The organism is Xylella fastidiosa, assembly GCF_011801475.1.
GTDB classification, from domain to species: domain Bacteria; phylum Pseudomonadota; class Gammaproteobacteria; order Xanthomonadales; family Xanthomonadaceae; genus Xylella; species Xylella fastidiosa.
The window spans coordinates 2,011,803-2,119,323 of record NZ_CP044352.1 but is presented as its reverse complement, the minus strand read 5'-3'; the positions used below and the strand labels follow the sequence as shown (position 1 = coordinate 2,119,323).

Here is a 107,521-nt window from a genome sequence, read left to right as displayed (position 1 = left end):
GGTAACGTCGTTTTTGATCGTTATAGGTAGCAGGGCACTGCGATGAATTGTGATTCATTGCCGTAATTATGTGCAAATTTAGTCACGTTAATTGATGGTTCGGTGTGCTGTGTTGCAGCAGTGGTTTGCTGTCTAGGCCCGGTAACGTGGGCGGCTCAGGGCTGGGAGCTGAGTGCTTTGGGTATTTGCGGCGTCAGTATTAATTTCAGTTGTTGCGTTAGCCATTCATCGGTTTGGGGTGATGTTGATGGATGGTGGGATGGCTAAGGTGTTTTTTCTGTGGTTTGTTTCAGAGCCAATGGACGCGTTTAAAGAGTCTGTAGAGCAGGATGCACAATAGGGTGACGCCGGCGGCAAGGAGTGGGTAGGCGTAGGGTATGTGGAGTTCGGGCATGTTGGTGAAGTTCATGCCGTACCAGCTGGTGATGAGGGTTGGTGCGGCAAGCAGGGCGGCCCAGGCGCCTAGGCGTTTGACGGTTTCGCCTTGGGCGAGGGTCACCATTGAGAGGTTGACGCTGAGTGCGGTGCTCAGCATTTCGCGTAGTGTGTCGATGGAGTCGTTAATGCGGATGGCATGGTCGAGGACGTCGCGGATGTAGATGCCGATGTCTTGGGGCAGGAGTGTTTCGGGGTTGCGTGTGAGGTGTGCGAGGACGTCTTGGAGGGGGGCAACGATAAGACGCATTTTGTTGAGTTCGCGTTTGAGTTCGTAGAGGCGGATGACGGTTTGGCGTTGGTAGTTTTCGGAAAAAATGTCTTGTTCAAGTTGTTCGAGTGTGTCCCGGCATTCGTTCATGATCGGTAGGTAGTTGTCGACGATGAAGTCAAGGACGCCGTAGAGGCAGAATGCGGGGCCGCGTCCAAGCATGGTTGGGTCGCGTTCTATCCGTGTGCGTACTGGTGCGTAGGAGAGTGAGGCGCCGTGGCGCACGATGATGAGGAAGCGGGTGCTGAGGAAGGCGTGGGTTTCGCCGTAGCAGATCCGTTCGCCAATCAGTTGTGCGGTGTTGACGACGATAAATAAGGTGTTGTCGTAGTTTTCTACTTTAGGGCGTTGGTGTGCTTTTAAGGCATCTTCGATGGCGAGGTCGTGGAGGCCGAATTCTTGTTGGAGTTTGCGTAATACGGTTGCGTCTGGTTCGTAGAGTCCGACCCAGATGAAGCTGTTGTCGCACTGTAGTTCTTCGCTGATGCGGTCTAGGTGGATGTCATGGCGCTGGTTTTGTGGGTCGTAGTAGGCGCAGGTGATGACACAGGCTGGGTTTTCAGGAGAGGGGTGTTGTGGGGGCTGGGGTGTGGTCATTTTGGGTGATGTGTTGCTGTGGTGAGGCGGCGGTGCAGTGTCCAGGCCAGGGCGAGGTGGTTTGGAAGGAGCAGGCCGATCCATGGGAGGTTGTGTTGGGTGTAGGCGGGGAGCCAGTAGGTGAGCAGTGCGGCGAGGCTGGCGGCGGCGTTGCTCCATAGGAGGAGATCGAAACAGCGGCCGGGTGTTCTGCCGCATAACCAGGCGATACCGCCGACGATCAGGAGCAGGCTCAGTGGGTTGAGGAGGAGGAGGTTGTGGTTGGCCCAGGCGGCCTGGTGGATGGTGAAGCCCCACAGGTAGATGAGGAGGAGTCCGCCGAGGGTGCAGATCAACCAGAATGGGAGTGCCAGTAGGGTCAGGCGGCGTGGGTGGTGTGGTGCGAGTAGGAGTGTCAGTGTTGCTATGCCAAGGCCAAGGAGCCACCACGTCCAGGGGCGGGGGAGGGGGTGTGGGGAGGGGCTGGTGGGGTGGTGGGGTAGGATGATCTGGGTTTGTTGTACTAGGGGGCGTCCGGCGCTGTTGTGCACTTGGGTCAGGTGTTGGGCCAGGCGCATGGGTATGAAGGATTCTTCCCAGGGTGAGAGTGGCTGGTCGGCGTATGGACCCATCACCAGGTCAAGTCCGAGCCACATCCAGGGGGTTGGCGAGGCCAGGCGGATGACTTCGCTGCGGTAGGTGTTGCGGTGTGTGTGTTGTGTCAGTTGTGTTTTCAGTGTGCCGCCCATCGCCTGGTCCAGGCTGTCGCGCAGCATTGTGGCGCAGTTGGCAGTGATGAGGTCGTAGTGATAGCGGGCATACTCTGGCTGGCTGCGAATTTCCAGTGTCTGTGCGAGTGTGGTGGCTTGTTCAGGGGGCAGGTCCAGCCATTGGATGGTGATGCTGCGCCCGGTGTTGAGGTATTCGTCGAGGTCTTCTTCTAAGGGAAGTGAGATGAGGTAATAAAGCATTTCGTCGCGGATGACACGACGGAGGAAGTCAGGTTCCAGGGGGTCGAAGTAGCCGAAGTTGTAGGAGAGGGATTGGCCGCTGATTGGGTCGGCGACGATGATTGCATCGTGGCCGAAGTGTTCGAAGAAGAGTTGGCCGGGCTGCATTGTGGCGATGCCAATGCGTGGGGGATGGGCAGCGGCGCTGGGTGTCAGTAGCAGCCAGGTACAGAGGAGTAGGGATAGGACACGCAGGAGGCGGTGGGTTGGCTGTCGAGGGAGTGCGGTCAAGCGGTGTTCTGTTCGTTGGGAGGAAGTACGGTCACGTGGAGTATGTGGATCCGGCGTGCATTGGCTTTGGCGACGCGGAATGCGAATCGACCTATGGTCAGTTCGTCGCCGGTTTCGGGTAGGTGTCCGATGGCTTCGGTCACTAGGCCGCCGATGGTGTCGTAGTCGTCGTCGGGAAATTCAGCGTTGAAGCGTTCGTTGAAGTCTTCAATTGGGGTCAGGGCGTCGACGATGTAGCAGCCGTCGGCCTGGATGGCAATCATGTTGGTTTGGTCTTCGGTTTCGTCGTGTTCGTCGTCAATGTCACCGACGATTTGTTCCAGTATGTCTTCAATCGTGACGAGTCCAGCAACGCCGCCATATTCGTCGACAACAATGGCCATATGGTTGTGGGAGAGTCGGAATTCTTTGAGCAGGACGTTGAGTTTTTTCGATTCGGGGATCATCCCGACGGGGCGCAGTAGTTCGTGTACGTTGGTGATGGTGTGGTTGGCGGATACGCCACGCAGCAGGTCTTTGGCGAGGAGGATGCCTAGGACTTCGTCTTTATTTTCGCCGTGGACAGGGAAGCGTGAGTGGCCGGATTCAACCATTTGTTTTGTGATGGTCTGTAGGTCTGATTCAACAGGCAGTGAAACCATTTGGGAGCGCGGTACCATCACGTCGCCGACGGTGAGGTCTGCGATTGCGATCGCTCCTTCCATCATGCGCAGGGTATCTGTGGCGATGATTCCGTGGTGTTCGGCGCTACGCAGGATGACCATCAGGTCGTCAAGGGTGTGTGGGTCTCCGGAGAATGCAGCGCTCAGGCGTTCGAGCCAGCTGCGGCGTTTCTCTTGGGATTCGGTAATGGTGCGATGATCGTCGTCTTCTGACATCAATGAAGGTGTGGTTGCAGTACCCGGTGGACTGGGCGTTGTTGCAAGTTTAGCAGGCTGGGTATGGGCTACGTGCTTCTGAAAAGTCATGGCAGGTGTTAGGGGTCGTCGAGGCTGTAGGTACAGCCCACTAAGGTTTTCCCAGGGTGTGAGGTAACGTTTGAAACGTTGAGTACGATCGATTCGATGGCGGGTTGGCCGGTCTTGGGGTTGGTGGTGTTAGTGCTGGTGAGTTCGCGTCCGAATATGGTTTTTTTGGGGGTATCGATTGCGGTGTCTAGTCGTAGGGTGCGTGCCAGTGGGCGTGGGTCGGTTAGGTCAAGGATGGCGATGATGCTGCCACCCGATAGGGCGATATGTTTGGTCTGGTAGCCGAATACGTGAATGGGGGTATGGAGTGTGTATTCGGTCATGAAGGGGTTGGTTGCCGGTAGGGGGTGCCAACCTAGTGTGGTGGCTTTGGGTGGGTCTTCAAGGAGGGGGACGAGTTGGGCGTAGTCGATGGCACGTTGGCGGCATTCGATCAGTGCTTCCAAGTCGGGAGGTGTGAGATGGGGGTGTTCGGTAGCCAAGCAGATGAGTGTCGGCAGTGTCGTAAGTAGGGCGGTTAGGGAGGCACGCATCAGTATTCTCCGAGGTAGGGGTCGCTGATGCCGAGATTGGCTAGGATCTCGCGTTCAAGTTGTTCCATGGCATCGGCTTCTTGATGGTCTTCGTGGTTCCAGCCGAGTAGATGTAGGGTGCCGTGTACGGTGAGGTGGGCGTAGTGTGCAGAGAGTGATTTGCCTTGTTCTGTGGCTTCGCGTGCGATCACTGGGGCGCACATCACGATGTCGCCGAGTAGGGGGATTTTCAGGGCTTTAGGAAAGGGTTCGGGAAGTTGAGCGGGGAAGCTAAGGACGTTGGTGGCGTAGTCTTTGTTGCGATAGTGGTAGTTAAGTGCGCGGCCTTCTTTTTCGTCGACGATACGAATCGCTAGGTCGGCTTTGCGGATACGTCCTTGCAGTGTTGCGGCAACCCATTTGCGGAAGCTTACGGCGGCGGGAAGTTTGGTCCGGGGCAGGCCATAGCTGATGCCAACATTGAGAAAAATCGGGCCGCGTGTCATGGCGCTGTTTTTGTGTCGGAATGTGGGAGGTGGTGCCGCATGATGTGGTTGGATGCAGCGGAAGCGGGGGTCATGCTGGTTTGGTGGTGCTGGGATGTGTGTTGTGTTTGTCGTAGGCACTGACGATACGTGCAACAAGTGGGTGGCGTACGACATCGTGTGATTTGAAGAAGGTGAAGCTGATGCCTTCAATGTCGTGCAGTACTTCGATGGCGTCGTCCAGGCCGGACTTGAGATGTTTGGGGATGTCGATTTGGGTTAGGTCGCCGGTTACTACGGCGGTCGAGCCAAAGCCGAGACGGGTCAGAAACATTTTCATCTGTTCAATGGTGGTGTTTTGCGCTTCATCCAGGATGACAAAGGCGTTGTTGAGTGTACGTCCTCGCATGTAAGCCAATGGTGCGATTTCGATGATGTTTTTTTCCAGTAGTTTGAGGACCTTTTCCACACCCAGCATTTCGTAAAGTGCGTCATACAGGGGGCGTAGGTAGGGGTCGATTTTCTGGTTCAGGTCGCCGGGCAGAAAACCGAGTTTTTCGCCGGCTTCGACGGCTGGTCTGACGAGGATGAGACGCTGTACACGGGATTCGTTCAGTGCTTCGACTGCACTGGCCACGGCGAGGAAGGTTTTGCCGGTGCCGGCGGGGCCAATGCCGAAGTTGATGTCGTGGGTGGCGATTTTGTGGAGGTATTTGGTTTGGTTGGCGCCGTGTCCGCGCACGGTGCCGCGCTTGACTCTGATTCCGATATCTTGAGGTGTATCTGTCTGTTCGACGATCTGTGCCATATGTGCTTCACTCAGACGCAGTTGGATCGTGTGGTTGTTGAAGGTGGTACCGGTGGCTTCGGCGTACAGTGCGCGGAGTAGGGTTTCTGTGCTGGTCACAGCGGGTTCGGGGCCGGTAATGTGGAATGTGTGGCCGCGGTTGGCGATCTCTACGCCCAAACGCAGTTCGATTTGGCGTAGGTGTTCGTTGAAGCAGCCAGAGAGGTCGGCCAGCCGTTCGGCGTTGGCTGGTTCAAGGGTAAAGTGACGTTGTGCAGGTGTATTCATGGTGTGGACGTCGCGAGGATGGCGGCGTCAGCAGGTGAAGGTGTAAGGGTACCGTGTGGACGTATCTAGAGCCAGGATGACGGTTTTTTGGGTACTTCAAGGATGTGTCGTTGAGGGTGTTCTCTTCATGATGTATGGGGTGATAGATGATGTTTGGTTTTGGGAAAAGCGGTGGGTCATCACTGTAATTTTTTGGTGTGTAAGTATTTTTTGTTTTTGATGAAAAAAACGTCAGAAGGGATGTGGGAGGTCATGTTTTCGTTGTCAGTTGGTATGCACGCGGCCGCGTAATGAGTTGGTCAGTGCTTCGGTGATGTGTACGTCAATAAATTGTCCGATGAGGCGTGGGTGGCCAGGGAAGTTGACTGGCCGCATGTTTTCGGTTTTTCCGGTCAGTTCGTTAGGGTTCTTTTTTGATGGTCCTTCCACCAGCACGGTTTGTACGGTGCCAATCATGCGTTTTGAGATGTCGGCGGCATAGGCGTTGATGTGCTTTTGTAGGTGTTCTAGGCGGGTGCGTTTGATTTCATCGGGTGTGTGGTCCTCAAGGTTGGAGGCCGGTGTGCCAGGGCGGCGGGAGTAGATGAAAGAGAAGCTCTGGTCGAAACCAATGTCTTTGATGAGCTGCATGGTCTTCTGGAAGTCGGTGTCGCTTTCACCAGGGAAGCCGATGATGAAGTCGGAGCTGATCGAAATGTCCGGGCGAACTGCGCGCAGTTTGCGGATTTTGGATTTGAATTCCAGTGCGGTGTAGCCACGTTTCATCGCTGAGAGGATACGGTCGCTGCCGGATTGAACGGGAAGGTGCAGGTGGTTAGCCAGTTGTGGGACGTCGCGGTAGGCTTCTACGAGGGAATCCGAAAATTCCAGGGGATGGGATGTGGTGAAGCGGATACGTCCGATGCTTTCGAATTGGGCGATTGCACGGATGAGGAGGCCGAGATCGGCATAAGGGGGGGCGCAGGGTTGGTGTTGTTGGATGGACCAGGGTCCATCGCTCCGCGATAGGCGTTGACGTTTTGGCCGAGCAGGTTGATTTCACGGACGCCTTGGGTCGCTAGGTGTGCTATTTCGGTCAACACGTCTTCAAATGGGCGGCTGACTTCTTCGCCGCGGGTGTAGGGAACGACACAAAATGAGCAATATTTGGAGCAGCCTTCCATAATCGAGACGAATGCGCTTGGGCCTTCGGCACGCGGTGTGGGAAGGTGGTCGAATTTTTCGATTTCCGGGAAGCTGATGTCGACCTGTGGTCGGTTCTGTTCACGTCGGGCGCGGATCATGTCTGGGAGGCGATGCAATGTTTGCGGGCCAAAGACAAGGTCAACGTAAGGGGCGCGTTTGACGATTGTTTCTCCTTCTTGGGAGGCAACGCAACCGCCGACGCCGATGATGACATCTCTGCCATTGGTTTTCAGTGCTCTCCAGCGTCCGAGTTGGCTGAATACTTTTTCTTGGGCCTTTTCGCGGATTGAACAGGTGTTGATGAGAATAATGTCTGCTTCTTCGGGATTGTCGGTCAGTTCCAGTGCTTCGGTGGTGGTGAGTACGTCGGCCATTTTGGCCGAGTCGTATTCGTTCATTTGGCAGCCGTGGGTTTTAATAAAGAGCTTTCCGCGCGATGGGTGGCGGTCGTGTGATGGGTCGCCAGGATGTGCTGCGTGGGTATGGTGTGTGTTTGGTGCGGGCAATGGCAGCAGTGCGGGGGCGTCTTTGTGCTCTTTGCCGTGTGTGGGGATGTTTGATGTCCCGGTCATGGTGCTTAATCCAGTCGGGTGGGTAAGGGGTGTAGTTTAGCGTGTTGTTGCAGGAGCTTCAGGGGGATGGAGATGTAGGGGCGTTGGCTGTGCTGTTGTCATGGGGTGTGTTTGGCAATGATGGGTAAAGTTTGGGAGACTGGATGGTATGAAAAGTCGCTTCCGTATCGTTGGGGTGTTGTTGACCATGATAGCGGTGCCTGCTTGGGGGGCGGCGCTCTACAAGTGTTTGAATGTTGACGGTATACCGAGTTATGTCAGTAAGCGTGTTGCTGGTGCGACGTGTACGGTTGTGGTTAATCATGTGCATCGTGTTCCATCGCCGGCTGTGGCTGTTCCCGCCGTGGTGCCTGTTTCCGGGGCTGTGAAGGATGCTGTGGTTTCAGCTCCCTCGGTTGGTGGTGCTGCAGTGATGTCAGCGCCGGTGCGTCCCTCTGTAGCTGGAGGGGGGAAGCGTTTGGTCAGTGGGCAGGTTTATTCTTATATTCAGGATGGGGTGCGTCACTACAGTAGCTCCGTTCCGAGGCAAACGGCCAGTGTGCATGGGTTGCGCACGATTTCTTATAGTTTCATCGAAACTTGTTATGCCTGTGCGCCGAATCCTGGGGTCAATTTTGGTTCGATGCCTTTGAATACGTCTGCTTATCATGGCGAAATCGTTTCCGCCGCAGGGGAGTTTGGGGTGGAGGAGGCGTTGGTGCGTGCGATTATTCATGCCGAATCTTCGTATAACCCTCTTTCGTTGAGTAGCGCTGGTGCGCAGGGGTTGATGCAGTTGATGCCAGGGACTGCGCGGCGTTTCGGGGTCACTGATTCCTATGATCCGCTGCAAAATATCCGTGGTGGGGTGCAGTATTTGGCTTGGTTGTTGAAGCGATTTAACGGGAATTTGACATTAGCAGCGGCTGGATATAATGCCGGTGAGGGTGCGGTTGATCGTTACGGCGGTGTGCCACCGTATAGTGAGACGCAGCGTTATGTTGAGCGCGTCAATGTGCTTCTTGGACGGTACCGTGCGGCGTTGATGAGTACACATCAATGAAGGCATCTGGTGTTGTGTCGGTATGGGTACAGGTGTGGTGTACGACGGTCATTTTTCGCGATGCGCTTCATGGGCCGTCGTGTGGTGTTTCTTCAGTGGTGCATTGGCAGGTTTCGGGATGATTTGAGGAGCGCTGCATGGTGAAGGGTGGGGGGCATGGATCCAGTGATTTAAAGAGGCGACGTTTTCTTACTGCGGTGACGACGTTGGTTGGTACGGTCGGTGCAGGGTTTGTCTCGGTGCCTTTTTTCAAGTCATTAGGTCTCAGTCCTAAGAGTAAATTGGCGGGCGCGTCGGTGGTTGTTGATGTCGGTGGGTTGCAAGAAGGTCAGCGTTTGATTCTGGAGTGGCGTGGTCAGCCGGTCTGGGTGGTTAGGCGTTCTAAGGCAGTTCTTGATGCGTTGCCAGGATTGAGTGGGCGCTTGAAGGATCCAATGTCCGAGGTGAAGAGTCAGCAGCCAGCGTATGTGCTTCACAATACTGATTTGCGTTCGATCAGGCCGGAGATTTCGGTGTTGGTGGGTGTGTGTACGCACTTAGGGTGTTCGCCGCAGATGATGGCCGAGATCCGCCCGGAGTCGTTCGATCCAGAATGGAAGGGGGGGTATTTTTGTCCTTGTCACAAGTCGCGTTTTGACATGTCAGGGCGGGTGTTCCGTGGGATGCCGGCTCCAATCAATTTGTTGGTGCCACCGCATCATTACCGCGATGAGCGGACGCTTGTGATCGGTGTGGGTCCGGAAAGTGTCCATCGGGCAGGGGACGTTTGAATTCATGAGAAACATCATTGCTCGTGGTGTCCGAGGGGTGGTGGATTGGGTCGGTGCGCGTGTTCCGGGATTAGTGTTGTTTTATAGGAATCACTTCACGGAGTACTACGTACCTAAAAATCTCAATGTCTGGTATTGCTTCGGGTCGCTATTACTGGTGGTGTTGGTGAATCAGGTCGTCACTGGCTTCTTTCTTGTGATGCATTACAAGCCCAGTGTTGCGGAGGCGTTCCAGTCGATCGAAATGACGATTATGCGGGACGTTGAGTGGGGCTGGTTGATTCGTTATATGCACAGTACGGGTGCTTCGTTGTTTTTCATCGGGGTATATCTGCACATGTTCCGTGGGTTGATCTATGGCAGTGGAAAGAAACCACGTGAATTAGTTTGGGTGTTGGGTATGTTGATGTATGTGGTACTGATGGTTGAGGCATTCGTGGGGTACGTGTTGCCGTGGGGGCAGGTGTCGTTCTGGGGGGCGAAGGTGATTATTTCGCTGTTCGGTGTGATCCCAGTGATCGGCAATGGTCTGGATGAGTGGATCATGGGCGATTATTTGCCGTCCGATGTGACGCTCAGTCGTTTCTTTGCATTGCACGTGATTGTGTTGCCGCTGTTGTTGGGATTTTTGCTGGTGCTGCATTTGGTTGCGTTACGCGGGGTTGGTTCCAACAATCCGGATGGTATTGACATCCATCAGGGCCCTAAAGGAAATCGTTGGGATTCTATGCAGTTAGCTGACAGTATCCCGTTCCATCCGTATTACACGCTTAAGGAAATGGTGGCGGTTTGTGTCCTATTGTTGTTAGCGGCCTTCGTGATTTTTTTCGCTCCGGAGTTTGGCGGTTTGTTTTTGGAGTACGGCAATTTTGTTGAAGCGAATCCCCTGGTGACTCCTGAGGATATGAAGCCGGTTTGGTATTTTGCGCCGTATTACGCGATGTTGCGTTTGGTACCTGGTAAATCGGTTGGTGTGTTAGTGATGTTTTCTGCGATCGCTATTTTGTTTCTGGTGCCTTGGTTGGATCGCGGCAAGGTGTATTCGATTCGTTATCGTGGCTGGATTGCACGGATAGCATTGGGTGTGTTTGTAATTTGTTTTGTGTGGCTTGCGGTGATTGGATTGGGGCCAGGTACGGCTGTTTGGGAAATCTATGTTGGGCGGGTGATGATTTTTTTGTATTTCGCATTTTTCATCACTATGCCATTGTGGACGGTAGTGGCTTCTATGAAGCCGGTTCCAGAACGATTGACTTCCCATGGCTGATTGGGGCAGGTTACGGCGTTGTTTGTGTTGGATACTGTGCTTGTTGTTGCCATGTGTGCTGATGTCCGCTGCACAGGCGGTGGATGATGTCCCGTTGGAACATGCCGGTAATGATGTGAGTGATCGCATGTCGTTGCAGCGCGGTGTGCAGTTGTACATGAATTATTGTGTGGGCTGCCATTCGTTGAAGTACCTACGTTATTCACGTATCGCTGCTGATTTGGGTTTAAGTGAAGTGCAGGTGATGAGTACCCTCAATGTCACCGGTGCCAAGTTTGGCGATACGATCATGACAGGGATGCCGGTTGACACCTCCGAGCAGTGGTTTGGTAAGATTCCGCCGGATTTGAGTTTGGTGGCCCGCGTCCGTGGGAGTGATTGGATCTACACTTATCTGAGGTCTTTCTACGTCGACTCGACTCGCCCGCTGGGTTGGAACAATCGACTGTTTGTCGATGTTTCTATGCCCAATCCACTGTCGCATCTCCAGGGTGTGCAGCGGGCAGAATATGGTGGGGCGTCGCAGGCTGGTGCTGATCGGTTAGTGACTGGGTTGGTTCTGGTCCAGCCAGGTCAGCAGAGCCCTGCTGAGTTTGACCAGACTCTGCGTGACATTGTCAATTTCTTGCAATATGCCGCCGAGCCTGCGGCGTTACAACGGCATTCTTTGAGAGTATGGGTACTGTTGTTCCTAGTGTTGTTGACTTTCTTGGTTTATCTACTTAAGAAGGCTTATTGGGAGGACGTGCATTGATGGACGTGATATCGGTGGCTTGTATCTGCTATTGGTGTTTCTGATGGTTGATTGCAGAATCGCTGATTGTTATGGAGACCTTCGGCATTGGGCCGGTGGTGTTGATGTGGCCAGCCGATTCCGGCTGTCGGAGAGCCTTGAATGGCAGTGAATGTACGTATGCGAAATACCTTGACGCTGTTTTCCTCGGCCAATGATGTGTTATGTCATCGCGTTCGCTTGGTTCTTGCGGCCAAGGGGGTGAATTACGAGATGGTGTCTGTAGATCCACAGAATCCTCCTGAGGATCTGATTGATCTTAATCCTTATCATTCTGTGCCGACATTGGTTGAGCGTGAGTTGGTGCTGTACGCTGCTTCTGTGGTCACTGAATATGTTGATGAGCGTTATCCGCATCCGCGGCTGATGCCAATGGATCCGCTGTCTCGTGCAAGACTGCGTTTGGCTATGTTGCGTATTGAACATGATTGGGTTCCTCAGGTGCAGGCCGTCCAACTTGGTAACAAGACTCAAGCCGAAGCTGGGCGTAAGCGGCTCAAAGAATTGCTGATGGCATCGCTACCGTTATTCAAGGCCAGCAAGTTTTTTTTAAATGCGGAAATGAGTTTGGCCGATTGTGCAATGGCACCAATTATTTGGCGTTTGCAGGCGCTGGACGTGTCGTTGCCAAAGGACGGTAAGGCGATTGAGGATTACGGTAATCGCATTTTTCGTAATCCAGGTTTTATCCGGAGTCTGACTGACCAGGAAAAGAAGTTACGTGACTTTGTTGTTTGATAGCCATGTCTTGCGTTCGAGCATACACTGTTGGTTATGAGTAAATTTCCACGAATGACCAGTCATCGGCCCTATCTGTTACGAGCCTTGGTCGAATGGATTAACGACAATGGGATGACTCCCCATATTTTGGTGGATGCGGGCATTCAGGGTGTGCAGGTTCCGGAAAGTGCCGTCAAGGATGGTCGGGTCGTATTGAATATTGCTGGGCGTGCAGTGATGCATTTGCATATTGGCAATGACGGCGTCAGCTTTAATGCCCGTTTCGGTGGAGTCAGCTATCCGGTGCAGGTCCCAATGCAAGCGTTATTAGCGGTGTATGCACGTGAAACAGGGCAGGGTATGGCCTTACCAGACGATATCCAGGGTGAGCCGCCGGAAGATGTGCCGCCACCACCTGAGACCCCGAGTGGCGGCAAAGATACGTCCCCTGTTTCTGGGAAGCGATCGCACTTGCGCGTAGTGAAGTAATAACAAGCAGTTGAGGACTATGACCCAATCCCGTTGGCGTTTGGATGGTCGTACGGCTTTGATCACGGGGGCTAGTACAGGTATCGGTCTGGCTGTTGCTCGTGAGTTGTTGGGCCTGGGTGCCGATGTGCTGTTGGTAGCGCGTGATGCTGATTTGCTGGGGCGAGTACGCGATGAACTGGCAGAGGAATTCCCTGAGCGTGAGTTACATGGATTGGCTGCTGATGTTGCTGACGATGTGGACCGCCGTGCGATTCTGGATTGGGTCGAAGATTGCAGTAATGGTTTGCATGTGTTGATCAACAATGCTGGTGGCAATGTGACGCGTGCAGCGCTTGAATATACAGAAGACGAGTGGCGTGAGATTTTCGAGATCAATCTGTTCTCTGCGTTCGAGTTGTGTCGTTACACGCAGCCGTTGTTGGCGTGTCATGCAAGTACGGCGATTGTCAATATTGGCAGTGTATCTGGCTTGACGCATGTGCGCAGTGGAGTGCCGTATGGGATGAGCAAGGCGGCGTTGCACCAAATGACCCGCAATTTGGCTGTGGAATGGGCTGAGGATGGGATCCGTGTCAATGCGGTAGCGCCTTGGTATATCCGTACGCGTCGTACGTCGGAGCCGCTCTCTGATCTGTACTATTACGAGCAAGTCATTGAACGTACGCCGATGCGCCGCATTGGAGAGCCGGAGGAAGTGGCTGCGGCAGTGGCATTTCTTTGTTTGCCAGCGTCCAGTTATGTGACCGGCGAATGTATTGCGGTGGATGGCGGTTTTATGCGCTATGGTTTCTGATTAAAGGCGTACATGTCATTGTTGAATCAGTAGCGAATTCGTATCAGGGCTTTTAATAAAATTCCTGGATGTGTGCTTTGTATTGATGTCTCGTTGCTTCTTTGGCTCACTCCAGACAGCTCGGAGACGGGTTATACGGCACTTTTGCGCTTATATATTCAGAATTATAGTGCTAAATTATCAATTGCTGAGTTCTTGTTTTGTGTACAGAAGTGCTTAAGTGTCAGGCACCAAAGCATCTGTTTTCAGCACTATTCTTCAACTCATGAACTCACTAGCAATTAGGGCTGTTGCTGACAATGTCCGGCGGCTGCTGGAGGCGCGTCGTTTAAGTCAAAAAGAGCTGGCTGCTCTCTCGGGCGTTTCCCAAAAGTCAATCAATGATTTGTTGAATTACGGCGGAACTGTTAGCAAGGAGCCGCGCTTGGGAACCATTGAGAAGCTGGCGAAGGGATTTGGGATTGCTACTTGGCAACTCCAGATTCCAGGGTTGCCTGTTGATCTGCTTCAGGGTCAGATGGTTAGCAAGGTCATCGAAAACTTCCGTGATGCAGGAACGGTCGGGCGAGAAAATATCAGTCGTGTTGCTGAAAGTGAGGTGCGATATAGCCTGGTACAAAACTCCGAAAGGGGAGCGCCCCGCTGAAAGTGGGTGTTCTTAATTGTTTTTAACTTTAGTTTTTTATGCGCATTAGGGTGTTTTGGCGGATGGGTTGGTTCTATAGTGCTAAATGATTTTCTGTATTTAATACTATTGTGCTTGAATGTTTGTATATTTTTGGCATTATAATGCCTTGCGGGCTGCCCCCGTAGTTTTGATGCCTTCCATCTGAGATATCGCCATGAACGCAGTCACCAAAGCGTGCCGCAGTTGCCGCGTTCCCGTCAGCGATCCGCAGGCTGTTGTTTCACCAAGATTACTGATGTTAATGGCGTTTACATCATCAACACGATTAAGGCCACGCATGACCCCTGGTGGCGTTTTGGTTTCCAAGCTGCCGCCGCCGTCACTGTTCAAAGTCATTAGCCCTGAGCGGCTGCGAAACGTCTTTAATTCCGTTACCGCTGTGAGCGGTTTGATCCGACACTGCAAACGCCAGGAAATCTATCAATCTTCGTCTTGGAGGACAGTTTGTCCACAGAGAAGATTCTGCTAAGAGGCCAGGAGTGCATGTTTGGAGTCATGGCTGGCGGCCTGCTTGCTGTCAAATTCGTAAATATAAATGCGTTCTCAGATAGATCACTAGAGGTCAACTGTACTCATAAGCGGGGTTAGCAAGTGATGAGTAAATCCACCACTCGCGTACCAATGTATATCGGTCCAAGGGGACAGCAGTCGTTGTTAGTTGAATGGGAGCAACACTGACGATAGGAGTTTTTCAGCCTCATCAGGCATGCATCAGGAGCAGTCACATGAACAATACGTTCGATTATAAGTTTGATAAATGCATAAATGGGTCAGCACAGCAATCAAGAATCCAAACTGATTTCCAGATCAAATATGGTGCCGTTTTCGGCGAGGATATAACGATTGGTGGCAATGTCTGTATTAGTTCTGGTGTCAGAGTTGGGTATAACGCATGTATAGGTGAGTCAGTATGCATTGCTAAAGAATCAAACATTCGCAATAAGGTCCGGATTGAAAATCACGCTGTCATTGGTGAGTTGGTAATAAGCATTGCCAAATATCCATGCACCGTTGCTACAGCGGTGGGTGCAGTATGAAAAATACTTTCAATTACGTATTTTCCAATGGGCAACCAGCTACAGCCGCACTGGATTGGATCAATCCAGATGGAAGTAAAGGCGGTATCGTCGCTGCCAACGCCAATATCAATCCGTCTGTGGTGATTGATAGAACTTCCGTGGTTGATGTGAATGTCACCATCGGGGCCGGCACGGTGATCGGTGGAAAAACCAAGATTGGCAGAAATTCGGTGATCGGCACAAAAGTCACTATTACTTGTAATGCTGATATCGGTAATAACGTCTGCATTGGTAAAGAATCAAAAATTAATAATAAAGTCCGGATTGAGGATCACGCCGTGATTGGTGAGTCGGTCAGCATTGGCTATAACACGCACCTAGGCCAGTCGGTCAGTATTAGCTATAACGTGCACTTAGGTCAGTCGATCAGCATTGGCCATAAAGCGCACCTAGGGGAGTCGGTCAGTGTTGATGATAACGTGCACATAGGCGAGTCAGTCAGTATTGGCGATCATGTGCATCTAGGTGAGTCAGTCAGTATTGCCAAATTGGCGTGCATCGCTCGTCATGCGAGCATTAGTCATAGAGCATGTATCGGCGAGTCGGTAAGGGTTGTGGAATTTGCACGCATCGCTCCTGGTGCCATCGTCAGTCAATGAGCGACATATCTATTTTTAAGAGATATTCCAAGAGTCATTTTCCCTCCCCAGGTCTGAGGAGTCGTCTGTGGAGTCGGGGGGCTTTCTTGGGTTGCTTTTTGCCTGTACCAGCTTACTTTGTGAAGCATTCTTTATCTTGGAGCTGTGTGGTGATAGTCATTGAGGCGGTGCAATAGGCGCTCAACCTCATTGTGATTTTTTATACGCCAATTACGGTAGGAAAATTGTCTCCGCATGACGCGCCTTAAGTGTCTTTAAGCAAGTATTTTAGTCTTGGATTTTTCTGTAGAGTTATGTTGACGGTAGGCGGTATGTGGCAATCAAGATGATGAGTTGCAAAGGGTAACGTGTGTGGCGATGCAGGTTATAGCCGTAGTATGTGTCCACTGCGTGCGTCACGGATGGATGTTGGTTGGGCCAAACCACCGGTTGGACCGTCTACGATGCCTGCCAAGTGTGGTAGCAGTGAGGGATCCAGATCTTCACGGCGACGTGCTGGCGGCTGGCCTGCCACGTTGGCGCTGGTGGAGATAAGGGCCATGTTCCAGGCACGGCAGAGTGCACTGACCAATGGGTGTGCGCTGATTCGGACAGCAAGGCCGTTATGGTGTCCGGTGATCCAATGGGGGGCACGTGTGCTTGCTGGCAGGACCCAGGTATGTGGACCAGGCCAACTGGCTTGGACTTCATGCAGGCGTTCTGGTGATAGCGTGTCCAGATCTAGCCAATCTTGTAGTGTATTGAGTTCGGCCGTGACCAGGATCAATCCTTTCCCTGATGCACGTTGCTTGATATTGAGTAGAGTATGTACTGCCGTTTCCTGACGTGGATCGCAGCCCAGCCCCCACACTGCTTCAGTGGGATAGGCGATCACGTCGCCTTGTTGTAGTGCGGTGACGGCTTCGCTGAGGGTGAGTGTTGTTGCCATACTGTTTTCAGCTGCACTGAGTTGCCATGATCTTTGATTGCTGTCTGTGTGAATAGTGAGAGGCATAGCATAGGTGGTTCTGTCAGGGGGGTGAATGCTGGGTTGGAATGGCGTTTATTGGGTAATGTTGGGGGCGATGCGTTTTTTGATTTGTTTCTTTACGGGCTTATCTGACACTTTTTTGGTTGCCTTTGCGTCCGTAGTGCGTTTTTTTGTGGTTTGTTTGCGCGTCTCGTTCTTGGTTGCAGTTTTTTTCGTACTGAAGTTTTTGCGTGCCGGTTTCCCAGTGTTTATCAGTAATTGCTGTGCTTCTTCGAGAGTCAGCGAGGCTGGTTCGCGATCCTTGGGGATCTTCCCGTTAAGTTTGCCATCGCTGATGTAGGGACCGAAGCGTCCGTTCAGTACTTGGATCTGGCTGTTTTCGAAGTCTTTGATGATTCGATTACGTGCGATTTCTTCTTTCTCGTTGATGAGAAGGGTCGCGCGCGCCAAGTCAATCGTGTAGGGATCGTCTTCGCTTTTCAGTGAAACATAAGTGCTGCCACGTTTGGCAAACGGTCCAAAGCGGCCGATGCCGACGCTGACCTGTTGGCTTTGGTCTTCTCCAAGCACGCGTGGCATTTTGAACAGTTCGATGGCTTCTTCGAGGCTGATTGAGTAGATGCTTTGGTTGGGGCGTAATGAGGCAAATCTTGGTTTTTCTTCATCATCAACGGTGCCGATTTGCACCATCGGTCCGAAGCGGCCAATGCGTGCGCTGACTTCTTTGCCGCTGGTGGGGTCAATGCCGAGCAGGCGCACGCTGCCAGCGTCGGTTTTATCTAGGGAATCTTTCTTATCTTCAACCAATTCTTTGAAGGGGACCCAAAACTTTTTCATCAGTGGAATCCATTCTTCCTCCCCACGTGAGATCGCATCCAATTCATCTTCCAGGTGTGCGGTGAAGTCGTAGTCCACGTACTGGGTGAAGTGGCTGGAGAGAAATTTGGATACGGCGCGGCCAATGTCCGTTGGGCGGAAGCTGCGACCTTCCATATCTACGTATTTGCGAAATAGTAGGGTTTGGATGATGGAGGCGTAAGTCGATGGGCGACCGATGCCGTATTCTTCCAGAGCTTTGACCAACGCTGCTTCGGTGTAGCGTGGTGGTGGCTGTGTAAAGTGTTGTTCGGTCAGGATACGTTCTAGCGGAACATTTTCCCCTGTTTTCATTACGGGGAGTTTGCGGCCTTCGTCATCGTCTTCGGCGTTCTTGTTGTCCTTGCCTTCTTCGTACACAGCTAGGAAACCTTGTACTACGACGGTGGTTCCGGTGGCACGGAATACGTGTTCGTTGCCGGCGGCTAGATCGACACTGGTGGTATTGAGTATGGCTGGGATCATTTGGGAGGCTACTGTACGTTTCCACACCAGTTCGTATAGCCGGTGTTCTTCGTTGGAAAGATACGGTGCGACCTGTGTCGGGGTGCGTAGTGCTGAAGTCGGGCGTACTGCTTCGTGTGCTTCTTGTGCGTTTTTGGATTTGGTGGTGTAGACGTTAGGTTTGTCTGGAAGTGCATTGGTACCGTAGTCGCGTGCGATGATGTCGCGGATCTCCGATAGAGCATCCAGCGACAGGTTGACTGAGTCGGTACGCATATACGTAATCAGGCCGACGCTGCCTTCCTCACCCAGTGCGATCCCCTCGTAAAGTTTTTGCGCAATCTGCATCGTTTTACGTGTAGTGAAACCCAGTTTGCGTGAGGCTTCTTGCTGTAATGTGGATGTGATGAAGGGCGGTGCAGGGCGTCGTTTCCGTTCTTTGTTGGTAACGTCAGTGATGTGCAGGCGTCCCTGTGCGGCCTGCTGGATCCTGCGTTGTGCGGCTGCGGCAGTGTCGCTATCGGTAATAGTGAATTGCTCGAATTTTTTCCCATCCAGTTTGATGAGTTTGGCGCTGAAGTGTTGGGCGGGATGGGTACACTCGGCATGGATGCTCCAGTATTCACGCGTGATGAATGCCTCAATTTCCTCTTCACGCTCGACAATCATGCGCAGTGCTGGCGATTGCACACGCCCTGCCGATAAACCGCGTTGTACTTTGCGCCACAGCACTGGTGAGAGGTTGAAGCCAACCAAGTAATCCAGCGCACGGCGTGCTTGTTGGGCGTCTACCAGGTCGCTGGCAATCATCCGCGGCTTTTGAATTGCTTCTTTAATTGCGCGTGGTGTGATCTCGGTGAACACGATGCGTTGCATCGGTTTGTCCTTCAATAATCCACGTTCTTTAAGGATCTCGGAGATGTGCCAGCTGATCGCTTCGCCTTCGCGATCAGGGTCGGTTGCTAGATAGATGCTGTCGGCTGTTTTGGCCGCTTTTGTGATTGCTTCGACGTGCTTTTCGTTCTTGTCGATGAGGTCGTAGCGCATCGCAAAGCCGTTTTCTGGATCGACTGCGCCTTCCTTCGGTACCAAATCGCGTACATGCCCGTAAGAGGCTAAGACTGTGAAATCTTTGCCGAGATATTTATTGATCGTCTTGGCCTTGGCGGGCGATTCGACGATAAGAAGGTGTTTGGGCATGGTGCTGAACGTCTTGGAGTGACTGAGCTAGGGGCGGGTAGCGTGGCTTAATTAGCCTTTAGAGGGAAGCAGAACCCGTGTGTTGCAAACGTGGAAGTGATGGGAAAGTTCCTTAATTGTGTGTTTGTCGGATTATTTCCCATAGAGTAATCATGGCGGCGGTTGGATTGCTAAGCTGGAATCCAGTATTCAGTTTGAAGTAGGGATGCGCGAGATACAGACAGATACGCTTAGGGAAGCAGGATTAATAGCGAAATTATCACAAATAGTATCAGGGGCACTTTATACGCCATACCAAACTGTCATTGTAAAGGCGGTGTGACCGATGGGGCATTGCTTTATGGCAGCGTGTAGTGTGGGTTGGGTTTGTATAAAAGTTGTTATAGGTAATCCGATGATGAAGGGTGTGTGGTGTGATGGTTCATAGTGCCCATGATGACGATGTCAATTAGCTGGGTAGGCGTTGATAGCATCCCGCTTAGGCTGCTTCTTTGTCATGGATCAAGGTCAACTTGGTATGGCGTAGTTCTGAATTGACCGTAGCACTATAGGGTGAATGGTGAGTGTGACGATCTCAGAGGAGATGAGTGGTGCTGACGCTGCCGGGTTCAATCCCCCTGGTTTAGTTCATCAATGGTGAAAGGCAAGCGTGGCAGGTTGATGTGAATGGTGCCGCTTGTTCACTGGGACCATGATGTTTCCATCTGGATAATGTATTTGCTTGCGGTTGTTGCATTGGTTCTTTGTGATTGCTCTGGCAGTTATCGTTGACCGTTCATGGAATAAGGGTAAGCCTTGAGCGGTTTGATCTTGCTGGTCATGTGCTGGTCATGTTCGTGTTTGATGGGCAAGACATAACTTGGGGAGGCGCTTGGATTTTTAAGGCCGAAGCTGTTGAACATGCGTGTTCTGGCGATGATGTAACGCCATGTGTTATTGCCGTAGTGGCTGTGGTGGGTGTTACGTGCTTCATTCAGTGCAGCTGTTCCGGTTCGTTGCCGAACATCTGTGTTTCCATCCAGGCGTAGGCAGCCTCAGCTCCGGGTTGGTTGAATAGCACCATGAGCACGACCCACTTCATGTCATCTAGGTCGAGTTCTTCTTGGTCAAGCGCCATTGCTCGGTCAAGGACCAGTTCGCGCTGCTCGGTATTGAGGATGCCTTGTTGCTCCAGAAATAGAAGAAAACCGCGGCTCTCTACGTCCAATTTGTCTAGTTCGGGTCCGTGTAAGACACGCACCGGACCATTTACACGTGGATTTGTTAGAGTGGGGCGATTAGCTGCCAATGCATCAAGCCATTCGAAGGCTTTGTTGATCTCAGCGGGGCTGAAACCGACTTGGATCAAGCTATTCTGCAACGAGTCACGGTCACGGACTAAGTCCGCATTCTCGCTGAAGTAATACTCGAATAGGTACAGCAAGACAGCCAGAATGCTTTCTTTCATTGCCTCTTGGGTCTGCGCCGGGATGATGCTGTGGAGGTGAGGAGCCTAAGCGGTACGTGTATAACGTCCGTGTTCTACGACAACCTTTCCTTCCAGTTCCAAGGTTAGAAGCATGGAGGAGAGTGTGGCTGCCGTCAATCCAGTACGGTCAATTAATGAGTCCATGGACATTGGGTCATGTGCAAGGGCCTGCCAAAGTGTGTGGTATTTAGGGTCTTTACTGTTTGGTGTGCTTAATAATGGCGCTACAGGCCAACTAGGAGCATCAAGGCGCTCACGCAAGGTGTGTGCTAACGGCGCTGCTAGCGTAGCGACGTCCTCCAATATTTGGTCTATGTCTTGAACCAGTGTTGCGCCTTGACGGATCAACTGGTGGCAGCCGCGTGTCATAGGGTTGTGTAGCGATCCTGGTACTGCGAATACAGCACGCCCTGCTTCTGCTGCCAGTCGAGCGGTGATCAGTGCGCCGGAACGAGCTCCAGCTTCGACCACCAGTGTGCCCAGCGCCAAGCCTGCAATAATCCTGTTGCGTTGTGGAAAGTGGGCAGCCCGTGGTTGGGTTCCTGGTGGATATTCGCTGATGACCGCTCCGTCTGTGGTGATACGTGCGTGCAGTTTTTTGTGACGTGCTGGGTATGGCACATCTGGGCCCGTACCAAGGACTGCGACCGTATGCCCACTGGGTATGCTGAGTGCGGCTTCGTGTGCTGTAGCGTCGATTCCGGCTGCCATTCCGCTGATGATGCCCAGGCCGCGTGCCGCTAATGCCTGTGCGAAGCCATAGGAATGATCAAGGCCGCCGGCACTGGGCTGGCGGCTGCCGACGATGGCAATGCTGGCGTGCCATAGCAGTATTGGATTTCCTGCGATGAACAATGCTAAGGGTGGCGAAGGGACATGACGCAGTAATGGCGGGTAATCCGGATCGTGCCAACCGAGAAGGTGATGGTAAGGCGTTGCCAACCAGTGTTGTATGCGTGCCATTGCATTGGGATCGGGAGCAACTAGGCGGGTGCACTGCATTGTGTTACAGCCACTGGCGCGCCAAGCATTTGGACCGGCGGCCAATGCGGCGTGTGGCGTGCCGTGGTAATCCAGTAGTTGGCGCCGCGGTGCGCTTCTGCCTCCGGCGAGGACCAGTCGTAGCAGCGCGTCCGTGTCTTTGGAGTCTGAGTGGGATGGGGAGGCCATGTCTGTAGCATGGGCCAAAAAGTGATGGCGGTGCTTTCAGATAGCGCCGCGCATCATTGTCGGGAAACCCGCCTTAGCGAGGAGATCCCCTTACTGTGCGTCTGGGTGCCTCAGCGTATAGCCCACTTTGACGGGCTTAGTTCCATCCATCACTAGTGCATAGCTGACATCGTTAAAAGTACGGAACACCATCGCGTGTGCGGTGTACTCGTCGGGTTGCAGCACAGTGCCTTTATCAGCTTCGAAGCTGTCGTTCACATGTGATGTTGAGGCACGGTGTCCGATCCGGTCGTTGATGTAGTGACCCTGGCGCCAGATCGAAAATACGGTGCCATTATTGATGCCGTTATTGGTGCCACCAGAGATAGCAATCACATCGCGGGGGCCGCTAGCGATGAAGGCATCAGCCACGGCCAGGACACGCAGGTCCGCATCTTTTACCTCGGCGGCCGGTGGATGGGGGAAAAATTGAAGGTCGTAAGGTTTTGCTTCCAGGGGGATCAAACGATCTCCAGCACGTACCTCGCGCCCACCCGTTTGTAGTGTCAGAGTGGTTGTCTGGTTGTCATGGCCGACTTGAGCCACGGTCGCAACGTTCACTTTGGCCAGTTCGTAGCCCAGGAATACCCGGTGTTTGTTTGGAGCGATATATTCTTTCCAGAGCACACCGCTATTGATGGTGGGTTGATTGTCCATCAATAGGTCTTCGGTGGGTTTAGGTAGAGAGTAGCTGACCGTTGGGCGCATCACTGCGTAACGTTGGCCTGGTTCTGCGCCAATCAAGCCGACAGCGTAGGCGGCTTGACCATAGGTACCGCGCAGGCGCCCTTCTTCAAGACCGACCACGTAGGGCAGCTTTTCGAAATTGTTTGTAACCTGTAGATCTTTCAGAAATGGCTCAATCTGCGCTAATGGTATGGCATCAATCGGTGCGTCCTGACGTGGTCCTGGTTGTATGGCCTTGCCTGGATCGGCAATCGTGTCCTTGGCCATGCGATTCAGGTAGGCCAAGCTGATCACGTCGCCGGGGTAGATCAAATGCGGGTTGTTGATCTGCGGGTTAGCTTGCCAGATTTCAGGCCACAGCCAGGGCTTTTTGAAAAGACGTTTGGCAAGTCCCCAAAGCGTGTCGCCTTTTTGGACGGTATAGGTATCCTGATGTTTATCCCCCTTTTCAAGGGCGACAGCATAGGTCGTAACGGTCAGCAGTGCAGCGATGGCGGCCGTACGGAAGAGTTTAAACATGGCGATATCTTCCTGATTCCCCAAAAAGGTGGGGCACTATAGTCCAGATTCTAAAGAGCTGCGCAAGTATTGAGCTAGAATCGCGTTGAAAGTTTTCCGGATATTCCGGCCTCTACGAATATGAATTGAGGTGCCGCTATGGCCTTATTGCCGATTCTTGAGTTTCCTGATCCTCGCCTGCGGACCAAGGCGGTGCGTGTGGGGGTTGCCGAGGTGGTTTCATCGTCGTTCCAGACTCTGCTTGATGACATGTTCGAGACGATGTATGCCGCCCCTGGTATTGGCTTGGCTGCGACTCAAGTGAATGTGCATCAACGCTTTATGGTGATTGATGTCAGCGAGGAAAAAAATGTGCCGATGGTCTTTATTAATCCGGAGATCGTCACCAGGGAGGGCGATCAGGTGTTTCAGGAAGGCTGTTTATCGGTGCCTGGAATCCATGCCGATGTGACCCGTGCTCTTAGCATTGTGGTGCGCTTTCTGGACCGACACGGCGACGAACAACAGCTCACCGCTGAGGGGCTGTTGGCGGTATGTATCCAGCATGAGATGGACCATCTGGATGGCAAGCTTTTCATTGATTATCTCTCTCCTCTCAAGCGTGACATGGTGCGTAGGAAGCTTGAGAAGCAGCGTCGGCGCGCCTCCTGACGCCCGAGGTAGGATGAGGTTTGTATTGGAGAGTGGTGCTGGTCTCGCTTGGGAGTCCACCTCATCCACAGGCCCTAATATTCCCCATCAGGATCACCATTATTTATGAGAATTGTTTTTGCCGGTACACCGGATTTTGCGGTGCCATCCTTGCGCTCGGTGACTCAGCGAGCCGATGTTGTTGCGGTCTACACGCAACCAGATCGCCCCGCTGGTCGTGGCCGTGAACTGATGCCTTCGCCAGTCAAGCTGGAGGCGGTCGCGCGTGGTTTGCCGGTGTACCAACCCCAGACCTTGCGTTCGCCCGAGGTGTTGGAGCAGCTACGTGCATTGCGTCCAGATCTGATTGTTGTCGTTGCTTACGGGGTGATTCTCCCCGAGGCGGTGTTGACGATTCCTGATGATGGTTGCTGGAACGTGCATGCTTCCCTGTTACCGCGCTGGCGCGGCGCTGCACCGATTCAGCGTGCGATTGAGGCCGGTGATACCGAAACCGGCGTTTGTCTGATGCAGATGGAAGCGGGTCTTGATACTGGCCCTGTGTTGATGTCCCTGAAGACTCCGATTAATGCGCATGAAACCAGTGGGCAGTTACATGATCGTCTTGCTGAGATGGGAGCACAGCTACTTTCTGATGGCCTGGGCTTGTTGCGTGCTGGGCTACGGCCTGTGCCACAGCCGCAGTTGGCTGTTGGTGTGACCTATGCGCACAAACTCGGCAAGGTTGAATCCCGGCTTGATTGGGAGCAACCGGCCGAACGGCTTGCCTGCAGGGTACGGGCGTTCCAGCCATGGCCGGTGGCTGAGGTCGTATTGAGTGGTGAGCGGGTGCGTATCCATGAGGCGTTGGCTCTGGATCTGGATCACAGCCAGCCGCCGGGTACGGTGTTGGCGGCGAGTAAAGAGGGGATTGATGTGGCCTGTGTGCAGGGCGCGTTGCGTTTGTGCAGATTACAGAGGGAAGGTGGGAAAGCGATCACCGTGGCTGATTACCTTAACGCCCGCCGAGACTTGCAGGTCCGTGCGTGAGCGATGGCATTGCACCGCGTGTGGTTGCGGCGCGGGTGCTAGCTTTGGTCGTGGATCAGGGGCGTTCGCTCAAGACGGAGCTGGCCGCAGCGTTGCCAACGTTGGAGGATGTGCGTGACCGTGCCTTGGTCGAGGCAATCTGTTTTGCAGTGTTGCGGCGGCGTCCGGTTTATGAGGCTGCGCTCACCCGGTGGTTGGCGCGTCCCTTGGGTCGTGGTGATGCGCAGTTGCGCGGCTTGCTTATGGTTGGTTTTGCGCAACTTGATGTTTTAAAAGTACCGCCGTATGCGGCGTTGTCAGCGACGGTTGATGCCTGCCGCGTGCTGGGGTGGCCCCACCGGGTCAGTTTTGTCAATGCGGTGTTGCGTCGTGCTCAGCGTGAACGTTTGCCGGTCGTATCGTCTGATGCTGCTTGGCCACGTTGGTTGGCAGAGCGCATCCGTGCTGACTGGGGGGAGCAGGCAGAAGCAATTTTTGATGCCAGCCTTAAGCCAGCGCCGATGTGGTTACGGGTCAATCTGCGCTATGGCGATCGTCACACCTATGTGCAGCGTTTGCAGGCAGCAGGTTTGGAGGCTGTACCAAGTGGATTGGTCCCTGAGGCGCTTGCGTTGGATTGTTCTGTGCCTGTAGTGCAATTGCCCGGGTTCCAGGGCGGTGAAGTGTCGGTTCAAGACTTGTCGGCGCAGCAAGTGGCTGCGTTGTTGTCACCAGCGCCACACGCCCGTCTGCTTGATGCGTGTGCCGCGCCAGGCGGCAAAGCTGCACATCTGTTAGAGCGTGCGCCCACACTGTGCTTGACTGCGTTGGATGTAGATATGCAGCGGTTGCGTCGGGTTGCTGAGACTTGTGACCGCATCCATGTCAAGGCTAGGTTGTGTGTTGCCGATGCGACTGATCTTGCAGCGTGGTGGGATGGGGAGCCGTTTGATGCGGTGTTGTTGGATGCGCCCTGCTCAGCGACTGGAGTGGTACGCCGCCAACCGGACGTACTGCTCCACCGGCGTGCCGAGGATCTATTGCCTTTATTAAATATTCAGTCCCGATTGCTGGATGCTTGTTGGCGCACCTTGCGCCCCGGAGGAGTACTGGTGTATGTGACCTGTTCGGTGCTGCGTGCCGAGAACCAGACTCAGTTGGAAGCGTTTCTGGCCAGGACGGCCGATGCCTGCGCCGAGGACCCTGGGGATGCGTATGGTCAGCCCGCTGGTCTGGGGCGGCAGCGCTTGCCGGGTGAACAAGGCGGTGATGGCTTTTTTTATGCCAGGTTGATTAAAGACATATCAATGTGAAAAGACATATAAATGTGAAATGTATCAGTTCAAGTGACTATTACAGCTTCATGAAAATCCGGCACGTTTCACATCAAGCTTGGTTGCTGTTTCTGGTGGCGTTGTTGGTGTTGGGGAGTGGTTTGGGCTTACGCGATCCGCATCCGGCCGATGAGCCGCGTTTCGCTCTGGTCGCCAAGCAAATGGTGGACAGTGGGGAGTGGTTATTCCCACATCGCGGTAATGAGTTGTATTCAGATAAGCCGCCAATGCTGATGTGGTTACAGGCTGCTTTTTATACTTTGTTCGGCAATTTGAAAGTGGCTTTTTTATTGCCTTCGCTGTTAGCTGCACTGGGTACGTTGGTATGTGTCTATGATCTTGGGCGCCGGTTGTGGACGCGTCGGATCGGGTTGTATGCGGCGTATGCCCTGCTGTTTACGTTTCATTTCACCTATCAAGCCAAGCGTGCACAGATTGATGCGTTAGTGGTCTTTTTCATCACCTTTGCCAACTATGGTTTGCTACGCCATCTGTTGTTTGGGGGCACTGGCGTTGGTGGGTGCTGGGTTGGTTTGCGGCTGGCCTTGGGACGATCACTAAGGGTGTTGGTGCACTGGCGCTGTTGATTGTGTTGCCGGCAGCGGCTGCTTCATTGGCAGGGTGGCCGCGGGTCAGGGTGCACGTGCGTGATGTGCGCTTTTGGTTAGGGCCGCTGGGTTTCTTGGTTGCGGTCTCGCTGTGGTTAGTGCCAATGGTGATGACCGCGTTGTCTGCTCAGCAGCCTGAATACCGTGCTTATTTGAACGATATTCTGTTACGGCAGACGTTTGGGCGCTATACCAAATCCTGGGATCACGCACAGCCTCCTTGGTACTTCCTTCAAGTGATGCTCGTGATGTGGATTCCCACGCTTCTGGCGTTGCCGTGGGCCTTGCCGGCCTGGTGGCGCAGAATGCGCCGCCGTGATCCCCGTTATTTGCTGCCCTTGGCGTGGTGTGTGTTGTTGCTTGTGTTCTTTTCGATTCCCAGCGGCAAGCGAGATGTTTATATGCTGCCCGCGTTGCCAATGGTGTGTTTGGCGCTAGCACCGTTGTTGCCAGGATTGTTGCGTAAGCGTGCGTGTTCCCGGTTGCTGCTGGCGTTTGGTGTGCTGCTGGTGCTGGTGCTGGCAGTGTTTGGGGCGGGCTTATTGATCCGTTCGGATTGGCAGGCACGGATGATGGAGGGGACCACGTTGATTTTGGAGGATGTGCGTGTGATCGCGTGGGGGGGGATAGCGGTCGCATCATGGGGAGTATTTAGCTTACTTGCGTTCAGCCAGCGTCGTCCTGTTGTTGCGGTGTTTTCGGTCCTTACGACCCTGTGGTTGGTCTTCGGGTTGGTGCTGATGCCGGTTGTAAACGATTCCAGTTCTGCGCGTGGGGTCATGATGATTGCGGGCAAGCGCATCGGTCCGGCCGCTGAGCTTGGTTTGGTGGCTTGGAAGGAGCAGAACCTGTTGATGGCTGACCGTTCAGTAGCGACCTTTGGTTTCTTAGTGCCTTGGGACGAGCAATTGCGCCGTGGTATTGCTTGGCAGGTGCAGCGGCCGCGGCAGCGCTGGTTGTTAGTGCAGGAGGCTGCCATGTTCGGTTGTATCAATCGTAGCGCCAGTGTGTTTGTTGGCTCTTCGAATCGCCGTGCCTGGTGGTTAGTGCCAGCGTGGGCCGTGCATGGGGCTTGCATAATGACCCAGGCTGAGCACGATCGTTTGAGCAAGCAATAGGATAGAAGTTTCGATTAATGGACAGGCTATTGTTGGTTTTATTACTGTAAATCCTGTGATGGGTAGCGTTGTTCGTTTGGGTGTGTTTGGGATGCAGTGATGGGGTTAAAGAGGGAAGTGCTCAATCTTTTCCCACGCAAGCATTGAGTGCAGCGGTGCAGCATCGGGTGTGATCTGTGGGTGAGCTAAAGAAGTGCATTGTTGTTTTGCGTCTCAACTAAAGAAATGTCGATTTTAAAAATGGCGGATGCTGTATTTGCAACGCTAAACCTACGCAGTTTCCATATGAATATCAAATTAAATCAATGAATTGTGGAGCGATGCCCCGCTCCGCAATTCACCGGGTTGTTGTGGCCCTGGTCCCTTTACATTTGCGTACATCATGTTCTGTCATCGTTGTCGATGTGCCTGCCCCAGTTGTGCTTGGGTTTGGTGGATATCACCTACCAAGTCCGCCTTGTTGGGTATCGCTGTGGCGTTCGGTCATTGGATCGGTAGGCGTAAGGGTGAGTGGCGTCCTCTTAAGTAGATAAGCAAAGTTTATTGATACATCCGTTGATGTGGGTCCTTCATTCTCTGAATTCTCCTTGCTGTGGTGTGCAGGATGATGTGCTTGTTTGCTTCCTGCTCAGCGGTGCGATGGTGTGTTGTGTTTTTGAAGCAGGCATCCAATGAAGTGTTTGAGATATATCAAAGTCAGCCATCTGATCCACAAGCACGGTCGTTACGATGCTGAATGGTGAAATGCTGGTTTTGAAAGGGCTGGACCTTGTTACCCATTAGGGCAAAGTCACCGTGGAGCATTTTGCTGACGAGGGTGAAAAGCGGCGCTCCATTCCTGGAATGCGTTGCGCAGTGATGAGTGGCTGCGCTGACGTGGGCGGGGGGTGATAGTATTGAGAACGATTCTTGTCATTAAGAGTGTTTTGTGACGTTGTTGGATATGGTGTTGCGCCGCACTGCTGTTGTGGTAGCGGTTGAGGATCGTCAGCCTAACGATGTGATTGCACGGCGCTTGCGCGAATTGGGTTTCGTTGCCGGTGAGGAGATCACAGTGCTGGCGACTGGCCCTTTAGGGCGTGAGCCGCTCTTGGTACAGGTCGGCTACACTCGTTTTGCTTTGCGCAGGGTTGAGGCGCAGCGCATCCGAGTGGTGCCGATGGAGACGGTCAATGAGTAAGCATGTGCTCCGGTTGGCTTTGGTGGGTAATCCCAATAGTGGTAAGACGGCGTTGTTTAATCGGTTGACGGGTAGCCGACAGAAAGTGGCTAATTATCCTGGCGTCACCGTTGAGCGTAAGGAGGGGTATTTCCGCGCATCGTCTGGACGTGAGTTCGTGATCCTTGATCTGCCGGGTGCTTATAGTTTTCAGCCTGCTAGTTTTGACGAGGCGATTACCCGTGATTTTTGCCGTGGTTTCTATCCTGGTGAGGCGCCGCCGGATGTGTTGGTTTGTGTGGTTGATGCAACCAATCTGCGGTTGCATTTGCGTTTTGTACTGGAATTGATTGAATTAGGGCGGCCAGTCGTGGTGGCGCTGAACATGGTGGATGCTGCACAGCGGCGTGGTATCCGTATTGATCGCGTGATTCTGGAGCAGTTGTTGGGAGTACCAGTGGTGGAAACGGTCGCGGTCCGCCGCCATGGTGCACGTGCGCTGCTTGAGCAACTCGACACGGGGGTGATTCCATTGCCTGCACCTGTACCCGCGTTAGCCGCTGGTGACCAGTATCACGCGCAAGTGCGTCATATTTTGGATGCGGCTGTCAAAATGCCCAGTCGCACGTCGCGTGTGGATGACGCATTGGACCGCTGGTTGTTGCATCCGGTGTTTGGTTTAGTGGTGCTGACTGTTGTGATGTTCTTGATTTTTCAGGCGGTATACGCATGGGCTGCGCCGCTGGTGAGTTTGATTGAGGGAAGTACCACGGTGTTGGGTCATTGGGTTGGGAATAGATTGCCGGATGGTCCGCTACGTAGTTTAGTGGTGGACGGCATTATTACCGGTATCGGCGGAGTTCTGATGTTTTTGCCGCAGATCTTGATCTTGTTTGCTTTCATCCTGGCGCTTGAGGAGTCTGGTTATTTGCCACGTGCGGCGTTTTTGCTGGATCGACTGATGGTGCTGGCTGGGTTGTCTGGGCGTTCGTTCATTCCTCTGTTGTCTAGTTTTGCTTGTGCAGTGCCGGGCATTATGTCAACGCGCAGTATTCAGGACCCGCGTGATCGACTTGTCACCATCCTTGTCGCACCGTTGATGACCTGTTCGGCGCGGTTGCCGGTGTATACGTTGCTCATTGGTGCGTTCGTGCCGCGTAAATCTTTGTGGGGGCCGATCAATCAACAGGGGTTGGTGCTATTTGGGTTGTATATGGCGGGAATTTTCAGTGCGCTTGTCGTGTCCTGGACGGTAAAAAAGTGGCGCCGCGGTACAAGTGAGCATCCATTATTATTGGAGCTGCCTTCTTACCGATTACCTCACTCACGTGATTTGCTGCTGGGTTTGTGGGAGCGTGCGGTGATTTTTCTTAAGCGTGTCGGTGGCATTATCTTGGCATTGACTATTTTGCTGTGGTTCTTGCTGGCGTTTCCGGAGCCACCGTCCGGCGCGATTGGCCCAGCGATCCAATACAGCTTTGCTGGAAGAATTGGCCATGTGATTGCGGTATTTTTTGCCCCCTTAGGTTTTAGCTGGCAAATTTGTATTGCGTTGATCCCCGGGTTGGCTGCCCGCGAGGTCGCGGTTTCTTCACTGGCAACGGTGTATGCCTTGTCAGCGTCTAATGAAGAGATGGCTGTACGGGCATTGTCGCCGCTGATTCAAGACGGCTGGTCATTAGCGACTGCGCTGTCGCTCCTTGTCTGGTACATCTATGCACCGATGTGTATTTCCACTCTGGTGACGATTAAGCGAGAGACTAATTCTTGGAAGCACATGGCTATGACGGCCGGTTATCTGTTTGCTCTTGCTTACTTGGCGGCGTTGGCAACCTACCAGGTCGCATTGTTACTGGGGGCAGGTTAACCCATGAGCGTCTCTTTGTTGTTGCAGTATGTGGTGATTGCGCTGGCGGTGCTGGTCAGCGTCTTTGTGGTGGTCCGTAAGTATCTGCCCGGGACCTGGGGGCGTGTCTGTGGTGTATTGGGTGGGTATTTGACCCGCCCTGGTCTGCCTGTTTGGATACAGCGTTTGGGGTATCGTTTGGCGCCAAGGATGCGCCGTGTCGGTGCTTGTCATGGGTGTGACAATTGCACTTCTGGCTCCGGTGGTGGGGGGGGTAAGAGGAGTGAGCAAGGAGTGAGCAGACACTCTTTAGAACGGCAGTAGGTCGGGATGCTTGGCTGCTTGCATAGTCCGATGGCGGCATTTGGGTGTTCTGGGTATCCGTGGTTGGGATCTTCCCCATTTTAAATGGGGTTTTTGTGTGCTCCAATTTGGGGGCAATGCAGGTGAATTGGTAGGTGGTGTTAGGGGCTATTGTCTTTCAGTGCTATGCCCCGGTATCGGTATCGGTATCGGTATCGGTATCGTGTCCGGGTGCAAGGGGCAATAGCATGTGTTCCGAATCAAGGTATTTTTGCCAATCAAGCAATGAGCGACCAAGTTTTGGATCTATAAAATCAGTCGTAAAGCTAGTGTCGTTGTGCTTGCGTTTGTATCCAGATGAAGGACGTCTTGGGTGATACTTAATTGGAATTTACAACGGCGTTAGTCTGTCCGGTTGCTGCTGATTTTTCACCTGCGAATGGGTTCAGCTTGCGGATTGCTGCCGGGTATTTGGGCCATTTTTTGCCTTTGAGCCAAGGATGGTCGGGGGCATTGGTTTGCAATACCTGGCGTGCATTGTCTGCAAGTGTCTTGTTACCCAAATGGGTGTAAGCCTCTCCAAGGGCGGCCACTGCATCGTATTGGAAGGGGCTCTGTGGGTAGGTTTCTAGCAGAAAGTTGGCGCGGCCTGCGGCTGCGACCCAAGCCGTGCGGCGCAGGTAGTAGAGTGTAACGTTCATCTCGTATTGGGCGAACATGTTACGCAGCTCAGTCATTTGCTTCTTGGCATCGGTAGCGTAACGGCTGTTTGGGTAGCGATCCAGAACCGTTTTGAAGTCGTTGTAGGCTTGCTGTGGGGCGGATAAGTCACGGCGACTGAGGTCCAGTGACCAGACTTTGCGTAAAAATATGGTGTCGCGGTTGCTGTTGCTCAGGCCACGCAGGTAGTACATATAGGGGATGTTATGGTGCGTCGGGTAAGTGCGTATGAAGCGGTCGATTGATGATACAGCGTCGTCGTGTTTTCCCGACTTGTACTGTGCGTAGGCGTTCTCGACCATTGCTTGTTCGGTATACGGGCCATACGGGTATTGGGCAATGAGGCGCTTGAAGCTGAGCTCGGCACCGGCCCAGTTACCTTTCTTCATGAGCGTGTGTGCCTTGTCGTACAGATGTTCCACCGGCATGCCATCATCAGCGTTCTTTTTGGTTTCGCGGTGACAGCCGGTGATGAGGATGAAGGTAGCCAGTAGCACGGCCAACAGGTGGATAGGTGAGAAGAAGGTAGGACGTTGGATCATGGGTTTGCGTGGCACGCATCAATAATATGAAGCATTGATGATAGCCTAATGGCATGTCTTGTGACTGACTTATGCTCCCTCTAGTGCCGAATTTCGTTGTTTTTGTTGGTGTTTATGTCCGATGACCTCGCTGGATTCTCCCGTCAGACCACTGTGCCGGATGGTGCTGCTGGCCGTCGTTTCGATGCTGTGTTGGCTGAGCTTTTTCCGGAATTCTCGCGCTCGCGCTTGACGGAATGGATCAAATCTGGGGATGTGCTGTTGAATGGAGTGTTGGTACGACCGCGTGATCCGGTTTACGGTGGCGAGGTGGTTTGGTTGCAGGTCATGCCAGATATCCGCACTGATGCGGTGCCGCAGGATATTCCGTTAGATATTTTGTACGAGGATGAGCATGTATTCGTCATCAATAAGCCTGCGGGGTTGGTCGTACACCCGGGGGCTGGTAATCCCGATGGGACGTTGGTTAATGCGTTGCTGCATCGTGATCCGGCGTTAGCGGCGGTGCCGCGTGCTGGGGTGGTGCATCGTTTGGACAAGGATACGAGTGGGGTGATGGTCGTGGCACGCACGCTGCAGGCGCAGACTGCGTTGGTGGAGCAGTTGTCTTCACGTCAGGTACATCGTCAGTATTTGGCAGTCGTTGTTAGCGCGTTGGTTTCCGGTGGTACGGTGAATGCGGCGATTGAACGTCACCCGCGTGACCGGCTGCGGATGGAGGTGTCAGACACAGGGAAGGAGGCAGTCACTCATTATCGGTTGCGGGAACGTTTCCGTGCGCATACGGCATTGGAGTGTCGTTTAGATACTGGGCGTACGCATCAGATCCGTGTCCACATGGCGCATCTGCGCCATCCAATTGTCGGTGATCGGTTGTACGGTGGGTCGTTGAAGTTGCCAAAGGGCGGCACGGATGCCTTGGTGGCCATGCTGCGTGGATTCAAGCGTCAGGCATTGCATGCTGAGGTGTTGGAGTTTCTGCATCCTGTAAGGGCTCTGCCTGTGCGTATTGTTGCGCCGGTGCCAGAGGATTTATGTCAGCTTCTTGCGGCGCTGCGTGAGGACAGTGCGCTGTTCTTTGAGCGGGAGTGGCGTTGAGATGGGTAAGTTTCCATCTTGGGTGTTAGTGGCGGATTGGCCGCCGCCGCCCGGTGTCATGGCATTGAGCACGTTGCGCGATGGGCCTGGTGTATCCGTAGCACCATTTGATCGGTTGAATCTGGGGAACTGTAGTGGCGTTGCAGGTGATGCTCCTGTGTGTGTGGAGCGGAATCGGTCGCGTTTGGTCCAGATGCTGGGGTTACCGTCGGTGCCGCACTGGTTGCGGCAAGTGCATGGTGTGGAGGTGTTGCGTGTCGATGTGCTTCCGCAGTCGATCGCTCGTGTGGTTGAGCCGACGGCTGATGCTGCGGTGACCAGTGTGGCTGGGGCGGTCTTGGTGATTTTGACTGCGGATTGTTTGCCGGTCGTCTTGGCTGCTGTTGATGGGAGTGAGATCGGTGTTGTACACGCTGGTTGGCGTGGTTTGGCTGATGATGTGTTGGAGCGCACGGTGGCTGCGTTGCGGACGTCGCCAGAGTGTTTGCAGGCGTGGCTTGGGCCTGCGGCTGGTCCACAGGCCTATGAGGTTGGTGTGGATGTGTATGCAGCGTTCGTTGAGCGGGACTCGGGTGCAGCTTGTGCTTTTTCAGTGACCCGTCCCGGGCATTGGTATGTTGATCTGTATGCGTTGGCACGACAGCGTTTGATGCGTGCGGGGCTGTCGGCAGTTTCTATTTATGGGGGGGCTTATGCACAATCTCCGATCCGCAGCGATTTTTCTCTCACCGCCGTGATCGGCGCAGCGGACGTTTTGCCACGTTGGCGTGGATTGGGTGTTAATGCGTGTCTCTCTTCATTCCATCGGGTGGTGGATGGCTGGGGTATGTGCTGTGTGGTTGGTGGGTGTACGGTGCGTGGAGCTGGTGCGGTAGGGGGCGTGCTTCAAGGACGGGCATTGCGTGGTAGCCTGGATTGGCTGCAATGATGTGTTTGCCCCTTGCCCCTTGCCCCTTGCCCCTTGCCCCTTGCCCCTTGCCCCTTGCCCCTTGCCCCTTGCCCCTTGCCCCTTGCCCCTTGCCCCTTTGTAGGGTAGTGCCGCTTTAAGTGATTTTTATTAGTCATGATCGTGACGAGCGTTGGCAGTATTGTTTTGCTGGGGGGTAATACACGCGCTGTGATGGGTGCACGCTCCTCGGTTGTATTGGCGTGTGTGTTATACGCGGGTGTCGTGGTTGTTTGTTGGTGCGTGATTCGGGTATGGGGTCTGGGCTGGTTGCTGTAATCGGTACGTTGGTTCTACGGTTGGGGGAATGGTGAGTCGGTTAAGGATGGGCGCTGCTGTTTTTGGGTTGCTGTGTCGGTGCCGATGGTGGAACCGTTGATCTGTGATGAGGGTGTGTTGCGTCAGGTTGATACGACTACTGCGGTGATTGTCTTCGATGGCGTCTGCGTACTATGTAATGGTTGGGTGCGTTTCTTGCTACGCCGTGATCGAAAAAAACGCTACCGTTTTGCCGCGATGCAGGGGCAGCATGGTGGGGCGCTGTTACGTGCATATGGGTTGGATCCGGAGGATCCGCTTTCGTTCTTGCTGGTTGAGGATGGAAAGGGGTGGAGTGATTCGGATGCGGTGTTACGTGTATTAGTTGGTTTGGGTGGTTTTTGGCGCGTTGCTGCTTGCTTGTACGTGTTGCCGCGTCGTTGGACAGATGCTGGTTATCGTTGGTTGGCGCGTAATCGCTATCGTTGGTTTGGGCGCCATGAGCAGTGTCTGCTGCCCGAGCCGGAAGAGCGTGAGCGCTTCTTTGATTGATGTTTTTGCACTTTATTTAGTGCGGTGATGCGGTGTGCTTTGGTGCGGGTATATGCAGCTGATGCTTTATGGTGGCAAGCAAATGTTGTTGCAAGAAATAATCGGGTGCTTGGAAGGCTCTGGATGTTGAGACGGCCCGCTGGAGATTCCAGCGGGCCGTTTTGTCAAAGTGCTTGCATTTCCGAGTTGGCGTTGTAGGTGGTGGAATGCTGATTCTTCGGGGCAATGGTTGGGTCAGCGGGGGTGGCGGATTTGTCCGGCACTTCTAGATAGGGAAGTGATAGCGTTTCACTGGTCATTCGTCGAATTTTGTTGGTCAGTGCTGGGCTGTCGTTGATGTGCTGTCCATAGGAAGGAATGATCTTCTTCAACTGCGTTTCCCAGCCATTTTTCATTTGTTGCGGAAATGCTTTGGCTAGCAGATCTAGCATGATCGAGGGGGAGGTCGATGCGCCGGGAGAGGCGCCTAGCAGGGTAGCGAGTGTGTGGTCTTTATCCATCACGATTTCAGTACCGAATTGAAGAATCATGCCCTTGTCCGGATCGCGTTTGATGATTTGTACACGTTGGCCGGCTGTGACGAGTGTCCAGTCTGTTGGTTTGGCGTTGGGGAAGTATTTCAAAAGTTCGGCATGCCGGTCTGCATCGGTGAGTGTGGCCTGTTTCATCAGGTATTTCACAAGGTCAATATTATTTTTGCCGACGCTCAGCATGCCGGCGGCGTTGTGATGGTTGACTGATGAGTAGAGGTCGAACCAGGAGCCATTTTTCAGGAATTTGGTGCTGTAAAGTGCGAACGGTCCAAAGAGAACGATGGATTTACCGTCGAGTTTTCGGGCGTCCAGGTGAGGTACCGACATCGGCGGCGAGCCGGACTCAGCCATGCCATAGGCTTTGACGTTGTGGCGCTTAGTGATGGCTGTGTTTTCGAAGGACAGGAACTGGCCGCCGACCGGAAAGCCTGCATAGTCTTTGGATTCCGGGATCCCGGACAGTTGCAGCAGTTTCAGTGCAGCACCACCGGCTCCAATAAACACAAAGCGTGATTTGATGCTGCGTTCTTGGCCATTGTTGAGGTCTTTGACGGTCACGTTCCATGTTTTGTCGGGGTTTTGGCGCAGTGCGGTGACTTCATGGTCCAGGTGCAGTGCAAAGTTTTGGCTGTCTTGCAGATGCTTGGCAAGATCCCGGGTAATGACGCCGAAGTTAACGTCAGTGCCTAGCGGCATGTAGGTTGCAGCGACTTTCTGATCCTGTGTCCGACCTTCCATCAGCAGTGGCGCCCACTTTTGGATGATCGCTGGGTCGGTAGAGAACTGCATTCCGTAGAACAGTGGGTTCTTGATGAGGGCGTTGTGACGCTTGCGCAGGTATTCGATCCGGTCTTCACCCCAGACGAAGCTCATGTGCGGGGTCGCGTTGATGAACTCTGTGGGTGCGGGCAAGCGGCCATGACGGACCTGATGGGACCAGAATTCGCGTGATATCTCGAATTGTTCGGCGATCTTGATGGCGCGTTTGATTTCGATGGTGCCATCTTGCAGTTCTGGTGTGTAATTTAGTTCGGCGAATGCGGAATGACCTGTGCCGGCGTTGTTCCAGCCGTCCGAGCTTTCCTGCGCAATGCCGTTCAGGCGTTCGAACAACTCGATTTTCCAATCTGGTTGAAGTTCCTGTAAATAGGTGCCAAGGGTGACGCTCATGATGCCGCCACCGATAAGTACGACGTCTACTGGGGCGTCGTTATTTGCTTTGGGGACAGAGCGCTGGTACAGCGGCCAGTACAAGAATAGAAGTGTCGCCAGAGCAAACGCCACGATGAGGCCAGTGAGTTCCTTAAGGGATTTCTTCATGGGATGTGGGGTGTCTCGGGAAGGAAAATTGGGGTGTTAACTTGATTTAGATGTGGGACGTGTCAGCGACGGTGTGCGCTGTTTTGGTTGAAAACCAGCAAATTTTACTTGAAAAACGTGACCGTTGTTGGTTTTTTTTGCTTTATTATTAAATATTGAATTTAAAGTAGCGTTGACGTTTGTATTTTAGTGGTATTGGAATAGGTAACGTTATTTAATGTCTCACCTATTATGTGTATAGATGCGCAGTGTTTAATGGCTAATCGGGTGACATGACTGTTTTGGTTTATCGTGACGTTCGTAAATTAACTTTCTGGTGTTAGTTCAATATTCGAGTCATGGTTTCTTGTGGCTGATCCGTTATTTGTTTCGCATATTTTTTGCCCTTGGATAAGGGAAAGTGGTTTTTTCAGGCAAGTCAAATATATAAGACAAGTATTCTAGTCAGGGTGGAGTTTCCTTTTAGAACTGATAAATGTCTTAAACGGGTATGACGTTAGTGTTGAAATAAGGCATGCGGCCTGCCCAGTATTGTGCAGGCCGCGGCTGTATTTACTTGAGTGCTTTAAAGCGTAGCCGTTTGGGGCCGGTGTCGTTGCCGAAGCGGCGTTTTTTATCTTCTTCGTACTCGCGGTAGTTGCCTTGGAAAAATTCGACGTGCGAGTCGCCTTCGAAGGCGAGAATGTGGGTTGCGATACGATCTAGAAACCAGCGGTCGTGGGAAATCACGAAGGTGTTCCCTGGGAATTCGAGCAGTGCGTCTTCTAATGCACGCAAGGTTTCGATGTCCAGGTCGTTGGATGGTTCGTCGAGTAAAAGGACATTACCGCCCTGTAACAGGGTCTTGGCCATATGCAGACGGCCACGTTCGCCACCGGACAGTGAACCGACCATCTTTTGTTGATCTTGACCTTTGAAGTTGAAGCGTCCGATATAGGCGCGCGACTGGATTTCTATGCCATTGATGTTGAGGATGTCCAGACCGCCGGAAATTTCATGGAATACGGTATGGCTGCCTTCCAGCTTATCGCGGCTTTGGTCGACATAAGCCAGTTTTACCGTTGAGCCGGTGATAATCTCGCCGGTATCAGGTTTTTCCTGGCCGGTGATCATTTTGAATAGTGTGGATTTTCCGGCGCCGTTCGGGCCAATGATGCCAATGATTGCGCCTGCAGGGACGAGGAAGCTGAGGTTGTCGATGAGCAGGCGGTCGCCGAATGTCTTGGAGACGTTTTTGAATTCGATGACTGACGCGCCTAGGCGTTCGCCTGGTGGGATAAATATTTCATTCGTTTCGTTGCGTTTTTGGTATTCATGCGATTGTAGTTCTTCCAGGCGCGTCAAGCGTGCTTTGCCTTTGGAGCGCCCGCCTTTGGCATTTTGGCGCGCCCATTCCAGTTCTCTATGGATTGCTTTTTGACGTGCTTTTTCTTGGTTTTCTTCTTGTTTCAGGCGATCTTCTTTCTGTACGAGCCACTCGGTGTAGTTGCCTTTCCAGGGAATACCGCGGCCTCTGTCTAGTTCTAGGATCCATTCGGCGGCGTTGTCGAGAAAGTAGCGGTCGTGGGTTACTGCGACGACGGTACCGGTGTAGCGTTGCAGGAATTGTTCCAACCACTCCACAGACTCAGCATCTAAATGGTTGGTCGGCTCGTCGAGCAGCAGCATGTCTGGTTTTTGCAGTAGCAAGCGGCACAATGCGACGCGGCGCTTCTCGCCGCCGGACAGGTTGCTGATGGCGGCGTCCCATGGCGGTAAACGCAGCGCGTCTGCTGCAACGTCCAGTTGTTGTTCCAGGGTATGTGCGTCGTTGCTTGCCAAGATTGCTTCCAGGCGCTCCTGCTCTTTAGCGAGTGCGTCGAAGTCCGCACCCTCTTCAGCGTAGGCGGCGTAGACTTTTTCCAGCGCTGCTTGGGCTTGCATGATCTCGCCGACGCCTTCTTCGACTGATTCGCGTACGGTTTTTTGGGGATCCAGTTGTGGTTCCTGGGCCAAGTAGCCGATTTTGATACCAGGCTGTGCGCGAGCCTCGCCTTCGAAGTCGGTGTCCACACCGGCCATGATTTTTAGTACGGTGGATTTCCCCGCGCCGTTCAGGCCGAGCAGGCCGATTTTGGCGCCTGGAAAAAACGATAGAGAAATGTCCTTGATGATCTGCCGTTTGGGCGGGATCACTTTACTGACGCGGTTCATTGTGTAGATGTATTGCGAGGACATGCGGTCTCCGTAGACGCAGTGCGGTCATCCGGGCAGGGCCGGAAGGGGGCGATATAAGAGGCGCTAATTATACTGTCAAGCTGCGTGATCGGGGTTGATGTGCGGAGGCAGTGACTTGCGTGATGGGGCGTGTTGGTTGCGCCGCGTTTGTGTGATGGGTGTTTAGGGTGTTGCTGGTTGCGGTCGGATGAAATGGGTCAGGCCTTCTGGGACATTCTTAATGTTTTGCCCGAATGTTTCCGCATGTTTCTGCCTGGATATTTTCACTGTGTGGGAAGTGTTTTAGACCTCTGTCGCGCTGTCAGCATGATGTTCCTGTTGGAGTTGCGTGCGGTGATTCTTGCGGCTGTTGTTTGGGATTGTTGAGGATGGGGCATGGTGACGTTGGTGTGCTTGTGGCTATTCCACGGGGTGTCATGATGTTAATCGTTTAATCCTATGAAGCTTTTTTCATCGTGGTTGGCATGAAGCATTGATCTGGTAGCAGATGTTTAATCATGTTCTGGCTGGTCGGGTTTGATTCCTGTGCAGATTGTGTTGCGGTGCACAGTCTGTGTGGAGGGGAAGGGGCAGAGTGAAACGTGTAGGCTGATGAATTTGCTCAGTCCAGTGTGGTGCGTTTTATAATTTTTGGTGTCCAGATGCTGATTGCATCCCCTGTGTTTTTTTCCGGAGTTGCCATGTTCCCGCGTGATGCTCGTCTTGATATGTACGATCCCGAGTTGGCTAAGGCCATCGCTGCTGAAGTGAGGCGTCAGGAGGATCACGTTGAGTTGATTGCCAGTGAAAATTATTGCAGTACGTTGGTGATGCAGGTGCAGGGGAGTCAACTGACTAATAAGTATGCTGAAGGGTATTCTGGAAAGCGTTACTACGGTGGTTGTGAGTATGTCGATATCGCTGAGCAATTGGCGATTGAGCGTGCCAAAAAACTGTTTGGTGCCGATTATGCCAATGTGCAGCCCCATAGCGGTTCACAAGCCAATCAAGCGGTGTACTTTGCCTTGTTGCAGCCAGGCGATACGATCCTCGGGATGAGCTTGGCGCATGGCGGTCACTTGACTCACGGCGCCAATGTTAATGTGTCTGGCAAGTTGTTCAATGCGGTTCAGTACGGAGTGAATGCTCAAGGGTTGATTGATTACGAGGCTGTTGAATCGCTTGCGTTAGAGCATCGGCCGAAGATGGTTGTGGCGGGCTTTTCGGCGTATTCGCAGAAAATTGATTGGGCGCGCTTCCGTGCCATTGCTGATCAGGTGGGCGCTTACTTGCTTGTTGATATGGCACATGTGGCTGGCTTGGTGGCGGCTGGTGTCTATCCGAGTCCGCTGCCGCATGCGCATGTTGTGACTTCGACGACGCATAAGACACTGCGCGGCCCACGTGGCGGCATTATTGTTGCGCAGGCTCCGCAGGAGGCGTTGGTTAAGAAGTTGCAGTCGATAGTGTTTCCTGGGATCCAGGGTGGTCCATTGATGCATGTGATCGCGGCCAAAGCGGTTGCTTTTAAGGAGGCGTTGGAGCCTGCGTTTAAGGTGTATCAGCAGCAGGTGGTGAAGAATGCGAAGGCGATGGCTGGGACCCTCATGTTACGCGGCTATAAGATTGTCTCTGGTGGTACAGAAAATCATTTGATGTTGGTTGACATGATCGGTAGGGATGTCTCTGGGAAGGACGCTGAGGGCGCATTGGGTCAGGTTCATATCACTGTCAATAAGAATGCGGTACCGGATGATCCGCGCTCTCCGTTCGTAACCTCCGGGTTACGCTTGGGGACTCCAGCAGTCACGACACGGGGTTACCAGGAGCAGGATTGTGTGGACTTAGCGCACTGGATTGCTGATGTGCTTGACGCGCCTGCAGATGTGACGGTCATTGCCGCAGTCCGTGAGAAGGTTGCGGCGCAGTGCAAGAAGTATCCTGTGTATCGCTGAGTGTCTGGGGTTGGAATGTTACGGTGCTTGGAACGCAGTGACGTTTCTTGGATATTCTTGCTGTGCTTCAGTGAAGGATATTTGGGTGATGATGCGTTTTAAGGATAGGTTGTGCGATCTTTGTTCGGTCGCTACGTGACAGAAGCAGTTTATTTTACTTCACGCATGCGTTGCTATTCGGTGCACCTATCCTTTTGATTGGTGGGCCACTATCTATGGGTTTATTACTTCTTACAGTCCTGCAAGGCAATGGTTCGATGATGACGAAGGGATTGATTCTGGGGTGGCTTGGGTCGCGCTTCTTGGGATTGGTTGGCTGGTTGGTGTTGTCGTATGCGTTCTTGACCGGAGTGCGGTCTGGTTTGGTGCAGTTGAGTTGGAAATGAAATGGTGGCTCTTTTTGATGGCTGGTGTTCCGGCGGCTGTATTTTTATTCTGGTTTTTCTATGTTTTGACTTTTAATGGTGGCTCCTATCACTCGGGGTCTTTTTATGGGTGGGGTGTTTTATGTCTTGGTCCTGTGGCGTTACCGCTGACATTGCATTTATTGTGGCTACGTTTCGTATCGCAGCGGCGGTCAGAGCAATGCAACGTGGTTGACCGTATCAATCCCACTTAGTGTTGGCCGACGAGTAGACTTGCGTGTATGTATTGTCTGTTTTGCCAACATACCGATACCCGAGTGATTGATTCGCGCGTCTCCGAAGACGGTGCGACAATCCGGCGTCGCCGCGAGTGTGAGGCGTGCGGTGAGCGTTTCAGTACGTTGGAAACGATTGAGTTGAAGTTGCCGGTGATCATCAAGAAGGATGGTGGGCGTGAGGCATTTGATGGACGCAAGCTGCGTACCAGTTTTGATCGAGCTCTACAGAAGCGTCCAGTGGCTGAGGAGCGCATTGAGATGGCGATGCGTGCGGTGATCCACCGTCTGCGTATGGCCGGTGAGCGTGAAGTGCCTTCAATCGTGGTGGGTGAATGTGTTATGGCTGAGTTGCGTAAGCTCGACCATGTGGGCTATGTGCGTTTTGCTTCGGTCTATCGCAGTTTCCAGGATGTTGCCGATTTCCGCGAAGAGATCGAAAAGCTTGAGAGCGAGTTACTGGTGAGTAGGGAGCAGTTGCCGTTGTTGGAAGCAGTAATGGAATCGATAGGACACCCTTCTATTGATCAGGGGGGGTAAGCACGGTGCGTGATGCACGTCATCACTGTTTTCTATGTGTTGCGATTGTTTGTTGATGGGGTTGCATCGGTATTTGGGTGGCTGCGTTAATGAGTTCGGTCAATCTTGGGTTATCCAACTGCCTTTGATGAGGGCATTTTGGTGCCTGTCGTGCGTGCAGGCTGATGTGTTCGTTTGGCTATGTTAGTTTGCTGAATGAATGTAACGTTGAGTGTTTGCAATGTTCACTGTGGTTTGCGTTGCTCATCACGCGTGTTGACGTGTGTGCAGGGCAGGCCCATGGGCGGGTACAGTGTGGTTTGAGTGTGTCAATGGTCTGCGCGAGTATGTCTTTTACTGTTGTTAGCTTGTCTTGTCCTTGATAAGGCTGCGGTTACCCTGTTTGTCGAGTATGGTGATTCCCCTGGATAGGGAAGCTGAGCGATGAGCGCATTTTCCGCGGATGATCACCGTCACATGGAACGGGCCTTGTGTTTGGCTGAGCGTGGTGCTTACACGACGCGTCCTAACCCAATGGTGGGTTGTGTGATTGTGCGTGATGGTGAAGTAGTGGGAGAGGGTTGGCACCAGCGTGCTGGCGATCCGCATGCTGAGGTATTTGCATTGTGTGCGGCTGGAGACCGCGCACGAGGTGCAACGGCTTACGTCACGTTGGAGCCGTGTGCGCACTCGGGGCGTACTCCGCCGTGTGCGATGGCGTTGATTGATGCCGGAGTGAGACGGGTGGTGGCGGCGATGGTCGATCCATTTCCGTTAGTCAATGGTGGGGGAGTCACTCTGTTACGTGCGGCTGGGGTGACGGTTGAGCATGGTTTGATGGAGGCGCAGGCGCGCGCACTCAACCGTGGCTTTCTGTCGCGGGTGGAGCGTGGTCGGCCATGGGTGCGGATCAAGCTTGGTAGCAGTTTGGATGGGCGTACCGCGTTGGCTAGTGGCGAATCCAAGTGGATTACCGGGGAGGCGGCACGTGCTGATGTGCAGCGTTGGCGCGCGCGCGCTAGCGCGATTTTGACGGGGGCTGGGACGGTGCTTGCCGATGATCCGGCGTTAACGGTGCGCCTGGGTGGGGAGGAGGGAGCGTTTTTGCCGCCGTTGCGGGTGGTGCTTGATTCTAGCTTGCGTTCACTTAGTTGCGTGAAGGTGCGTGACGGTACTGCACCAACGTTGTATCTGCATGGTTTTGGGGTCACGTCCCCTGTGTTGCAACACGTCGATTTTTCCGAGGTTCAGCAACGTGATGCTGGGCTTGATCTGGAGGCTGTGTTACGCCTGTTGGGTGAGCGTGGCATCAATGAGGTGCAGGTTGAGGCTGGGGCGACGTTATGCGGGGCCTTGCTGCACGCTGGGTTGGTGGATGAGTTGCTGATTTATATTGCACCGTTGTTGCTGGGTGATACGGCACGGCCATTACTGGCTGGATTGGATATCGGGCGCATGGATCAGTGCATTGGTTTGAAGGTGCTGGAGGTCGCTCAGGTCGGCAATGATCTGCGATTGTTATTACGTCCGTGTGGTTGAATGGCGGTAGAGGTGCCCATTGGCATTTCAGGTCTCCAGGGGGCATGTTGGCGCACGTTTTCCATCGTAGGAGTTGTGGTGTTGCTGTGGTTGCATGGGGGCGGGTGATGCAGACAGTGTCCGGATGTTGACCGTGTTCTAGGGAAGGATGTTGAGGGTTTGTCATGTTCGGTTGCGATGCAATGTGCCGTGTCTCATTGGTATCAGTGATGAGGGCAGCGCTGCAGGCCTGTTAGAATTGCGGTTCCCGGTTTGGCCGGTGATTGCGAGCCTTGGTATAGGGTGAGTTCTTTAGCTTAGGGGGCAGTGCATTGTGGCGCATGAGGTTGCGAGGTGCTGTGTTGCGTTGTGCGACGCAGGCGGGCGTAATCGGTGTATGCCGCAGTCCAGAGGGGTCGTATGGATAAAAATGCGCCGCACACGTGTGCTTCTGTTGCAGGTACTTGTTGCGCCGAGTGGCGTGTTTCGCTCATGACAAGGCAGGAAATGTAAATGCAAATTCTTTTTGAAGTTGTTCATTGTCTTCGTGATCCAGCATCGCGGTGCATTGTTACGGTCGTGCAGATGGAACGCCGGGAGCAGTCTTGATGTTCACGGGCATTATTGGTGGGGTGGGCCGTCTTGCTGCGCGCGTGCGGCAGGGAGGCGATGTGCGTTTTACGTTCGAGGTCGGCACACTACCGTTCTCCGAGGTCAGTTACGGAGAAAGCATTGCTGTGAATGGTGTTTGTTTAACGGTGACCGCATTCGACGCGCTGTGCTTTCAAGCAGATGCCTCCACTGAGACGCTTGCTCTGACCACCCTTGGTCAGTTACCTGAAGGGGCGACGCTTAACTTAGAGCGGGCGATGTGCCCGACCGATCGCTTAGGTGGTCACTTGGTCAGTGGTCATGTCGATGGCATTGGTCGGGTCTTGTCGGTTCACGAGGACGCACGTGCGCAGCGTTGGAGTTTCGCTGCTCCGGTACCGTTGCTGAAGTATGTGGCTAAAAAGGGTTCGATCTGTGTCGATGGGGTCAGTTTGACCGTCAATGCGGTGAATGCGAAAGGGTTCGAGGTGGCGTTGATTCCGCACACGGTGGCGCATACCCGGTTTTCTCGTACGGTGATCGGTGAGGCAGTGAATCTGGAGATTGATTTAATTGCACGCTACGTCGAACGTTTGTTGGTGACGGGGAACAAGCAATGAATTCTTTTGCGGCGGTTCCGGTGTTGATTGAGGAGATTCGTGCTGGTCGCATGGTGGTGATTGTTGATGATGAGGATCGTGAAAATGAGGGCGATCTCATTATGGCTGCGGAGTTGGTTGCACCGAAGGACATTAATTTCATGGTGACGCACGCGCGTGGCTTGGTCTGCTTGTCGTTGACACGTGAGCGCTGTGCCCAGATTGGGCTGTCGCCGATGGTGCAGCGCAACACGACGCGGTTTCAGACGAATTTCACGGTCAGCATTGAGGCTGCTGAGGGTTTGACGACCGGCATTTCCGCGTATGACCGTGCGCATACCATCCGTACCGCAGTGCGTCCAAACGCTAAGCCATCTGACCTGCATCAACCCGGCCACATCTTCCCCTTGATCGCGCAGCCGGGTGGGGTACTTACCCGTGCTGGTCACACTGAAGCGGCGAGTGATTTGCCAATGTTGGCTGGCCTGGAACCGGCTGGGGTGCTTGTGGAGATTATGAATGCTGACGGGACGATGGCGCGTCGCCCGCAGTTGGAGGTATTTGCGCAGCAACATGGGTTGAAGATAGGTTCGATCGCTGATTTGATCGCTTACCGTCTTGCCAATGAACACACTGTTGAGCGTGTGGACGAGCGTGTCATTGAGACCGAGTATGGTTCGTTCTTATTGGTGACTTATCGTGATCGTATCGCCCATGACCTGCATTTTGCGTTGGTGCGTGGCACTTTGGACGCTTCGATCCCAACTCTTGTCCGGGTACAGGTAGAGAATCCTCTGGCGGATATGTTGCACTGGCGCCGTGAAGACTTTGGTGTGGCTGCATCGGATGCATTGCGCATGATCGCTGCGGCTGAGCGTGGTGTGATGGTGATGTTGGCAGCGCCACGAGATAGTGATGTCTTGTTGGCAAGGCTCCGGAGTGAGCCGGAGGTGGTTTCCAATGTGAAGGATGTAGGGCAGTGGCGGCGTAACGGTGCTGGGGGACAGATTCTGGCTGATCTTGGCTTGGCGAAGCTGCGCGTGTTGGGTACGCCGCGTCGCCAGATTGCCTTGGCCGGATTTGGTCTGGAAGTGCTAGAGTATGTGGAATGCCGCGGCGGGGTCCCGGTCCCCTCCCAGGGTGTCGATTGAATTTTTCCTCATTCCGGAGTCAAACCTTAGATGAGCCACTACGAAGGCGATCTTCGCCCCGCAGGTGCGCGCTTTGTGATCGTCTGCAGCCGCTGGAACGCTCGTATTACTGATGCATTAGTTGCTGGTGCCTGTCACAGTCTTGTTGACAATGGTGTACCAGATGACGCAGTGGATGTGGTGCGTGTGCCGGGTGCATGGGAGATCCCTATCGTTGCCAATCTGCTTGCGCAGGCAGGGCAACATGCCGCCATCATTGCATTGGGGTGTGTGGTTCGTGGCGATACCCGTCATTACGAGCATGTCGCCGATCTATGTGCTGAGGGAATGATGAGTGTGCAGATGCAGACGGGTGTCCCTGTACTGAATGGTGTGCTTGCTGTCGAGTGCATTAAAGATGCCGAGATGCGTGCTGGTGGGAGTCATGGTAACAAGGGGGCGGAAACTGCCTTGGCGGCTTTGGAAATGGTGAGTTTGTTGGAGAAGTTGCCATGAGCAAGGTTTCCGGTGGCGGACCGTGTTCGAGACGCCGGGATGGTGTTGATCCAGCGCTGCGTTCACGTGCGCGCCGTCGTGCTTTGCAAGCGGTGTACGCTTGGCAGATCTCTGGTGGTGTTGCTAAGCAGGTAATTGCTCATTTTGCACATGAGCAGGCGTATGAGGTGGCTGATTTGGTCTATTTTGAAGATTTGGTTGAGGGGGTATTGACCCACTGCGCCGAATTGGACGAGAAGTTGACCCCGTATCTTGACCGCACGATAGAGGAGGTCGATGCGATTGAGAGGGCGGTGTTGCGTTTGGGGGCTTACGAATTGCTGTATCGCCAGGATGTCCCTTACCGAGTAGTGATCAATGAGGCGATCATGACTGCTAAAAGGTTTGGTTCTAAGTATGGTCATACTTACGTCAATGGTGTGCTTGATCGTGCTGCGCTTGCCTTGCGTAAAGTTGAGGTGCTTGGATGAAGTTTGCCGTTCCTTAAGTCGTCGCGTAGCTAGCAGCTGCCAGCAGCGACGGATGTTCGATTTCTTCCGTACTGGTATCGCGTCAGGTCAATGCTTGAGTTTGATTTGATTGACCGCTTGCGTGGTCGTATCCGTCCGCGCCAGGACGTGTTGTTAGGTGTGGGCGATGATGCTGCACTCTTGCAGCCACCACAGGGTGAACCATTGGTGGTCACCACCGATACGCTGAATGCCGGTGTGCATTTCCCAGTTGAGACCCATCCTGAGGATCTTGGTTGGAAAACGCTTGCGGTCAGTGTCTCGGATTTGGCGGCGATGGGGGCAACGCCACGTTGGTGTACGTTGTCTTTGTCGTTGCTCCAGGTGGATATGGCATGGATTGATGCTTTTGCTGATGGATTTTTCGAGCTGGCCGATCTACACGGTCTTGTTCTGGTCGGTGGTGACACGACATACGGCCCCTTGGCTACGTCGGTGACCGCGATTGGTTGCGTGCCACCGGGTATGGCCTTGCGTCGTGATGGTGCTTGTATTGGCGATGATATTTGGGTGACTGGCCGTCCTGGCGAGGCTGCTGCGGCATTGGCGATGTGGTGTGCTGGGATGCTTGACATTACCAAGTGTGCGCCTGATCCGCGCTGTGAGATATTGCGCCAGAGGTTGTTACGTCCGACGCCTCGGGTGGAAGTAGGGCTCGCTTTGCGGGGATTGGTGCATGCTGCGGTGGATCTTTCCGATGGCCTTCTCGCCGATTTGGGGCACATTTGTGCAAGCAGTGGGGTTGGAGCAGTGTTGGAATGTACGTCCTTACCGCGTGTTGCAGTGCATGGCGGATGGGATGAGGCGCAGGTTGCTTCTTGGCAATTGGCCGGTGGTGATGATTATGAGCTTTGTTTTACAGCAGCACCGCAGTGTGGTGCCCCAATACAGGACGTGTGCGCCACTTTGGGTGTTGAGGTGACACGCATTGGGCGCATTGTGGTTGGTGAGACAGTGCAGGTTCTCAATGCTGCGGGTGTGCCTTGGCAACTTTCGAGAAAAGGTTATCAGCACTTCATTGATTAAATGATGGATGTGTGATTGGTATTGGGCCTGTAGCGCTTTTCCCTCCGTTACTTGCAGGTGATGACTCATTTGGCGAAGGGAGAACGCTATGTTTTTCATCTGCCGTACATTCGTTGTTCCATCTGGTTCTGGGCACCATAAAAGTGAGTATTCAGCACGTAAATAGTGTGATTCTGTAAGCGCTGAGGGTGCTGGATAACACGCTGAGGAATATTTTCTCATAATGAAATTATGCTGTGTTTATCATTTAATTCCTTGCGCTAAGCGTGGTACAACCAGGGTAATGTGACGCATGACGTACTGCATTCAGGTTGGTTGATCTATTCATATTTCCTTGTTGAATCATGGCACGTTGAAGCGTTGCCGAAATTCCTGTGACTCGTACCCACAACATTGAATATCCTATGCACAATTCATTCTGCTTCTGCGGAGTGCCGCTTCCGGATCTGGTCTATGCCAAGTTAAAGTCCAAGGAAGAATTGGAACGGTTTCCTTTCACGGAAAGGGGCCGCGATTGGACACCGGAAAGGTCCGAGACGGTGTTAGCTCATGATGGTGTGGAATATCAGCATCGCTTTCACGTTAAATCGCTCGAAATGAAGGATGGCGACAACACCAAGCCTTTCGAGGGCGTTTTTCGATGGTTTAAATACTTTGTCGCGGAACCTTTGGTTGGTCTCCGAGTCCAGGTATTGCCAGCATGAGCGCGCTAGTCATTGATATCCAGGCGGTACGGAAGTTGGTTCAGGAGTTGCATCGTATCCATCGTCATGATGCGCGTGCCGCTGGGGTAAGGGAGCTTCTCCACGAAATCCGTAATGGTGGAAATGGTTGGAACATTATCAACGACGTGGTGCGATTCCGTGTCCAACTTGAACAGCGCCAAGTGATGTCAGGTGGACATATCCTCGCTGAGGACCAGTAGTGGATGGTGACATTGTCTCTTTAAAGCTCTCTAAACACGGTTGGATTTGTGGCGGCATTGTGTCTTGGAGGCTGGAGAGCGCACGTTGTGATGGACGTGGGGACTTGCGATGTGGTTTGCGGGTCTAACGACACCAGCGGTTCTAGGGTATCCGGATGATGGTCTACTCGCATGTTGGGTGCTGTTGTTGCAGTAGCGTTACGGTATCCGAGCCGATGATATGGAATCACAGCAGTTTTTAGATTTTTTAGATAGATTTTCAGAAGTGTTTAGGGAGTCGCTGGGGGATTGTCAATGTGTGTTGGGTTGTCGGCCGGGGGAGTCGGGGTGTGGTGGCGGGGTGTTACAGCGTATCTCAGTTGCCTTTTACAAGGCTTCCGATGCGTAGTCGGCCAGGCGTGAACGTTCGCCACGGCGCAAAGTCACGTGTGCGCTGTGGGGCCATTGTTTGAAGCGGTCAATGGCATAGGTGAGACCAGAGGTGGTTTCTGTCAGGTAAGGGGTATCGATTTGTTCGGCGTTACCGAGGCAGACGATTTTGGTGCCTGGGCCTCCTCGGGTGATGAGGGTCTTCATTTGCTTGGGGGTGAGGTTCTGTGCTTCGTTCAGAATGAGGTGGCGCGATAAAAAGGTACGCCCGCTCATGAAGTTCATGGAGCGGATCTTGATGCGACTGGTGAGTAGGTCGTTGGTTGCTGCACGGCCCTAGGCACTCCCTTCATGGAGATGTGTGAGTACTTCAAGGTTGTCGGTAAGTGCGCCCATCCACGGTGTCATCTTTTCTTTTTCACTGTCTGGTAGAAAGACGATGTGCTCGCCGACGTTGACGGTGGCAAGGGTCATAATGATTTTGCGGTAACGTTGCTGTTCCATGGTTTGTGCTATGCCGACGGCCAGCGCTAGCAGGGTTTTACCAGTGCCGGCGGTGCCGAGCAGTGAGACAAAATCAATATCAGGATCCATCAGTGCGTTGAATGCGAAGTTCTGTTCCCGGTTGCGTGCGGTGATGCCCCAGACGGTGTGTTGGTCGTTACGATAATCGTCTACCAGGGTGAGCGTTACCTTGCGATTGTCTAGAACCTGACAGACTCGCAGTTCGATGTCTTCTTCACCTGGAAGGTAGAGGTATTGGTTGCTATACCATTCTTCTTCTTTCTGCAAGGTGATTTCGTAGTATGTGCCGCCTTTGTCATTCCAACTACGTAGGTCTTGGTGATGCTTTTCCCAAAAATCCTCCGGCAGTGCGCTGACTCCGGTGAAGAGTAGGCTGAAGTCGTCTAGTGCACGGTCGTTTTCATAGTCCTCAGCGATTAAACCGCTGATTGATGCTTTGATGCGGAGGTTGATTTCTTTGGACACCAAGATGACTGACATCTCTGGGTGTTGCTCGTGCAGTGCGAGCACTGCCGCCAGAATGTTGTTGTCTGCAACGATATTCCGTAAGGCATTTCCGTGTTTGGTGGAGTGGGTTTGGAAGTACAGCCTACCGATGCCGCATTGATCCTTGAGTTGGATACTTTCAGGGGGACTTAGGGGGATGCCAGCCTTGATCTGATCGGCGTTGGTGTTGTTGATGAGTTCATCAAGAAAGGGACTGACTTGGTGTACGTTGCGGCTGATTTCCGAGGACCCTTTCTTAAGTATTGTCTAATTCTTCGATCACCTGCATTGGTAGGAACACGTCATGTTCTTCAAACTTGAACAGGGCGGTTGGGTCGTGGATGAGTACGTTGGTGTCCAGTACGTAGGTACGCTTGCCTGGTGTCATCTGAAATTCCTGGTGTGGCGTAGGGGCCGCTTGCCATGAACTGTGTTACGGGAGGGAGGGCTGGTTATTGCTCGGCATGGGCTTTGAGTTTGGTCAGTACTTCTTCAGCGTGTCCTGGTACTTTGACTTGGCGCCATGCTTCAACGATGCGGTGTGTTGGTCCAATCAGGAATGTGCTGCGTTCTATTCCAATGATTTGGCGTCCGTACATTGTTTTTTCTTTGATCACGTCAAATGCTTTGCACAGTAGTGCGTCACTGTCGCTGACCAATGGGAATGTGAAACCCTGTTTGGCGCAGAAGCTGTCGTGCGATTTGACGGAATCACGAGAGACACCAAGGACAGTTGCGTTGATCTGTTTGAATTGCGGCAGTAGCACGTTGAACTCCAGACCTTCTGTGGTGCAGCCTGGCGTGTTGTCTTTAGGGTAGAAGTAGAGCACTAGCCATTGGTTGGTATAGTCGCTCAGTGTTTTACAGGTGCCGCCCGATAGCATCAATGGGTGGTTGAGAAGCGAATGATTCAGGGTGTCGCCGATGTTCATAGGTGAGGTGCTGTCTGGAGATAATGCGGAAGGGGGACCTGAGCGTTCAGAATTTCATCGGATCTAAAATGGCATCAAGATTGAGGTGATCACAGAACTCTAGAAAATCATCGCGTAGTGCAGCGATATGCATGTTTGCAGGTATACCGATAGTGATTTGTGCCGAGAACATTTCTGCCCCGGTTTGCATTGCCCGATAGCGGGTGCTTTGAAGGTTTTCTATGGTAATTCCCTGGCGGTCGAAGAAATCGGCCAACTGAAACAAAATGCCTTGTTTGTCGGCGGCAATGACTTCGACGATATATGGCAGCAGGTTGGACTGAGTTTGTTTGGCACCAGTACGGTACCAGATCAGTTTCAATCCTTCCTCGCGTTCTAGTCGTGAGAGCATCGCTTCAAGTTTGGCAACAGCGTCCCAGGATCCGGTTGCTAGCGTTGTTATGGACACGTCACGACCGACTGTTGCTAGCCGGGCTTCTATCAGGTTGCAGCCGCTATCGGCGATACGACGGGTCACGGAGAGTAAGGGGGACTCCGGGTGCATCGAGTACGCGTTGATCAGGAGGTAGTTTTCGCTCGGCGAGGGCCGTGCAGCGGGGTCTGTCAAAGGGGAGTCCGGCATTGCATCAGGCTGAATGGAGCTCTATTTTCTGTTTGGAGCGGTGACCAGCATACTTGCCCCTGCTTTCTTGCCGCAAGTAACATGTTTGGGATTGTATCCATGGCTTGTACTTCAAAGCTGTTGTCCTCATTAATTTTAAGAGTATTACTGTCTTGTCACTTTCCGGGATTATTACTGCGCTGGTCACTCCGTTTGATCGAGATGGTGCGTTTGACCGTGATGCGTGGATTCGTCTGCTGGATATGCAATTAGCGGGTGGCGTGCAGGGCGTGGTTATTGCTGGTTCCACCGGCGAAGCAGCGACGTTGACCGATGCTGAGTATGACGAGATGCTGTGCTCGGCTGTGGTCCGAGTTGGTGGGCGTGTGCCGGTGTTGGCGGGTACTGGTTTGTCTGGGACTGCGAAAACGATTTCTCAAACTAAACGCGCGGCCGACAATGGTGCAGGCTATGCTTTGGTGGTGACCCCTCCGTACATACGTCCCAACCAAGGTGGTCTGAAGGCGCATTATTTGGCTGTGGCTGAGCAGGGGGGATTGCCAGTCGTGCTGTACAATGTGCCTAGCCGCACCGGCTGTGATCTGTTGCCGGAGACTGTCGCTGATTTGGCGGGGCACCCTAATATTGTCGGCATTAAGGAGGCGTGCGCTAGTCGTGAGCGCGTCCAGGCGCTGCTTGCTTTGCGTCGTCCAGGCTTTGCTGTATTCAGTGGTGATGACAGCAGTGCTGCGCGTTCGATGTTGGACGGTGCCGATGGTTTGGTTTCGGTTGCTTCCAACGTATTGCCGTCCGCTTATCGTCATCTATGTGATCTTGCTCGGGCGGGTGAGCGTGGTGCTATCGATCTGTGGAATGCGCGTCTGTCTGATTTTCACGCATTTTGTGGTCTCGACTCCAATCCGATTCCAATTAAGGCATTGTTACAGCGTATCGGCATTGGTTATGGATTGCGTCTGCCACTGCTACCCTTGTCGGTATGCCATCATGACATTGCCGATCACTTGGCTGACCAAGTGGCGGCATTGGAAGCACTTTCTAGCCGTAAAATAGTTACGGCCTGACACATCAGGAGATTTTTCGATGCGTTTTTCTGTTACTACTCTTCACGTGTATGCACTCGTGTTATTGGTCGTTGCTGCATTGAGTGGTTGTACTTTGTTGCGTAAGGGAGTGCATAAGGATTACGCGCTTTCACCAGAAACCCGTCCGTTAGAGGTGCCTCCGGATCTGAATATTCCGGCGACTTCTGGAGAGGGGAAAATACTGCCCCAAGTATCTTCGATACCTCAGGAACAGGTATCAGATTCAATCTCAGCTAAAAGTGGTTTTACCATTGCTGGTGACCGCGACAAGGTATTTATCAACGTTGGTAAGGCGTTGGTCGATATCCCAGATGTCATTATCTCGAGCAAAGCGCAGGCCCTAGGTTTCTATGATGTCAGTTATTGGGATGAGAAATTTTTGGTCCGTGTGGCTAGAAGCGGTACAGGAAGTGCTATTTCGGTGGTCGATTCGCGTGGTATGCCGGCGACTGGAAAAGCTGCGATTCAACTCATAGGTCTGCTGAAAACCAAGCTTGCTCGTTGATCTGTTGCTGTCAGTGATGGAGTAAGACCACAGGGTGGTTTTGATCTAGCTGGTCATCATGTAAATGGCAATGCCTCAGTAAATGCTGCGGCATTGTTTTTGTTGGCTTAAGCAATTTTATCTTTATGTGTACTTCAGTCTAGGTATTGCCTGATGTGTCATTTCTATATTTTTTAATGTTATTTCTTGTTGCGTCTCTGGTTATCTTCAAAGAGTAATTTTTGTTGCTGTTGTGTTTGGAGTCGAACGAGATTGTTATGACAGTTTCATACTGTTGATTTAGTGTGGCAAATTATTGGTTAGAAAAAGTTTTCTAAAATAATCCACTATAAATTAATCGAATTGTTTGGTGTATTTTTTCTTGATTGATGCTTCTTGGTACATCATGAATGACGACATACTTTTAGACAAAGCTGTCTGTGCTGTCTGTTCAAATGTCATGTGAATACGATGGTGTTTATTGGAATGGTGTTTCTTTTTGGGAAGTTTTAGGTATTGTTAGCCCGTTTTTTATTTTCTGATCTGTTGAGCATGTTTGAGTATTAAGTATCCGTTGCGAGCGAATTCGGCCTAAATTGTTGATCACGATGAGGCCGAATAAGCGGTCATTGTTGCAGAAGCGGATGCTGATATTGCTGCCGGCATTGCGGCCATCTGGAAGGAAGCGAACCCGTGGCCGTCCAGATGTGGAGATAATGCTTAGAGAACCGTTATTGGTGATTTGCTCTTGGTACAAAATGGCTTTTGATGAGATGGGTTGTGGCTTGCGACTCGAATCGCGATAGGTGATCCAGCCATTGCTCCAATTACTATCTTGACGACATTTATTGTCGCCGCGGCTCGGGCAGACGCTGACGGGCGTTTGTTGGGTGATGGCTGCCAGTCTGGCACCTGCGAACTGGGAACTCAGCAAATGCATTTTATTTTCCAGTCTTTGACGTTCCAGAGTTTGTTTGAAGAATGGTAACCCGATGGCGGTCAATAATGCGATTAGCGCCATCGTGATTAATAGCTCCGGCAATGTATAGCCCCGGGATGATGGCATACCGATAGTCTCGACAATGTTTAGGGCCGAAGTCTGGTTTAAATGATCAGTTCAGCGAATTAGGTTAATGCCGCTATTTTGTGTAGGGATTTCACCTGATTTCATATCAGTCATTTAATTATAAACTGGCGCACCGCTTTGGAATCACTGTGTTATGACAGGTTTGTTTCAGCTTGTTTCTTCATACTCTCCTTCTGGGGATCAGCCTGCGGCTGTACAGAAGCTAGTCACTAATTTCCATGCTGGCATTGCTAAGCAGGTGTTGCTTGGCGTTACTGGTTCTGGGAAGACTTACACCATCGCTAATGTGGTTGAGCAGATTCAGAAGCCAACTCTGGTGATGGCGCCAAACAAGACGTTGGCAGCACAGCTTTACGGGGAATTCAAGGCGTTCTTCCCGCACAATGCGGTGGAATATTTTGTCAGCTACTATGACTACTATCAGCCTGAGGCGTATGTTCCAGCCTCGGACACGTTCATTGAAAAGGACAGTTCTATCAATGAATACATTGAACAGATGCGTTTGGCTGCAACGAAGGCTTTGCTGTCACGTTCTGATGTGTTGGTGGTGGCGACCGTGTCGGCGATTTATGGTTTGGGTGCGCCTGAGGATTATCTTTCGTTACGTTTGATTTTGTCGCTGGGTGAGCATATTGAGCAGCGGCAATTGATCAGGCATCTCACTGAGTTGCAGTACACTCGTAACGAGTTGGATTTGGTGCGTGGTAGTTTCCGTGTACGTGGTGAGGTTGTTGATGTATTCCCGGCTGAGTCAGAGATGGAGGCGCTGCGCATTGAGTTGTTTGATGGTGAGATAGAAAGTTTGAGCTTGTTCGATCCGCTTACCGGTCAGACGGTACGTAAGTTGCAACGTTTTAGTGTTTACCCTAAAACCCACTATGCAACTACGCGTGAACGTACGCTCAGTGCCGTTGATACGATCAAGGATGAGCTGAAAGAGTATCTAGAACTTCTGTATGGGCGGAATAAGTTGGTTGAGGCGCAACGTTTAGCTCAGCGTACTCAGTTCGACTTAGAGATGATGGCCGAGGTTGGTTATTGCAATGGTATTGAAAATTACTCTCGTCACTTAACTGGTAAGGCTCCGGGGGAACCTCCACCGACGTTGTTCGATTATCTTCCTCCGGATGCGCTACTGGTCATTGATGAGTCGCATGTGACAATTCCGCAGATCGGTGCGATGTTCAAGGGGGACCGTTCCCGTAAAGAAACGCTGGTGGAATTTGGTTTCCGTTTACCATCGGCGTTAGACAATCGACCGCTTCGCTTTGAGGAATGGGAAGTGCGTTCGCCGCGTAGCATTTACGTCTCGGCGACTCCAGGATCATATGAGTTCCGCGAGTCCGCGGGTGAAGTCATAGAGTTGCTGGTGCGTCCGACCGGCTTGATTGATCCTGAGATAGAAATCCGTCCGGTTGCGACGCAGGTGGATGATCTGATTTCCCAGATCAATGCGTGTATCAAGTTAGGTGATCGGGTTTTGGTCACCACGTTAACTAAGCGTATGGCTGAGAACCTCACTGAATATTTGAGCGAGCAGGGTATCCGGATACGTTATTTGCATTCGGAAATCGATACGGTAGAACGTGTGGAGATCATCCGTGATTTGCGTCTTGGTAAATTCGATGTGCTGGTTGGTATCAACCTTCTACGTGAGGGATTGGATATGCCGGAGGTGTCGTTGGTGGCCATTCTTGACGCTGATAAAGAGGGGTTTTTGCGTTCGACCAGTTCACTGATTCAGACGATTGGTCGTGCCGCACGCAGTGTGCGCGGTAGGGCAATCTTGTATGCCGATAAAGTGACTCGTTCAATGCGCGCTGCAATTGATGAAACCGAGCGACGTCGACAAAAGCAGAAGGAATACAATGCTGAGAACGGTATTGTTCCGAAATCCGTTGTACGGCCCATTAGCGACATTTTGGAGGGTGCGCGAGATGGTGTCGAGGTGAAGAGCAAGGGGAAGGGGCGCAGAGTTGATGAGGTTCCCGCTGACTATGGTGCGCTTAATCAAGCTGAGATTGCCGCACAGATGAAAGTGCTGGAGCAAAAGATGTACCAGCATGCGCGTGATTTGGAGTTTGAGGATGCGGCGCGTATTCGCGATCAAATTCAGCGGCTTAGGGAGGCTGGTCTGGGTTAAATTGAACTCCCGAATATTGTCCTCTATAAGGCAGCGTGTTGTGACTCAGTGCGGTACTGGGCTACAATCCGGCGCGCAGACGTCTGTTTCTGCGTTGTAGGTACGGGCGGTTAGCTCAGTGGTAGAGCACTACCTTGACATGGTAGGGGTCACAGGTTCGAGCCCTGTACCGCCCACCAATAAAATCAATAGGTTGCGCAATCTTCGATTTTATTGGCTAACACGCAACTAACACGCAAGCGCCCCATGTACGCATCAATAGCGCGAACAGCATCGGCCATATAGTCAGGCCGGTACTTGGCGTAAACGTCCGTAATCCCACCATACGCACGGTGCCCCAGCATTCCTTGAATGTCCTCCGCAGACACACCTGCCGCGCGTAGCTCGGTAGCCATCGTGTGCCGGATTACCTTCGGAACGGTGTCCTTGGGTAAGCCTGCCCGCGTCCGTAACTTGCGCCATGCAGTTTTGAAGCTCGCAATAGATCTCCCATGCCAGTGCACTAGAGGGCCGCTGTCTACTGACAGTATCCAAGGAAGGAGGAAATCACAGATGGGAACAACGGGCCGGTGTTTTTTCGTCTGTTTGCGTCCTGGTGGGTTCTGCGTCAATAGGCGTCGTTGGGTGTCCGCGAACTCTCGTTGTAGCCCGAGGATCGTCTCTGGCCTTGCTAGAGTTCCATAGGCGAGGGCGAGGTACATACGTTCATGAGGGAGGGTCGCGGCCTCCCATAATGCGGCTGACTCCTGAAGCGATAACACCTGGTCCCTGGGCGGTGCGTCTTTCCCTGGGATGATGTATGGCACCGAAGTAATTTCCCCTTACTTGTATGCTCGATTTAATGCGGCTTTCCCTACGGTAAGTATCCTTTTTATATAGCCGTCGCTACGGAGGGTATCGCTTCCCGTCTGTAGCCACCTAACAAACTCACGTTGCCGTGACGGTGTAATCTCTGAGACTGTCGCACCTGCAAAAAAGTCTGACCAGTACCCCAAGGCAACTTTCGCGCTTTCCGCTGATGTGATGTTGCAGGCATGTTGCTGCCAATACTTGGTTAGGACTAAGTCCAGGACGACATCCTGGGGCATTTGTTTGCTGATATCGCCATATTTGGCATACCATTCCCATAACCTTACTTTGGCTTCTTGAATATCCGTTGTGCCAAGAGATGCGCGGTTTGTCTGTCGGGTAGCGGCGTCAAACCAAGTGCGGCACCAATTTTTGGAACCTGTGCGCTGGCTGAGCCAGTAGTTCCCAATTTGCCCTGGGCGTTCCTGCATTGTTGAATGTACTCCTCAATGATTTGATTGCTGTACCTGTAAATCCGGGTACTGATACGAATGGGGTGTATCCGGCCAGCCATGCGTTCTCGGGTGAGTGTGGCTTTGCTGACGAGGAGTCGGCGTGCGGCTTCCTCTTCGGTATACAACTCGGGAAGTTTTTCAGCAGCGCTCATCCCCGTGCCCTCCTGTATTACGCTCCTGTAATTCCCCTAATGCGGCCTCTCGGTGGGTTCCCTCTTTGAGTTTTTCCGCTTCCGCGTCTTTTTCTTTCTCTTTTTCAGCGACCATATTAGTGACCAAGGCTTCGATAAAGGACATGTGTTCGCGAATACGCGCACATTCATCGGATAACTCGAGTGGTGGGGTGTCTTGATGCTTTTCATTTGATGGGGCGCTCATCGCGTCATGGCTCCTTGTGATGTGAGTGGTTTGCCTGTTTCTCTGCGTTTCACCGCTTCCAGCAGCAGGTCCTGTACTTCGCGTTTAGATTCACGGCGGGCCATCACCAATTCATCCACCGTGCCCGCCGCCACGATGTGGTGAATAAATACAGGCCGCTGATGTCCGGCTTGCGCCTGACGTGTCGGCCCAATGCGTTCGATGATCTGCTGGTACTGCTCCAGGTCCCACCAGTGGCCGAAGAAGGCCAAAATATTTCCGCCGTCTTGCAGATTTAAGCCATGACCGGCACTGGCCGGATGGGCAAATAGCACGGGAATGTTCCCCGCATTCCAATCGCGGATCGTGTCGGGGTGTTTGTCCAAAGCACGCCCCTTGGGGAAGGCACGCTGCAACCGTGCGACATCACTTTTAAAGTGATACGCCACCAACACCGGCATACCGGCGGCTTCTTCGATAATGTCGTGCAGCGCCTCTAATTTCGCATCGTGCACGACTTCCCAGGCCTGACGTGTGTCATCGGTGTACAGCGCACCATTGGCCAGTTGCAGGCATTTAATTGTCTTGCTGGCGGCGTTAAAGGCTTCTACTTCAGCACCGCATTCCAAGGCGATGAACATATCTTGTTCCATCGCCTTGTACAGACGTTGCGCATGTGCTGGCAACGCAACGCGAATCGTATTGACAATCGGCTGGCATAAATCGAAGTACGCCTGTGGATCAAGTGATAAACACAGGTCGCGTATCTTGTCTTGAATCTCTTGAGATGCATGTGGCGTGGGCGCAAAGCGCACCGCATGCGGATCACTGCCGATCTGCATCGCACGGAACCAGCGATCGATAAACGCTTTAAAATGCGTCCCAAGCCGTGCCCCACGATCCACCATCCACATCAGCGCCCACAGGTCCTGTAGCCCATTGGGCGCGGGCGTGCCGGTCAACCCAACGTAGCGCTCCACCTTGGTATGCACATGCGTGGCCAGTGCGCGGGCGCGCCGTGTTCCTTGCCGCAGCCGGAACCCTTTCAACTTGGAGCACTCATCGGCGACCACCATACGGAACGGCCAACGGTCCTTGTAAAACTCCACTAACCATTTCAGAGTGTCGTAATTAATGCAGTAGATATCCGCCTCCTGCTCCAAGGCGTGGCGACGTGCCGCCGCACTACCCACGACCACGGACACCCGCAGATGGCGCAAATGGGGGAACTTGGCCACCTCATCCGGCCATGTCGTGGCCGCAACGCGCAGCGGAGCAATCACCAAAATAGGCGCAATGTCTTCCACCACCAGGAGCACATCTAACGCCGTCAGCGTGGCTACTGTCTTCCCCAAACCCATGGGCACAAACAAATTGCAGCGTGGGTGCGTCAGGATGAAATCAACGATGGTGTGTTGGTAGGGGCGCAGGTTCATGCCAATGCTCCGTGCAGCACTTCAGGATGGGTGGGAGGCACGCTGCTATACTCGCCACCACATGGAGCTAAAGCGGGGGACTGTGTGACATCTGTAGCGTTCGATACGCTTAAATTTGCGAACCGGCTGAAAACGGCAGGGGTTCCTGCGGCGCACGCAGAGGCTGAAGCCGAAGCCTTGGCCGAAGTGCTGGAAACGAATTTGCAAGACCTTGCGACAAAGCAAGATTTGCGGGAGCTGGAGTTAAAGCTCGAATCAAAAATAGATAAAGGGTTCACTGAAGTTAAAGGCGAAATGCTCCTACTCAAGTGGATGCTAGGCGTGCTCGTGGCGGGCGTTGCTGCACTGATCATCAAAGCGTTTTTCTGAGTCACGCCAGCACCTCATCCACGCCTTTTAAGGAATCGACCACGACCACGCGCTGGCCCATGCCGCGCATGCGCTCATGCTCACGGACTTGATGCGGTGTGCACTGCTGGCCTGGGGCTTTGAGTTCCACCCACAGGGTGCGCCCGTTGGGCAGCATGGCGATACGGTCCGGCGCACCGTGGCGGCCCCCCCATTTCACCTTGCGGATTTCACCGCCCTTGGCCCTGACCTGGGCCACTAAATAACGTTCGATTGTCCGCTCACGGGGAATGGTCATCATTGCTTCCTATACCGGTGGGTTTCAAAGCCTTCCGCCGCTAAGGGCAACCCTTGTGCCCAGGGGGGCGGTGTGGCCATGAGTGCGGCCAAGTGCGCGGCATTGAAAGCGGCGTTGTCATCGGCTTCGGTAATGATTTCGTCGTGCACGGTAAGCACGATGCTGTATCCGGCGGCTTCAATCGCAGGCATGCAGGCGGCCAACACGTCGCGGCTGACAGCTTGGGTGATGTTCTCGACCAGCTTGCCGCCGTAGGTGGTGATGCGCGTCCATTTGCGCGTTACCGGATGCGTGCCCATGTAGGACAGCGCGCCGTGCTCATCGACTCTGGGAGCGGCGTAGTAAAGCACCCGCCCCGACGGCAGACGCAGACGCAGCCATGCACGGCTGTACTGCACTGTGATACCGCAGCAGGTGTGCGCCGTTTCGGGGTGGCCGATGGCGTCTGTGACTGCGCACTGCAACGCCTGCCAAAACGCGGCAATGGCCGGATGCGCGTTGCGCCATGCGCGCTTAAACACATCGCAGGCCAACCATGCGCGATCTGAGAGGCCGAAGGTGGGACGGTGGTTGGCCTTGGTCCATTCAAGCAGTTCCGTTGCCTCCTGAAGTAGCAGCGGCGGTAAGGCGGCCTGCGCGGCCATCGCCTCCAAATCAATGTGATACATGGCCGCAAAGGCGGCAAAGGCCCCGACACCGCCGCCATACCCCAAGGCCAATTCCTGCACTTTGCCGATTTGGCGTTGCTGCTTGGTCACGGCCTGGGGCGCTATCCCGAACGAATGGGCGTAGGCGCGCTTGTAAATGTCGTCCCCTTTGCGAATAGGCGCGTGCTCGGCATTCCATTGCAAGGCGATCGGTGCCCCGCGCAGTGCGCCGTGAGTGATGGCCTCGCCGCTGTGCCATGTACCATCCACCCCTTGGCAGGTATCAAACTCACCAAACGCGTGCAGCTTGGGGGTTTCACCGGCCAGCCACGCCAATACGCGGCCTTCAATGTTGGACAGATCGGCCACGACCAGCTTTTTATGGGTTGGTGCAATCAGACAGCTGCGCAGCGCGCTGCTGGTCAGCGCCATGACATCGTCAAATACTAAATCCACACAACCGGCTTTCATGGCATCAATGCCAACCGTGATCGCTTCTTGGCTGAGCGTGGGGCGGGGCAGGTTGTGCGGCTGAAACAGCCGCCCCGCCCACCGTCCGGTGCGACTGGCCCCGTTGAATTGCAGCGTGCCGCGCAGGCGGCCATCGCGGCTGGTGCAGTTCAGCAGCGCCTGATACTTAGCGGTGCTGGTGGTGCTGGCTTGCCTGCGGATGGACAGCAGTTCCCGCACCGTCTCTGGCAACAGCGGATCGTCAAGGCAACGCTCTACCGTGTGTTGCTGCATGTCCGGCAACGCCACGCCGTGCGCGGTGCTCAGGTGGTGTAACAGTGCATCGCGCTGGGTTGCCGCCTGCACCACTCCTGCTGTGAGGTCACTGGTGCGCTCGGCCAATGCTTGCTTGGCGCGTTCCACAGCGCCGATGGCGGCCTGCGCTAAGTCCGTATCGACCAGAACGCCTCGGTCATTAATAGTTTGGTCCAGAAACCACAGCGCCAGCTCCGCCCCCGTGTAGTTGTGGGACGGCAAGCGCTTCACCACGTCCCGCATGGCCGTCACATCGCGCCTGGCGTACTCCACAAACTGTGCCCATTCGGTCGGATGGGTGTCACGTGTGGCACGGCGCAACGTGCAGTGGGTCGGGCGTGGTTTGCAAAACAGTGCAACGAGCCGTTTGCCGTCCTTGGCCTTGGCTTGCTCCACAGGAACGCGCAGCAGCTCGCATAGCGTACCCAGCGCCCCAGGCAGCGCATGGGCCAAGGCCTGGGCCATTGAATCGCGCCAGCGCTCCAAGGGGATGCTGATGCCGCAATGGCGTAGTACGGTTCGGTCAAAATGGGAGTTGTGGAAATACAGCAGCACCGCGGGGTTGTGCAGCGCAGCCGACAGCTCCTCAGGCATCGTTGCCGTGGCGGTGCAGTCCCACACCTGCACCGGCCCCTCACCCAAGGCGTAAGCAAACAGCAACAGTTGTGCTTGCTCGGCATACGCATGCACGCCATGGGCAATCGGGACGGGGGAGTACGTCTCTAGGTCCCCCCATAGGATCGGTGCGGGTGGCTGCGCGGTGGCCATCTCAGGCGGCGACCTTCAGCGAGTCAACCACCGTCGGATTCCAGAGAATTTGGTAGCTGCTATGCCCGTTGCGTGAGTACGGAATGGCTTCGCCCCATACGCGACCGGCTTCGGTTAATTCCCAGTCGTCGCGTTCATTACGGAATTGCAGGCCACTGGAGGCTAATAATTGGTTCACCGCCTTGGCCGAGCAATGCAGCTGCTTGCCTAGTTGCGTGGCGTTGAGCAGGCAAAGCGGTTCCTGTAACGCAGGCAATGCGCGGCGTATTTCTTCGGTCGTTAAATTCGTATTGCTTTTGATACAGGCCAATGTCGCGGCGGCAGCAATTCCTGGTTTTACGCCAGTCACTTTGGAAACGAATTGGCCGATTAACAGGAGTGCGGCAACGCGATCCTGTGTCGGCCCAGGCAAGGTGGGCAGTGCTCCTGGTGTGGAGTAGGTGCCTGTCTTGCGCAGGGTGGGCAGAACTTCGCTCGTCACCCAACGCTTAAAACGCTTGGCCGCAGGTTTTGTGCTGCCCATGATCAGGGAGTACAAACCGGATTCGTTGATGTGGTTAACGCGTTGAGTTCGCCCCAGCGCGTCGGTGACCTCCAACTTCTGGAGGTCATCTACATCCACGTGGGATTCAATGGCTTGATGTGGATTACCAAACTCCAGAACGGCACAAACATCGTTGGCGTTGAACCAAGGCGCATTGGCCTCGTCGAGTTGAATACGCACATCTTTTGATTCAAATTGGAATGGAGTGATTGCGTTGGCGGAATGAGTGGAGTGGTCAAGCGCGGGACGGTTGCCTGTCTTGCGCAGGGTGGGCAGGACTTCCTCAAATACCCAACGCTCGAACCGCTCTGCGGCAGGGAGTTTGCTGCTCACAATCAAGCGGAGCATGTCAGGCTCGGAGATGATCCGGATTTCTTGAACTCCGCCTGACGTCTGAAGGGGGTAACGCTTCGGCACCCCCCTGCAATGATCGCCCAAAGCTTTGTTATGGTTGGTGTAACCGAGTACATCGGCAACGTCTTTGCCGACAAACCACACTTCACCGTGATCATCAACCACGGTACGCACGGCGTGCGATTCAAATTGGAATGGGGTGATTGCATTCATTGCGTGGTCCTCTGTGGGTTGGAAGGGGCTTGGGATGGAAGGCGCGTGATGCAGCGGGACAATGTGTTGGCCCGCTTTTCGAGCTGCGGCTGCGGGCAGTGCTTCACTGATGAGCCACTGTCTAAAGCGTTTAGCCGCCTCTTTGGTGCTGCCGATGAGCAAGGCGTACACCCCTGACTCATTAAGATAGTTAACGTGTTTGGTCCGCCCGATAGTGTCGATGGCGGCGCGTTTCGATACGTTCTCCGCATCCACATGCTGAGCAAGTGCAGCACGCGGATTTAACAACTCCAACGCCGCGCAAATGTCATTGGCGTTGAACCATCGCCGCTTGTGTTCGTCGAGCTGGACACGCACGGCGTGGGATTCAAACTGGAGATGGAATTCAGAGGGTGCATTCATGATGTTGTCCTTACGATGCAAGCCGGTGGAGGGTGCGCGTTTCTCGGCCCTGCCGTTTCGTGTGCTGCCAGTGGTGTGAATCCGATTCACCCCCACGGCATGGCTCCTTCAACATCCTCCAGCTCGGCGACGTTGCTCAGGTCCTCGAAGTCCTCCACGCTGGCCACACCGCCTCCAGCGAACGCCTCACCATCACGCAAGAACTGCACGCCCCCCAGCGAGGCGTTAATCCGCTTGCCGTAGTTGTTGTCCTGCGCCCAGAGTTCTATGTTGGCGTTGACGTAGCATCCGGCATACGGCCTGCCGTCCTGCGCGGCGAGCGGGGTCCTGTCACGGTCGATCACCAGTGGCCGTGCCTTGTTACGCGCAGAGACGTATAGGTGCCCTGCAAACCCGTCATAGCTGGCTTTCAGGTCGCCATCATGCAAGGCGACTCTGTCGCCCATACGCATCTGTTTAAGCTGGGCCGCCGCCTTAGCGCCCCATTTGTCATTGGCCATCTTGTCAATGGCCTGGTTAAGGGCTTTGACTTGCGGGTCAGCAGGGTCGATGAGGAAGCAGGCCGAGAAGGCGGCCTCGCCTTCGCCATTGACTTTCTTGGGTTCAAACAACACGGGGAAGGCTAAGCGCACGTTTTTTAGGGTGAGTTTCATTACGGTGTCTCCTGAGATTGAAGTGAGGGTGCTGTGTCTGGGAGTGGGGGGATGGGCATATCGCTCAAGTCCTGGAAATCCGTCGCGTCCTGAAGGGCGAGCGCGGGGCGTTTATCCGATGTGGGAACAACAATGGGCGCCCCTGTTGACCTATGAATGAGCGGTTGGAGCTTTGGCCACTGGCGATCACCAATGACTCCGACCTGGTGGAGTTTCTCGGCACGCGTGGGGCTGATGAGAGACACGTCGTACATGTCTTTGAATTTGATGCGCAGCTGTTTGAGCATGGCTTCAGCGGCGGTCATGTCCGCCCAACGGCGCGGCCCCTGTCGGCCTTGAACCACCTTGTATCCAGGCACGGGCTGACCTGAAAGCAACTCCGCTGCTGCCCTGTCGCGAATAGATTTGCACCAGGATTCGATTAACTCTGTTGCGCCAAACAGGCAGGCCAGTGTGGTGTTGTCAAACGTGCGCAGCTGCGCGTAGCTGAGCTGCGGGACAATGGGCTTTGTGAGGTCGACAAAATCATCTGCCACCGTGTTCAGTACATGCGTGGCCAACGCAGGGCAGCTCGCTTTGGCCTTGCAAAACCGGCAGGGCGTTTCTGCGGGGCCGAAATACTCTGAAGGCAATTCGCCTACGTTGTTGTAGTGCCACATCGCAGCCCTACACCGCGCTGCGCCTTGCGCAACTTTCCGCCTAAAATCCTCCATCTGGGGGAGGGTGCGCACCCACTCATCGGCATGCCCAAGCCGTGGTTGCACGATCACTAGCCGCACGTGCTGAAAGGCTTCCACCCCTCCAAATTCACTCAGCGCTGCCAGCGCATACAGCTGCAATTGCTCATTGCCTTCGGCGAAGACTTTGACGCCTCTGCCGTATTTGAGATCAACGATGGTTAGCTCATCCCCCGCTAAAATCACCACATCAGCGGTGCCTTTAGCGTCTTGCTCCCCAGTGATGGAGGCAATGCGTAGGGGCTGCTCGACCAGGCGCACCCCCGCAATGGCGCGTACATAGTCCACATACTCCTGCACGTACGCCGCCATCTCTGCGGTGACTTCCCAGCGGTGGCCGTTGACCTCATGGCATGCCCCCACGTACGCGCTGGCATCGGAGCCGGTGCGTAATGCGTCGGCAGCCACCGTATGGGCCACGGTGCCTTCATCGGCAAATGGGCTGGAGTCGTCTTTGCAGGTGCGCGTTAACGGAACGCTTGCCGGACAGTGCAACCAACGATGCGCACTGCTCGGGGATAACATGGCGTGCTGGCTCATGTCTCAGCCTCTAAGGGCAAACCGCGTTCGTGGGCGATGTAAAATCCTTCGATGCGCTCCATCAGCGTTGGGTACAACTCCGGAGGGATTTGAGAGAGGCCAGCCACGCCAAATGACGTCAACACGTCTTTGGCGTATGTATTGCCAAGCTCTTTAGACAGGGCCGTTAACGCCTTCGCCGCCTCAAGATACCCAGGCGTGCTCATAGCGTCCGTTGTGCTCTGAGCAGCAGCAGGATTGGCCGCCGGTTGCGCCACATCCGTTGGGGGAGGAGGTGCCGCCGGTGGAGGGCTGGGGGCGCTATCGCTGCGCGGTGTAGTGTCAAGCACAGGTTGCGCGGGGCTGCTCGTGCTGCGGGGCGGGTTAAGCACCGCTAACACAGCGTTTAATTGGGCCTGATCGGTAATCGTGACGGTGATAGGAAACATGGGCTTTTTTCTCTCGTGTGTGGGGTGTTCCGTGTCGATGTGTTGTCCGTTGTCATCACAGCGCATCGCCGTCTTGCTCCAGTGCGTCACGCACCGCTTCGTAGTCTTCTAGCAAGCCTTTAAGACGCGATAACAACTCCCTTTCCACAGGCGTAAAACGCTCCACGGCTTGCCTGGTTGTTAGGTCACTCACAAGTTCGTTATCACTCATTGAACGCATGAGTAGTGCTGTCGGCATGGGAGGCGACATATAAAAACTCCTTCCAGAAACACGTTCGGGATTAGTGTTTAATCAATAACGATGAAAGCGTTTTGGCGGCTTCGTAGTGCGCGCGGCGAACGCGGTAATTGGCGATGCGTAGTGCATTGGGCATTGCTCGGGTATCGCGCAAAATGCAGTGGGCTAACCCAGGGTGTGCGTAGTCATTGCAACGTGCAGCGTGTTGTTCTTTCGGTGTGCGATAGCGGTTCATCGGTAGGTTTTTCCTGTGTCAAATCACGCCGCACGTGGCGGGCTGGGATGCGTGTTGTTTCGCATTGATTTGCGGTGAATGGCTGTGACGGCAATAACGGCTGGGAACCCAAAGCGCCGGTAGGCGTCAGACTTCGCCTCAACAGTTTTCTGAAACAGGCCGGTGTAGGTGTACACACCCTGCTTGGTGCGTGCGGTGATGGCGCAAGGAATCATGCGTATTCCTCCTGCATGACATCGGCGGTGCACCGTTGCTCAATCCATTCTTTCTGGTGGGGTTTAGCGCGTTCTGCTTTGCTGTGGGGGCGTTGGAATCTTGGAGGCCAACCCCTCGGGGCGTTTATGATGGAAGTCCCAACAACCATCAAACCCCAAGGGGCCAGCCATGACTGAGAAGCGGATTTCGGATGAACAGGATTTTGAGAAAAGGTCAGGCGTTCCCGTACGCGGACCAACGCAGCCCCCCCCAGCGCCCATACCCCAGCCACCACCGGCAGAAAAACAGTGAGGAACTCATGAACACAGCAGCGCCAGAAGCACGCACTAAATATGAAGCTGAGTTTGATTTGGCGTATCACGTTCGCTTGTACGAACGGCATATCCGGTTTTATTGCAGGCTCCGCAAGCTGTTTGTTTTTTCCAGTGTCCTTGCTGGAACGGTTGCGATTGGTAATGTTGTGAGTGGATTGCCTTGGTTGGTTTCGCTGCTGAGTGTGGTTGTTGCGGTGGCTGGATTGGCTGATCTTGTCTTTGATTTGAGCAATCAGACTGTTGCGTATGAACATCAACGTCGTAAATGCGTGGAGCTTCAGGTGGAGCAGTCGGTATTGACGTTGGAGGAGCTTGATAGCCAGATGCGGAAAATTCTTATAGATGCCCCACCAGAAATTGAGGCACTCAGGATGCCTTCTTACAATGATGTTCTTCGCACACTCGGCCATGTTGCACGTGTGCAACCGCTTACACGTGTTGAGCGCGTGTTGGATAAAATTGCCTGAATCCTTTTTATGCGGTTGTAAGCGCGGATCGTTATAACTGCTATATCCAATGCCAGCCATTACGCACCTGCCTTTGGTGTAGCAGTGGCATCAGTACGCATCTGGCCACGGACAGGGCGGACGGGATACTTATCCGAACGCGATGCTACAAAGCTGTAATGGACACCGAATTTAAAGACCGTTGCTCTTTCTTTCGGTTCTTGTTCGCACGGGGTGCAGGTCCATAACAACAGGCCCGAGTCCCCCCAATACCAATATCCCTCCAGTAGCCCAATAGTTTTCAGCTCTTTAAGTTCAGGTACGCGCCAATCGTCATAACCGCCGATCTTTAATTGGCAACATTCCTTTACCGCAACACAATCAGGGCCGTATTCATTCGAGCTTGGGCCGACATACCCAGCCAACCACTCAAGCCCTTTATGCTCATCACGCGTAATGATGTGCTTGCCGTGTTCGTCGTAGATTTTGGTGAACCTAACGCCCTCTGGGGTGGGGGCGTATCCGAAGGACGCGGTGCTCATGCGGCCACCCCCATGCTTTCAGCGGCTTCGTATGTAGCTAAAGCAGCACGAGCAGCAGCAAAAGCAGCATCACGCGCTTCTTGGTCTTTAGCGGCGTCGTACGCAGCACACGCTTCTTTTTTAGCGGCTTCGAGCGCAGCACGAGCAGCATTACGCTTTTCTTGTCGTTTTTTCTCCGATGCAGCGAGCTGCGCCGCAGATCGATTACGCACCGCCTCAAGGGCAGCTTTCACTTGCTGATACAATGGATGCGTTGTGGCAACAGTGAACTTATCGTCGTCAAAATAATCTGTCATCACGTCGGTGCTGTTGTACACCTTAAAACAGGCATGCACTAAAGGGCTAAAGCGTGTGTAACGCGTGGCGATTACACTAATTTCCGAGTTATCCCTGTCGTGCGGCTTTTCGTAGGAGTAACCGGCATGCTGCAACTTCCCGCCTTTCTCATCCCGAATGCCGTTCCAATAGAACAATGGCGCTTTTTTAGTTTCTGATGCGGTCGTGGCAGTCATGCGGCCACCCCGTTACTAGCGGCAGCTTCAGTGGCTTCGTATGCAGCAAGGTCGGCGGCATAAAAAGCATCACGAATAGCATCAATAACAATATTGGTATCACGCGCTTTTTCTTCTTTAACGGCGTAGTACGCCGCAAAGGCAGCACTGGCTTTTTCTCTAGCGGCTATGTACGCAGCATGTGATTCTGTTATAGCCGCTCCGGATTCACTACGAACCTCATCAAACGCTTCTTCTTCGGCGGCTTCGTAGGAGGCCCAAGCGGCACGCACAACAGCCATAGCAGCACCAAACGCTTCTTGTTTTTTATCAGCGTCGTATGAAGCAAAAGCAGCATCACGCGCTCCTTCTTCAGCGGCTTCGCGTGCCTCATACGCGTCCATAGCAGCGTCTTCGCAGTCATATAAAGCATCACGCACTTCTTTTCTAGCGGCTTCGCATACAGCCCAAGCAGCAGCAATCTCTTTTTTAGTTTCTGATACGGGTGGGCGGGCCTGAGGCTGGGCTTGCTCGCTAACGTTTAATGTCATTTTGATATCTCCTTGCCCCTGTGCCGCCGGTTGCGGGTGTCGTGGGGCGATGGGGAGATATTACCTAAAGGGTTATTACCTTTCAATAACCTTTTAGGTAATTATCGATTAAATTTTCTACGTTGCACGAAGGCTGCTTGTTTAAGGCGAAAAAAAAAAAAAAAAAAAAACCCCGCCAGCGCGGGGTTGATGTTTTTAAGGGTTATGAGCCGTTTAACGGCAACTGATGGTCACGGCTGCTTAGCAGCCTGCGGCGGTGGCTGCAATGCTTGAGCAGGAACCTGAATGATGATCGGAGCGGACTGAGCCGGTAACGCTTGATAACTCCCCTTGATGGTGCTGACCACGAAGCCGCCAACACCAAGAATGCCTGCGAAAAGGGCTAATACCGTGGCGAGCATCCATGTCCGGTTTTCTTTTTGAGCCTTCTCGAAATCAGCACGCAACTCACCCGCCGACTTGTTTAAGTCTGCCCGCAATTCACCGGCTGACTTGTTTAAGTCGGCCAGTAGTTCACCTGCCGACTTATTTAAGTCAGCCCGCAAGCTTTCAACATCGGCCTTGGTGGCAAGTGTGGGGATGATGGTTTCAAGTTGAACTATACGTGCTTCCATGCTGGCATCATGGGACAGATTGCCGTCGCCCGCAAGTGATGGACTTTCCCGCGTCAAATACGGAATTTTCTGCTTCCTTCCGCAGCACCATGCTTCATACCCTTTTTAATGCGAGCTATCTCGCGTGAATTTCCTTCCTGAATTTCGACAACTTCAGAGGCAAGATCAAGAACCATCCTCCCCACCTTAGAGGACTCTGAGCGTTTTCCATAAGGAATTTCCAGACTCTTTCGTTTCATTTCAAGCACAACAGAGGAGTACATGGTGATCTTTCCTCATCGCAAGTTATGCATTCCCCCACTTCAACCACTGAGCCGTAACACGCTTGAACCAGGGCAGTTTGCGCGATGGGTGGTCCTTTAAATGGGCGTAAGATCGCGTCACCTGGTTTTCACACAAAATATCCAAGGCAACAAAGATAGGCGGCTCATCGCTTTCTATCTCCAGACGCTGTGCAGTCCAGGCAGAAACTTGTTCTTGCGTTGAGTCTGGGTGCTTAACGATGTCGGACTCAAGTTGAGAAAAGCGGCGGCGTAGGTCGCTATGGATACGGGCCATCTGTGCCGTTCCAGCCACCAGATTAATACTGGTGGCGATGGTAACAGTGACTGCTCCAGCAATAGCCATCCACTGTGGCGCGTATTGGCCCAGAGAAGCAATCACTGCGGAACCACTCAATAGCCCTATAACAGAATTCAGCTTGTCGCAGCGGTCAAAGAATGCCATACGGCAGGAGTGGTAGCGCTGTGACTTCTGGACTCCCCACAGGAGTTCCCATCGCATGGTATGCAATTCAGCGTTGTTGGCGTCCATGCCCAACAGCATAGCACTACCGTGTTGGAGGCGGCGGGGGTGGTTGGTGATTGGGCGAATCGCGTACAGGTAGCTCCCGAGTTCTTCGAGGAGGAGGTGGCGGCGAAGCGGGTTGATTGGGTTTATTGCTCAAAATCTTTTCGTCCTTTTCCTATATAAGGTTTATGGGGTTCTACAATCCTCCGCTGCCTCCCCTGTCAATCACGCGGCCAAGCACTTGAACCGTTTCCATCTCGTTAGGTGGTACGATCTCGTCCTTGTAAATACGATGGCCTTCAGAGTCCTTGTTTTGGTTGTCGCTAACAATGCGTAAACCGTTGTTACGCAAGGTGTAGAGTCGTTTGACCTTTGCTTCACCACCAATGGCGATGGCATACACTTTCCCATCGCGAATACGGGTGTCAGCGAAGTTCACCATGACTCGGTCGTTATCAAACAGGGTGCGCTCCATGCTGTCGCCGTGTACGCGCATCAGCTTCACATCTTTTGGATTGATGTGTGCGTGCCTGAGCCAGGGCAGGGGGAAGGGCATTCGGAACTTTGTTTCAATGAACTCAGGAATTAGGACGCCGTTACCAGCGGAGAGCATCACATCGACTTCATCAACAAGTACGTTGGCTTCTGGATCCAACTTCTCATCGTCATCAATTGCTTGAAATTCATATGTATCAAGTTTGATGTGCTGGCCTGCGGGGTGTGGTGCATCAACACTTGGGAGCCTATCAAGGTAAGCGTTAGGTAACCCGAGTTCTGCTTCAATGGCGCGTGCCAGCTTATGACCGATACCCTTTGGGTTGGTTTCGGAAATCCATTGGCTCACTTGGGCTTGCGACCAACGACCAGCCCCACGCCTTCGTGAGAATTCGACTGGCCCACCAGCGGCGGCAACCAGTTGCTTAATGTGGAAAGTGCGTGCGGATAATGCATCCATAATCTCTATGATCCCATTTATTACCAGGAAGGTAAATTATCGAAAGGGTATTGCTTGTTAATAACCCTTTAGGTAATGTTTCGGCATGGACCTGCTCGACTACATCAAACTCAATGGCGGTAGCGGCAAAATCAACTGCCCTGTGCTCGTGCAATTAGCTACAAGAGCTGTATGCAGCCATAAAACCCTTTACATGATTGCCCTCGGCCACAAGAGAGCGGGCCATCAGTTAGTTAAGTCACTTGAACGTGTCACCAACGGTGCCGTTAGCCGCTACCAACTCCGCCCCGACATCTTCGGCGCTCCCCCCACAGGCCACAGGCAGGAGGTGTCCGATGCCGCCTAAACCCGAGTTCCCAACTTCTTTTCTTTCTCGATTACCGAAGGCAGTGCGCCTCTGGTGGTTTCGATTACACAAGCAACCGCACTGTGTGGAATGTGGAAAACGGTTGGATGGGTTTGAATTTCTCCGGGCGGGGGTTGGCCTTCTAGAACTACTGAAAGGTAGTGGTTTTCCATGTCCACGTGCGTGCAAATCCAAAACGCGTGGCTGCCAAAACGGCCATCTTGGGAGTGAAATTTCCTAATGATCAATTGGCTCAAGACTACATTTGGATGTAGTACTACAACGAATACTTTTTCTTCCATGCCGATCTCCGGTAGTGATTTGGTTGTGTGGAAACACCAATTCTACCGGCAGATCGGCTCCAACCCGATTTCGATTGGAAATGCACTTATGGAGATGCCTGATGCGGCGTGATGGTTCGGAACGGACACGTGCCCGTGTACCCGTTTCTATGGACGAACTCCGCATCAAGGAATACGAGGCCAAAGCCGAACTGCTGCGGTTGAAAGCAGCAGCAACGGACGATCCCTTACTTAAAGAGCGTCTTTTAGCGCAGTCCAGCCTTGCCTCTCTTGGCGCAAAGCAAATCGCAAATCTTTGTAACTCATTCAAACGGTGTGACGTTTGATGCGCTGTATTCGATCTTTTCAATGACATTGAATAACCCTTGGTAATGAATCTATGTATGCCGATCCGACCCACATTCGTAGTCACCCGGTGAAGGTGCGTTTTAACGATGCCGAACGCGATTTAATCAATGCGTTGGCTCAGTACAACGGGATGCAACCGGCGGCGTTGGTTCGTGAACTGGCGTTATCGGTAGCAACTGCTGCGATAAAGAATGATAAGCGGCAAGCAGACGCGGCTTGAAGTGCCTAACCAGGCCCTTTGGAGGCCCTGTGAAAATTGATCTAAGCCCTGCTGATCGAAAAATGTTTGAGCAATACGCACAAATCTATGGACTGGCTTGCGTTGATGAAGCGGTAGAACACGCTGCAAAACAAGCACTAAAGGACGCTTATCTGCTACGGGCCAAGAATGGGCATTCGCCTCTTGAAGAAGGCGTGGTGATTTATTTGAAGGGACTTAAAAAGCCCTCAAGGAATCAAGAATGAAAGCAAGCGGTGACACCGTGAGCTTGACCACTGCCCATCGCTGCGGTACCGTCGCTGGTAAGGAGTGTAAGAACTCCGTAGCTAGCGGTACCCGCATCCGAAACCCATGCGGTTTTTTTACGCCTGCACGTTTTTACGTCGGGAGGGCGGCAGCCATACAACACCCTGTAAAGGGGAAAGCTGCCCGCCGTCTAGCTACGGTTTCTTACCCTCCCGACATTCTCAGGGCGGCGCGTAAGAAACGTCTCGATCTACTTCTCATTCTCGCCAGCCACGGTGACGCCGTGAGCTTGACACCAATCATGCATCTGAGGCAGGCTACCCACGCAGCGGCAAAATCCGCTGCCGGGTTTAGAAGCCTGAATCCCCAGCGCGAAAAGCGCCCATTTCCGATGTTGGCGCTTTTTCATTGCTCGCTACCGTCGGTAGTGGGCCTTGCGTACAGCGCAACTCGCCTATGGCGGGCGGCGTGGAGAGACTTTCAAGTCTACCGGTCCTGGGGTCGGTCTTCTAACTCCGCGTCGTCCGCCTCCCTGTTTAGAAGCGTGGTGGCGGACTCCATTTTCCTCAGGAGTCATGCTATGTCGCAGTTACCTTCTGCCGTGTGTTTTTCCGGCAAATCCCTTTCCATTATTGATCGTGACGGTACGCCGTACTTGAGTGCACGCGAGTTAGCCCGCGCTTTGGGCTACAAAGACACCGTGAGCTTGACCACTGCCCACCGCTGCGGTACTGTCTTCGGTAAGGAGCCTAAGAACTCCGGAAGTAGCGGTAACCGCACCCGAAACCCATGCGGTTTTTTTACGCCTGCACGTTTTTACGTCGGGAGGGCGGCAGCTATACAACACCCGCAAGGGGAAAGCTGCCCGCCGTCTACTTCCGGTTTCTTAGCCTCCCGACACCCACAGGTGCGGCGCCTAAGAACGTCTCCCCTGTGGTCATCCCATGAAGTAGGAGACGTTTTATGACGCAGTTACCTGCTGCCGTGTGTTTTTCCGGCAAATCCCTTTCCATTATCGACCGTGATGGTGTTCCTCACCTAAGCGCACGCGATCTAGCCCACGCTTTGGGCTACAAAGACACCGTGAGCTTGACCACTGCCCATCGCTGCGGTACCGTCTTCGGTAAGGAGCTTAAGAACTCCGAACTCAGCGGTACCCGCATCCGAAAACCATGCGGTTTTTTTACGCCCGCACGTTTTACGTCGGGAGGGCGGCAGCCATACAACACCCGCAAGGGGAAAGCTGCCCGCCGTCTGAGTTCGGTTCTTAACCTCCCGACACCCACAGGTGCGGCGCGTAAGAACGTCTCCCTGTGGTCATCCCATAACTCAGGAGACGTTCTATGACGCAGTTACCTGCTGCCGTGTGTTTTTCCGGCAAATCCCTTTCCATTATCGACCGTGATGGTGTTCCTCACCTAAGCGCACGCGATCTAGCCCACGCTTTGGGCTACAAAGACACCGTGAGCTTGACCACTGCCCATCGCTGCGGTACCGTCGCTGGTAAGGAGATCAAAAACTCCGGAAACAGCGGTACCCGCATCCGAAAACCATGCGGTTTTTTTACGCCTGAACGTTTTTACGTCGGGAGGGCGGCAGCGATACAAGACCCTTTGGGGAAAGCTGCCCGCCGTCTGTTTCCGGTTTTTGACCTCCCGACACCTACGGGTGCGGCGCGCAAAAACGTCTCCCCGTGGTCATCTCACGAAACAGGAGACGTTTTATGACGCAGTTACCCTCTGCCGTGTGTTTTTCCGGCAAATCCCTTTCCATTATCGACCGTGATGGTGTTCCTCACCTAAGCGCACGCGATCTAGCCCACGCTTTGGGTTACAAAGACACCGTGAGCTTGACCCACATTCACCGCTGCGGTACCGTCGCTAGTAAGGAGCCTAGAAACTCCATTGCAGCCAGCGGTTACCGCATCCGTCAATCTCGCGGTTTTTTTGTGCCCGTTCGTTTTCACGGCGGGAGGGTGACGGATAAAAAACCTCGCAAGGGGGAAGAAGTCCGCCTGTCTGGTTGCAGGTTTCTAGCCTCCCGCCTTCTACGGGTGCGACGCCTAGAAACGTCTCCCCGTGGTCATCTTGATCAACCAGGAGACGTTTTATGACGCAGTTACCCTCTGCCGTGTGTTTTTCCGGCAAATCCCTTTCCATTATCGACCGTGACGGTGTTCCTCACCTAAGCGCACGCGATCTAGCCCACGCTTTGGGTTACGCCGATGAACGATCCGTATTGCGCATCTACAACCGTCATTCCGAAGAGTTCACCTATCAAATGAGCTTGGTGGTCAATTTGACCACCGTTACCGGAGACAAACCCACCCGACTCTTCAGCCCTCGTGGCTGCCACATGGTATCAATGTTTGCTCGCACTTCAGTTGCCGCCGCGTTTCGTCGCTGGGTGCTGGATGTGTTGGAATTCATGCCCTCAATCCGCAAGACGGGCAGCTACTCGGCTTCGCACCCTCCTGTTGTCACTTTGACAGAAGAAGAGGCATTCAACCTGTACGCACTGCTGAGGATGGTCGCGGGGCATTTGTCACGGGAACGCATCGAACCGATTGAACAAGCCTTACATCTGATTCGCTCACCGTTAGCCGGTGCGGTCAGCGATCTGTGGCGGGAGGTGGGGCCGCGTGCTAAGCGCATGGAGAATCTCGCTGGGCGTTGCCGCAGTGCCTTCTACCGTTTGCGCTAACACCTGCGGCTGTCTGGCTGGCCGTACTCCTTAATTAGTAAGGAGTCACTTCCGAATCGTTAAACCACCCCCGCAGTTAAAAAGGGCGGGCTGAGGGGGTGGCCTCAACTCGCCCAAAACAAAGGTGAAACTCCTATGAGAGATTCTATCACGGTTCTAAAACACCCCGTAAATACCCTCGCCAAAACATGGCGCGCTGATGGCTCGGTGAAAGCCTACGACAACGCCAAGTTCTTCCAGGTGGAGCAACGAGCGCTCAACAATAGCCGCGAGCTGTCAGCACTTCTCACGGAGCTGGAGCAGAACCCGCATGCCTGCGTGATTCGCGGGGCGTATGTGGGCGATGCCAAAGCCGCTGCGCTTGATACTGAGTTCCAGAAAGGAAAAGTACGGCGCATTGCCGAGCTGTACGAGGATATCCCGCATCACTGGATGCTCGTTGAGATTGATAATTTCGATCCGGTGCGCCGCGATCCGGTGGCTGATCCGGTAGGGAGCATCGGCGAGTTCCTCCACGCACATCTTCCCTTTGGCTTCTACGGCGCAGATTACCATTGGCAGTTATCCAGTAGCGCGGGGCGTCCTGAGTGCGCAGGGAAGCTAAAAGCCCATGTGTGGTTTTGGCTACATAAGCCGTACACCAGCGCACAGCTCAAAGCCTGGGCCGCTGTCTGCGCTCCAGGGCTGGATGCTTCTGTATTTAATACGGTGCAAATCCACTACACCGCCGCCCCTGTATTTGAAGCCGGTGTGGCCGATCCAGTTCCAGTGCGCAGCGGCTTTGTGAAAGGCTTTCTTGAGGATTCTGTATTGCTGGAGATTGATGCGGCGATCCTGGAAAGCGCCAAGACTGAAGGTAAACCCAGCCGCCAACACAAGCTCATGGCCGCTGCTGCCAACGACCCTGTGGCCGTGCGCCTTGAAGAACGCGGGTTTATCTTATCGACCGGTAAGGCCGGTGAACTCTTTATCGAATGCCCCTTGGCTAAGCAGCATACGCAAGCCTCTAGCCCCACATCCACGGTGTATTACCCAGCGCATACCGGAGGTTATGCCAATGGCGCGTTTGTATGCCAGCACGCCCACTGTCGCGGGGTGCCGCAATCGGCGTTTCTACATGAAATAGGAGTCTATTCCGATGAGGAAATGCTAGCCATGTTCGAGGACCTCACGGACGAGCCTGCCACGCTTGCCGTTGAGCGGCACGACGTGCCCGAAGCGCTGTACCTAACCACTGACACAGCGAACGCAGTGCGGATTGCCAAGCATTACGGCAAACGGCTGATGGTGTCTGCTGATCGCTGGTTCGTCTGGGAAGGCACCCACTGGGCGCATGGTATGGATGCGGCGCGCCTGTTGGCGTTAAAACTCTCAAAAATCATTCGCGGCGAAGTGGAGCAATGGCGCACCAAGCGAGCGGACACGGAGAAGGAAAAAAGCAAAAACGCAAAGATCGCTGCTGCGCTGGAGGCATGGGGCAAGAAGTCGGAAATGCGCAGCACTGTAGAGGCGGCGATGGCGCTGGCCAAAAGTATGTTGGTTGTGAAAGCGGAACGGCTGGACACGGACCCCTGGCTATTGAACTGCGCCAATGGCACTGTGGACCTGCGTACCGGAACGCTCAAAGCGCATCGCCCCGAGGATTACATTACGCGGGTTGTCCCCGTTAACTACACACCCGATGCCGCTGCACCTGTCTTTAAAAAGACACTGGCGCGCATTACGTGCGAAGAGGGGCAGGCCCAGCAGCCGCTCAGTGACTTTCTGCAACGCTGGTTCGGCTACTGCGCCACCGGCTCGGTACGTGAGCATAAGCTGGCGGTGATGTACGGGATGGGACGTAACGGGAAAAGTACGCTACTGGACCTGATCTCAGGGATTCTTGGCAGTTATGCAGGTGTGGCCGCCCCTGGGCTGCTGATGGACGGAGGCCACGACAGGCACCCAACCGAAATTGCCGATCTGGCGGGACGGCGCATGATGACGGTGAATGAAACCAGCGAAGGAGGCATCTTGCGCGAAGGCTTCGTGAAGCAGGCCACCGGAGGGGATTCACTCAAGGCCCGTCATATGCGTAGTGACTTCTTCGAGTTCCAGCCCACGCACAAGCTGCAATTACTCACTAACCATAAGCCTGTCATCAAGGGGCAGGACGTGGGCATCTGGAGTCGCCTAATGCTCATCCCCTTTAAAGCGCGCTTCGGCACTGCTGAAGAGGTAAAGGCGGGGGTCGCCCAATACCCTATAGACCATAAGATCACTGAGAAGCTGGCCGCTGAACGAGAAGGCGTCTTAGCGTGGGTTATCGCTGGTGCCGTGGAGTGGTATCGGGACGGGCTTAACCCGCCTGGGATTGTGAGGGACGCTTCAAAGGACTATCAGACGGAGCAGGACCGCATCGCCCAGTTCATTAAGGATGAGTGCGTATTGGGGATGGAGCACGAGGAGAAGCTAACCGCGCCAATGGGTGGCGGCTTATACCCAGCCTATACGCAATGGTGCAAAGACAGCGGTGTTTACGCGTTGTCCAAAACCCGTTTTCTTGGCGAGCTGGAACGGTGCGTGCCGAAGTTCAGAAATAAACGGGAAACCAGAACGCTCGACGGAAAACGACGCGAGTTAGTGGTGATCCAAGGGATAGGGTTAGTAGACGCTGGCATATAACGAAAAGTAGTGCAGCGCCCTCTGCATCTCGCAAATGACTGTTGGCGGGGTGCAGAGGGTGTTGTTCGTTTTTGGGGTGGTGAATCTGTAAACGCTGCGGGTTTGATGAAATCTGCAAAATTTTACGCGTTAATTTTCTCAGGGTGTGGGGTGTGTGGGTCGTATTTAGCTTTTTTATATTATCCGTCACAACTCACTGTATAAAAAATATACAGCATATATAGAGAGAAATAGGAAAACGATAAAAAACGACCCACACACCCCACACCTTTAATTGCCACCCCATCTCCGCACCGTACATCTAGCCATTGCCACACCGACGGAAGAAAGCACCGCCGCATCATCCAATAATCTTCTTTATAATCAATGGTTTATACTAGTCCCCATGCTTTTTTGTGATGGGTTAGTGACCAATGCAAACAACATGCCTGCTACAACACTCCAATCCGCCTCGCTTGCTGGCGCGTTTGCCTTTGGGTGGGAAGCCCTGCGTTGTGGGATGCGGGGATACCGTAGGGGGTGGGGTGGGGCCCACTGTCGATACAGAGTTGCCTGCTAGTGTGCAGGAGTTGGCTGATGTTATCGGACGGAAGCAAGCGTTAACCCTGATTGGTCAGTTGCCGCGTACGTATCCCAAAGGCCGCCGCAGCGGCAAGGTGATTTTGTATGTTCCTAAGGCTTTATCGCCCCATCACCGGCTGGTATCCATTTTGGGATGGGAGGATGCGCAAAAGCTGGTGGATGTTTTCGGCGGGGAGATTTTGCAGCCAGCCAATTGCAATTACATTGCCCGCCATGCGCGGGATTGTGCTGTTGTGGAGCTTTTGTGTAGTGGCGTGCCCTTTGATGTCATTGCCAAGATATTTGGGATCAGTGTTAGGCACGTCAGGAATTTCGCTGCCGGTATTTCATCGCACCCGCCACGGAAAACCTGTCACAGGACGTATGCCCAGGATACACGCAGGATGAGCGGCAATGAATGTCTCCGGGACGTGTCATGCAGACCATTGGTGAAGAAGGCATTGCACTGATTAAGTTTTTTGAGGGTTGCAAGCTGAGCTCGTATACCTGTCCTGGGGGTGTGTTGACGATTGGCTATGGTGAGACGGGCAAGCACGTTACGCCTGATATGTGTCTTGCCAATGAGCAGGAAGCGGATGCGCGGTTACGTGCTCGATTGGCCAAGGAGTTTGAACCGGCGGTGCGGCGTTATGTGCGTGTGCCACTCAAGCAACATCAATTTGATGCGTTGGTATCGCTGAGCTTCAACATTGGTGCGGGCGCGTTCCACCGCTCGACGCTGTTACGCAAGCTTAATGCCGGTGATATTGCTGGTGCGGCGCAGCAGTTTCATGTGTGGAAATGGGCGGGCGGTCGTGTGCAGTCTGGCTTAATCATCAGGCGTGCCGCCGAACGTGCATTGTTTGAAGGCAGTGACTGGCGTGCTGAAGAGAAGCAACGGCGTGCCGCTTTAAAGGGTCGCCGTGATTGATCCCTCGGCCATGATGTCCTGGTGGAAAGAAGCGTTCTACACGTGCCTTGCGATGGTGGCTGGGGTACTCGGCTACTTAATGCGCACGCTCGACAACGGCGAGAAACCGACCTGGGCGCGTGTGCTGATCGAAGCCAGTGCGGCGGGGCTTGTGGGGCTGTTTGCGATGTGGGTATGTGAGTCGCTGGAGTTAAGCCAGCAACTGACGGCAGTCACAGTGGGGGTGTTTGGTTGGCTTGGGGCCTCTGCCAGTTTGGACCTAATTCAAAGCTTTATTGTCCCCAAAGTGGGGGGCGGGAGAAGGAGTTCGGATGATCGTTAATACACTGCGCCGTGTGGGGCGAGGTTTGCCCAGTGTGCGGCTGTTGGTTGAGTACATGATGATTGGTGCGTTGGTGGCGTTGGTGGCACATGCAGTGCTGGCCTGGTCCGAGCGCAGTCAATTAGCGCAACGTGCGGCGCAGCTGGAAGGCCAGTTAGCGACGGTGGAAAGCACGTTGGATGCGCAGGTTGCGATGAATCGTGATCAAGATGCGGCGATTGCGCGGCTACGTGCGTTACGGGAGATCGACAGGCAGGCGATTGCGGGGCTGCATACGGATTTGAATCGGATCACGGTGCGCGACCGTGTGTTACGTCAACGCATCATACATTTGGAGCAACACCACGATGAGGCGAAAGCTTTTTTGGATATGGATGTGCCTGACGTGCTTGGGTGCTTGCTCGACGGGGGTTCCTGTCAAGCCAGTTATCGTCACGCAGACCCGCGTTGAGGTGATTGCACCGCCGCAGGGTTTGTTGCAGCCGTGTGAGGAGCCGCCATTGCCGCGTGTAGAGACAGTCCGCGACTTACTGAGCCAGACGCTGGCATGGCGTTTGGCGTATGAGCAGTGTGCGGCGCAAGTGCGCTGTGTTGCGGCATGGGGACAGGCGGCCAGCGTCGGGCAGCCGTGGTCACCGCAGGGCTGCGGAATAGAAGACAGCGATACACCGTCGTGACCATGGTGCAATGGCATCTGATGGCTATAGAGGCGTCAAATGAGCGAATTTAGCTGCAATTTGACAGATTTTCACGGGTCCTTCCTGATGTGGGAGGCCTGCGGGGTCGAAACTCCGCGGGGCTTCCATTGTGCGTGGTGTTTTGATTCTCACTTGTTGTTTATATCGACCGATGGTTTTACAGAAACAGCAAGGAAAACAGGTTAATCGTGCAGGCCTTTCGGAGATATTCGGTGTAGCGTTGCCGACGGTTGATCAATGGGCACGTAACGGCTGCCCAGTCGTGAAACGCGGTGGACGTGGGCGGGAATGGACGTTTGACACGGCTGTAGTCGCCCGCTGGTTACGTGACAAAGCCGCAGAAGAAGCGGCGGGTGGGCGGTGGCCGATATTGAAGAATGGAAGCGCCGTAAGATCGCCGCTGAAGCGCAACGCGAAGAGTTGCACTTGGCCGATGCAAAAAAGCAGGTTGCTCCTTTGGAGCAGGTGGAAAAGACATTGGCCCGCGTATTCGCGGAAGTGCGTGCCAACCTACGCACTATTCCAGGGCGGACCGTCGCCCTCCTACTGGGTGAAACCGACGAGCGCCGATACAAACGCGTACTGCTGCAAGAAATCGACCAAACCTTAGAAAATCTCGCGTCCTTAGACCTAACCCAAGAAGACACGGACTCCGACGAAGACGAGGAAACAGACGATGTCTGAAACCTTAGGTATAGCCGCCCTAGAAAACCAAGAAGGCGTTGATCAGATGATCAGCAACGCCTTACAGATGCTGCGACCGCCCCCAGCAATGAAGCCTTCCGAATGGGCACAGACACGCATCCGCATTCCTGAAGGCAACGCCATTCCAGGCCCCTTGCGCCTAGACAACGCCCCCTACCAACGCGAACCCATGGATATGCTGGTGGACCCGGACTGCTACCGCGTCACCCTGAAATGGGGCGCACAAGTCGGTAAAACCATGCTGGCCTTATGCGTACAAGGCTACTGCATCGAAATGGCCCCCGCAGCCAAATGATGCTGCAACCCTCCCAAGGTGATTTACAAGCCTGGTTAGAAACCAAATTCTCCCCGCTGATTGCAGCCAACCAAGGATTGCAACGCCTGATTGCAAAACCGCGTGGCCGCGATGGCGTCAACAACCAGCGGATGAAATCCTACCCTGGAGGATTTCTGATGTTTGCCTGGTCCGGCTCACCAAAGACCATGCGCGGGCGCTCAGCACCACTGATTGTGTGCGACGAAATAGACGGCTACGAACGCACGGACGAAGGCCACCCGGTGAGCCTGTTGTGGCAGCGCGCCGCGACCTTTGGTGACGAACGGTTTCTTCTGGAGATCAGCACACCCACCATTGAAGGTGCCAGCTATATTGATGACGCCTACCGAGCCGGAGACCAGAGGCGATTTTACGTACGCTGCCCCGCCTGCGGATGCGAACAAACCCTAGAATGGGAACACGTCAGCTGGGTTGGACGCCAAAGCGACCCCGACGCCGACTTGGCCGCTATCGACGCCCACCAACCGCACACTGCACGCTACGTCTGCCAAGGGTGCGGCGTATGCTGGGATGACGGCCAACGCATTGCAGCCGTTCGCCAAGCCCACTGGCAAGCCAGCAAACCCTTTAACGGCCATGCCTCCTACGAACTGAACGAACTGTACTCCACCTTCCGCCGCCAAAGCGCCATCGTTCAAGACTACCTGGACAAACTCAAACACCAGGACCTACAAACATTCACCAACGTCAGCCTGGCCCGCGTCTGGAGCGAGACCGCCGAACAGGCCGACATGGATGACCTACTGCGCCGCCTTGAAACCTACCTTGCTGATGTCCCTATGGGCGGTGTCTTTCTCACTGCGGGCATCGACATGCAAACCGACCGCCTTGAAGTGGAAATTGTCGCATGGGGCATTGACGAAGAATCCTGGTCCATCCATACCGCCGTTCTCTACGGCGACCCCCTCTTAGGCGACGTCTGGGACGCACTGGACCGCTACCTCTCTACCACCTGGCAGCACGAAAGCGGCCTACGTCTCCCCATCCAGGCCGCCTGCTTAGATACCGGAGGCACCTGCGGCTACACCCAAGCCGCTTACCAATACCTGCGTACCAGGACAGGCGGACGCGTCTTTGGCATTAAAGGCGTTGGCGGCTGGGGCCGTCCCATCGTAGACAAAGCACAACGCAAACATTCCGGACGCAACGCACCCAGAATCAACCTCTTTACCGTTGGCGTGGACGAAGCAAAATTAATTGTGATGCGCCGCCTCGCCATCACCCAGCCTGGCCCAGGCTACTCCCATTTCCCCACAGACCGCTCCCCCGACTGGTTTGCACAACTGACCGCTGAAAAATTGCGTACCCGCTACCTCAAAGGCCAGCCAATACGCCAATGGACCAAACCCGACAAAACCCCCAACGAAGCATTGGATTGCCGCGTCTACGCCTACGCCGCCCTCAAAATCATCAACCCGCATCTACCCCATGACGCAAAGCGTATTAAAGATGCCGCCGCCTTACTACCCAAGGAAAAACTGCCACAGGACCCCACCCCAGAAGTGCAACACCATACCCCCCATCTTCGCCCCCAACGTCCCCGGCCCCCCTTAAGACGCCGGAGAACATGGGCTAACGACTGGTGACCCATGACATTCCAGCACACCTGCCCAACATTCCCTGCCAAGATCAATGCTGGATGCTCATTACAGATATCCCTTGCACTCAAAGACTACCCCTGGCCCGACTGGACACTCCATTGCCTCCTGCGTGGTCCGGCATCACTGGACCTCACCGCGCAGGGTGAAAACACCACCCACCGATTCAACATCCCCGCTGCGGACACCGCACAGTGGACACCCGGCGATTACCTCTACCAACTGCGTGCAGCACACAGCCCCCAGACCATCGAAATAAAACGTGGGAAACTCCGTGTTGAGCCAGACTTTGCAGCGCTGCCCCAAGGCTATGACGGACGCAGCGACAACCAACGCGCCTTAGATGCCATCAACGCCGTCCTGCAAAAACGCGCCACCCAGGACCAACAGCGCTACCGCATCAACAACCGCGAACTGTGGCGTACCCCATCGCTGAATTGCTGAAACTACGCACCTTCTACGCCGTAGCCGTACAACGCGAAACACCCACCGACACCCCCCGCAGCTGGGGGAACATCGTTCCTGTGAGGTTTGTAGGATGAACCTCTGGACATGGTGGACACAGCGCACAGCCCAGCCAGATCACCCCACCCCAGACACGGCAACACCCCAGCCAAACCACCCCCCGCGGCGCTGGTATCAGCGCATGCTGCCCTTAGGCGGCATGTTCAAAGCAGGGCAGGTGGATACCAATGACCTGTGGAGCAGCATCCCCGTCTCCCCGGACGAATACATCACCCAACGTCTTCCAATCCTGGTCGCGCGCATGCGCGAACAATGGTCCAACAACGACCATGTCAAACGGTACATTGACCTATGCCGCCGTAACATTGTGGGCCCCCGCGGCATCGTCATGCAGGCCCAAAGCAGAAAATCGCGCAGCGGTGCCCTGGACACCGCCATCAACGACGCCATTGAAACCTGGTGGCAAGACTGGGGCCGCAAAGGCCAGTGTGAAGTCACCGGAAAATTATCATGGCGCGAAATCCAAACCCTCTGCGTAGAGACCTGCGCCCGTGATGGAGAGTTTATTGCCCGAAAAATCTATGGCACACACGCCGGACCGCATGGCTTTTGCTTACAACTGATCGACCCACTGCGCCTACCCGTGCGCTACCAAATGCTGAAAACAGACCAGACCGGCGGATTTGTCCGACAAGGCATCGAATTTAACCGATTCGGAAAACCGCTGGCCTACCACTTCAGCTCCATTGACGAACGTGACACCTACTACTACAGCATCAATGGACGAGGCTACATCCGCGTCCCCGCCGAGGAAGTCATCCACATCTTCAAACCCGTGATGGTGGGACAACGCCGCGGCCTACCTTGGGCCGCCACCTCCCTACTGCGTCTACACCATCTACAAGGCTTTGAAGAAGCCGCCGTACAAAACGCACGCGCCGCCGCTAGCAAAATGGGTTTTGTCGGATACCGAGAGGGTTTTGGACCGCGAGCCGACGAACAGGAAAACGTTGCCCAAACCATCCAGATGAACGCTGGACCCTTAGCCATCCACGAACTCCCCCAAGGCGCAGAATTTCAAGACTGGAACCCCCAATACCCCTCAGGTGAATTTGGCTTATTCACCAAAGCCGCCAAACAAAGCTTGGCTGCGGGCATGGATCTCTCCTACCACGCCCTTTCCGGCGATCTAGCGGACGTCAACTACTCCAGCATCCGCCAAGGCACATTGGATGAACGCGAACGCTGGAAAGAAGACCAGCAATTTTTTATTGAATCCCTCCACACCCCTGTTTTTGAAGCGGCCTTGAAAGTGGCCTTGCTGAGCGGACAGATTCGCGTGCATGGCAAACCACTGCCTGCCGAACACTACGACCGATACCGCCGCGTTTCCTGGCAAGGCCGCCGCTGGGCCTGGGTCGACCCCCGCACCGACGTTGAAAGCGCACTGACCTGCATCCGTGGCGGCCTGACCTCCACCAGCCAAGTCATCCTGGAACAAGGCCGCGACCCCCAGGACGTCTTTCGCGAAATCGCCCAAGACCTGAAAGAAATGCAAGCCTCCGGCATCCCCAACGACTACCTCAAGTACCTGCTGTATGGCGCAGACCTCACTACCGCCAACACCACACCGACCCAGAAGGAACCCACCCCCCATGACCACAGCCACTGAGGTAGTACGGGACCTTCGCAAAGGCGGCACCCAGTACCGCCATGCCGATGTCCTATCGATAGACGAACCCTCCAGAACCCTTGAACTTGCATTTAGCAGCGAAGCAGCAGAAGTGCAAACAAGGAGCGGCGTGGAGATTCTCGGCCACCGTATCAACGAAGTACGCATGCACCGTCTTGACAACGGTGCCGCCTTACTCCTGGACCACAACCCACGCGAACACATTGGCGTTGTCGAATCGGCCTCTATTGACAGCGACCACCGCGGACGCGCCATCGTGCGCTTCGGGCGCAGCCCACGTGCTGAAGAAATCCTACGTGATGTCCTGGACGGCATCCGTAAACACGTCTCAGTGGGCTATTTAGTCCATCAAGTCGAAGTGATCGGCCAACGCGACGCAGGCCCCCTGTACCGCGCCACGGACTGGGAACCCATTGAAATCTCCATTGTCAGCATCCCTGCCGACCCCTCCGTTGGCATCGGGCGCGCCTTGGAAAATCCGCCACAGGACACCGCAACAGTCTCGCAACACACTCCAGGCACCTCTGAGGATAAAACCATGACGGAACCATCACCCCCCGCCCATGCCGACACCACCAACACACCCCAGCCGACATCCAACGCGACTGACACCCCCAACAGCGTCGATGCCGAACGAACCCGTGTCAGACACATTGCTGACCTTGGCAAAACCTACGGACACCTGGAACTGGCGCACGACTACATTACCCAAGGCCACTCACCGGAAGCATTCCAGCGCGCCCTACTGACAAAACTGACGGACAAAGCCCCCATGCCCCAGTCTGAACCTCACACGGAAACCGGCATCGGCCTGTCCACACAAGAAATACGGCACTACAGCATCGTCCGCGCAGTCCGCGCGTTATTGCCTAATGCCAGCCAGACCGACCGCAACGCGGCGGCCTTTGAGATTGCCTGTTCCGCTGCCGCAGAAAAAACCTACGGCAAACAGGCGCGCGGCCTACTGATCCCCTCGGACGTCCTCAACCGCGCATTCTCCACCACCACCCCGACGGACGGCCCCGGCAGCAACATCATTGCCACCGAACTACACGCCTCCTCCTTTATCGAAATCCTGCGTAATAAAACCTGGGTCATGCAGCGCGCTACCGTCATGGGCGGCCTGGTTGGCAACGTCGATATCCCCAGACAGAAAGGCACCACCCAAGCCTACTGGGTGGGGGAGGGCGACTCACCGGAAAAAAGCAAACCTGCCCTGGACCAAATCCACTTCACCCCCAAATCCCTGGCCGCCTATACCGACATCACCCGGCGTCTGCTCCTGCAATCCACCCCGGATGCCGAACAAATCGTCCGCAGCGACCTACTGAACGTCATGGCCCTGGAAGTGGACCGTGCCGCCATCTACGGCAGCGGCTCAGACATGCAACCCACAGGCGTTAAACATCACAGCGGCATTAACGCCGTGTCCTTTGCACAAAAAGGGCAACCCACATTTGCTGAACTTGTCCAGATGGAAACGCAAATTGCCCTGAACAACGCAGATGTGAACGCCATGTCCTACGCCTTCAATGCAGGCATACGTGGCTATGCCAAAACCGCCTTGAAGTTTCCCCAGACTGCCGCCAGCGGCACGATTTGGGAATCCGGCAACACCGTCAACGGCTACCCAGCCAGCGTGTCCAACCAGATCAAGGCCGGTGATGTCTTCTTTGGGAACTGGGCGGACCTCATCATTGCCATGTGGGGAGGCTTAGATATCACCGTCGACCCCTACAGCCTCAGCACCAGCGGCGGCACCCGGATTGTCGTGTTCCAAGATGTCGACTTTAACATCCGTCGTACCGAAAGCTTCTGCTACGGCGCAGCCGCCTGACCCTTGAGGAACACACCATGCCGACGACGACAAACACCCTCAAAATCAGCGCTGCGGTGGTAATCCAAGGCCTGATTTACCGCCCTGGCACAATCGTCCAGATCCCTACGGCACTGGCGCACGATTTAATGCGCCGTGGCCGTGCTGAGCTTGCCGGTGATGCCGATGGCCCCGTGGCAGTGATCATCGACCCACCCAGCGGCGGAGCACCCACACCAAACACCTTGACCCCTACAGAAACCAACGAGAAACCTCCCCCCCGCGGGAGTCGCCGTTGATGCACCACCCCTCCTGGGATGACCTAGACGCCTTCCTAGAAACCGATGATTTTGCCGTGACAGCCCAATTACACTCGGAGAAAACGGGGCGCGTCCATCAATGCACCATTGTTTTTGACGCGACCTACATTGATGCGGACATCGGCGACTACAGAATGAACGCCCCAGAACCCTCCTTTACCTGCAAAGAAAGCGATGTTATGGACTTCAAAAAACATGACTACGCCCGCATTGAAGATCGCCACTACCGCCTCACCCACGACCCACAACCGGATGGAACCGGCATGGCCCTCGTGCGGCTGGCCCCGATGGCGCCCCCATGATTGGCATCCACATCCACCCCCACAGCCTCACCGCCATCGCACAAGCACTCAACGCCACTGAAACGCAGATGGAACAGGCCCTGCGTTCGGCCAAAATCAAAATGGCGGCCTGGCTGCGTACCCGCTCCGTGCGCGGACTGAGCGATGCATTGCAACTCCAACAAAAGATCGTGCGCCGCCGCCTGCGCACCTATCGACAACGCGACCAAATGAAAGTGTGGTACGGCCTGAACCCCGTCCCCCTCCTATGGCTGAACCCCAAAGCCACCCCTAGCGGCGTCAGCGCCCTGGGCGGGCGTCAGATCAAAGGCGCATTCATTGCCACAGTGCGCGGCAAACGGCAGGTACTCAAACGCCTGGGCCGCGCCCGCTACCCCGTGGCCGTTCAAAAAGCAGACATTTACGCACCCTCCATGACCTATATCGAAAACGGCCTTCTTGACACAGCCACCTTTGAAGCACGCTTTTACACCCTGTTTGAGCACGAACTGCAATGGCGGACACACACACCGACATAAGCTTAGAAACCCTGCATACCGCCATCCGCGACCAAATTGCAGCGCACTTCCCAGACCTGGCCACCGTTGCGTTTTATCAGGACGATGAAGACCACCAACTGCCCATGCCCGCCTGTTTACTGACACTGAGTGAGATCGAACCGGCCCCCGAAAACGATGCAGGCACCGGACAATTCCCCGCCCTGCTGCGCTTTCAGGCACGGCTTGTCCTAGGGCACCGCGGCCCCTCCACCCACCTGCAAGCACGTCTGGCCGCCGCCGCCCTGGGCACCTGGCTGTACCAGCGCCGCTGGCGTGGCGTACCAACCGACCCCTGCCGCGTGATTGCCATCTACCCAGACGAATTCAACGCCGCATTAGATCGATACGTCGTCTGGACCGTGGAATGGCAACAACCCGTCTTTCTTGGCAACAGCGCCTGGACCCATGCAGGCACCCTACCCACCAACCTATGGCTGTCCTTCACACCGCAGACCGGCCCCTCCGTCCAAGACAGCTATCACCAGATCGCCCCATGAGACAGACACTCAACGAACACACCCGCCAATTAGCACACCTGATCCTCCAAGGGACCGTCGCCGAACTGGACCCTGCAACCGCCTGCGTGCGGATTGAAGCCGGAGAACTGCTCACCGACTGGCTGCCTGTCATGGCCTCACGTGCCGGAGCCGACCGCTCCTGGTGGCTGCCGCACCTGGGCGAACAAGTCATTGCACTGTGCCCCAATGGAGATTCGGCACTGGGCATCGTCTTGCTTGGCCTGGCAGCCTCTACCAAGAGACCTTCCCTGCGCCCAGCAACACCGCCCACCAGCCCTGCCTGCTGTTTGGCGACGGAACACGCATCACCTACGACCGCCAAGCCCACGCCCTGACCGTAGATGCTTCCGCCGCATCCGGCACCGTCACCCTGATCTGTGCCACCGCCACCCTCAATGCCAGCGACCGCCTCACCTTGGACACGCCCAGCCTCCACCTCACCGGCAACCTCACCGTAGACGGCACCATTCACGCACAAGGGGACATCACCGCCGCAGACATTGGCCTACAACGTCACCACCATACGGCCCAAGGACCCAATGCACCTACCACCCCTGCACAGGGGTAGGCGGTTACGCATGAAGGCGCGTGATCTTGGGAGTGTTCACAAACCTAGTTCGCTGTGTGAGCCAATGCGCACGAGCTGCAATGTCTCGTTGTCGGGCTTCCGGTATATCAGTACCAAGTCGGGTTTGATGTGGCAATCACGGTGATCTTTCCAGTCGCCAGTTAGTGCGTGATCGTGGTGGCGTGGCTCCAACGGATGATCACAGGTCAAGGCTTCCAAGACGTGTATCAGTTCCTCATCAAGCGTGGCGCGATGCTGGCCCTTAGCTTCGCGCTTGTAGTCGCGCTTGAATTGGCCAGTCTGGCTAATCCTCCGCATGCAAGTCCGCCATGAGCGCCTCAATACTATCAAAGCTCTTGAGGTGACCAGCACGGGCTTCACGCATGGCTGCGATGGTAGTTTCGTTCGGCACCAGCGGCTCGAACGGCAGCGCCTTCTCGCGGGCAATGCGGGTCAGCATCATACGGAACGCATCAGACACGCTTAGGCCCATCGTCGCCAGCACGGTTGATGCTTCTTCTTTGATGTGCGCGTCAACGCGGGCACGGACAACTGCGTTTGCAGACATAGTGCGATCCTTCGATACCCAGTGAGGAATGAGCTACATTGTAGCTCAATAATTCCAAGGCACTCACTCTGCGTCATTGCCAAGTGCATTGAGCCTTCGGAAAACCCGCCACAGGACACCGCCCAGTGAGTCCCCCCAAGCTGCTGAGCATGCGCGGAATGAACATGCACACCGGAAAGCCGCTTGATGGCATCGACCACCTGCGCCAATCGGTACAGAACATCTTGAGCACCCCATTAGGGAGCCGGATCATGCGCCGTGATTACGGCAGCCGACTACCACACCTGCTTGATGCCCCGATCACACGTGCCCTGACAATGGACCTGTACGCGGCCACCGCACAAGCCCTTGCCGCACACGAGCCACGGATCACCCTGCGGCAAGTGACGGCCCGCGCCACCGCATCGGGCACGGTAACCCTTGTGTTGACTGCCCACTACCTTCCTGAGGGGAAAACCGTCACCCTAGACGGCATCCAGGTGCGTTGATGGACAACACTCTGACGGCGATTGATATCTCCAAGCTGCCCATGCCCGATGTCATCCGGCAAGTGGCCGCAGACGTGATCTTGCAAGAGATGCTGGCTGATCTGGCGGCACGTGACCCGACCCTGAAAAACCTCCTGCCCTCAGACCCCATCTACACCCTGTTAGAAGTGGCCGCCTACCGCGAAGCCGTGCGCCGCTACCAAAGCAATGAAGATGCCAAAGCCGTCATGGTGGCCTTGGCCAGCGATGCCGACCTAGATCATTTAGCCGCATTATTTCGCGTCAAGCGCCTCGTGTTGGAGGCAGGTGACCCCACTCAAGGCATCCCCCCGAGGATGGAGAGTGATGCTGCCTTTCGGCGGCGTATCGTCCTTGCACCGGAAGGCTACAGCGTCGCCGGTCCGGAAGGCGCTTACATCTACCATGCCATCAGCGCCCATCCCGACGTGCTTGACGTCAGCGCCACCAGCCCAACCCCTGGGGACGTCATCATCACCGTACTATCACGCAGCGCCAACGGACAGCCCTCACAAGACGTGCTTGACGCCGTGATGGCCGCTGTCAACCAAGAATCAGTACGCCCCATGACCGATCACGTGACCGTACAACCGGCACAGATCACTGACTACCAAGTTCACGCACGATTGCACACCTACGCCGGACCGGATGCAGCGGTCGTCCTGTCCGAAGCACACCGCCGCATCACCGCCTACACCACAGACACATTCCGCTTAGGGCGAGATATCGCCCTGAGTGGCCTGTATGCCGGACTGCATGTCGAAGGCATCCAACGCGTAGAACTCATCACACCACAACAGGGACTGACGATGGACCGTACCCAGGCGGCCCGCTGCACCAACATCACCGTCGTGCATGGTGGCGTGGATGAATGAACCCCTGCACAGCCTGCTTCCCCCCACGGCAACACCGCTCATGCGCACCCTGGAGCAAGTGATGGCACGCATGGCTGACATCCCGATCCCATTCAAACAACTATGGGACCCGCACACCTGCCCCGAGCCATTACTCCCCTGGCTGGCCTGGTCATTGTCCGTGGACACCTGGCGCAGCACGTGGCCCGTGCATATCAAACGCGCGCGTATTGCAGCAGCCATCGAGATTCAGCGTTGCAAAGGCAGCGTTAAAAGTGTGCGCGATGTGGTGCGCAGCTTTGGCGGAGACGTCCTCATCACCGAATGGTGGCAACAAAACCCACCGGCTGCACCGCACACCTTCACACTGCTGCTCACCTTATCCGGGCAAGGCGGCAGCCAGAGCACCGCCGAATTTGTCGCAGATGTCATTACAGAAGTCATCCGCACCAAACCCGTTCGCAGCCATTTCACCTTTACCCAAGGCGTGCACACCATCGGACAGATTGGCCTGCTGGGTGGCGCACAGATCACCGCGTACCGACGCGTACAACTCACCCAGGCCGCATGAGGATGCGATGACCCCACTCCAGATCACCATCACCCCACAGGGCCGCGCCGCCCTAGTGAACGCCGAACATCATGGCACCGTCCCCGTGCGGCTTGCCTCTGTCGGCCTGACCGCACAACACTTTGACCCCGCCGCGGCAACGATGCCTGATGAATCCAAACGCCTGACCACCTTCTCAGGCGGCGTGGTGGCCGCAGACACCATTCACATCACCATCGGCGATGCAACTAGCGACCAGTACGACGTCCGCGGCTTTGGTGGCTGCGTACCCGCTCCGTGCGCGGACTGAGCGATGCATTGCAACTCCAACAAAAGATCGTGCGCCGCCGCTGCGCACCTATCGACAACGCGACAAATGAAAGTGTGGTACGGCCTGAACCCCGTCCCCCTCCTATGGCTGAACCCCAAAGCCACCCCTAGCGGCGTCAGCGCCCTGGGCGGGCGTCAGATCAAAGGCGCATTCATTGCCACAGTGCGCGGCAAACGGCAGGTACTCAAACGCCTGGGCCGCGCCGCTACCCCGTGGCCGTTCAAAAAGCAGACATTTACGCACCCTCCATGACCTATATCGAAAACGGCCTTCTTGACACAGAGCCACCTTTGAAGCACGCTTTTACACCCTGTTTGAGCACGAACTGCAATGGCGGACACACACACCGACATAAGCTTTAGAAACCCTGCATACCGCCATCCGCGACCAAATTGCAGCGCACTTCCCAGACCTGGCCACCGTTGCGTTTTATCAGGACGATGAAGACCACCAACTGCCCATGCCCGCCTGTTTACTGACACTGAGTGAGATCGAACCGGCCCCCGAAAACGATGCAGGCACCGGACAATTCCCCGCCCTGCTGCGCTTTCAGGCACGGCTTGTCCTAGGGCACCGCGGCCCTCCACCCACCTGCAAGCACGTCTGGCCGCCGCCGCCCTGGGACCTGGCTGTTACCAGCGCCGCTGGCGTGGCGTACCAACCGACCCCTGCCGCGTGATTGCCATCTACCCAGACGAATTCAACGCCGCATTAGATCGATACGTCGTCTGGACCGTGGAATGGCAACAACCCGTCTTTCTTGGCAACAGCGCCTGGACCCATGCAGGCACCCTACCCACCAACCTATGGCTGTCCTTCACACCGCAGACCGGCCCCTCCGTCCAAGACAGCTATCACCAGATCGCCCCATGAGACAGACACTCAACGAACACACCGCCAATTAGCACACCTGATCCTCCAAGGGACCGTCGCCGAACTGGACCCTGCAACCGCCTGCGTGCGGATTGAAGCCGGAGAACTGCTCACCGACTGGCTGCCTGTCATGGCCTCACGTGCCGGAGCCGACCGCTCCTGGTGGCTGCCGCACCTGGGCGAACAAGTCATTGCACTGTGCCCCAATGGAGATTCGGCACTGGGCATCGTCTTGCCTGGCAGCCTCTACCAAGAGACCTTCCCTGCGCCCAGCAACACCGCCCACCAGCCCTGCCTGCTGTTTGGCGACGGAACACGCATCACCTACGACCGCCAAGCCCACGCCCTGACCGTAGATGCTTCCGCCGCATCCGGCACCGTCACCCTGATCTTGTGCCACCGCCCCCTCAATGCCAGCGACCGCCTCACCTTGGACACGCCAGCCTCCACCTCACCGGCAACCTCACCGTAGACGGCACCATTCACGCACAAGGGACATCACCGCCGCAGACATTGGCCTACAACGTCACCACCATACGGCCCAAGGACCCAATGCACCTACCACCCCTGCACAGGGTAGGCGGTTACGCATGAAGGCGCGTGATCTTGGGAGTGTTCACAAACCTAGTTCGCTGTGTGAGCCAATGCGCACGAGCTGCAATGTCTCGTTGTCGGGCTTCCGGTATATCAGTACCAAGTCGGGTTTGATGTGGCAATCACGGTGATCTTTCCAGTCGCCAGTTAGTGCGTGATCGTGGTGGCGTGGCTCCAACGGATGATCACAGGTCAAGGCTTCCAAGACGTGTATCAGTTCCTCATCAAGCGTGGCGCGATGCTGGCCCTTAGCTTCGCGCTTGTAGTCGCGCTTGAATTGGCCAGTCTGGCTAATCCTCCGCATGCAAGTCCGCCATGAGCGCCTCAATACTATCAAAGCTCTTGAGGTGACCAGCACGGGCTTCACGCATGGCTGCGATGGTAGTTTCGTTCGGCACCAGCGGCTCGAACGGCAGCGCCTTCTCGCGGGCAATGCGGGTCAGCATCATACGGAACGCATCAGACACGCTTAGGCCCATCGTCGCCAGCACGGTTGATGCTTCTTCTTTGATGTGCGCGTCAACGCGGGCACGGACAACTGCGTTTGCAGACATAGTGCGATCCTTCGATACCCAGTGAGGAATGAGCTACATTGTAGCTCAATAATTCCAAGGCACTCACTCTGCGTCATTGCCAAGTGCATTGAGCCTTCGGAAAACCCGCCACAGGACACCGCCCAGTGAGTCCCCCCAAGCTGCTGAGCATGCGCGGAATGAACATGCACACCGGAAAGCCGCTTGATGGCATCGACCACCTGCGCCAATCGGTACAGAACATCTTGAGCACCCCATTAGGGAGCCGGATCATGCGCCGTGATTACGGCAGCCGACTACCACACCTGCTTGATGCCCCGATCACACACGTGCCCTGACAATGGACCTGTACGCACCGCACAAGCCCTTGCCGCACACGAGCCACGGATCACCCTGCGGCAAGTGACGGCCCGCGCCACCGCATCGGGCACGGTAACCCTTGTGTTGACTGCCCACTACCTTCCTGAGGGGAAAACCGTCACCCTAGACGGCATCCAGGTGCGTTGATGGACAACACTCTGACGGCGATTGATATCTCCAAGCTGCCCATGCCCGATGTCATCCGGCAAGTGGCCGCAGACGTGATCTTGCAAGAGATGCTGGCTGATCTGGCGGCACGTGACCCGACCCTGAAAAACCTCCTGCCCTCAGACCCCATCTACACCCTGTTAGAAGTGGCCGCCTACCGCGAAGCCGTGCGCCGCTACCAAAGCAATGAAGATGCCAAAGCCGTCATGGTGGCCTTGGCCAGCGATGCCGACCTAGATCATTTAGCCGCATTATTTCGCGTCAAGCGCCTCGTGTTGGAGGCAGGTGACCCCACTCAAGGCATCCCCCCGAGGATGGAGAGTGATGCTGCCTTTCGGCGGCGTATCGTCCTTGCACCGGAAGGCTACAGCGTCGCCGGTCCGGAAGGCGCTTACATCTACCATGCCATCAGCGCCCATCCCGACGTGCTTGACGTCAGCGCCACCAGCCCAACCCCTGGGGACGTCATCATCACCGTACTATCACGCAGCGCCAACGGACAGCCCTCACAAGACGTGCTTGACGCCGTGATGGCCGCTGTCAACCAAGAATCAGTACGCCCCATGACCGATCACGTGACCGTACAACCGGCACAGATCACTGACTACCAAGTTCACGCACGATTGCACACCTACGCCGGACCGGATGCAGCGGTCGTCCTGTCCGAAGCACACCGCCGCATCACCGCCTACACCACAGACACATTCCGCTTAGGGCGAGATATCGCCCTGAGTGGCCTGTATGCCGGACTGCATGTCGAAGGCATCCAACGCGTAGAACTCATCACACCACAACAGGGACTGACGATGGACCGTACCCAGGCGGCCCGCTGCACCAACATCACCGTCGTGCATGGTGGCGTGGATGAATGAACCCCTGCACAGCCTGCTTCCCCCCACGGCAACACCGCTCATGCGCACCCTGGAGCAAGTGATGGCACGCATGGCTGACATCCCGATCCCATTCAAACAACTATGGGACCCGCACACCTGCCCCGAGCCATTACTCCCCTGGCTGGCCTGGTCATTGTCCGTGGACACCTGGCGCAGCACGTGGCCCGTGCATATCAAACGCGCGCGTATTGCAGCAGCCATCGAGATTCAGCGTTGCAAAGGCAGCGTTAAAAGTGTGCGCGATGTGGTGCGCAGCTTTGGCGGAGACGTCCTCATCACCGAATGGTGGCAACAAAACCCACCGGCTGCACCGCACACCTTCACACTGCTGCTCACCTTATCCGGGCAAGGCGGCAGCCAGAGCACCGCCGAATTTGTCGCAGATGTCATTACAGAAGTCATCCGCACCAAACCCGTTCGCAGCCATTTCACCTTTACCCAAGGCGTGCACACCATCGGACAGATTGGCCTGCTGGGTGGCGCACAGATCACCGCGTACCGACGCGTACAACTCACCCAGGCCGCATGAGGATGCGATGACCCCACTCCAGATCACCATCACCCCACAGGGCCGCGCCGCCCTAGTGAACGCCGAACATCATGGCACCGTCCCCGTGCGGCTTGCCTCTGTCGGCCTGACCGCACAACACTTTGACCCCGCCGCGGCAACGATGCCTGATGAATCCAAACGCCTGACCACCTTCTCAGGCGGCGTGGTGGCCGCAGACACCATTCACATCACCATCGGCGATGCAACTAGCGACCAGTACGACGTCCGCGGCTTTGGCGTCTACCTGGATGATGGCACCTTATTTGCCACCTACTCCCAACAGGACATCATTCTCAGCAAATCCGCATCGGCCATGCTACTGCTGGCCATTGATGTTCGGTTCGTAGATACCGATGCGACTCAACTCACCTTCGGTGAAACCTCCTGGAACAACCCACCGGCGACACAGACAGTGGCAGGCGTGCTCACCTTGTCCAGCAACGCCCAAGCCATCGCGGGCCTGGATGACCGCAGCGCCATACCGCCTACCGCATTGAAAGCCACCCTGGATCACCGCCTAGGCGAAGCCGCCCCTTCCGACTACGCCAAAACACTGCTGGCCAGCGCCGATGCGCCCACCCTCCGCCACCTGCTGGGCCTAGGCGATGCTGCCGTGATGGACACCGGATCAGGAAAAAACTTGGACGCAGATTTACTTGACGGCTATCACGGCACCTACTACCTACAATGGAGAAACCTCCAGAACACACCACAGACCTATCCACCGAGTGCCCACCAGCACGCCAGCAGCGATATCCCAGAACTGGCCTCGCAACTAGATACTCTGGTGAAAAAAACAGGAAGCCTCATGACAGGCTCGCTCCAATCCCAAGGCACCCTGATTGGTGACGCACTGGGTCACGGACGCATTCCGGCACTGAAAATCGGTAACGATTGTGAATTCTGGGACAACAATATCCCTTACGCAGCCACCTTCCGCAGCGGCACCTCCCCAGCCATCGCACAACTGTTCTTCGGCACCAGCAACCATTGCTATTTCGGCACCAGCACCAAAAACACCAGCACAGTGATTGGTGCAAAAACGGGCCTACTGTGGATTGAAACCGCAGGCAATTACTACTACCAACAACACGACACAACCCACGTTGCCTTTTACAAAAAGAACGGAGGCCACGCCTTTTTCTGGAGACGCAGCGACAGCGGCGGCAACGGCAGTACCAATGAAGTACAACTGATGGCACTGGAAGACAATGGCAACCTGTCAGTGAAAGGCACTATCGTCTCGGCAGGCGGCTACGCCCAAGGCTCCTCCCGAAAACTCAAAGACATTGAAGGCCCCTTGCCCTATGGCTTGGCAGAGATTGAACAACTCACCCCCCTGATCGGACGCTACAAACCCTCCTACACCCCCGACGGACGCCGCCGCCTATTTTTAGAGGCAGAACAACTACTGGACCTGATGCCGGAAACGGTCAATCCCGAAGGCATCCCCTTCCAAGGCGCTTACGTCCCCTCGGTCAACCTGGACCAACTCCTGCCTGTACTGGTGAATGCCATTGCACAGCTATCAGCCAAAGTAAACGCACTGACCGACGCGCCACGCCACGCGGAAAAATAGCCACAGGACAGCAAACAGCTGTCGCACCGATCATCTCCCCGTCTTACAGCAGATGAAGGGCCTGATGACGGAACACTATCTACATGGCGTTGAAGTGCTGGAGATCGACGATGGCGCACGCGTCATCCAAACGGCCTCAAGCAGCGTCATTGGCCTGGTGGGCACTGCACCTTTGGCTGACGCCACCACCTATCCCCTCAACACCCCCGTGCTGGTACCAGGATCAACCGCGATGGCGGCCACACTAGGGACAGCAGGCACCTTGCCCCAGGCCATGGATAGCATTTTTGATCAGATTGGCGCGGCAGTGATTGTGGTGCGTATTGAAGATAGCGTTGATGAAACCCAGCGGCTGTCTCATGCTGTTGGTGGCATCAATGCCGCCAACGGCACCTATGAAGGCGTCCATGCGCTGCTGGCCGCCGAAAACATCACCGGCTACAAACCGCGCCTGCTGATTGCTCCAGGCTTGACCCACCAGCGCCCAGAACAGACACAGGCCAATCCCGTTGTGTCCGAATTGATCGGCATTGCCGAGCGACTGCGCGCCATCATCATTGCTGACGGCCCAGGCACCACTGATGCACAGGCCATTGCCTATGCCGGGGACTTTGGCAGCAAACGCGTGTTCCTGGTTGATCCGCGGATCACCACACTGGGTGCTGATGGCACCACCATCACCGCCTACAGCAGCGCTGCGGTGGCCGGACTCATCGCCAAGATAGATAACCGCAACGGCTGGTGGTGGTCCCCCTCCAATCAACCCATCAACGGCATTCTTGGCACCTCACGCCCCATTGATTTTGCATTGGGCGATGCCACCAGCCGCGCCAATCTGCTCAATGAAAAAAAGATTGCCACCATCATTCGCCATGACGGCTACAGACTATGGGGAAACCGCACCTTATCCAGCGATCCTAAGTGGACCTACCTCTGCGTGGTCCGCATCGCCGATATCATCGCCGATAGCCTACAAGCGGCCCACCTGTGGGCGGTGGATCGCTCCATTACCAAAACATACGCCAGTGATGTTGAGGAAGGCGTCAATGCCTATCTGCGACGACTGAAAAGCCTGGGCGCGATTATTAATGGCCGATGCTGGGCGGATACAGCACTCAACACAAAAGACGCCATCACCGCCGGACACGTCTATTTTAATTTTGACTTCACCCCGGCCTATCCGGCCGAACACATCACCTTCCGTAGTCGGCTCACCAGTGATTATCTTGTGGAGGTGTTCTAATGTCCGCACCGCGTCATATCCTCAAACACCTCAACCTGTTTATTGATGGCAAAGGCTATGCAGGGCAGGTCGAAGACATCAACCTGCCAAAATTGACCTTAAAAACCGAAGAGTTTCGGGGTGGCGGCATGCTGGCCCCTGTAGAACTCACGATGGGCATGGAGAAGCTAGAAACCGATGTCAGCTTGATTTGCTACAGCAGCGACGCACTCCTGCTGTTCGGCGTTACCGAAGGAAAGCAGGTGAACTGCACCGTGCGTGGCTTTCTGGAATCCTTCGATGGGACGACAACATCCCTTGCGATCCATCTGCGCGGCAAAGTCAAAGAAATCGATCGCGGCACCTGGAAACCGCCGGACAAATCCAGCCTAAAACTGGCCTTGGCACTGAGCTACTACAAAGAAGTGCATAACGCCACCGTCATTCATGAAATCGACATAGAAAACATGATCTTCCAGCAAAACGGCATTGATCTGCTCGCCCCCGCTCGCAACGCACTAGGACTCTAACCATGACCGGACCGACCACTGATAAACCGTACATCCGCGAAGCAGAAGGCGGCGTACGCATCACCTTAGCCTCACCCGTCAGCATCAATGGCACCACCGTCAATGAACTATGGATGCGCGAACCGACCGCAGGGGATATGAAACGCTCCTTTGCACTCCCAGGCAACGAAGGCGAACGCGAATTGCGCATCTTTTCCAACCTTCTTGAAGTGTCCCCCGAAGCCTTAGAAACCTTCAGCCTGCGTAACTACAAACGGCTACAGGAGGCCTTTTTGATTTTTATCGAGTGAGGCTAACGCTGGAAGAACTCCGCCAAGGCGTTCTAGCCTTAGCCTCACATACAGGATGGTCACGCGTGGACATTCTCGCGCTCCCAATGCGTGAATTCCTATTCTGGATCGACGGATTACCGCGCGATGGCGAGTAAAAAACAATTCCACGCAAGCCTCATCATTGCTGGGCACCTGTCCAGCACATTGAAAAGCGCCTTCGGGTCCACACAGCGCAACGTACAACGTATTGGTGCGGCGGTCACCACACTCTCGCGGCAGCAACGTCTGCTCGGGCAAGGCATTCAAACCTTTGGGCGCATGGGTCGTAATATTGACGGGCTGCGCACCCGGTATGACGCATTAACCAGACAATTAGAACGCACCCGCGCCGCGCAACAGCGACTCAACCAAGCACAATCGGCCCTTGAAGGACACCGCGCCCGCCTTTCACAGATGCGCGGACAGCTCGGGGGGGCCGTAGGGGCCTTGGGGGCCGTCTCTGCCGCCGCGTTTTTCCCCATCAAGGCAGCGGTTGAGTTTGAAACCGCCATGCTTGGCATTGCCAAGCAAGTCGATGGCGCACGCGACAATACCGGCAAGTTGACCTCCGTGTATTACGACATGGGCAACGCCATCCAGCAGCTCGCGCGTACGATCCCTATGGCCACCAATGAACTGGCTGACATGGTGACCGCCGGTGCCCGTATGGGCATTGCCGAAGGCATGAACCCAGAACAGGCAAGAAAAACGCTGATCGAATTTACCCGCGTCTCGGCCATGGCGGCCACCGCCTTTGAAATGCCCGCCGGTGAATTGGCCGACAACATGGGAAAAATCGCTGGTATTTTCAAAATCCCGATCAGCGACATTGAGCGTTTGGGCGACGCCATCAACTACCTGGATGACAACGCCATCTCTAAAGGGGGTGACATCATCAAAGTGATGCAGGGCGACCTGGCCGGAGCAGCCTCCACCATGGGCTTATCGGCCAAAAATGCCGCCGCCCTGGCGTCCACCTTCCTCACCTTGGGTGAATCTGCCGAACGCGCTGATACCGCCGCCTCTGGAATGCTGCGGCAATTACAAATTGCCAAAATGAACCCCAAACGCTTCCAGATCGGCGTGGGGATGTTGGGCATGACCGCTGACCAACTCCAAAAAGGCATGGTCACCGATCCCCAGTCCATGATTCTGGACGTCCTCACACGCATTAAAAAACTCCCAGTCGAACAGCAAATGGAGGCCGTCACACGCCTGTTCGGCAAAGACTGGGGCGGGGCCATCGCCAAGCTTGCGAACGGCGTTGATGAATACCGCCGCCAACTGGCGCTGGCCAACGGAGAAGCCGCCAAAGGCAGCATGTCGCGGGAATTCAAATCTTGGCAGGACTCCACAGCAGGGCAATGGCAACAGACAAAAAATCGCCTCACCGAGCTTTCCGTAGCCATTGGTAACGCCTTACTGCCTGCTATCAACGACCTGTTAGCGTCCTCGGCTCCGGTCATTGAGCGATTTGCAGCATGGACACAAAAACATCCTGGCGTAGTGAAAGCGGTGCTGGGAACCGCCCTGGCGCTGGCCGGTGTTAGAGTCGCCGTCATCGCCCTGCGCTTTGCCTTTGCCGCCCTTCAGTATCCCCTGTTGCTCGGACTACGCCTGATCGCCTCGTGGCGGGCTGTGGGCACCTTGGCTTCTATGGCCCAAGTACGCACTGCGGCGCTGGCCGTGGGGCGTGTGTTAGGCCGCGTCGTCCCCGCCGCTTTCATGGTGGCTGGCCGTGCCGCATTGTGGTTGGGTCGCCTCTTGCTCATGAATCCGGTGGGATTGGCCGTCACCGCCATTGCTTCAGGCGCGTTGCTGATCATCCAACACTGGAACACCATCAAACCGTTCATGAGTGCCCTATGGGAAGGGGTTAAAACGATTTTCAGCGGTGCCTGGGGAGTGATTACAGGCCTCTTTACCGGCAACTTCGACCGCGTGAAAAACGGATTCAAAACGATGTTTGATGGCATCGGCACCATTGCCACCTCCTTCTTCGACAAGCTCAAATCACTATGGAATTGGGCCACCGAAAAGTTCACCACAATGAAACAATGGTTAGGCATCGGCGACAGCCTGACCCAACACACCATGACTACCGCAGGTGCAGGCGCAGCCCCCACAGCAACGGTGCGCATGCCGCCATTGGCGCAGCAGCATAGGACAAATAACGCCGATTACCGTAGCTATGCCACCTACAACATTACCCAACAACCGGGTGAACGTGGCGAAACCCTAGCACGCCGCATTGCCGCACAATCCAGCCAATCACAGAGGCAACCACGCAGCGCCCTGTACGACGATGTCAGAGGTCAAGAATGATCCGTCAAACCCTCTGGAGCGATGTCGCCGCACCCCTTCAAAACGCATTCCAAACCAACAACAGCGGCAACCGGCCTGTCCTGATGATGCTAGGTGGCTACACCTTCTCACTGGCGAGCCTCGTCTACCAAGAACTCGCCCGCGTGAACGAATACCGCTGGGCAGCCATCGAACGCTATGGGCAGCGCGATGCGCGCCAATACACCGGCCCAGGCGATGAAAGTATCGAACTGCCCGGTATCGCCTACCCAGATTGGCAAGGCCAACGTGCCTCATTGGACGAATTACGCGCCTTGGCCGCCCAAGGCAAACCCTTACAGCTCATTGATAGCAATGGCCTCATCCACGGCTGGTACGTCATCGAACGGATTGAAGAACGCCAAAGCGACCATCACCCCAACGGCACACCACGGCGCATTGAATTCACACTCGCCTTACAACGCGTCAACGATGACCACGCCGTAGAGGCCACCCCGTGAGCCTGCACACCTATCTCACACGCCACGGTGACACCGTCGACTGGCTCGCATGGAAGTATTACGCACGCACCGATGCCACCATCATCTCGGCGATTTATGAAGCAAACCACGGCTTAGCCGCATGGGGGCCCGTGCTGCCGGAAGGCATCGCGATCACCTTGCCAGACCCTGTGGCCACACCGCGCACCATTCCAGGAGTCACATTGTGGGAGTAACGCCCTGCTACCGGCTCATCGCCAACGACAACGATATTACCGCCCTCATCACCGAACGCATGGCAAGCCTACAGCTTTCCGATGAGTCCGGAAGCCATGCCGACACCTTGGAAGTTGTTCTGGCTGACCATCTACCTAACGCCCCGCTCAAGCTGCCACCGATGGGGGCGGAACTGGAACTGGCATTAGGGTATGACGGCCAATTACGCCCAATGGGCGTTTTCGTGTGTAGCGAAATCACATTGTCCGGCTGGCCAGCCACAATGACCCTGCGTGCCCACGCCGCCCCTTGGGAAGGCACCCCCAAAGGCAAAAGTGACCTGCAAACTCAAAAAACCCGCTCCTGGCCCGCCGGAACCACACTCGGTGCCATGCTATCCACAATGGCTGCCGAACATGGCATGACCTGGGCGATCTCCCCGTCGCTCACAGGCGTGGCATTACCCCACATTGATCAGACAGAAGAATCAGATATCAACGTCCTGCTACGGCTAGCACAGCGTTACGATGCGATTGCTAAACCTGCCGGAGGTCGACTGATCTTTGCCAAACGCGGCGAAGCTAAAAGCGTCACAGGCATTGATATGCCTCGCATCACCTTAACACCTGATGAGATTGCCTCCTGGCAAATGACCTACGCAACGCGGGACAGCCCCGGCACAGTGATTGCCTTCTATCGCCTGGCACGCCGCGCTGAACTGCATCAAGTCAGTGTCGGTGACGGGCATCCCGTTCACCGCATCAAACAATACCTGCCTGATGCCGCCGCCGCCATCGCTTCTGCTCGGGGTGAACTCTCACGCCGCGCCCGCGCTGAAACCAAACTCACTCTAGAGATGGCAGGGCGTGCGGAGCTGTCCGCAGAAGCCGTCTTGACACTCAACGGCTGGCGGGAAGGAGTGAATGGTGATTGGCTCGTCACCCGTGTGCAACATGGCCTAGACAAAAACGGCTACCGATGTAGCATCGAAGCCGAGCGGCCCAACAACCATCCAGATGTTGCTGCCGCCATCAACACGCAAGTACGCGATCAAGTCGTACGCCCGTCCCGCACCCATCATCAGAAAACATAAGGGCCTGCTATCGGTTCCGCATTCTCTGATACCTCAATGCGGCATTCTCTGATACCACCACCCCCACCGCGTCCAGCATATTAACCCTGCCGGACGCGGGGCCATTAAGGCCGCTCCACCCGCGAGGCGCTGGAGCAGCGCCTTTTCCGGCACTTTGATTTAACCGCTAAAAAAGGTTTTTCGTACTGAACATGTACCACTACACCGAATCAGGCCTAGGTAATGTGTGGTTACACAACGGGTTTACGGTGCACAAGACACCCTACGGCGACGGCATTGCTATTGATAATTTACCAAGTCTCCATAGAAGCCTTTCCCTAGCGCTGGCGCTAAAACCGGCCACCCTTTCAGGTGCCGAAATCCGTTTCATGAGAAAGGAACTCGAGCTATCGCAGCCCGAGTTCGCGGCTTGTCTGGGTACGACGACGCAGACGCTTGCGGCCTGGGAAGAGGGGAGGGCGGCGCTTCCAGATGCCGCAGACAAAATGATCCGCGTTTTGATCAATGCGCATTACAAAAGGTGATGGGTGGATCGGTTAACCCCAAACCCCACGGGTAGAATCCAAGGTGGTTTGCGCTCCGCAATTTCTCATTTCCATCAAAAACCCCCTGAAAATAACGATTAGTAATTTTACTCATTGCGGAGCTGATTATCACTCTAAGTTATTGATTATTAATGTTAAAATATGATGCATATAATGCTTACTTCAATTTGAGGTGCTTGGAATGTTGCAACGATTCGAAACCGGCGTGCGTATGTCCGAGATGACGGTTCACCGTGGGGTTTGCTATCTGGCGGGACAGGTGTCTGAAGATGCCAGTGTTGGTATCCGGGGACAGACTGAGCAAGTGCTGGCAGAGATAGACCGACTCTTGGCGCTTGCGGCTAGTGACAAGAGTAAGATATTGAGAGCTGAAATATTTCTGGCCGATATCAATGATTTTTCTGGGATGAACGAGGTTTGGGATGCCTGGGTACCGCAGGGCTTCACGCCGGCGCGTATGACGGTACAAGCCAAATTGGCCGATCCGGCATGGAAGGTTGAAATTATGGTGACTGCGGCACTTTAGTTAACTGTTCAAAGTGCTTATTGTCATTTGTTTGGTCGCCTTTTGATGATCACTAAGCGTTGGTTGCTATTCTAGATAGCCGTGTTTTTCTTTCTTATTGTCTTGCTTTCAAGTGGGCAGCCGGTACTGGATTGTAAGCATTCTAAATACTGATTTTGGTGAGACTACCAAGAGATCCTGAATGCTTACATTTCGTAGTAAAAGTCAAGGTGTGAATACTGCCTTCTGTTTCCTTTATCATCACTTTTTTGGTCAAGCTATCTTAGTGGGGATTTTAAGATAACATCGCTGGATATGTATGGCCTCGTGGCGCAATTGGATAGCGCGACGACCTCCTAAGTCGTAGGTTGTGGGTTCAAATCCCGCCGGGGCCACCAAAATTTTAGAGTTACTAAGTATTTTGATGTTGTTTTTCGAGTGTGTATATCAAGTGCTTTGTTATTTCTTTTTGAGACTCTAATCAGCTTGACAGATTATGTTGGTGTGTTTTGCGAATGAGGCGCGTCTACGGGCATTTAATGTGGTATTAGGAGATGCTAGTTTTAGCTCTAGTTAGAGCTGTTATTTCTAGAATATAGAATTGACTTGAAGAATGTAGGGATATACCCGAGAAGCCTATCGGTTTAAATTTATTCTAGATTATTTGCTGTTCAAACGTATTGATGTATTATGTGTTATTAGGGAGGTGAAATTATTTCTGATGGAAAGGAGTTATATAACACAGATTATTTAAGTCAATTTTATTTTATGTTATTCCCTTATTGAATCTTTACTAGAGATCTTGTTCGTAGCGTACGTAAGGTACTGTGCCGTCCTTGCTACTCTCATCGCTAGGTGCAAAAGGATTACTGCCGCGGCTGATGATATTTTCTGCCCCGACTGAGAAATGGCCGCTCCAAGGGGTGCGCCAAGTTAGGCCAAAACCAATACCTTTCAATTTTTCGGGACTGCGGCCAGGAGCGTCGACGACACGGCCAACGATGTGGGCACTGAACGATCCGTAACCACCACCGATGCTGAGGGTTTTACTGTCCCACTGCCCAGCAAGATCGGGAGTGGCATTTGTCAACGGAACTACACGGGCACGAGCATAGGTGCCACCTATGGAGACAAAGCCTTCTCTGCCTGCACTTTTCTGGCCAAACACAGTTAAGTTGTTCTGTTCGACTTTGGTCAAGTTAAAAGGAGTATTTCCAAATAACCATGCTGGCAGGATATTGCGCGCTCTACTAGCGGTGAATCCGAACCGAGTCGATTTGTGATTAAACAATGCAGTCGCTGCGATCTGGCGGTTGACATTATCTGCATTAATTTCGTCCAAGCTGGCAAGCAGGCAATGCATACTCAAACCGACCATGTTGATTCCAGTGCCATTGTTACATAGCAGTCCCAATGAACTAGTGGGAGATAAACCAAAGGCCATGTCTAACGAATTTTTGTTGAAGTTCCAGCGTGTACCCACTTTCTGTTCGCCAGCAGGTTCTAGGTAAAGTAGGGCTTCGACTTTGCCACTGCCTTTATTCCAGATTGGCAGTACTGCGCTGTTAGTAGAGTGAGAGGGGACCGTTGACTGCGCACTCGCAGGAAGAATAGCCGCTAGGGCGGCTATCAGTGCAAGGAGTAGGTGAGTCAAGTTTTTCATTGAGAGTGAGACCTGGTAAACATGGGCCAAGTTCCCCAAAAACATTGATCTGATATTAGGTGTCTTATGATTATTTAACAAGATGAAATTCTTTCAGATAGTGATAATCATCATGTTGTTA

The 107,521-nt window shown here is 54.5% G+C and carries 126 protein-coding genes, 2 tRNA genes and 8 pseudogenes; 90 read left to right on the top strand and 46 right to left on the bottom strand.

What is annotated here, in order from left to right:
- Nucleotides 1-289: 289 nt before the first annotated feature.
- The 7 genes and pseudogenes from F7G16_RS09850 to miaB form a co-directional block, all read right to left on the bottom strand.
- Nucleotides 290-1,303, bottom strand: a complete 1,014-nt coding sequence (locus F7G16_RS09850) for a magnesium and cobalt transport protein CorA (protein WP_004089602.1) — start codon at nucleotides 1,301-1,303, stop codon at nucleotides 290-292.
- Nucleotides 1,300-2,400, bottom strand: coding sequence for a lipoprotein N-acyltransferase Lnb domain-containing protein (locus F7G16_RS09845; RefSeq protein WP_038233163.1), 1,101 nt, complete (start codon nucleotides 2,398-2,400; stop codon nucleotides 1,300-1,302). The genes F7G16_RS09850 and F7G16_RS09845 overlap by 4 nt, the downstream gene beginning before the upstream one ends.
- Nucleotides 2,401-2,519: 119 nt before the next feature.
- Nucleotides 2,520-3,401: a CorC family transporter gene (locus F7G16_RS09840; RefSeq protein ID WP_004089605.1), complete on the bottom strand. Its 882-nt coding sequence runs from the start codon at nucleotides 3,399-3,401 to the stop codon at nucleotides 2,520-2,522.
- 98 nt (nucleotides 3,402-3,499) lie between these two features.
- Entirely contained in the window at nucleotides 3,500-4,024 is a 525-nt protein-coding gene (locus F7G16_RS09835; RefSeq protein WP_004089606.1) for a hypothetical protein, read from the bottom strand.
- Nucleotides 4,024-4,509 (bottom strand): rRNA maturation RNase YbeY, encoded by a 486-nt coding sequence (ybeY, locus tag F7G16_RS09830; RefSeq protein WP_004089607.1) that lies wholly within the window; start codon nucleotides 4,507-4,509, stop codon nucleotides 4,024-4,026. The genes F7G16_RS09835 and ybeY overlap by 1 nt, the downstream gene beginning before the upstream one ends.
- A 70-nt stretch (nucleotides 4,510-4,579) precedes the next feature.
- Nucleotides 4,580-5,563 (bottom strand): PhoH family protein, encoded by a 984-nt coding sequence (locus F7G16_RS09825; RefSeq protein WP_004089608.1) that lies wholly within the window; start codon nucleotides 5,561-5,563, stop codon nucleotides 4,580-4,582.
- Between the two features lie 264 nt (nucleotides 5,564-5,827).
- Nucleotides 5,828-7,320 (bottom strand): annotated as a pseudogene (gene miaB, locus F7G16_RS09820) (tRNA (N6-isopentenyl adenosine(37)-C2)-methylthiotransferase MiaB).
- Nucleotides 7,321-7,468: 148 nt separating this feature from the next.
- On the opposite strand from miaB, the gene F7G16_RS09815 reads away from it, so the two are divergent.
- From F7G16_RS09815 to F7G16_RS09780, 9 genes are all read left to right on the top strand, one after another.
- Nucleotides 7,469-8,362, top strand: coding sequence for a lytic transglycosylase domain-containing protein (locus F7G16_RS09815; protein WP_004089613.1), 894 nt, complete (start codon nucleotides 7,469-7,471; stop codon nucleotides 8,360-8,362).
- Nucleotides 8,359-8,484, top strand: coding sequence for a hypothetical protein (locus F7G16_RS12585; RefSeq protein ID WP_256626257.1), 126 nt, complete (start codon nucleotides 8,359-8,361; stop codon nucleotides 8,482-8,484). The genes F7G16_RS09815 and F7G16_RS12585 overlap by 4 nt, the downstream gene beginning before the upstream one ends.
- Nucleotides 8,485-8,499: 15 nt before the next feature.
- Complete coding sequence (petA, locus tag F7G16_RS09810) at nucleotides 8,500-9,132, top strand: ubiquinol-cytochrome c reductase iron-sulfur subunit (protein WP_004089615.1); 633 nt, start codon at nucleotides 8,500-8,502, stop codon at nucleotides 9,130-9,132.
- 4 nt (nucleotides 9,133-9,136) lie between these two features.
- Nucleotides 9,137-10,399, top strand: a complete 1,263-nt coding sequence (locus tag F7G16_RS09805; RefSeq protein WP_004089616.1) for a cytochrome b — start codon at nucleotides 9,137-9,139, stop codon at nucleotides 10,397-10,399.
- On the top strand, nucleotides 10,392-11,153 hold the full coding sequence (locus tag F7G16_RS09800; RefSeq protein WP_011098246.1) for a cytochrome c1: 762 nt from the start codon (nucleotides 10,392-10,394) through the stop codon (nucleotides 11,151-11,153). Before F7G16_RS09805 ends, F7G16_RS09800 begins: the two co-directional genes overlap by 8 nt.
- A gap of 141 nt (nucleotides 11,154-11,294) precedes the next feature.
- On the top strand, nucleotides 11,295-11,930 hold the full coding sequence (locus F7G16_RS09795) for a glutathione S-transferase N-terminal domain-containing protein (protein WP_004089618.1): 636 nt from the start codon (nucleotides 11,295-11,297) through the stop codon (nucleotides 11,928-11,930).
- Nucleotides 11,931-11,966: 36 nt separating this feature from the next.
- Nucleotides 11,967-12,401 (top strand): ClpXP protease specificity-enhancing factor, encoded by a 435-nt coding sequence (locus F7G16_RS09790; RefSeq protein WP_004086462.1) that lies wholly within the window; start codon nucleotides 11,967-11,969, stop codon nucleotides 12,399-12,401.
- 19 nt (nucleotides 12,402-12,420) lie between these two features.
- Nucleotides 12,421-13,197: an SDR family oxidoreductase gene (locus tag F7G16_RS09785; RefSeq protein ID WP_004089628.1), complete on the top strand. Its 777-nt coding sequence runs from the start codon at nucleotides 12,421-12,423 to the stop codon at nucleotides 13,195-13,197.
- A gap of 265 nt (nucleotides 13,198-13,462) precedes the next feature.
- Nucleotides 13,463-13,843, top strand: coding sequence for a helix-turn-helix domain-containing protein (locus tag F7G16_RS09780; protein WP_004086459.1), 381 nt, complete (start codon nucleotides 13,463-13,465; stop codon nucleotides 13,841-13,843).
- Nucleotides 13,844-13,981: 138 nt separating this feature from the next.
- Here F7G16_RS09780 and F7G16_RS12385 read toward each other — a convergent pair whose 3' ends face one another.
- Nucleotides 13,982-14,221 (bottom strand): hypothetical protein, encoded by a 240-nt coding sequence (locus F7G16_RS12385; RefSeq protein ID WP_004089630.1) that lies wholly within the window; start codon nucleotides 14,219-14,221, stop codon nucleotides 13,982-13,984.
- 389 nt (nucleotides 14,222-14,610) lie between these two features.
- Here F7G16_RS12385 and F7G16_RS09770 point away from each other — a divergent pair, with 389 nt between their 5' ends.
- Nucleotides 14,611-14,922 (top strand): LbetaH domain-containing protein, encoded by a 312-nt coding sequence (locus F7G16_RS09770; protein ID WP_004089631.1) that lies wholly within the window; start codon nucleotides 14,611-14,613, stop codon nucleotides 14,920-14,922.
- Nucleotides 14,919-15,563, top strand: coding sequence for an LbetaH domain-containing protein (locus tag F7G16_RS09765; protein ID WP_011098241.1), 645 nt, complete (start codon nucleotides 14,919-14,921; stop codon nucleotides 15,561-15,563). The genes F7G16_RS09770 and F7G16_RS09765 overlap by 4 nt, the downstream gene beginning before the upstream one ends.
- A gap of 364 nt (nucleotides 15,564-15,927) precedes the next feature.
- On the opposite strand, the gene tsaC is transcribed toward F7G16_RS09765, so the two are convergent.
- From tsaC to F7G16_RS09740, 5 genes are all read right to left on the bottom strand, one after another.
- Entirely contained in the window at nucleotides 15,928-16,491 is a 564-nt protein-coding gene (tsaC, locus tag F7G16_RS09760) for an L-threonylcarbamoyladenylate synthase type 1 TsaC (protein ID WP_011098240.1), read from the bottom strand.
- Nucleotides 16,492-16,605: 114 nt separating this feature from the next.
- Complete coding sequence (locus F7G16_RS09755; RefSeq protein ID WP_004089635.1) at nucleotides 16,606-19,053, bottom strand: DNA topoisomerase I; 2,448 nt, start codon at nucleotides 19,051-19,053, stop codon at nucleotides 16,606-16,608.
- Nucleotides 19,054-20,026: 973 nt separating this feature from the next.
- Complete coding sequence (locus tag F7G16_RS09750) at nucleotides 20,027-20,500, bottom strand: DUF494 family protein (protein ID WP_004089636.1); 474 nt, start codon at nucleotides 20,498-20,500, stop codon at nucleotides 20,027-20,029.
- 45 nt (nucleotides 20,501-20,545) lie between these two features.
- Entirely contained in the window at nucleotides 20,546-21,691 is a 1,146-nt protein-coding gene (gene dprA / locus F7G16_RS09745; RefSeq protein ID WP_004089637.1) for a DNA-processing protein DprA, read from the bottom strand.
- 90 nt (nucleotides 21,692-21,781) lie between these two features.
- Complete coding sequence (locus F7G16_RS09740) at nucleotides 21,782-22,936, bottom strand: LysM peptidoglycan-binding domain-containing protein (RefSeq protein WP_004089638.1); 1,155 nt, start codon at nucleotides 22,934-22,936, stop codon at nucleotides 21,782-21,784.
- A 138-nt stretch (nucleotides 22,937-23,074) separates the two neighbouring features.
- Here F7G16_RS09740 and def point away from each other — a divergent pair, with 138 nt between their 5' ends.
- The 7 genes and pseudogenes from def to F7G16_RS09705 all read left to right on the top strand — a co-directional run bounded on the left by def (nucleotide 23,075) and on the right by F7G16_RS09705 (nucleotide 30,984).
- Complete coding sequence (gene def, locus F7G16_RS09735) at nucleotides 23,075-23,587, top strand: peptide deformylase (RefSeq protein WP_004089639.1); 513 nt, start codon at nucleotides 23,075-23,077, stop codon at nucleotides 23,585-23,587.
- A 105-nt stretch (nucleotides 23,588-23,692) separates the two neighbouring features.
- The gene (gene fmt / locus F7G16_RS09730; RefSeq protein ID WP_004089641.1) at nucleotides 23,693-24,616 is read left to right on the top strand and encodes a methionyl-tRNA formyltransferase; all 924 of its coding nucleotides are present in this window, start codon (nucleotides 23,693-23,695) and stop codon (nucleotides 24,614-24,616) included.
- Nucleotides 24,613-25,908 carry a 16S rRNA (cytosine(967)-C(5))-methyltransferase RsmB gene (rsmB, locus tag F7G16_RS09725; protein WP_004089643.1) on the top strand — a complete coding sequence of 432 codons (1,296 nt, stop codon included), beginning with the start codon at nucleotides 24,613-24,615 and terminating at the stop codon, nucleotides 25,906-25,908. The genes fmt and rsmB overlap by 4 nt, the downstream gene beginning before the upstream one ends.
- Before the next feature lie 50 nt (nucleotides 25,909-25,958).
- Nucleotides 25,959-27,655, top strand: a pseudogene (locus F7G16_RS09720) (ArnT family glycosyltransferase).
- Nucleotides 27,656-28,583: 928 nt separating this feature from the next.
- A complete protein-coding gene (locus tag F7G16_RS09715; RefSeq protein ID WP_010893451.1) occupies nucleotides 28,584-28,835 on the top strand; it encodes a FeoA family protein in 252 nt (83 codons plus the stop codon).
- On the top strand, nucleotides 28,828-30,681 hold the full coding sequence (feoB, locus tag F7G16_RS09710) for a ferrous iron transporter B (protein ID WP_004089649.1): 1,854 nt from the start codon (nucleotides 28,828-28,830) through the stop codon (nucleotides 30,679-30,681). The genes F7G16_RS09715 and feoB overlap by 8 nt, the downstream gene beginning before the upstream one ends.
- Before the next feature lie 3 nt (nucleotides 30,682-30,684).
- Complete coding sequence (locus F7G16_RS09705; RefSeq protein ID WP_004089651.1) at nucleotides 30,685-30,984, top strand: DUF6587 family protein; 300 nt, start codon at nucleotides 30,685-30,687, stop codon at nucleotides 30,982-30,984.
- Nucleotides 30,985-31,343: 359 nt separating this feature from the next.
- Here F7G16_RS09705 and F7G16_RS09700 read toward each other — a convergent pair whose 3' ends face one another.
- Nucleotides 31,344-32,225 (bottom strand): outer membrane protein assembly factor BamD, encoded by an 882-nt coding sequence (locus F7G16_RS09700; protein ID WP_004089657.1) that lies wholly within the window; start codon nucleotides 32,223-32,225, stop codon nucleotides 31,344-31,346.
- Nucleotides 32,226-32,339: 114 nt separating this feature from the next.
- Between F7G16_RS09700 and rluD the strand changes: the two genes are divergently transcribed.
- The 4 genes and pseudogenes from rluD (at nucleotide 32,340) to F7G16_RS09680 (ending at nucleotide 35,079) form a co-directional block, all read left to right on the top strand.
- On the top strand, nucleotides 32,340-33,323 hold the full coding sequence (gene rluD, locus F7G16_RS09695) for a 23S rRNA pseudouridine(1911/1915/1917) synthase RluD (protein WP_004089658.1): 984 nt from the start codon (nucleotides 32,340-32,342) through the stop codon (nucleotides 33,321-33,323).
- Between the two features lies 1 nt (nucleotide 33,324).
- A pseudogene (gene pgeF / locus F7G16_RS09690) lies at nucleotides 33,325-34,106 on the top strand (peptidoglycan editing factor PgeF).
- Nucleotides 34,078-34,251 carry a hypothetical protein gene (locus tag F7G16_RS09685; protein ID WP_155115082.1) on the top strand — a complete coding sequence of 58 codons (174 nt, stop codon included), beginning with the start codon at nucleotides 34,078-34,080 and terminating at the stop codon, nucleotides 34,249-34,251. Before pgeF ends, F7G16_RS09685 begins: the two are co-directional and overlap by 29 nt.
- Before the next feature lie 381 nt (nucleotides 34,252-34,632).
- On the top strand, nucleotides 34,633-35,079 hold the full coding sequence (locus tag F7G16_RS09680) for a thiol-disulfide oxidoreductase DCC family protein (RefSeq protein WP_004089664.1): 447 nt from the start codon (nucleotides 34,633-34,635) through the stop codon (nucleotides 35,077-35,079).
- A gap of 164 nt (nucleotides 35,080-35,243) precedes the next feature.
- On the opposite strand, the gene mqo is transcribed toward F7G16_RS09680, so the two are convergent.
- Complete coding sequence (gene mqo / locus F7G16_RS09675) at nucleotides 35,244-36,932, bottom strand: malate dehydrogenase (quinone) (protein ID WP_004089665.1); 1,689 nt, start codon at nucleotides 36,930-36,932, stop codon at nucleotides 35,244-35,246.
- A 552-nt stretch (nucleotides 36,933-37,484) separates the two neighbouring features.
- Complete coding sequence (ettA, locus tag F7G16_RS09670; RefSeq protein WP_011098235.1) at nucleotides 37,485-39,149, bottom strand: energy-dependent translational throttle protein EttA; 1,665 nt, start codon at nucleotides 39,147-39,149, stop codon at nucleotides 37,485-37,487.
- A gap of 680 nt (nucleotides 39,150-39,829) precedes the next feature.
- Between ettA and glyA the strand changes: the two genes are divergently transcribed.
- The 11 genes from glyA (at nucleotide 39,830) to F7G16_RS09615 (ending at nucleotide 49,056) form a co-directional block, all read left to right on the top strand.
- Nucleotides 39,830-41,083 (top strand): serine hydroxymethyltransferase, encoded by a 1,254-nt coding sequence (gene glyA / locus F7G16_RS09665; protein ID WP_012382734.1) that lies wholly within the window; start codon nucleotides 39,830-39,832, stop codon nucleotides 41,081-41,083.
- A gap of 215 nt (nucleotides 41,084-41,298) precedes the next feature.
- Nucleotides 41,299-41,469 carry a hypothetical protein gene (locus F7G16_RS12380; protein ID WP_225621674.1) on the top strand — a complete coding sequence of 57 codons (171 nt, stop codon included), beginning with the start codon at nucleotides 41,299-41,301 and terminating at the stop codon, nucleotides 41,467-41,469.
- A 260-nt stretch (nucleotides 41,470-41,729) separates the two neighbouring features.
- The gene (nrdR, locus tag F7G16_RS09655; RefSeq protein WP_004089673.1) at nucleotides 41,730-42,263 is read left to right on the top strand and encodes a transcriptional regulator NrdR; all 534 of its coding nucleotides are present in this window, start codon (nucleotides 41,730-41,732) and stop codon (nucleotides 42,261-42,263) included.
- 423 nt (nucleotides 42,264-42,686) lie between these two features.
- Nucleotides 42,687-43,781 (top strand): bifunctional diaminohydroxyphosphoribosylaminopyrimidine deaminase/5-amino-6-(5-phosphoribosylamino)uracil reductase RibD, encoded by a 1,095-nt coding sequence (ribD, locus tag F7G16_RS09650; RefSeq protein WP_004089675.1) that lies wholly within the window; start codon nucleotides 42,687-42,689, stop codon nucleotides 43,779-43,781.
- A 587-nt stretch (nucleotides 43,782-44,368) separates the two neighbouring features.
- Nucleotides 44,369-44,971: a riboflavin synthase gene (locus tag F7G16_RS09645; protein ID WP_004089677.1), complete on the top strand. Its 603-nt coding sequence runs from the start codon at nucleotides 44,369-44,371 to the stop codon at nucleotides 44,969-44,971.
- Complete coding sequence (ribB, locus tag F7G16_RS09640; protein WP_004089678.1) at nucleotides 44,968-46,101, top strand: 3,4-dihydroxy-2-butanone-4-phosphate synthase; 1,134 nt, start codon at nucleotides 44,968-44,970, stop codon at nucleotides 46,099-46,101. Before F7G16_RS09645 ends, ribB begins: the two co-directional genes overlap by 4 nt.
- A 30-nt stretch (nucleotides 46,102-46,131) precedes the next feature.
- Nucleotides 46,132-46,596, top strand: coding sequence for a 6,7-dimethyl-8-ribityllumazine synthase (gene ribH / locus F7G16_RS09635; RefSeq protein WP_004086411.1), 465 nt, complete (start codon nucleotides 46,132-46,134; stop codon nucleotides 46,594-46,596).
- Entirely contained in the window at nucleotides 46,593-47,066 is a 474-nt protein-coding gene (gene nusB / locus F7G16_RS09630) for a transcription antitermination factor NusB (RefSeq protein ID WP_004089680.1), read from the top strand. Before ribH ends, nusB begins: the two co-directional genes overlap by 4 nt.
- 90 nt (nucleotides 47,067-47,156) lie before the next feature.
- Entirely contained in the window at nucleotides 47,157-48,131 is a 975-nt protein-coding gene (gene thiL, locus F7G16_RS09625; protein WP_004089682.1) for a thiamine-phosphate kinase, read from the top strand.
- Between the two features lie 374 nt (nucleotides 48,132-48,505).
- Nucleotides 48,506-48,835, top strand: a complete 330-nt coding sequence (locus F7G16_RS09620) for a hypothetical protein (RefSeq protein WP_228446150.1) — start codon at nucleotides 48,506-48,508, stop codon at nucleotides 48,833-48,835.
- Complete coding sequence (locus tag F7G16_RS09615) at nucleotides 48,832-49,056, top strand: hypothetical protein (protein WP_004086512.1); 225 nt, start codon at nucleotides 48,832-48,834, stop codon at nucleotides 49,054-49,056. The genes F7G16_RS09620 and F7G16_RS09615 overlap by 4 nt, the downstream gene beginning before the upstream one ends.
- Before the next feature lie 366 nt (nucleotides 49,057-49,422).
- Here F7G16_RS09615 and F7G16_RS09610 read toward each other — a convergent pair.
- The 3 genes and pseudogenes from F7G16_RS09610 to F7G16_RS09600 all read right to left on the bottom strand — a co-directional run bounded on the left by F7G16_RS09610 (nucleotide 49,423) and on the right by F7G16_RS09600 (nucleotide 51,990).
- Nucleotides 49,423-50,824, bottom strand: a pseudogene (locus F7G16_RS09610) (PhoH family protein).
- 64 nt (nucleotides 50,825-50,888) lie between these two features.
- Nucleotides 50,889-51,368, bottom strand: a complete 480-nt coding sequence (locus F7G16_RS09605; RefSeq protein ID WP_004089690.1) for a peroxiredoxin — start codon at nucleotides 51,366-51,368, stop codon at nucleotides 50,889-50,891.
- A gap of 46 nt (nucleotides 51,369-51,414) precedes the next feature.
- A complete protein-coding gene (locus tag F7G16_RS09600; RefSeq protein WP_011098233.1) occupies nucleotides 51,415-51,990 on the bottom strand; it encodes a glycine cleavage system transcriptional repressor in 576 nt (191 codons plus the stop codon).
- 152 nt (nucleotides 51,991-52,142) lie between these two features.
- On the opposite strand from F7G16_RS09600, the gene dapA reads away from it, so the two are divergent.
- Together dapA and F7G16_RS09590 are read left to right on the top strand one after the other, a co-directional pair.
- Nucleotides 52,143-53,051: a 4-hydroxy-tetrahydrodipicolinate synthase gene (gene dapA, locus F7G16_RS09595; protein ID WP_004089694.1), complete on the top strand. Its 909-nt coding sequence runs from the start codon at nucleotides 52,143-52,145 to the stop codon at nucleotides 53,049-53,051.
- A 19-nt stretch (nucleotides 53,052-53,070) separates the two neighbouring features.
- A complete protein-coding gene (locus tag F7G16_RS09590; protein ID WP_004089696.1) occupies nucleotides 53,071-53,577 on the top strand; it encodes a hypothetical protein in 507 nt (168 codons plus the stop codon).
- Between the two features lie 457 nt (nucleotides 53,578-54,034).
- On the opposite strand, the gene F7G16_RS09585 is transcribed toward F7G16_RS09590, so the two are convergent.
- The gene (locus F7G16_RS09585) at nucleotides 54,035-54,622 is read right to left on the bottom strand and encodes a GspH/FimT family pseudopilin (protein ID WP_011098232.1); all 588 of its coding nucleotides are present in this window, start codon (nucleotides 54,620-54,622) and stop codon (nucleotides 54,035-54,037) included.
- 154 nt (nucleotides 54,623-54,776) lie between these two features.
- Between F7G16_RS09585 and uvrB the strand changes: the two genes are divergently transcribed.
- Entirely contained in the window at nucleotides 54,777-56,786 is a 2,010-nt protein-coding gene (gene uvrB, locus F7G16_RS09580; protein ID WP_004089700.1) for an excinuclease ABC subunit UvrB, read from the top strand.
- A 104-nt stretch (nucleotides 56,787-56,890) separates the two neighbouring features.
- Nucleotides 56,891-56,965 (top strand) — tRNA-Val (locus tag F7G16_RS09575).
- A gap of 6 nt (nucleotides 56,966-56,971) precedes the next feature.
- Here the strand turns inward: F7G16_RS09575 and F7G16_RS09570 are convergent.
- The 4 genes from F7G16_RS09570 to F7G16_RS09555 all read right to left on the bottom strand — a co-directional run bounded on the left by F7G16_RS09570 (nucleotide 56,972) and on the right by F7G16_RS09555 (nucleotide 59,883).
- Nucleotides 56,972-57,592, bottom strand: a complete 621-nt coding sequence (locus F7G16_RS09570; protein WP_014607459.1) for a site-specific integrase — start codon at nucleotides 57,590-57,592, stop codon at nucleotides 56,972-56,974.
- 326 nt (nucleotides 57,593-57,918) lie between these two features.
- Nucleotides 57,919-58,242 (bottom strand): helix-turn-helix transcriptional regulator, encoded by a 324-nt coding sequence (locus F7G16_RS09565; RefSeq protein WP_004089706.1) that lies wholly within the window; start codon nucleotides 58,240-58,242, stop codon nucleotides 57,919-57,921.
- Nucleotides 58,229-58,468, bottom strand: a complete 240-nt coding sequence (locus tag F7G16_RS09560; protein WP_011098231.1) for a hypothetical protein — start codon at nucleotides 58,466-58,468, stop codon at nucleotides 58,229-58,231. Before F7G16_RS09560 ends, F7G16_RS09565 begins: the two co-directional genes overlap by 14 nt.
- Nucleotides 58,465-59,883, bottom strand: coding sequence for a DEAD/DEAH box helicase (locus F7G16_RS09555; protein ID WP_011098230.1), 1,419 nt, complete (start codon nucleotides 59,881-59,883; stop codon nucleotides 58,465-58,467). The genes F7G16_RS09560 and F7G16_RS09555 overlap by 4 nt, the downstream gene beginning before the upstream one ends.
- Before the next feature lie 84 nt (nucleotides 59,884-59,967).
- Between F7G16_RS09555 and F7G16_RS09550 the strand changes: the two genes are divergently transcribed.
- Nucleotides 59,968-60,252, top strand: a complete 285-nt coding sequence (locus tag F7G16_RS09550) for a DUF1640 domain-containing protein (protein ID WP_011098229.1) — start codon at nucleotides 59,968-59,970, stop codon at nucleotides 60,250-60,252.
- A 1-nt stretch (nucleotide 60,253) separates the two neighbouring features.
- On the opposite strand, the gene F7G16_RS09545 is transcribed toward F7G16_RS09550, so the two are convergent.
- The 10 genes and pseudogenes from F7G16_RS09545 to F7G16_RS09505 form a co-directional block, all read right to left on the bottom strand.
- On the bottom strand, nucleotides 60,254-60,532 hold the full coding sequence (locus F7G16_RS09545; protein ID WP_011097962.1) for a PDDEXK family nuclease: 279 nt from the start codon (nucleotides 60,530-60,532) through the stop codon (nucleotides 60,254-60,256).
- Nucleotides 60,529-62,709, bottom strand: coding sequence for a DNA polymerase (locus tag F7G16_RS09540; RefSeq protein WP_011097961.1), 2,181 nt, complete (start codon nucleotides 62,707-62,709; stop codon nucleotides 60,529-60,531). Before F7G16_RS09540 ends, F7G16_RS09545 begins: the two co-directional genes overlap by 4 nt.
- A gap of 1 nt (nucleotide 62,710) precedes the next feature.
- Nucleotides 62,711-63,820: a BRO-N domain-containing protein gene (locus F7G16_RS09535; RefSeq protein WP_004088917.1), complete on the bottom strand. Its 1,110-nt coding sequence runs from the start codon at nucleotides 63,818-63,820 to the stop codon at nucleotides 62,711-62,713.
- A 105-nt stretch (nucleotides 63,821-63,925) separates the two neighbouring features.
- Nucleotides 63,926-64,222, bottom strand: a pseudogene (locus tag F7G16_RS12825) (BRO-N domain-containing protein); the annotation flags it as partial.
- Nucleotides 64,223-64,308: 86 nt separating this feature from the next.
- Nucleotides 64,309-64,875 (bottom strand): DUF2815 family protein, encoded by a 567-nt coding sequence (locus tag F7G16_RS09530; RefSeq protein WP_004090881.1) that lies wholly within the window; start codon nucleotides 64,873-64,875, stop codon nucleotides 64,309-64,311.
- Complete coding sequence (locus F7G16_RS09525) at nucleotides 64,875-66,152, bottom strand: DUF2800 domain-containing protein (protein ID WP_012382637.1); 1,278 nt, start codon at nucleotides 66,150-66,152, stop codon at nucleotides 64,875-64,877. The genes F7G16_RS09530 and F7G16_RS09525 overlap by 1 nt, the downstream gene beginning before the upstream one ends.
- Entirely contained in the window at nucleotides 66,149-66,646 is a 498-nt protein-coding gene (locus F7G16_RS09520; RefSeq protein WP_167405117.1) for a hypothetical protein, read from the bottom strand. The genes F7G16_RS09525 and F7G16_RS09520 overlap by 4 nt, the downstream gene beginning before the upstream one ends.
- The gene (locus F7G16_RS09515; RefSeq protein ID WP_004086187.1) at nucleotides 66,636-66,830 is read right to left on the bottom strand and encodes a hypothetical protein; all 195 of its coding nucleotides are present in this window, start codon (nucleotides 66,828-66,830) and stop codon (nucleotides 66,636-66,638) included. The genes F7G16_RS09520 and F7G16_RS09515 overlap by 11 nt, the downstream gene beginning before the upstream one ends.
- 31 nt (nucleotides 66,831-66,861) lie before the next feature.
- Nucleotides 66,862-67,053, bottom strand: coding sequence for a hypothetical protein (locus tag F7G16_RS09510; protein ID WP_038233160.1), 192 nt, complete (start codon nucleotides 67,051-67,053; stop codon nucleotides 66,862-66,864).
- Nucleotides 67,054-67,076: 23 nt separating this feature from the next.
- Nucleotides 67,077-67,268: a hypothetical protein gene (locus tag F7G16_RS09505; RefSeq protein ID WP_012382634.1), complete on the bottom strand. Its 192-nt coding sequence runs from the start codon at nucleotides 67,266-67,268 to the stop codon at nucleotides 67,077-67,079.
- Nucleotides 67,269-67,459: 191 nt separating this feature from the next.
- Here F7G16_RS09505 and F7G16_RS09500 point away from each other — a divergent pair, with 191 nt between their 5' ends.
- Entirely contained in the window at nucleotides 67,460-68,050 is a 591-nt protein-coding gene (locus F7G16_RS09500) for a hypothetical protein (RefSeq protein WP_225621683.1), read from the top strand.
- Nucleotides 68,051-68,109: 59 nt separating this feature from the next.
- Here the strand turns inward: F7G16_RS09500 and F7G16_RS09495 are convergent, their stop codons facing one another.
- From F7G16_RS09495 to F7G16_RS09465, 7 genes are all read right to left on the bottom strand, one after another.
- Complete coding sequence (locus F7G16_RS09495) at nucleotides 68,110-68,571, bottom strand: Lcl domain-containing protein (RefSeq protein ID WP_072866385.1); 462 nt, start codon at nucleotides 68,569-68,571, stop codon at nucleotides 68,110-68,112.
- Nucleotides 68,568-69,083, bottom strand: a complete 516-nt coding sequence (locus F7G16_RS09490; protein WP_071869851.1) for a hypothetical protein — start codon at nucleotides 69,081-69,083, stop codon at nucleotides 68,568-68,570. Before F7G16_RS09490 ends, F7G16_RS09495 begins: the two co-directional genes overlap by 4 nt.
- Nucleotides 69,080-69,613 (bottom strand): hypothetical protein, encoded by a 534-nt coding sequence (locus F7G16_RS09485; protein WP_071869852.1) that lies wholly within the window; start codon nucleotides 69,611-69,613, stop codon nucleotides 69,080-69,082. Before F7G16_RS09485 ends, F7G16_RS09490 begins: the two co-directional genes overlap by 4 nt.
- Before the next feature lie 230 nt (nucleotides 69,614-69,843).
- On the bottom strand, nucleotides 69,844-70,227 hold the full coding sequence (locus tag F7G16_RS09480) for a hypothetical protein (protein ID WP_012382633.1): 384 nt from the start codon (nucleotides 70,225-70,227) through the stop codon (nucleotides 69,844-69,846).
- A 53-nt stretch (nucleotides 70,228-70,280) separates the two neighbouring features.
- Nucleotides 70,281-70,490 carry a hypothetical protein gene (locus tag F7G16_RS09475; RefSeq protein ID WP_012382632.1) on the bottom strand — a complete coding sequence of 70 codons (210 nt, stop codon included), beginning with the start codon at nucleotides 70,488-70,490 and terminating at the stop codon, nucleotides 70,281-70,283.
- A 22-nt stretch (nucleotides 70,491-70,512) separates the two neighbouring features.
- Entirely contained in the window at nucleotides 70,513-71,052 is a 540-nt protein-coding gene (locus tag F7G16_RS09470; protein WP_011097953.1) for a hypothetical protein, read from the bottom strand.
- A 160-nt stretch (nucleotides 71,053-71,212) separates the two neighbouring features.
- Nucleotides 71,213-71,971, bottom strand: coding sequence for a S24 family peptidase (locus F7G16_RS09465; protein WP_011097952.1), 759 nt, complete (start codon nucleotides 71,969-71,971; stop codon nucleotides 71,213-71,215).
- 85 nt (nucleotides 71,972-72,056) lie between these two features.
- Between F7G16_RS09465 and F7G16_RS09460 the strand changes: the two genes are divergently transcribed.
- From F7G16_RS09460 to F7G16_RS12360, 28 genes and pseudogenes are all read left to right on the top strand, one after another.
- Nucleotides 72,057-72,317 carry a helix-turn-helix domain-containing protein gene (locus F7G16_RS09460; RefSeq protein ID WP_012382631.1) on the top strand — a complete coding sequence of 87 codons (261 nt, stop codon included), beginning with the start codon at nucleotides 72,057-72,059 and terminating at the stop codon, nucleotides 72,315-72,317.
- Between the two features lie 403 nt (nucleotides 72,318-72,720).
- A complete protein-coding gene (locus F7G16_RS09455) occupies nucleotides 72,721-72,945 on the top strand; it encodes a hypothetical protein (protein ID WP_174856288.1) in 225 nt (74 codons plus the stop codon).
- A 53-nt stretch (nucleotides 72,946-72,998) separates the two neighbouring features.
- Nucleotides 72,999-73,187 (top strand): plasmid mobilization protein, encoded by a 189-nt coding sequence (locus F7G16_RS09450; RefSeq protein WP_004085135.1) that lies wholly within the window; start codon nucleotides 72,999-73,001, stop codon nucleotides 73,185-73,187.
- A complete protein-coding gene (locus F7G16_RS09445) occupies nucleotides 73,184-73,432 on the top strand; it encodes a hypothetical protein (RefSeq protein WP_128712480.1) in 249 nt (82 codons plus the stop codon). Before F7G16_RS09450 ends, F7G16_RS09445 begins: the two co-directional genes overlap by 4 nt.
- 17 nt (nucleotides 73,433-73,449) lie before the next feature.
- Nucleotides 73,450-74,400 carry a BRO-N domain-containing protein gene (locus tag F7G16_RS12375; RefSeq protein WP_243857840.1) on the top strand — a complete coding sequence of 317 codons (951 nt, stop codon included), beginning with the start codon at nucleotides 73,450-73,452 and terminating at the stop codon, nucleotides 74,398-74,400.
- The gene (locus F7G16_RS09430; RefSeq protein WP_206614042.1) at nucleotides 74,397-74,780 is read left to right on the top strand and encodes a BRO-N domain-containing protein; all 384 of its coding nucleotides are present in this window, start codon (nucleotides 74,397-74,399) and stop codon (nucleotides 74,778-74,780) included. Before F7G16_RS12375 ends, F7G16_RS09430 begins: the two co-directional genes overlap by 4 nt.
- A complete protein-coding gene (locus F7G16_RS09425) occupies nucleotides 74,777-75,160 on the top strand; it encodes a BRO-N domain-containing protein (protein ID WP_061278107.1) in 384 nt (127 codons plus the stop codon). Before F7G16_RS09430 ends, F7G16_RS09425 begins: the two co-directional genes overlap by 4 nt.
- Nucleotides 75,157-75,546, top strand: coding sequence for a BRO-N domain-containing protein (locus F7G16_RS09420; RefSeq protein ID WP_128712482.1), 390 nt, complete (start codon nucleotides 75,157-75,159; stop codon nucleotides 75,544-75,546). Before F7G16_RS09425 ends, F7G16_RS09420 begins: the two co-directional genes overlap by 4 nt.
- A complete protein-coding gene (locus F7G16_RS09415; protein ID WP_128712483.1) occupies nucleotides 75,543-76,136 on the top strand; it encodes a BRO-N domain-containing protein in 594 nt (197 codons plus the stop codon). Before F7G16_RS09420 ends, F7G16_RS09415 begins: the two co-directional genes overlap by 4 nt.
- 135 nt (nucleotides 76,137-76,271) lie before the next feature.
- Nucleotides 76,272-78,800 carry a DNA primase family protein gene (locus F7G16_RS09410; RefSeq protein WP_128712484.1) on the top strand — a complete coding sequence of 843 codons (2,529 nt, stop codon included), beginning with the start codon at nucleotides 76,272-76,274 and terminating at the stop codon, nucleotides 78,798-78,800.
- Between the two features lie 413 nt (nucleotides 78,801-79,213).
- The gene (locus F7G16_RS09405; RefSeq protein WP_014607783.1) at nucleotides 79,214-79,831 is read left to right on the top strand and encodes a hypothetical protein; all 618 of its coding nucleotides are present in this window, start codon (nucleotides 79,214-79,216) and stop codon (nucleotides 79,829-79,831) included.
- Nucleotides 79,798-80,292: a lysozyme gene (locus F7G16_RS09400; protein WP_011097941.1), complete on the top strand. Its 495-nt coding sequence runs from the start codon at nucleotides 79,798-79,800 to the stop codon at nucleotides 80,290-80,292. Before F7G16_RS09405 ends, F7G16_RS09400 begins: the two co-directional genes overlap by 34 nt.
- Entirely contained in the window at nucleotides 80,285-80,614 is a 330-nt protein-coding gene (locus F7G16_RS09395; RefSeq protein ID WP_004086884.1) for a phage holin family protein, read from the top strand. The genes F7G16_RS09400 and F7G16_RS09395 overlap by 8 nt, the downstream gene beginning before the upstream one ends.
- On the top strand, nucleotides 80,604-81,065 hold the full coding sequence (locus F7G16_RS09390) for a hypothetical protein (protein ID WP_011097939.1): 462 nt from the start codon (nucleotides 80,604-80,606) through the stop codon (nucleotides 81,063-81,065). The genes F7G16_RS09395 and F7G16_RS09390 overlap by 11 nt, the downstream gene beginning before the upstream one ends.
- On the top strand, nucleotides 80,962-81,291 hold the full coding sequence (lysC, locus tag F7G16_RS09385) for an Rz1-like lysis system protein LysC (RefSeq protein ID WP_425510553.1): 330 nt from the start codon (nucleotides 80,962-80,964) through the stop codon (nucleotides 81,289-81,291). Before F7G16_RS09390 ends, lysC begins: the two co-directional genes overlap by 104 nt.
- 172 nt (nucleotides 81,292-81,463) lie before the next feature.
- Nucleotides 81,464-81,595 (top strand): annotated as a pseudogene (locus F7G16_RS12580) (terminase small subunit); the annotation flags it as partial.
- A 77-nt stretch (nucleotides 81,596-81,672) separates the two neighbouring features.
- A complete protein-coding gene (locus F7G16_RS12575) occupies nucleotides 81,673-81,996 on the top strand; it encodes a terminase small subunit (protein WP_275940760.1) in 324 nt (107 codons plus the stop codon).
- A pseudogene (locus F7G16_RS12820) lies at nucleotides 81,989-82,845 on the top strand (phage terminase large subunit family protein); the annotation flags it as partial. The gene F7G16_RS12575 and the pseudogene F7G16_RS12820, both read left to right, overlap by 8 nt.
- 33 nt (nucleotides 82,846-82,878) lie before the next feature.
- A complete protein-coding gene (locus tag F7G16_RS09375; protein ID WP_425527308.1) occupies nucleotides 82,879-83,940 on the top strand; it encodes a terminase gpA endonuclease subunit in 1,062 nt (353 codons plus the stop codon).
- A gap of 3 nt (nucleotides 83,941-83,943) precedes the next feature.
- On the top strand, nucleotides 83,944-84,396 hold the full coding sequence (locus F7G16_RS09370; RefSeq protein WP_243857838.1) for a hypothetical protein: 453 nt from the start codon (nucleotides 83,944-83,946) through the stop codon (nucleotides 84,394-84,396).
- Between the two features lie 94 nt (nucleotides 84,397-84,490).
- Nucleotides 84,491-86,089 carry a phage portal protein gene (locus F7G16_RS09365; RefSeq protein WP_167405116.1) on the top strand — a complete coding sequence of 533 codons (1,599 nt, stop codon included), beginning with the start codon at nucleotides 84,491-84,493 and terminating at the stop codon, nucleotides 86,087-86,089.
- Nucleotides 86,073-87,947: a phage major capsid protein gene (locus tag F7G16_RS09360; protein ID WP_038232803.1), complete on the top strand. Its 1,875-nt coding sequence runs from the start codon at nucleotides 86,073-86,075 to the stop codon at nucleotides 87,945-87,947. The genes F7G16_RS09365 and F7G16_RS09360 overlap by 17 nt, the downstream gene beginning before the upstream one ends.
- A 17-nt stretch (nucleotides 87,948-87,964) precedes the next feature.
- A complete protein-coding gene (locus F7G16_RS09355) occupies nucleotides 87,965-88,225 on the top strand; it encodes a hypothetical protein (RefSeq protein ID WP_038232801.1) in 261 nt (86 codons plus the stop codon).
- Nucleotides 88,225-88,548, top strand: a complete 324-nt coding sequence (locus F7G16_RS09350; RefSeq protein WP_011097935.1) for a head-tail joining protein — start codon at nucleotides 88,225-88,227, stop codon at nucleotides 88,546-88,548. The genes F7G16_RS09355 and F7G16_RS09350 overlap by 1 nt, the downstream gene beginning before the upstream one ends.
- A complete protein-coding gene (locus tag F7G16_RS09345) occupies nucleotides 88,545-89,066 on the top strand; it encodes a hypothetical protein (RefSeq protein WP_011097614.1) in 522 nt (173 codons plus the stop codon). The genes F7G16_RS09350 and F7G16_RS09345 overlap by 4 nt, the downstream gene beginning before the upstream one ends.
- Nucleotides 89,042-89,584: a hypothetical protein gene (locus F7G16_RS09340; protein WP_011097613.1), complete on the top strand. Its 543-nt coding sequence runs from the start codon at nucleotides 89,042-89,044 to the stop codon at nucleotides 89,582-89,584. Before F7G16_RS09345 ends, F7G16_RS09340 begins: the two co-directional genes overlap by 25 nt.
- Complete coding sequence (locus tag F7G16_RS12365) at nucleotides 89,581-89,940, top strand: phage baseplate assembly protein V (RefSeq protein ID WP_243857837.1); 360 nt, start codon at nucleotides 89,581-89,583, stop codon at nucleotides 89,938-89,940. The genes F7G16_RS09340 and F7G16_RS12365 overlap by 4 nt, the downstream gene beginning before the upstream one ends.
- Nucleotides 89,886-90,173: a phage baseplate assembly protein V gene (locus F7G16_RS12360; RefSeq protein WP_243857855.1), complete on the top strand. Its 288-nt coding sequence runs from the start codon at nucleotides 89,886-89,888 to the stop codon at nucleotides 90,171-90,173. Before F7G16_RS12365 ends, F7G16_RS12360 begins: the two co-directional genes overlap by 55 nt.
- A 36-nt stretch (nucleotides 90,174-90,209) precedes the next feature.
- Here F7G16_RS12360 and F7G16_RS09330 read toward each other — a convergent pair whose 3' ends face one another.
- On the bottom strand, nucleotides 90,210-90,491 hold the full coding sequence (locus F7G16_RS09330; protein WP_004090909.1) for a type II toxin-antitoxin system YafQ family toxin: 282 nt from the start codon (nucleotides 90,489-90,491) through the stop codon (nucleotides 90,210-90,212).
- Nucleotides 90,478-90,741 (bottom strand): type II toxin-antitoxin system RelB/DinJ family antitoxin, encoded by a 264-nt coding sequence (locus F7G16_RS09325; RefSeq protein WP_004090907.1) that lies wholly within the window; start codon nucleotides 90,739-90,741, stop codon nucleotides 90,478-90,480. Before F7G16_RS09325 ends, F7G16_RS09330 begins: the two co-directional genes overlap by 14 nt.
- 149 nt (nucleotides 90,742-90,890) lie before the next feature.
- Between F7G16_RS09325 and F7G16_RS09320 the strand changes: the two genes are divergently transcribed.
- From F7G16_RS09320 to F7G16_RS09290, 8 genes and pseudogenes are all read left to right on the top strand, one after another.
- Entirely contained in the window at nucleotides 90,891-91,229 is a 339-nt protein-coding gene (locus tag F7G16_RS09320; RefSeq protein WP_004090694.1) for a GPW/gp25 family protein, read from the top strand.
- Nucleotides 91,229-92,122 carry a baseplate assembly protein gene (locus F7G16_RS09315; protein ID WP_011097611.1) on the top strand — a complete coding sequence of 298 codons (894 nt, stop codon included), beginning with the start codon at nucleotides 91,229-91,231 and terminating at the stop codon, nucleotides 92,120-92,122. The genes F7G16_RS09320 and F7G16_RS09315 overlap by 1 nt, the downstream gene beginning before the upstream one ends.
- Nucleotides 92,115-92,672 (top strand): phage tail protein I, encoded by a 558-nt coding sequence (locus tag F7G16_RS09310; protein WP_004086970.1) that lies wholly within the window; start codon nucleotides 92,115-92,117, stop codon nucleotides 92,670-92,672. The genes F7G16_RS09315 and F7G16_RS09310 overlap by 8 nt, the downstream gene beginning before the upstream one ends.
- Nucleotides 92,673-92,679: 7 nt before the next feature.
- Nucleotides 92,680-92,931, top strand: a pseudogene (locus F7G16_RS09305) (hypothetical protein); the annotation flags it as partial.
- A gap of 96 nt (nucleotides 92,932-93,027) precedes the next feature.
- Complete coding sequence (locus F7G16_RS12355) at nucleotides 93,028-93,234, top strand: hypothetical protein (RefSeq protein WP_243857835.1); 207 nt, start codon at nucleotides 93,028-93,030, stop codon at nucleotides 93,232-93,234.
- A 208-nt stretch (nucleotides 93,235-93,442) separates the two neighbouring features.
- Nucleotides 93,443-93,661 carry a hypothetical protein gene (locus F7G16_RS12350; protein WP_243857834.1) on the top strand — a complete coding sequence of 73 codons (219 nt, stop codon included), beginning with the start codon at nucleotides 93,443-93,445 and terminating at the stop codon, nucleotides 93,659-93,661.
- Complete coding sequence (locus F7G16_RS12345) at nucleotides 93,658-93,855, top strand: hypothetical protein (RefSeq protein WP_243857833.1); 198 nt, start codon at nucleotides 93,658-93,660, stop codon at nucleotides 93,853-93,855. Before F7G16_RS12350 ends, F7G16_RS12345 begins: the two co-directional genes overlap by 4 nt.
- A complete protein-coding gene (locus F7G16_RS09290; protein WP_243857832.1) occupies nucleotides 93,764-94,327 on the top strand; it encodes a phage baseplate assembly protein V in 564 nt (187 codons plus the stop codon). Before F7G16_RS12345 ends, F7G16_RS09290 begins: the two co-directional genes overlap by 92 nt.
- A gap of 144 nt (nucleotides 94,328-94,471) precedes the next feature.
- Here the strand turns inward: F7G16_RS09290 and F7G16_RS09285 are convergent, their stop codons facing one another.
- Nucleotides 94,472-94,753, bottom strand: a complete 282-nt coding sequence (locus F7G16_RS09285) for a type II toxin-antitoxin system YafQ family toxin (protein WP_004090909.1) — start codon at nucleotides 94,751-94,753, stop codon at nucleotides 94,472-94,474.
- Nucleotides 94,740-95,003: a type II toxin-antitoxin system RelB/DinJ family antitoxin gene (locus F7G16_RS09280; protein ID WP_004090907.1), complete on the bottom strand. Its 264-nt coding sequence runs from the start codon at nucleotides 95,001-95,003 to the stop codon at nucleotides 94,740-94,742. Before F7G16_RS09280 ends, F7G16_RS09285 begins: the two co-directional genes overlap by 14 nt.
- Nucleotides 95,004-95,128: 125 nt before the next feature.
- Here F7G16_RS09280 and F7G16_RS12340 point away from each other — a divergent pair, with 125 nt between their 5' ends.
- The 15 genes from F7G16_RS12340 (at nucleotide 95,129) to F7G16_RS09210 (ending at nucleotide 106,135) form a co-directional block, all read left to right on the top strand.
- Nucleotides 95,129-95,320: a GPW/gp25 family protein gene (locus F7G16_RS12340; RefSeq protein ID WP_243857831.1), complete on the top strand. Its 192-nt coding sequence runs from the start codon at nucleotides 95,129-95,131 to the stop codon at nucleotides 95,318-95,320.
- A complete protein-coding gene (locus F7G16_RS12335) occupies nucleotides 95,295-95,489 on the top strand; it encodes a hypothetical protein (protein ID WP_243857830.1) in 195 nt (64 codons plus the stop codon). Before F7G16_RS12340 ends, F7G16_RS12335 begins: the two co-directional genes overlap by 26 nt.
- Nucleotides 95,489-96,382 carry a baseplate assembly protein gene (locus tag F7G16_RS09270; RefSeq protein WP_011097611.1) on the top strand — a complete coding sequence of 298 codons (894 nt, stop codon included), beginning with the start codon at nucleotides 95,489-95,491 and terminating at the stop codon, nucleotides 96,380-96,382. The genes F7G16_RS12335 and F7G16_RS09270 overlap by 1 nt, the downstream gene beginning before the upstream one ends.
- Nucleotides 96,375-96,932, top strand: coding sequence for a phage tail protein I (locus F7G16_RS09265; protein ID WP_004086970.1), 558 nt, complete (start codon nucleotides 96,375-96,377; stop codon nucleotides 96,930-96,932). Before F7G16_RS09270 ends, F7G16_RS09265 begins: the two co-directional genes overlap by 8 nt.
- A 7-nt stretch (nucleotides 96,933-96,939) precedes the next feature.
- Entirely contained in the window at nucleotides 96,940-98,532 is a 1,593-nt protein-coding gene (locus F7G16_RS09260) for a hypothetical protein (protein ID WP_159241645.1), read from the top strand.
- Between the two features lie 64 nt (nucleotides 98,533-98,596).
- Entirely contained in the window at nucleotides 98,597-99,775 is a 1,179-nt protein-coding gene (locus F7G16_RS09255) for a phage tail sheath subtilisin-like domain-containing protein (RefSeq protein WP_128734780.1), read from the top strand.
- Nucleotides 99,775-100,284: a phage major tail tube protein gene (locus tag F7G16_RS09250; RefSeq protein ID WP_004086986.1), complete on the top strand. Its 510-nt coding sequence runs from the start codon at nucleotides 99,775-99,777 to the stop codon at nucleotides 100,282-100,284. The genes F7G16_RS09255 and F7G16_RS09250 overlap by 1 nt, the downstream gene beginning before the upstream one ends.
- Nucleotides 100,285-100,286: 2 nt before the next feature.
- Complete coding sequence (locus F7G16_RS09245) at nucleotides 100,287-100,574, top strand: phage tail assembly protein (RefSeq protein WP_011097930.1); 288 nt, start codon at nucleotides 100,287-100,289, stop codon at nucleotides 100,572-100,574.
- 126 nt (nucleotides 100,575-100,700) lie between these two features.
- A complete protein-coding gene (locus tag F7G16_RS09240) occupies nucleotides 100,701-102,920 on the top strand; it encodes a phage tail tape measure protein (RefSeq protein ID WP_128723197.1) in 2,220 nt (739 codons plus the stop codon).
- The gene (locus F7G16_RS09235) at nucleotides 102,917-103,399 is read left to right on the top strand and encodes a phage tail protein (protein WP_011097928.1); all 483 of its coding nucleotides are present in this window, start codon (nucleotides 102,917-102,919) and stop codon (nucleotides 103,397-103,399) included. The genes F7G16_RS09240 and F7G16_RS09235 overlap by 4 nt, the downstream gene beginning before the upstream one ends.
- Nucleotides 103,396-103,614: a tail protein X gene (locus tag F7G16_RS09230; RefSeq protein WP_004088371.1), complete on the top strand. Its 219-nt coding sequence runs from the start codon at nucleotides 103,396-103,398 to the stop codon at nucleotides 103,612-103,614. The genes F7G16_RS09235 and F7G16_RS09230 overlap by 4 nt, the downstream gene beginning before the upstream one ends.
- On the top strand, nucleotides 103,605-104,687 hold the full coding sequence (locus F7G16_RS09225) for a phage late control D family protein (protein ID WP_014607781.1): 1,083 nt from the start codon (nucleotides 103,605-103,607) through the stop codon (nucleotides 104,685-104,687). The genes F7G16_RS09230 and F7G16_RS09225 overlap by 10 nt, the downstream gene beginning before the upstream one ends.
- Before the next feature lie 248 nt (nucleotides 104,688-104,935).
- Nucleotides 104,936-105,211 carry a helix-turn-helix domain-containing protein gene (locus F7G16_RS09220; RefSeq protein WP_228446138.1) on the top strand — a complete coding sequence of 92 codons (276 nt, stop codon included), beginning with the start codon at nucleotides 104,936-104,938 and terminating at the stop codon, nucleotides 105,209-105,211.
- Nucleotides 105,212-105,413: 202 nt separating this feature from the next.
- Complete coding sequence (locus tag F7G16_RS09215) at nucleotides 105,414-105,758, top strand: RidA family protein (RefSeq protein WP_004084923.1); 345 nt, start codon at nucleotides 105,414-105,416, stop codon at nucleotides 105,756-105,758.
- A 300-nt stretch (nucleotides 105,759-106,058) separates the two neighbouring features.
- Nucleotides 106,059-106,135: transfer RNA gene (locus F7G16_RS09210), tRNA-Arg, on the top strand.
- Between the two features lie 395 nt (nucleotides 106,136-106,530).
- Here F7G16_RS09210 and F7G16_RS09205 read toward each other — a convergent pair.
- Nucleotides 106,531-107,367 carry an XOO1806 family protein gene (locus F7G16_RS09205; RefSeq protein ID WP_370447390.1) on the bottom strand — a complete coding sequence of 279 codons (837 nt, stop codon included), beginning with the start codon at nucleotides 107,365-107,367 and terminating at the stop codon, nucleotides 106,531-106,533.
- Nucleotides 107,368-107,521 lie beyond the last annotated feature (154 nt).

What these genes read in the sequence shown, in the direction of transcription:
- F7G16_RS09280 (WP_004090907.1), bottom strand. Translation starts at nt 95,003, where the DNA reads ATGTCTGCAAACGCAGTTGTCCGTGCCCGCGTTGACGCGCACATCAAA.
- thiL (WP_004089682.1), top strand. Translation starts at nt 47,157, where the DNA reads ATGCTTGAGTTTGATTTGATTGACCGCTTGCGTGGTCGTATCCGTCCG.
- feoB (WP_004089649.1), top strand. Translation starts at nt 28,828, where the DNA reads ATGAGTAAGCATGTGCTCCGGTTGGCTTTGGTGGGTAATCCCAATAGT.
- F7G16_RS09680 (WP_004089664.1), top strand. Translation starts at nt 34,633, where the DNA reads ATGGTGGAACCGTTGATCTGTGATGAGGGTGTGTTGCGTCAGGTTGAT.
- F7G16_RS09390 (WP_011097939.1), top strand. Translation starts at nt 80,604, where the DNA reads ATGATCGTTAATACACTGCGCCGTGTGGGGCGAGGTTTGCCCAGTGTG.
- F7G16_RS09540 (WP_011097961.1), bottom strand. Translation starts at nt 62,709, where the DNA reads ATGGCCACCGCGCAGCCACCCGCACCGATCCTATGGGGGGACCTAGAG.
- F7G16_RS12335 (WP_243857830.1), top strand. Translation starts at nt 95,295, where the DNA reads ATGCCCCGATCACACACGTGCCCTGACAATGGACCTGTACGCACCGCA.
- F7G16_RS09260 (WP_159241645.1), top strand. Translation starts at nt 96,940, where the DNA reads ATGACCCCACTCCAGATCACCATCACCCCACAGGGCCGCGCCGCCCTA.
- mqo (WP_004089665.1), bottom strand. Translation starts at nt 36,932, where the DNA reads ATGAAGAAATCCCTTAAGGAACTCACTGGCCTCATCGTGGCGTTTGCT.
- F7G16_RS12380 (WP_225621674.1), top strand. Translation starts at nt 41,299, where the DNA reads ATGGGTTTATTACTTCTTACAGTCCTGCAAGGCAATGGTTCGATGATG.
- F7G16_RS09495 (WP_072866385.1), bottom strand. Translation starts at nt 68,571, where the DNA reads ATGAGCACCGCGTCCTTCGGATACGCCCCCACCCCAGAGGGCGTTAGG.
- F7G16_RS09530 (WP_004090881.1), bottom strand. Translation starts at nt 64,875, where the DNA reads ATGAAACTCACCCTAAAAAACGTGCGCTTAGCCTTCCCCGTGTTGTTT.
- F7G16_RS09585 (WP_011098232.1), bottom strand. Translation starts at nt 54,622, where the DNA reads ATGCCATCATCCCGGGGCTATACATTGCCGGAGCTATTAATCACGATG.
- def (WP_004089639.1), top strand. Translation starts at nt 23,075, where the DNA reads ATGGCCTTATTGCCGATTCTTGAGTTTCCTGATCCTCGCCTGCGGACC.
- F7G16_RS09700 (WP_004089657.1), bottom strand. Translation starts at nt 32,225, where the DNA reads ATGATCCAACGTCCTACCTTCTTCTCACCTATCCACCTGTTGGCCGTG.
- F7G16_RS12350 (WP_243857834.1), top strand. Translation starts at nt 93,443, where the DNA reads ATGCCCGCCTGTTTACTGACACTGAGTGAGATCGAACCGGCCCCCGAA.
- F7G16_RS12355 (WP_243857835.1), top strand. Translation starts at nt 93,028, where the DNA reads ATGAAAGTGTGGTACGGCCTGAACCCCGTCCCCCTCCTATGGCTGAAC.
- F7G16_RS09600 (WP_011098233.1), bottom strand. Translation starts at nt 51,990, where the DNA reads ATGCCGGACTCCCCTTTGACAGACCCCGCTGCACGGCCCTCGCCGAGC.
- F7G16_RS09460 (WP_012382631.1), top strand. Translation starts at nt 72,057, where the DNA reads ATGGACCTGCTCGACTACATCAAACTCAATGGCGGTAGCGGCAAAATC.
- rluD (WP_004089658.1), top strand. Translation starts at nt 32,340, where the DNA reads ATGTCCGATGACCTCGCTGGATTCTCCCGTCAGACCACTGTGCCGGAT.
- F7G16_RS09485 (WP_071869852.1), bottom strand. Translation starts at nt 69,613, where the DNA reads ATGACATTAAACGTTAGCGAGCAAGCCCAGCCTCAGGCCCGCCCACCC.
- F7G16_RS09535 (WP_004088917.1), bottom strand. Translation starts at nt 63,820, where the DNA reads ATGAATGCAATCACCCCATTCCAATTTGAATCGCACGCCGTGCGTACC.
- F7G16_RS09355 (WP_038232801.1), top strand. Translation starts at nt 87,965, where the DNA reads ATGCCGACGACGACAAACACCCTCAAAATCAGCGCTGCGGTGGTAATC.
- F7G16_RS12585 (WP_256626257.1), top strand. Translation starts at nt 8,359, where the DNA reads ATGAAGGCATCTGGTGTTGTGTCGGTATGGGTACAGGTGTGGTGTACG.
- F7G16_RS09790 (WP_004086462.1), top strand. Translation starts at nt 11,967, where the DNA reads ATGAGTAAATTTCCACGAATGACCAGTCATCGGCCCTATCTGTTACGA.
- F7G16_RS09330 (WP_004090909.1), bottom strand. Translation starts at nt 90,491, where the DNA reads ATGCGGAGGATTAGCCAGACTGGCCAATTCAAGCGCGACTACAAGCGC.
- F7G16_RS09455 (WP_174856288.1), top strand. Translation starts at nt 72,721, where the DNA reads ATGCGGCGTGATGGTTCGGAACGGACACGTGCCCGTGTACCCGTTTCT.
- F7G16_RS09325 (WP_004090907.1), bottom strand. Translation starts at nt 90,741, where the DNA reads ATGTCTGCAAACGCAGTTGTCCGTGCCCGCGTTGACGCGCACATCAAA.
- F7G16_RS09250 (WP_004086986.1), top strand. Translation starts at nt 99,775, where the DNA reads ATGTCCGCACCGCGTCATATCCTCAAACACCTCAACCTGTTTATTGAT.
- F7G16_RS09560 (WP_011098231.1), bottom strand. Translation starts at nt 58,468, where the DNA reads ATGAGCGCCCCATCAAATGAAAAGCATCAAGACACCCCACCACTCGAG.
- F7G16_RS09705 (WP_004089651.1), top strand. Translation starts at nt 30,685, where the DNA reads ATGAGCGTCTCTTTGTTGTTGCAGTATGTGGTGATTGCGCTGGCGGTG.
- F7G16_RS09500 (WP_225621683.1), top strand. Translation starts at nt 67,460, where the DNA reads ATGAACAGGATTTTGAGAAAAGGTCAGGCGTTCCCGTACGCGGACCAA.
- F7G16_RS09605 (WP_004089690.1), bottom strand. Translation starts at nt 51,368, where the DNA reads ATGAACATCGGCGACACCCTGAATCATTCGCTTCTCAACCACCCATTG.
- F7G16_RS09425 (WP_061278107.1), top strand. Translation starts at nt 74,777, where the DNA reads ATGACGCAGTTACCTGCTGCCGTGTGTTTTTCCGGCAAATCCCTTTCC.
- ettA (WP_011098235.1), bottom strand. Translation starts at nt 39,149, where the DNA reads ATGTCCTCGCAATACATCTACACAATGAACCGCGTCAGTAAAGTGATC.
- F7G16_RS12385 (WP_004089630.1), bottom strand. Translation starts at nt 14,221, where the DNA reads ATGACTTTGAACAGTGACGGCGGCGGCAGCTTGGAAACCAAAACGCCA.
- F7G16_RS09310 (WP_004086970.1), top strand. Translation starts at nt 92,115, where the DNA reads ATGAATGAACCCCTGCACAGCCTGCTTCCCCCCACGGCAACACCGCTC.
- F7G16_RS09410 (WP_128712484.1), top strand. Translation starts at nt 76,272, where the DNA reads ATGAGAGATTCTATCACGGTTCTAAAACACCCCGTAAATACCCTCGCC.
- dprA (WP_004089637.1), bottom strand. Translation starts at nt 21,691, where the DNA reads ATGGCCTCCCCATCCCACTCAGACTCCAAAGACACGGACGCGCTGCTA.
- F7G16_RS09800 (WP_011098246.1), top strand. Translation starts at nt 10,392, where the DNA reads ATGGCTGATTGGGGCAGGTTACGGCGTTGTTTGTGTTGGATACTGTGC.
- F7G16_RS09450 (WP_004085135.1), top strand. Translation starts at nt 72,999, where the DNA reads ATGTATGCCGATCCGACCCACATTCGTAGTCACCCGGTGAAGGTGCGT.
- F7G16_RS09360 (WP_038232803.1), top strand. Translation starts at nt 86,073, where the DNA reads ATGACCACAGCCACTGAGGTAGTACGGGACCTTCGCAAAGGCGGCACC.
- F7G16_RS09255 (WP_128734780.1), top strand. Translation starts at nt 98,597, where the DNA reads ATGACGGAACACTATCTACATGGCGTTGAAGTGCTGGAGATCGACGAT.
- ribB (WP_004089678.1), top strand. Translation starts at nt 44,968, where the DNA reads ATGAATTCTTTTGCGGCGGTTCCGGTGTTGATTGAGGAGATTCGTGCT.
- F7G16_RS09515 (WP_004086187.1), bottom strand. Translation starts at nt 66,830, where the DNA reads ATGTCGCCTCCCATGCCGACAGCACTACTCATGCGTTCAATGAGTGAT.
- F7G16_RS09290 (WP_243857832.1), top strand. Translation starts at nt 93,764, where the DNA reads ATGCAGGCACCCTACCCACCAACCTATGGCTGTCCTTCACACCGCAGA.
- F7G16_RS09750 (WP_004089636.1), bottom strand. Translation starts at nt 20,500, where the DNA reads ATGAAAGAAAGCATTCTGGCTGTCTTGCTGTACCTATTCGAGTATTAC.
- F7G16_RS09780 (WP_004086459.1), top strand. Translation starts at nt 13,463, where the DNA reads ATGAACTCACTAGCAATTAGGGCTGTTGCTGACAATGTCCGGCGGCTG.
- F7G16_RS09350 (WP_011097935.1), top strand. Translation starts at nt 88,225, where the DNA reads ATGCACCACCCCTCCTGGGATGACCTAGACGCCTTCCTAGAAACCGAT.
- nusB (WP_004089680.1), top strand. Translation starts at nt 46,593, where the DNA reads ATGAGCAAGGTTTCCGGTGGCGGACCGTGTTCGAGACGCCGGGATGGT.
- uvrB (WP_004089700.1), top strand. Translation starts at nt 54,777, where the DNA reads ATGACAGGTTTGTTTCAGCTTGTTTCTTCATACTCTCCTTCTGGGGAT.
- F7G16_RS09245 (WP_011097930.1), top strand. Translation starts at nt 100,287, where the DNA reads ATGACCGGACCGACCACTGATAAACCGTACATCCGCGAAGCAGAAGGC.
- F7G16_RS09475 (WP_012382632.1), bottom strand. Translation starts at nt 70,490, where the DNA reads ATGTACTCCTCTGTTGTGCTTGAAATGAAACGAAAGAGTCTGGAAATT.
- F7G16_RS09840 (WP_004089605.1), bottom strand. Translation starts at nt 3,401, where the DNA reads ATGTCAGAAGACGACGATCATCGCACCATTACCGAATCCCAAGAGAAA.
- ribD (WP_004089675.1), top strand. Translation starts at nt 42,687, where the DNA reads ATGAGCGCATTTTCCGCGGATGATCACCGTCACATGGAACGGGCCTTG.
- F7G16_RS09265 (WP_004086970.1), top strand. Translation starts at nt 96,375, where the DNA reads ATGAATGAACCCCTGCACAGCCTGCTTCCCCCCACGGCAACACCGCTC.
- F7G16_RS09835 (WP_004089606.1), bottom strand. Translation starts at nt 4,024, where the DNA reads ATGCGTGCCTCCCTAACCGCCCTACTTACGACACTGCCGACACTCATC.
- F7G16_RS09505 (WP_012382634.1), bottom strand. Translation starts at nt 67,268, where the DNA reads ATGATTCCTTGCGCCATCACCGCACGCACCAAGCAGGGTGTGTACACC.
- tsaC (WP_011098240.1), bottom strand. Translation starts at nt 16,491, where the DNA reads ATGGCAACAACACTCACCCTCAGCGAAGCCGTCACCGCACTACAACAA.
- F7G16_RS09850 (WP_004089602.1), bottom strand. Translation starts at nt 1,303, where the DNA reads ATGACCACACCCCAGCCCCCACAACACCCCTCTCCTGAAAACCCAGCC.
- F7G16_RS09510 (WP_038233160.1), bottom strand. Translation starts at nt 67,053, where the DNA reads ATGAACCGCTATCGCACACCGAAAGAACAACACGCTGCACGTTGCAAT.
- F7G16_RS09465 (WP_011097952.1), bottom strand. Translation starts at nt 71,971, where the DNA reads ATGGATGCATTATCCGCACGCACTTTCCACATTAAGCAACTGGTTGCC.
- F7G16_RS09470 (WP_011097953.1), bottom strand. Translation starts at nt 71,052, where the DNA reads ATGCTGTTGGGCATGGACGCCAACAACGCTGAATTGCATACCATGCGA.
- F7G16_RS09370 (WP_243857838.1), top strand. Translation starts at nt 83,944, where the DNA reads ATGACATTCCAGCACACCTGCCCAACATTCCCTGCCAAGATCAATGCT.
- F7G16_RS09480 (WP_012382633.1), bottom strand. Translation starts at nt 70,227, where the DNA reads ATGGAAGCACGTATAGTTCAACTTGAAACCATCATCCCCACACTTGCC.
- F7G16_RS09645 (WP_004089677.1), top strand. Translation starts at nt 44,369, where the DNA reads ATGTTCACGGGCATTATTGGTGGGGTGGGCCGTCTTGCTGCGCGCGTG.
- F7G16_RS09555 (WP_011098230.1), bottom strand. Translation starts at nt 59,883, where the DNA reads ATGAACCTGCGCCCCTACCAACACACCATCGTTGATTTCATCCTGACG.
- F7G16_RS09270 (WP_011097611.1), top strand. Translation starts at nt 95,489, where the DNA reads ATGGACAACACTCTGACGGCGATTGATATCTCCAAGCTGCCCATGCCC.
- F7G16_RS09415 (WP_128712483.1), top strand. Translation starts at nt 75,543, where the DNA reads ATGACGCAGTTACCCTCTGCCGTGTGTTTTTCCGGCAAATCCCTTTCC.
- F7G16_RS09545 (WP_011097962.1), bottom strand. Translation starts at nt 60,532, where the DNA reads ATGATGACCATTCCCCGTGAGCGGACAATCGAACGTTATTTAGTGGCC.
- F7G16_RS09315 (WP_011097611.1), top strand. Translation starts at nt 91,229, where the DNA reads ATGGACAACACTCTGACGGCGATTGATATCTCCAAGCTGCCCATGCCC.
- F7G16_RS09765 (WP_011098241.1), top strand. Translation starts at nt 14,919, where the DNA reads ATGAAAAATACTTTCAATTACGTATTTTCCAATGGGCAACCAGCTACA.
- glyA (WP_012382734.1), top strand. Translation starts at nt 39,830, where the DNA reads ATGTTCCCGCGTGATGCTCGTCTTGATATGTACGATCCCGAGTTGGCT.
- F7G16_RS09825 (WP_004089608.1), bottom strand. Translation starts at nt 5,563, where the DNA reads ATGAATACACCTGCACAACGTCACTTTACCCTTGAACCAGCCAACGCC.
- lysC (WP_425510553.1), top strand. Translation starts at nt 80,962, where the DNA reads ATGAGGCGAAAGCTTTTTTGGATATGGATGTGCCTGACGTGCTTGGGT.
- F7G16_RS09490 (WP_071869851.1), bottom strand. Translation starts at nt 69,083, where the DNA reads ATGACTGCCACGACCGCATCAGAAACTAAAAAAGCGCCATTGTTCTAT.
- F7G16_RS09285 (WP_004090909.1), bottom strand. Translation starts at nt 94,753, where the DNA reads ATGCGGAGGATTAGCCAGACTGGCCAATTCAAGCGCGACTACAAGCGC.
- F7G16_RS09525 (WP_012382637.1), bottom strand. Translation starts at nt 66,152, where the DNA reads ATGAGCCAGCACGCCATGTTATCCCCGAGCAGTGCGCATCGTTGGTTG.
- F7G16_RS09420 (WP_128712482.1), top strand. Translation starts at nt 75,157, where the DNA reads ATGACGCAGTTACCCTCTGCCGTGTGTTTTTCCGGCAAATCCCTTTCC.
- F7G16_RS09520 (WP_167405117.1), bottom strand. Translation starts at nt 66,646, where the DNA reads ATGCGCTGTGATGACAACGGACAACACATCGACACGGAACACCCCACA.
- F7G16_RS09405 (WP_014607783.1), top strand. Translation starts at nt 79,214, where the DNA reads ATGCAAACAACATGCCTGCTACAACACTCCAATCCGCCTCGCTTGCTG.
- ybeY (WP_004089607.1), bottom strand. Translation starts at nt 4,509, where the DNA reads ATGACACGCGGCCCGATTTTTCTCAATGTTGGCATCAGCTATGGCCTG.
- F7G16_RS09755 (WP_004089635.1), bottom strand. Translation starts at nt 19,053, where the DNA reads ATGCCCAAACACCTTCTTATCGTCGAATCGCCCGCCAAGGCCAAGACG.
- F7G16_RS09345 (WP_011097614.1), top strand. Translation starts at nt 88,545, where the DNA reads ATGATTGGCATCCACATCCACCCCCACAGCCTCACCGCCATCGCACAA.
- F7G16_RS09565 (WP_004089706.1), bottom strand. Translation starts at nt 58,242, where the DNA reads ATGAGCGCTGCTGAAAAACTTCCCGAGTTGTATACCGAAGAGGAAGCC.
- F7G16_RS09430 (WP_206614042.1), top strand. Translation starts at nt 74,397, where the DNA reads ATGACGCAGTTACCTGCTGCCGTGTGTTTTTCCGGCAAATCCCTTTCC.
- fmt (WP_004089641.1), top strand. Translation starts at nt 23,693, where the DNA reads ATGAGAATTGTTTTTGCCGGTACACCGGATTTTGCGGTGCCATCCTTG.
- F7G16_RS09845 (WP_038233163.1), bottom strand. Translation starts at nt 2,400, where the DNA reads ATGCAGCCCGGCCAACTCTTCTTCGAACACTTCGGCCACGATGCAATC.
- F7G16_RS09400 (WP_011097941.1), top strand. Translation starts at nt 79,798, where the DNA reads ATGCAGACCATTGGTGAAGAAGGCATTGCACTGATTAAGTTTTTTGAG.
- F7G16_RS09795 (WP_004089618.1), top strand. Translation starts at nt 11,295, where the DNA reads ATGGCAGTGAATGTACGTATGCGAAATACCTTGACGCTGTTTTCCTCG.
- nrdR (WP_004089673.1), top strand. Translation starts at nt 41,730, where the DNA reads ATGTATTGTCTGTTTTGCCAACATACCGATACCCGAGTGATTGATTCG.
- F7G16_RS09805 (WP_004089616.1), top strand. Translation starts at nt 9,137, where the DNA reads ATGAGAAACATCATTGCTCGTGGTGTCCGAGGGGTGGTGGATTGGGTC.
- F7G16_RS09340 (WP_011097613.1), top strand. Translation starts at nt 89,042, where the DNA reads ATGGCGGACACACACACCGACATAAGCTTAGAAACCCTGCATACCGCC.
- F7G16_RS09365 (WP_167405116.1), top strand. Translation starts at nt 84,491, where the DNA reads ATGAACCTCTGGACATGGTGGACACAGCGCACAGCCCAGCCAGATCAC.
- F7G16_RS09770 (WP_004089631.1), top strand. Translation starts at nt 14,611, where the DNA reads ATGAACAATACGTTCGATTATAAGTTTGATAAATGCATAAATGGGTCA.
- F7G16_RS09740 (WP_004089638.1), bottom strand. Translation starts at nt 22,936, where the DNA reads ATGTTTAAACTCTTCCGTACGGCCGCCATCGCTGCACTGCTGACCGTT.
- ribH (WP_004086411.1), top strand. Translation starts at nt 46,132, where the DNA reads ATGAGCCACTACGAAGGCGATCTTCGCCCCGCAGGTGCGCGCTTTGTG.
- F7G16_RS12365 (WP_243857837.1), top strand. Translation starts at nt 89,581, where the DNA reads ATGAGACAGACACTCAACGAACACACCCGCCAATTAGCACACCTGATC.
- F7G16_RS09615 (WP_004086512.1), top strand. Translation starts at nt 48,832, where the DNA reads ATGAGCGCGCTAGTCATTGATATCCAGGCGGTACGGAAGTTGGTTCAG.
- F7G16_RS09590 (WP_004089696.1), top strand. Translation starts at nt 53,071, where the DNA reads ATGCGTTTTTCTGTTACTACTCTTCACGTGTATGCACTCGTGTTATTG.
- F7G16_RS09320 (WP_004090694.1), top strand. Translation starts at nt 90,891, where the DNA reads ATGCGCGGAATGAACATGCACACCGGAAAGCCGCTTGATGGCATCGAC.
- F7G16_RS09235 (WP_011097928.1), top strand. Translation starts at nt 102,917, where the DNA reads ATGATCCGTCAAACCCTCTGGAGCGATGTCGCCGCACCCCTTCAAAAC.
- F7G16_RS09785 (WP_004089628.1), top strand. Translation starts at nt 12,421, where the DNA reads ATGACCCAATCCCGTTGGCGTTTGGATGGTCGTACGGCTTTGATCACG.
- petA (WP_004089615.1), top strand. Translation starts at nt 8,500, where the DNA reads ATGGTGAAGGGTGGGGGGCATGGATCCAGTGATTTAAAGAGGCGACGT.
- F7G16_RS09240 (WP_128723197.1), top strand. Translation starts at nt 100,701, where the DNA reads ATGGCGAGTAAAAAACAATTCCACGCAAGCCTCATCATTGCTGGGCAC.
- F7G16_RS09815 (WP_004089613.1), top strand. Translation starts at nt 7,469, where the DNA reads ATGAAAAGTCGCTTCCGTATCGTTGGGGTGTTGTTGACCATGATAGCG.
- F7G16_RS09215 (WP_004084923.1), top strand. Translation starts at nt 105,414, where the DNA reads ATGTTGCAACGATTCGAAACCGGCGTGCGTATGTCCGAGATGACGGTT.